The following is a 110,966-nucleotide window of genomic DNA, read 5'->3' on the forward strand; positions in this document are numbered from 1 at the left end:
CGGTGTTGGCTATCAAGTCCCCTTCGAATTTGTACAGAGCGTCCAAGTTAAAAGCTCGAGCTTTGAGGCCGAATTCGGAGGAGCTATTGGCGGCGTCGTCAATGCTCTACAGCAAAATGGCAGCAATAACTGGCATGGCTCGATCTTCAGCTACTACCGTTCCAGTGCGCTCAATGCCAACGACCAGTGCAATTGGTCTACCACCTGCGGCCTGTTGAAAACCGGCAGCGCCAGTTCAACCACCCGTACGGATGCAACCGCCTATTACTTCATCGCCAAGCAAGATCACTATCGCATCGTAGAACCGGGCTTTACCATTGGCGGACCTATTCTGAAGGATAAAGTCCGTCTCTATAGCAGTTATGTCCCTCAGTTCTACAGGCTTCGCCGTGATGTTAATTTCACGGGAACCAATCCAGGACCGCGTCAGTTCTATCAAAATCAGGACATCCACTATGGGTTCTCTCGTGTTGACTACACCCCATTTAGCAAATTGACAACCTTCGCCAGCTGGGAATATCTATACAGCCGCATCGTCGGCAACAGTCTTCCGAACCCCGACTCTCTAGTTGCAGGGCAAGTCAATACAACTGCAGGAAACGATCCAACAACCTATCGTGCAGACTCTGGCCAGGTTTCTCCAGGAGCTATTTATCTCTTTGGCGCGAACTACACGGTGAACTCGAAATTCCTTGTTTCCGGACGCTACAGCTATCTGTACAACAACACTTCAGATCGCGGTAAGCCTACCGGAGTCCGCTACTACTTTGACTCGGGCTCAGTCGATAACACAGGAACAGTTCCGACGAAGGGTTTGGATGGATCGAGCGTTCCCAGTGCCTATCAACAAAAGACTGGGTATGCCAATATTGCTGCGAACACGCAGCAACAGTTCAATGTTTTACAGCGTAAGAGTGCTGCGGTTGACTTGTCCTACGTTCAAACTGGCTGGGCAGGAACTCACAATTTCAAAGGTGGCTGGGCATGGACTAGCGTAGCCAACAACCTTAACAGTGGTTACAAAACAGCGCTCGTATACCAGGAATTCGGTATCGACTACACACCACAGACATCAGCTACTGCATGTGATGCTGTGATAGCGCAAAACGTGGCGACTTATGGCTCTTCCGCCGCAGGTCATTGCCGTGGAAATTACGGCTACTTCTATGTCTATGACTACTCGACGGGTGGCAAGGCTGCTGGTAACAATAGCGGGTTTTACATCCAAGATGGATGGACCGTTGCCCATACTGGCTTGACCATTAACGCAGGTGTCCGTTTGGAAAAGGAATACCTGCCGCCCTATAGTGCTGGAGCTTCAAGCGTCAACTTCGACCTGACACAAAAGGTTGCACCTCGTATCGGTGCGGCATATGACGTATTTCACAACGGCAAGCTGAAAGTCTACGGAAGCTATGGCAAGTTCTTCGATGTGATCAAGTACTCATTGCCGCGTGGTTCCTTCGGCGGTGAATACTGGCACAACTGCGTATATGCTCTAGACAATCCTAACTACAATGCATTTGTCCCGGGCAATAACGCAGATGGCCATGCTTGCCCCACCAGCGGGAGTGCCATCGGTGTCGCAAGCGGCTATCGCTTTATCGAAAACCTTGATCTCCGCAAAAATGTCATCAACCCAACTGACCCTGGCGTTGATCCAAATATGAAACCCATGGCACAGCACGAGTTCGTTGTGGGCTCCGAGTGGGCCATCACCCCGAATACAACCTTCACCGCCCGTTATGCACGGAAACGTCTTGAGCGTACGGTTGAAGATATCGGTGTAACCGACAACCTTGGTTTCTACATTGGAAACCCGGGCACTACATTCGGTGACCTGCTTCATCGCGCCCTTCCCGGGTCGGGAATCACGTCTCCGATTTGTCCCTCATGCCCTGCACAACCCGGCGCCATTCGCAACTACGACGGCATTGATCTTCGCCTGACGAAAACCACCGGCAAGTACTTCTTCTCGGCGTTCTACTCATTCAGCAAATTGCGGGGTAACTACCCTGGTTTGACCTCAACCTTTAACACTGACGGTGGTGGTGGACGTCAGAGCCCGAACAATAATCGTTCATTCGATCAGCCCCAAATGCAGTTTGATGCACATGGTAACGTCATGAACGGGCCACTGCCGACTGACCGTCCTAATACCTTTGGTGGTTATGGTTCCTATGGTCAGAAGTGGCTGCTTGGTGAAACCCGTCTCGGTCTGCAGCAGGTCATCTACCAGGGCTCCCCAGTAAGCACCTCCTGGCCAGTCATTTCGACCTCAGCGGTACAGCAGGTTGAGGGCCTAGGAAACTGGGTGCCAATCACACGAGGCAGTGGCGGTACTATCACTGCTGGAGCGGTCCAGACAGGTCGTCGTACTCCTGCCTATCTACAGACTGATGCAAACCTGACCCATTATGTTCATGTCAGCCAAGATCACGAAAACCGCAAGTTCGGGATCGAGATGAACGTATACAACCTGTTCGGCCAACACGCGGTAACCGCTTATAACCAGGTTCCGCTTACTGCCGCTACTTATCCGAGCGTTTCAACTTCAACAAATCCAACCGGCATCAACTTCAACTCCCTCCTCACTGGCTGGGACTACGTTGGAGTCAGTAACAATGGTTCCGGCCCCTCCAACCAGGGCAACAAGATCGTAAGCAGCAGCTACGGACTACCGAACCTCTTCCAGAGTGCTCGTCAGATCCGTATCAAGGTTGCTTACACCTTCTAACCCCTGGCCTGAGGATCAGGCTGAAAAGGGGGAGCGCTTCGGCGCTCCCCCAATTGTTTTCCGCTTTGTCTTCCCTACTCCGGTACGACCCGCCCCCGCTCATCCTGTTTGAGATATGTCATCGGCAGCTCGTGATCGTGTGGGAAGATCGTCAGCCATCGCTTCGGCAGTGCCTCGGCAAAGTAGCGTTTACGCTCGTCGATGGTGCGGATTGGGTCCAGGTCGAAGCCCATGGCCCAGCTCACGTCCAGATGATGTCGCGTCGGAATCAGGTCGCTGACGAAGACGGCGTGCTCTCCCCTGCTCTCGATATGGACAGCCATCAACTGCTCCGTGTGGCCGGGGTAGAGCTCGACCCAGATGCCGTCGCAGATCTCCGGCGCGGTCATGCGTTCGTCGTCGATCAGCGTCATCTGGCCGGCTTTGATCAGCGGGTCGTAGTTCGCTGAGGCATAACTGATAGCGTCGCGCTCGTACTGGTGATGACCATGCAGCACCTCGCCGCGATGCGCGAAGTATCGTGCATTGGGGAAGGTAGGCGTCACACTGCCGTCAGGATGCAGAGTCGTATTCCAACTGCAGTGGTCCCAATGCAGATGGGTGTTGATCACGATATCGATCTCTTCCGGAGAGATACCGGCTGCTGCCAGAGACTCCGGAAGCTTCTGCTGGGTCCCATAGATCTCGCGCAGCTTCGGTGACAGCTTGTTGCCGAAGCCGGTCTCGATCAGCACATTGTGCCTGCCAGTCCGGACTAACAGACAGTTCAGCCCGAACGCGACCCTGTTCTGCTCGTCTGCCTGCACCTTCTTCGACCATAGCGTCTTCGGTACCACACCAAACATGGCGCCGCCATCGAATAGCACCCTGCCATCGGTACAGACAGTCAGGTGAAAGTCGCCGAGAGCACGCTCGGCTCGGATCAGCTCACTCATACAACGCTCTCAATCTCCCTGCTTCTGCACGCTGCCGTCGATCTGCATCTCGACCACTCTGTGATCCGTATTCACGGTTGCAACGCCGCGCAGTGGTGTCCGCATCCGCCCGTCCAGAAAGCTGGAGCTGTAACGGAAGCGCAGGTCGTCAAACGTCACCTCGGTCTCGTCGTCTCCCGGAGCCGCCGAGGCGGCGTCCCGCGCCTGCTCCCTTACCACCGGCCACCGCGCCCAATCCAGATAGACCTCTCCCAGCCAGGAGCGCTTCGCCGCCAGCGTCGACAGCGTTGTGGGCGGCTTGCGGATCAGGTCATTGCTGGGGTCGCTGGTCATCTCGTCCCGCAGGGTATCCATTACGCCCAGCCGAAAGTACTTCGGCGTCTCGATCACGACCTGCCATTTGAAGGGATTCACGGGATACGGGTTGGCCGCCACCCGCAGCACGGGCTCGCCGGAGATCTCATTCGCCTCTGCCAGGCGCACCGCTCTGCCGTGTTCGAAGTCGCGCACCACCCACAGCACGGCCGTGAAGACCAGAGCTGCAATTGACAGGCCTTGCCCACGAAATGCCGAACGCCGCGCTCCAACTTCGTTCGCTACCAGGCCGAAGATCGAAGGCAATAACAGCGCACCCAGCAGGAACAGCCACTGCAGCGGCTCCGCGATGAACACCAACGACGCCTCATACCAGCGAGGGTTCCAGGGAGCGAACGGCCGCACGCCGTAGTTGTTGGTGTAGTCCAGCAGCAGGTGGCTCAGAAGCGCAATCCAGGAAAAAACAAAGAGCCAGCCCCAGCGGACCGGCGCCGCCGGAGTACTTCCCTTCGCCGACCGCCACCAATGCACCAGCTTCGCAATCCCGACGATGAAGGCTGCCTCCAGCGGCAGTGCCCACAGGCTGTGAGTCCATCCGCGATGGTGCTGAAAATAGGCCAGCGGACCGCCAAGGCGATAGACATAATCGATGTCCGGAAGCTCCGCGGCCAGGGTCATAGCCAACGTGGCATATGCGGCTTTGCGATTGAAACCGGCACGGCTCAACACCGCACCCGTCATGAAATGAGTGACTGGCTCCATTGCACCAGACTACAAGGTGAGTGCAACCAGACTAGAGCATTTTCCCTGTTGGTATAGAGTAGGGCTTCCGCATCTACGGGCGTTTTCCGCAATGAAAACGCCGCTGCACAGCCCTTTTCGGGGTACCCAGCAAAAGGGAAAATGCTCTACAAGGTGAGGTGAGAGGATAAAAACATGCATCCGTTTCCATCCACCCACGAGGAGATTGCGGCCTTCGTGTCGGCATTCGAAGCCGGCACGCTTCCGAAGGAATGCTGGACGCATGCCGCCCATATCCTTAGCGGTGCATGGTATGTCCATGCCCTCGGTCCGGAAGCAGCACTCGCCGAGATGAGGCGGCGCATCCGTGCCTACAACGAATCCGTGGGCACACAAAACACCGATACCAGCGGATATCACGAGACGATTACGGTCTTCTGGATCAGGATATTGGCAGCGGAACTCGGCCGGCGTCCTGAGGCAACACGCGCTGCCTTCGTCACCGAGGCGGTTGAACACTTTGGCCGGCAGCGCGATATCCTGACGCGCTATTACAGTTTCAACGTTGTGAAATCGACCGAGGCCCGCCGCATGTGGATCGAGCCTGATCTGATGACGATTGGCGCGAGCAGCTAAGGCGTATCGGTTGATCTGAGATAGCCCAGACCATGGGCGAAATGGTGGGAGCAGCGGGGTCCCCAACCAGCCTCACTGGTTGGGGTGTTCAGTGGGCTTCAGCCCGCTGATAAAAGCATAAAAATAAATGGGCTTTAGCCCTGGGTTCTTGGTTCGATCCAGGAGAAAAGGCCCAGGGCTAAAGCCAGCCTTTCTAGATGCTGTTTGACCGTGGCCTGAAGGCCACGGCTCCCACCGGTTCGAGCTTCGCTCGACTGCCCACCCACGCTCGCGATGGATGGGGCACCCGGTGCATGGGCTGTCTGGAGCGTATCGATATCTCTAAGGCAGAGCGGTTGCCAGCGAAGCCTTGGGCAGCCGCGATTTGCTGGGCTTTTCCTTCGTCTTCGGCTCGGGCATGTAGTTCTTGTAGATGCTGATGTGGAAGCAGGCCTGCTGGAACTCCTCTTCCACGTCGATCTTGCCTTCCTGCACCAGGGGCAACAGGTACGCACGCAGCCAGGCAATCTCTGTCATAGACAGACCGTGCTTGGCCAGATCGACCGCCTGGCCAGTCAGGTGAGGCGAAGCGGTATCTCCCTCCGCCGGGGCGGCGTTGCCGTTGGTGCGCAGCAGGCGCTGCTGGAACTCCACGGTACGGACGGCTGAGTTTACCTGCAGGGGGCCGTGAAAGCGCTCATAGTGTGCGCGGCCAAGGTCATTCAAGAACTTCACCGCCCAGGGGCGGGCATACCGTCTGTCTGCTTCCAGACGGTCATCGACCTGCATCACTTTGTTATCGGGCAGCGCGATGAGCTGTTTGGCTTTGCGCAGACGCACAAGGTCCGCATCATCCTGCACGCGTTCCAGACCGTAACGGTCGGCGACGATATTCTGACGCACCAGAATGGCATGCGACCCCAGCAGCGGCGCTGGGACGATCAGACGGCCGCGCCGGAAGGTCAGCTTCGGCTGAGGCAGCGCTGCGGCGGGACTCTCCTCGACAAGCTCGGTACGCTTCACGGCAAGCACCGGTGGGGCCGGCAGTTCTGAGGCCGCTCTCTCTTCGATTGCAGGCTTGCGAGCAGATTCGGTTTTCGCCGGAGTCAGCTTCGGGCGCTCGGCAGGGCCAACCGCCGGCTCGGCAGGCTGCGACTCTTCAGCATCCTCGGTCTGCGAAACATGCACCACCGGCGCCGGCGCCTCGGCCTTGGGAGGCAGGTGTGTGGTCTTTTCCGGCTCAGGGGCTTCAGTTTCCGCAGGTGGATGCTTCTGTTCCAGTGACTTTCGCTGCTGGGCTGCCTTCAGGAAATCTTCGGTTGTTGCCTTCTGTCCGTCATCTTTTGCCGGAGCTGCGGGCTTCGCTGAAGCAGCCGGAACAGAAGCCGTCGCCACAGGCTTGTGGACAGGTTTTGCAACCGGGGATGGAGACGGCGCGTCGTCGGCGACGACCTCGTGGTGGTCTCTCAGCCAGGCGTGGACACGTTCTGCCGCCGCCGCGGCAGCAGCGCGATTCCCAGCTTCGTCAACAGGAGAGTGGCCGGTGCGTGTCGCCGGAGCAACGGCCTTCGGTTTTGCGGTAGCGGATGCAGACGGACGGGTGGTCGAGCGTACTGCGGGCGATCCCGCAGCGGGCTTTTTTCCCGGCTTCTTACTCGTGGGCTGCGCCGGCAATTGACCGGCGACAGCAGCCACGAGTAAAAACACCCATCCAAGGCGACGCATACACACAACTAAGAAGCCCGCGTCAGGGGCCAGAGCACTTTTAACCCTACCCCCGTCTCGGTAACGCAAAAAGTAACCAGAAGGATTCTGTGTAGGAATCAGTAAACACCGCCGCGCGAAGAGTTCGCCTCCCCTGCCGTCTCCGCTACGATGAAGAAGCATGCGCATTAGAGCATTTTCCCTGTTTCTGGGTAACCCGAAAGTGACGTGCAGCGGCGTTTTCATTGCGGAAAACGCCCATAGATGCGGAAACCCTACTCTACACCTGCAGGGAAAATGCTCTACGATCTCCAGGGTCTCCTCCGCCACCTGTGCGAGCCTGTTGCTGGCTCTGACCGCCGGCCTCAGCGGCTGTGACAAGCCAATGACTCCGGAAGACGTCACCTACAAGAACACCGGTAATCTCTATATCGACCGCGTCCAGCCCATCCTGCAGACCCGCTGCTACCGCTGTCACGCCGGCCTGAACCACGAGAGCGGCCTTCGGGTCGACAGCCGCGCCTACATGCTGAAGGGCGGCAAACATGGCACGTCGCTGGTTCCCGGCGATCCGGAAAAGAGCCTCATGATCAAGCTGGTGCGGCACGAGGGGCCTAAGGACGATCCTATGCCCATGCCGAACCGTCGTGGCAAGCTTCCGGAACAGGAGATCCGTGATCTGGAGCGCTGGGTCAAAGAAGGCGCGTTGGAATAAAGCTCTTCCCAACGAAAAGGGCTCCGCAGGCAACGAAAAAGGGCTCCGCAGCGGGAGCCCCTCATCGAAGAAACATTGGATTGCGTCTATGCGTGAGAAACAGGCGCGTGTGGAACCGGCGCTGGCTCGGCCGCGCCTTCGGGCTTAGCCGGTGCAGCAGGCTTCTTCGGCTCGGCCTTCTTGGTCGGAGCCAGAATGGCGTGCAGCGTAGTGCCTTCCATGCGAGGCATAAACTCGACGGTGCCGTTCTCACCCACATCCTGGATCAAGCGGTGGATGATCTTGTAGCCAAGGTCGCGGTGTGCCATCTGGCGGCCCTTGAAGCGCAGGCTGGCCTTCACCTTATCGCCTTCCTGCAGGAAGCGGACGGCCTGGTTCTTCTTCGTCTGGTAGTCGTGCTCGTCCACCGTGACGGAGAACTTTACTTCCTTGATGGTGATGACCTTCTGCTTCTTCTTCGCGGCGCGGTCGCTCTTGTCCTTCTCGTAGAGGAACTTGCCGTAATCCTGAATACGGCACACCGGGGGAACGGCGTTGGGCGAAATCTCCACCAGGTCCAGTCCGCGTTCGCGTGCGATCTTGAGGGCATCGAATGGCTGCATGATGCCGACCTGCTCGCCATTCTCGTCAATCACACGCACCTCACGGGCGCGGATTCTTTCGTTGGTGCGGATGAAACTCTTTTGCGATCGCTTGTCGTTAAACGGTGGTGGAATAAGAAGCCTCCGGGATCTAAATCTGTGGGTCTAAAGTTTGACGCGCCTGGAGCGCCAAACGGCTCAGCACGCAGACGAAAGTATAGCAATTTCGCAGGGTCATTGGTTGGATTCCTCCATGCGGCACGCGGAAAGTCGCCTTCCCGCCCGAAACGGGCATGGCAGCCGATGAACCAACCAGCGGAAGGGGCTTCCGCATCCCATCTCCCATCAGTACAACGTTTTATGTTGCAATGTTGATTGCCCACTATAGGGCATGTTAGGAGTTCTGCCTGAATGAAACGCCGCATTTTGCTCGTCGATGACGAAATTGCCGTCCTCCTCACCTTAAAAGCAGTTCTGGAGATCTCGGGCTTCGACGTCGATACCGCCACCTCCGGCCTGGAGGGCCGCCACAAACTCCGCGCAAAACCGTACGACATGGTCATCACGGACATGCGGATGGAACATGAACAAGCCGGCCGCGATGTGGTCGGCTACGCCCGCGGACTGCCCAACCCTCCGGCAATTGCGCTGCTGACCGCCTTCCCCGTCGCCGACGATGACTGGCAAGAGATGGGCGCGGACAAGATGCTGGTCAAGCCCATGCAAACCAGGACCCTGCTGGAACAGATTGAGGCGCTTCTCGAGAAACATCTGGCACGTACGGGAGCCTCAGCCTCAACCCCGGCGAAAGCAGGCAAGAAGGCCGCAAAGAAGGTAGCCGCCAAGAAAGCGGGGAAAAAGGCTGCAAAGAAGGCGGTGAAACCCGTCGCTCCGGCAAAGAAGGCCGCGAAAAAGACAGCCGTAAAGAAGGCCGCCGCCAAAGCCGTGAAAAAGGCTGCCGGCAAAAAAGCTGCGAAAAAGCGCTAAACGTTACAGCCGGAAGAAACAGGAGGGGATTTTCCCCTCCTGTTTCTTTTCCATTTACTGCCACATCTCGCGGTAGTCGGCGGCATACTCCCGAAGCGATCGAGGTGTTTTCCCCGTCAGCCTCTCGAAGTCACGGGTTGGCTGTGAGAGCCTTCCGGTCCGCGTCACGCGAAACAGGCTGAGGATATAAGCGACATACTCTTCCGGAAGCCCCGCCTGCGACAGCGTTTTGGCGAACTCATCGTCTTCCATCGGTACATATCGCACCTCGCTTTGTATTGCCTGGCCCAGCACAGCGGCAGCGTCGTCATAGCGTAGAGCCTCCGGGCCGGTCAGCTGGAAGACTTTGCCGTTTATGTCTTCTCTCATCAACGCCGCTGCGGCGGCCGCGCCTACATCGCGGGCGTCGATGAATGGAGTCAACGCGTCACCCGCCGGTAGCGGCAAAATGCCGTTGTACTTGATCGGCTCTGCCCACCAGGTATGGAAGTTATCCATGAACCAGTTCGCGCGCACAATCACCCATCGCGCAGCTTTCTGCACCACCTCTTCCACGCGGCTCAATGGTTCCTGTTGCAAGATCACGCTTGCGGAGCTAAGCAGGACGATCTTGCACTCGCGCTGCATTGCGGCTTCCAGCATAGGAAGCATCACTTCATCCGCAGGCCCCACAGCCGGCTGTGGCTCCATCAAAAAGACCCGATCGACATCTTTCAGCGATTCTGCAAAAGTCGCCGGATCCGCATAGTCGAAGCGCACGACTTCAACCCCATCGATCGCGGCAACATTCTCCGGGCTACGGCTTGCCGCACGAACTTCCTGCCCGGCGATGGCAAGAGCTTCCACCACTGCCGCTCCAACTTTTCCTGTGCTTCCCGTGACCAGTGTCTTCATGCTGTCTCTCCTTGTTCGTACCGCGCAAGAGCGATGGCAAAGAACACCGTGGAGGCCAGCGCCAGGATGGTTCGGGTGTGGTTCCACAGCATCCACACGTTGTAAAACGCTGCCCATGTCTGCGCTGCATTCGCAGCATGAGCGTCGGCGCTTGCCAGGGTGTTGTTCAACGGAACGTTGCATCCGAAGGTCACGGCGAGCGACAGCAGGTACAAGGCGACAGCCGTCAGCATCGAGCTTCGGCCCGGCTGCTTCCGAATCACTTGCGTTGCCAGCGCCAGCGAAGCCAGGCCGGTGCCGAACAATGCCAAAGCAAACCAGGGATTCACCGCCGTAAGATCGATCTGCTGCATGGCCGTGACCGCTGCATCGACAGGCAGCCGCTGCAAGCCCTGCATCACGAAGGTTGAGAAGGCAAAGTAGGCTCCGCCATCGGCGGCGCTGCCGGCGATACAAAAGAGCGTCAGGGGAACGATGACTCGTGGACTCATTACGTCTCTCCTCGTTCTTCAACCTAAGGAATGCCGCGCCGCGAAGACATGGGCAGGCGTCTCGCTTTCATTGCCGTCCGTCTCATTCGGGTGCTAACGTCAGTCCGGTATGAGACAGGCTGCCGACGCGAATTGGATCAGTGAGATCGCGAGCAATGCCGCGGCGCTGTGCCGTACGCGCACGTCCGCTCCATGGGGCATGGGCATCGCCACCTACGACGGCGTCATGTTTCATTACGTGGTTGAAGGTTCCTGCTGGCTGCGCGGCTCCGCTGTGCCGACGCTTGAACTTGAGGCCGGTGATCTTGTGCTGGTGCCACAGGGACTGGATCATGACATCCTCTCGAGCCTCGATGTCACTCCCGAACCGCTTGAGGATTTTCTGCATTGCCCGTCACGGCCCATCACCGGAGAGACGGTCAGCACGCTGCTCTGCGGCGTTTACCTCTCAGGCATCAAGATGGTGCACCCCGTTCTGAACGCGCTGCCGCCGGCCATCTATTTCAGCCGCGAAGAGATCGAGAGGAACCCTTCCCTCTCGTCGACGCTCCGTCAACTCACAGCGGAAAGCGAAGCTCCAGCCCCGGGCAGTGAGACGCTGATCCAGCATCTCCTCGATGCGCTCTTTGTGTATATCGTGCGTGCCTGGTCTGCCTCGATCAGCGATAACCTTCCCGGCTGGGCAGCGGCGCTTCGCGATCCTAATCTCTCCCGCGCAGTAACGGCGATTCACGCCTCCCCTGGCCATCCCTGGACGGTACAGACTCTCGCCGCGGAAGCCGGCCAGTCCCGCGCAGCGTTTGCCCGCCATTTCTCCGCAAGGATGGGTGAGGCTCCCCTCGCCTATCTCACACGCTGGCGCATGGTCCTGGCCGCTCGCCTGCTCCTCGGACGTGAGACCAGCCTGGCTGAGGTAGCCGAGCATGTCGGCTATGAATCAGAGTTTGCTTTCAGCCGGGCCTTCAAGCGGACCTACGGCGTCGCGCCGGCAAGCTATCGCAGAACCTGCCTTCGGGATCTGTACCTCACACGCTGAATCGCGTCCCTCAGGCCAACACGTTAAACTCACTAGATGCGAACCATCGTCTCCACAGTGCTGCTGATCGTGGCAATTCCATGTGTTTTGCTGTCAGGCATGTGGACATGGGCATACTTCTCCACACCTGCGGTCGTCACTGAGGCGTATAACCGCGAGCTTGCACGGACCGCGCCAACTATCCGTACAGCGCAGGTACCGGCGGCCCTGCTGGAGCAGATCCGGAATGCGCGTCCCCTATCCGAGGCAGTTGCGGAGGCCCTGTTCTTCTTCCCCGGCCAGTACCGTCCCAATCCGATTCGCAATCTGCAGCGCCGCGTCTTTGCCTCCGTACTCGATCACCGTCTGAGTGCAGACGAGCAATTGCAGCTCTACATCAATCACGCCAACTTCGGACCGCTGCACAGCGGCCCAACGACGGACAAGGATATCGTCGGTTTCGCGGCCGCCTCCCAGGCATATTTCGATAAACCGCTCACGAACCTGGCTCCGGAACAATTGCAGGCACTGCTCGACGCGCTGCAGCACAAATCCATACAATCTGCTCCATGAGTGCGGAGTTTACGTCGTTCGATCTTTCGACCATGGCGCCCGGCGGCGTCTATAAGCTACTGGCTTCCCTCGTCGTGCCGCGCCCCATCGCCTGGGTGGTCTCGCGGTCGACCAAGGGGCATCTGAACGCAGCGCCCTTCTCGTTCTTCAATATGCTTGCCTCCGACCCGCCAGTCGTCGGTGTTGGATTTGGAATGCACTCCACTGGAGCGGACAAGGATACCTACACCAACATCATTGAGACCGAAGAGTTCACCGTTCACATCGTGACCGAAGAGACTGCCGAGGCGATGAATATCACGGCGGTGGAGGCTCCTCATCACGTCAATGAGATTGAGCTTGCCGGTCTGACGCTGGCTCCCGGCGTGGCTGTGAAGACCCCACGCATTCTGGAGTCGCCTGCTGCCCTGGAGTGCCGCCTGCTGCAGACCATCCAGCCTGGCCGAACAAGCAAGATCATCCTCGGTGAGGTTGTCTACGCTCACGTACTGACGAGCGCGTTCTCTGATCTGGAGAAGCTGAACATGGACGTCCATGCAATTCACCAGATCGGCCGCATGCAGGGTGGCCTGGGCGGCGGTTATACACGCACGCGCGACACCTTCGATATCCCGCGGCCGGTGTGGAAAGAGCGGTCCTAGTTACTAGTTCCTGGTTGCTAGTTGCCTGAGCGCTTTGACAACCACGGAATTGGGTGCCCCATCCATCGCATCGCGATGGGTGGGAGGTCTCGCGAAGCGAGATCTCTTTCCTAGCTTGGGCGATCGTAGGAAACGTATGGGTTGAGAAGCAGATTTCTCCGCTTCCTTTGGTCGCTACGAAATGACAACGAAAAAGACGGTTCGAGCTTCGCTCGAATAGTTCACCCCTGCGAACCATGTTCGCGGGGACCCCGATTGATGGGCACCCCGTGCACCGGTAAACACCCACCTCTCTCTCCCGGAGTTCTGAATTGGGAAGCGAAACTCGTTCCCCTGGCTCTTTCTGCCTGCGTTTCTGTCCTATCCCGCTACAGTACTGACAGCAACCATGCTTCTCCCCTCGTGTCCTGACATCCGCAAAAGCGGAGTGACCCTTGCTGTGTTTATGACAGTGCTCCTGGCCGGATGCGGCAGTGGAGGCTCGCTGAGCCTGCTCTCGGCAGCGGCTTCATCCAGCTCCGGAACGACGACCTCCGGGTCCTCTTCTGGCACATCGAACGGGACCAGCAGTTCGTCCTCGGGTAGTGGCAGCGCAAGTTCAGGAAGTTCCTCCGGCTCCAGCAGCTCCGGTTCAGGAACCGGAAGCTCTTCTTCAGGCTCCGGCAGCAGCTCTGGTTCAGATACGGGTAGCTCCTCTTCAGGCAGTGGCAGCACGGGTTCCGGAAGCTCCTCCGGCTCCGGCAGTAACACAGGGTCAGGGAGCGGCAGCTCTTCCGGCAGCAACACTCCCACCATCCTGCTCTCGCAGCCCTTCATCGGACAGACGACCGGCCAGAACGTCACGTACGTCGCTACGGCAACGGCCAATGCATGTAGTAAGGGCATCGCCTCGATGGGCGTTTACGTGGATAACAAGCTCGTCTATGTCGTTCAGGGTGGCTCTCTCAATACGACTCTGTCGCTCACTCCTGGCTCTCACGACACTGTGGTGGAGGCGTCGGATCTCTGCGGCAGCTCGTCGAAGCTGTCGGTTCCCATCACCGTCACGGCTAAGACTGAGGTCTGGGTCAACTCTCCGAGTGCAGGTAAATCGAGCACCGTGCCCGCCTTTGTAGCCTCCGCAACGACAACCTGCGCCTCCGGTATTGCGGCGATGGAGTTGTACGTGGATGGCCAGCTTATCGAGACCGAACAGGGCAATACCCTCAACTATCAGGCCGCGCTGTCGCCCGGCGCACACCAGACCGTGGTGCTGTCCCGAGATAACTGTGGAGGCTCCGCTAAGACGCCTATCGATCTTGTGGTTGTAGGGCTATCGAATACCTTCACCAACCTGCAGGCAAGCCCCACATGGAATATGTCGGGTCAGAAGGCCCCGTACTACGACAACTGCGTCGACCATACTGAACCTGGAGCGTGCGACGGAGTCACCTACTCCTACAACCGGAATATTGCGTCGCCGTCGTTAACAGGATCTGCGACGCAGTTCAACCTTGGCGGCGCGCTGCCTTACTCTGACGTGCTCTTCTGGAATCACCTGATCGGAGCGTTTTCATCACAGAACCTTCCGGACATTGACCACAAGCTCATCGCAGCGACGAAGAACTTCACCTACGATGCCTACTTCTACGTCACCAGCTATGACGAAGTGCACACGCAGGCACTCGAATTCGATATCAACTGGTTTCTCAACTCCGCTGGCATGACCTGGGGAACAGAGTGCCGGCTTCGCGGCGGTCACGTCTGGGCCTTATGGAACAACATCGATAAGAAGTGGGAGGCTACAGGCATCCCATGCGCCCCGATGAAGGATGCATGGAACCACGTCACCATCAGCGGAAAGCGCAACGACGACAACACGCTGACGTATCAGACCATCACGCTGAACGGGAAATCGGTTGTGTTGAACAAGACGATTGCTCCCTTCTGGGTGCCGGCCGACTGGTACGGAGTTACGGTGAATTACCAGATGGATGGCGATGAAAAGCAGACCTCCGTCAAGAGCTACGTCGACAAGTTCAGCTTCATGTTCTGGTAGCCCGATAACGCGAATCCAAGTCCAGAAACCGACAACAAGATTCGAGCGAAACTCGAAACGGGTGGGAGCCGTGGGCTTCTAGCCCACGGTCTATCGGCTCAAGATAGAAATGGGCTTTTAGCCCTGGGCTTTTTCCTAACGGACAGAGAAGGCCCAGGGCTAAAGCCATTTACTTTTACGCCTTTATCAGCGGGCTGAAGCCCGCTGCTCCCACCCAGTTTCGGCTCTGCCCTGAGCGATCGACGACCAATCGAATTGTCGAACGCATCCCAGTAACTACTCGACATTCCCCGTTAGGTCCAGGCCGACAATCAGGCTCTTTGCGTCAAGTGTTATCTCCAGGACGGTGCCGTTCTGCCACTCCCAGTGCAGCAGCGTCGTCTGCGGACGCTTTCCGGGGGTGATAGTGACGCGAGAGCCGTAGGCGGCAAGCGCCTTCGATACAGGGTCACCCATACCGACTCCGCGGAATGTCGCACAACTGCCCGGTTCGGGTTTACTGACCGCAGGCTGATCCTCGGGCCGGGTGACCGTGGCCGAATAGGTCGTGCGCGCGCCTTTTGGGTCGGCGTAGCGTGAGAGCACGCGCACATGGCAGGCCGGCGTATCCCACTCCACCGACTCGTCTCCTCCACCCGAGCCGTTGGCGTCGTTTTCCATCATCACGGCGTTCTTGTGCAGGTCGACGGGCAATTTATACCGGCCCGCCTGGATATCGACGCCCGCGAGTCTACGCTCCGCCAGCCCCGGAGTAGCGGTCGAGGCAGGCTTCTGCGCAAGGGCAGGGGTGACGCATAACGGCAGCAACAAGGCGCCGGAGGTTCGCAAACCCACAGATTCTTTACTCCTTCTTGGCAACCATACCGCAACTCCGCCGGATGCGGAATTTCGAGCGATACACTAAAGACAGGGATTTCTCAGCTATGGTCTTCGTTCTGGATAACTACGACTCTTTCACCTACAACCTGGTGCAGTACATGGGCGAGCTGGGCGCTGAGCTGGTCATCCGCCGCAACGATGAGCTGTCGCCCGAGGAGATCGAGGCGCTTAAGCCCTCGCATATCGTCATCTCCCCCGGTCCCTGCACGCCGCAGGATGCAGGCGTCTCCATCGATCTGATCCGCCACTTTGCCGGACCTGCCCGAAGTGCCGGTGTGCCGATCCTCGGCGTTTGTCTCGGCCATCAGTCCATCGGCGCGGCCTTTGGCGCCACCGTCACCCGCGCCGCCCGCCTGATGCACGGCAAGACCAGCGAGGTGGAGCATGACGGCAAGACCGTCTTTCACGGCATTCAGACGCCGATGACCTGCACCCGCTACCACTCGCTGATTGTGACCGAGGAGTCGCTGCCGCCCGAGCTGGAAGTCTCCGCGCGCACCCAGGACCCAGCCGGAAGCACGGTCATGGGTCTGCGTCACAAAACTCTACCGATCGAGGGAGTACAGTTTCATCCGGAGTCTGTTCTGACGGCGGACGGCAAAAAGCTGATCGCGAACTTTCTGAAGATGTAAATGACAGCTCGAACACAGCACGGAGTGGGACCGGTCCGGCAAGGCATAGGTCTTGCTGCTGTCTTCGTGCTGTTGGTTGCTGTCTCGCCGGCTCAACAGCCTATTGGCACTGTTACCACCGAGAATGCATCCATCAGCGGTCTGGTCACGGTCTCAAACCAGAAGGCCACGATCGCCAACCAGGGATCGATCACCGCAGCGATCAATCGCACTGCAGAGCTGACACTGACCCGTGGCGGCGTGGTGCGCGTGTGCTCTACCTCGTCGATCCATGTCTCCCAGGCGAACTCCGCCGATCCTCCGCTGCTGCTCGCTCTGGACCGTGGAGCTCTGGAGGCGAGCTTCCAGGTAACTGCTTCTGACATGTTGATGACCCCTGACCTGCGTTTCCAGGCAAGCGCGACAGGTGAGCTCAATCTGCATCTTCGGGTTACCCCCAACGGCGACACCTGCGTGGATAACCGCAGCAAGGCGGATGCTCCCCTGCTCCACGTCACCAGCGCCTTCGGCCCGGAAGGCTACTTCATCAAACCCGGACAGCACCTGCTGTTTGTCGGCGGATCACTGACACGTGTGATCGATACTGAGACCACCGCCTGCGGCTGCCCGCCGCCCCAGCCGGAGCCTGTACCGATCCCGGTTCAGATCGTCGCTGAGGGGAAACCGGTTACACCGACACAAGCCGCCGCCGAACATCCCTTCCCAGAGGCCCAGTCAGCCGGTCTGGCGCCTGGCCCCGTGACTGCTCCAGTGCCTGTTGGAGAGGTACATACCCAGATCGCTACGACGCTCTCCGTGAATGGCAATGCGCCGAAGCCCGTTCCTCCTCCGCCTGCTCCGGAGCCCCAGCCCGCCGAACAACCCAAGAAAGCTGCTACAAAGCCGGCCTCCAAACCAAATGCCTTCACGGCGATTGGGCACTTTTTCAAGCGGATCTTCGGTGGCGGAAGGCAGGTCGGAGTATCGGGGTCTTAGCGAAGGGCCTCGAAGAACCAGTGCAATAGCCAGCCGAGCGGGGAGTAAGGGTTGTGCTCACCGAAGTGAAACTCCCCTTGTGCCGTGTTTTCTCCAGATAAGTTCACAGGCCCCTCAATCAGCAGGAAGTGCGCCGAATTCGCTCCAGTGAGCCAGGAGCCACGTGTCCGGAACTCCCGTTTTCCAGCATGGGCGCCACGCCTTCTGCGAAACCCGGCGGCAAGCAACGCCCTCTCCGCCTCGTGAGGCGATCCGGAGAAAGTGAAGGTCCCGGCAGCGGTCTGGCCGGCCCCAGTCTTTGAGTGGGTGATGTGAAAGCAGAAGCCACTAAAACAACCCTGCCCATCGTGCGCCACCGGCGGATGCCCATTGCTCACAGTGACCGGGTGCAGCAGCCCACCATCGAACTCTGCGAACAGACCGCCGGGCAGGACGCGCAGACACCTTGCGAGGTCATGCCCTGCAGAGAGAATCTCTTGCGTGAAACGCTGTTGAGCCTTATGCGGCATGACCTCTTCTGAGGATGACATATCATCCAGAGCTGTCGCTTTCCCGATAGCTTGCGTCCAAGTAGACATCGGGCGCGCTGTCCCTGGCGAAGGGGCGGCGTGCTATCTTCTGGCCAAACAGGAGCTGGAATGCAGTTGCGGCGTATAACCCGCGCGGGAATCGCACTTGCGCTGCTCGGCGTTGGGTATGCCCAACGCGGTTTTCAGCATAACTTTCGCGAATATCCCTCCGTGGAGTACGGCCGGAGTGCCCCCCTCCCCTCCGATTGGCAAAAACCAGGAGAGTGGACCTTCGCGCGGCTGATGTTTCCCGGAGGTCCGCTCGACGGCTATCGCGGCCGTTTCGATGGGCCATGGCAGCAAGGACTCTCCCTCTGGACGCAGGACTATCCCAAGGCCGACCGCGACTTCGCCGCAAGTCTGCGCCGGCTGACGCGCGTCGATGCACGCAGCGTCGAACAGCCCGTTAACCTGGAAAACGGCGATGAGGTTTACGACTATCCCTGGGTCTATGCCGTACAGGTCGGCGAGTGGGGACTTACCGAGAAACAGGGCGCCAAGCTCCGTGACTATCTGATGCGTGGAGGCTTCTTCATGGCCGACGACTGTCATGGATCGGAAGAAGAGGCCTACTTCACCCGAACCATGAAGATGGTCTTCCCTGAGCGCGACCTCGTCGACATTCCTGACAACGACCCCGCCTTTCACGTGCTCTTCGATCTGAATGACCGCATCCAGGTACCGGGAGCAGAGCACCTGAACACGGGGTATAAGAAAGACGGTCGTGTCGCGCACTGGAAGGGCATCTACGACGACAAAGGCAGACTGATGGTGGCGTTCAGCCTCAACTCTGATATCGGCGACTCATGGGAATACTACGACTCGCCATGGTATCCGCTGAAGTATTCAGAGATGGGCATCAAGCTCGGCGTAAATTATGTCATCTATGGGATGACGCACTAGGAAAAAGGCGCGACCGCAGCCGCGCCTTTCAGAAAATAACTCAATCACCTGTTGATGGTTTTCATTCCCGTGGCGTTATATCGATCGCCTGAAACGGCGCCTTTCGGAACCGCAGCTTCAATCTCCGCCAGCTCTTCTGTTGTGAATTGAATCTCAACTGCTGCTGCATTTTCTTCCAGATACTTGCGGCGTTTCGTACCAGGAATCGGAACAAGATCACTGCCCTGCGCCAGCACCCATGCAATCGCAAGCTGGCTGGGCTTGACGCCCTTCTTCACCGCCAGCTCTTCGAGCTTCGCCACCAGGAGGAGGTTCTTGTCCAGGTTGTCTCCCGAGAAGCGCGGATACCGCGCCGCCCGCGAGTCGGAAGCATCAAGTGTCGACGTATCTTTGATCGTTCCGGTAAGGAAGCCACGGCCTAGCGGAGAGTAAGGCACAAAGCCGATACCGAGCTCACGCACGGTGGCGAGGATCTCATCTTCCACGTCGCGTTCCCAGAGTGAGTACTCCGTCTGCAGCGCGGTGATGGGGTGTACCTTGTGTGCGCGGCGAATCGTCTCCGGACCCGCTTCGGAAAGACCGAGATACTTTACCTTGCCTGCCGTAACCAGCTCAGCCATGGCGCCGACGGTCTCTTCAATCGGCACATTCGGATCGACACGGTGTTGATAGTAGAGATCGACATAGTCGAGCTCGAGGCGCTGCAGTGAAGCGTCGATCGCCTGATGTACGTACTCGGGACGTCCGGAGACTTCCCAGTAGGCTGGATCTTCGCGCTTGCGCAGATTTGCGAATTTGGTCGCCAGAAAGACCTCATCGCGGCGAGGCTTGATGGTCTGGCCGACGAGAACCTCGTTGTCGCCGAAGCCATAGACATCCGCGGTGTCGAGGAAGGTGATGCCGAGATCGAGCGATCGCAGCAGGGTTGCGGCTGATTCCGTATCGTTGCGATCGCCATAGAACTCACTCATTCCCATGCAGCCGAGACCGATGCGAGAGACGATAGCACCCTGAGAGCCAAGCTTAACCTTTTCCATGCGGATAGGATGCCTTGAGATGCAGGCCGGTTCCAGGAAGTCAGGACTCGCAAAATCATGGCTTTCATCGCCTGCCGTTTAGCCGCTCTGACATGCAAACCATAACTACACAATTTCTCCGTCGACCCCATTTTGCATCGCGCGGCGAACTTCCATGAACATTCCAAGCGACTTAGTCCATCGACAGACTCATAGCCGCAAGGGTGGTATCCTATAACAGATCGAAGAATCCGATCTGGTCTACTTGCTGGTTCCGGCTTGCCTCTACTCGCAAACACTCCACATTGCGTTCGGCGGTACTCAAATTACAAGGAATAAGTCATGGAACAAGGAATCGTGAAGTGGTTCAACGATGCAAAGGGATTTGGTTTTATCAGCCGTCAGAGCGGTGAGGATGTTTTCGTTCATCATAGAGCGATCAAAAGCAACGGATTCCGTAGCCTGCAGGAAGGTCAGACAGTACGTTTCAACGTAGTGAAAGGCCAAAAGGGCTGGCAGGCCGAAGACGTTGAAGTTGTCTCTTAAGAGAAAGCAACAGGATCGATAGAAAGGGAGCTTACTGCTCCCTTTTCTTGTATGAACCCGTATTCGCAATTGATTGACTCTTCAAAGCCCTGTCCAAAGGAGACCCAATATGCAGAAGCCCGCTAAAGTGCAAGACAAGTACTACCTGAAATCTCTCCATGAGGAGATCGCCCTCTTCGACCGCAAGCTGGCCCACCTGGCAAAGTACGAGGTCTTTGCCTCGGAAGCGGAACGTGACGCCGCAATCGGCAAGATGGAGACAAAACGGGCAACCTTGGCACGGACTGCGCAGAAGCTTGTGGAAGATGGTATCGAATTTCACCCATCTGAACTTCCTCGCTCATTGCGTACGCAAACGGAAAGCACGGAAAACGCCAATATCGCCTGATCAAAAAAGCGAGCGGGTCACCCCCTGAAACTGCACGCACCGAGCTACATCACCAAGCACAGCTGATTGCTGATCGTGCTTCACATCCGGAAGACAATGGGCATGCATCCAAGATAGTGCGGCACGTAATATCGGCCACCGCACCTGGCGTTGCTTGTGTTCGGAATGCCATTCAGCAGGCGGACTCTACATCAGAAACACGGAGATCAAGCTATGCGGAAATCGATCCTATCAACGGATGCCGATCAAGTAATTCCATCCTCCGATCATTGGCTCAACCTGGAGGAGCTCGCGAGCGTTGAGATCTCCTCGGAAGATCCTCGATATCCGTTCGAAGATGCTTTGCAGGGAACAGAACGGGGTGGATGGAGAGCGGCAACGCCTGGTCCTCAGGTAATCCGCCTGATATTCGACAAGCCTCTCTCGATTCGCCGCATACGATTGGAGTTCCGTGAGGATGGACCAGAGAGAGCTCAGGAGTTCGCGCTATATGCTATGTCCGCGAATCAGGCTCGCAGAGAAGTATTACGCCAACAGTGGACCTTCAGCCCTGGAGGCGCTACACAGGAAATCGAAGACTATTCCGTGGAGTTGGTGGATGTAACCGTGATCGAGCTCCAGATCGATCCAGGCCGTCACGACAAGCAGAGGATCGCGTCTCTCCAATCGATTGCGATCGCCTGAAATCTACAGCAGCAAAACGCCTCACTCTGCAGCGGCGTTCGAAAGGATTCAGATATGCGCTCCTTCCAGGTCTACCGTGCTCTCGATCGAATTCCGAATCGTTTTGCTCTCTGCCAGACCGTCTGTCGAGGTGCCCGGCATATTCACGTCGACGGAACTCCATTCGGCGGTACCGTTACGGCAATGCTCCACGGTATCGAGAGTGGTGAATTTCACAGCCAGGTCGAAGCCAGGGTGCCTGGAAATAAAAAAGGACTTCTGGCCGCCTGAAGCGGTTCCACAAGTGATGGTCCACATCAATGCTGGAAAGACAACGTTGTCTGCTTCTCCGGCACCTGCAGTGTGATGCCACTGACGTCGTTCGTGGATACAGTCACCTCTTCTTCGACGGGACCATATTCACGAGAGACCTTGGGCGGTTGCGAGCCTGAGGCATCAGTCGCATCGAACGCACCATCCACACGTAATCTGTACGTTCCCGAAGGCACGAAGGCGATCACGAAGCTGCCATCGGGAGTGATGTCAGCGTTCCGGGAAAATGAGCGGTCACTGGCATCCGTCAATTGCACAGCACCGTGCACTACTGGTATGCCGTCTGTCTGCCGCACCACGCTGCCTCGGACCAGATGCAGGCCGCGTGTAGGAATGGTGATGGCCACGCCTCCCATCTCCTCACTTCCAACGATCTTGAAGGTCGATGCTTCCTTCTTATGGAAGGTTCCGGGCGCATAGAGCTGCTGCGTGTTCAGATAGAGGCTGACCGCTTGTGCCGTGTCCCTCGCAAAGACATTCGCCTGCACCATTCCCGCGATCACGCGATATTCCCCGGGAGGAACGCCTGCAATGCGGAACTTTCCCTGGTCATCCGTGGATACCGCGGGCAAGCTCCTCTCTCCTGTCCGTGTGCGATTGGCAGAGGTTGGGGATGAGACCGCCTGCACGCTGACATCTGCCGCAGGCGCTCCATCGTCGTAGAGAATCTGGCCGCTGATCGCAGCGCCGCGCATCAACTCAACATCCAGAGCTACTACCTCCCCTCCACGAATCGTTACACCTGTCGCGCGAAGATGCCGCTGCACCTCAGGCTCAAGGCTCTCCCAATCGGAGAGATCTATCCCTGACATCGGATCAAGATAGCCCGTCAGCTCCACTTGAACGGCGTATGTTCCAGGTGAGGCATGGTCAATGACGAAAGCGCCATTAAGATCGCTGAACCCCTCTCCGCGTCCTCGCCCACGACGAAGAAGATCTGCAGACTTACCGTTCTCCTCCGGAAGAGGCACCAGACTTATCTTCGCCTGGCGCGCAGGCGCATGAGTATCCGCACAGAAGATATGCCCGGTCACACGACCTGCGGGAAGAGCTGTGTTCTCCCGCCCGACGGCCGGAGCGGGTGATTGGGCATGCAACGATAGAGCTGTCGTCAGAAAAAGGAAAGAGGCTCGATACATCTGCCGGCTCCCATCTCAGGGATTCATCCATTAGACGATTTTCCCTGTAAATGTAATGTAGGGCTTCCGCATCTATGGGTGTTTTCCGTAATGAAAACGCCGCTGCACTCCTCTTCCGGGACACCCAGTAGCAGGGAAAATAGGTCTAGACGACGAAACTCACTTTGGGTTGGCGGCAGCGCGCACTGGAGCCATGAAACGCGGCGGCTTCGTCGGATCATCGAGTGCAGGCACCTGCAGCGTGATTCCAGTGGAGTCTCCTGATGCGACAATCAACGTCTGCTCGGTCGTTCCGTAGTAGTGGCTGACACGTTCGGAACCGGAGAACCCGCCATTCTGATGATTGCGCTCGGGCATGTCGAACGCGCTGGTCACGCGCAGGGTGTACTGGCCAGCTGCTACGAAGTCAATTCGGAAACTGCCGTCCGGTGCGATCTGGCCATTGAGCATAAACGTCGGGTCGTCTGCGTCCACCATCTGGACGTTGCCTCCAGACACTGGCATTCCATTTGCCTGCTGTATGACCGTTCCCGCTACGAAATGCATGCCTCGCGTCGGAATGGTAATCGTGATCCCGCTTTTCTCATCTGTTCCTGAGACTTTGATGATGTCAGCGCTTTTTTTGCGGAATGAGCCTGGCGCATAGACTGTCTGCGGATTGGAGATAGTTCGAGTGAGGCTGCCTCCTACGGAACCAATAACGGCCCGCTGGATACTAACGGAAGTTGCCACCAAGTACTCGCCCGGCGGAAGGCTCAGTATGCGAAATGCTCCATGGTCATCCGTGTTGTATAAGCGGCCGGGCAGCATCCGCCCAGGTCCCCTGTTGCCTGCACCAGGCAGGCTCACAATGGACGCATCTATGACATGCATCGTCACACCGGCTGCCGGTGATCCATCGTCAAATAGCACCTTACCGGAAATGGCTGCTCCACGTTCCAGGCTCACATCCACATTGGCGGTCTCGGAACCGTTGACTGTAACTGTCGACAGGCTGGACCGCAGCCTGTCCTGTTTCTGCGGATCGGAACTCATCCAGTCCTGAAGATCCACAGAAGACATTGGATCGAGGTATCCGGGTAGATCGACGCGTAAGGCGTAGGTTCCAGGAGCGACATGGGAAATAGCAAAGAACCCATCCAGATCGGTGGTCATCTGCCCGCCGCCCCCTGAGAAGATCACGCCAACCTGGCGGATGTCACTCCCTGCATCGCGCAGACGGGAGAGGCTGACGCGTGCGAATCGAGCAGGAGCGTGCGTATCCGCGCAGACAATATGCCCACTCACACTTCCCGAAGGAACTGATTGTGACTGCGTCATTTGAACCTGTGGCGCCTGTTGCGCAGGCATAGAAACTGCAATTGCCAGAAGAGAAAGTAAGCGGCGCATCTGTCGGCTCCGTTTCGAGCCGATTATGGGCGAACCCAGCCCAGAGTGCAATCTCCTTGTCGAATTCCTGATCCAGCTCTCCGGTATTCTGAAGCCGAAAGTAAGGAGCTTCATGTTTATTCACGGATTTCTCTTCCGCTGGCAGCCAGGCGCTACCGAAGAACAGATCGCACGCGCCCAGCGCGAGATTCTTGCGTTCCAGGGCGTAATTCCCGGCCTGCGGGAGGTCCACGTCGGCGAGAACCTTGCCGACAACAAGGGGGACTACACCTTCGCCGGCGTCATGATCTTCGAAAGCAAAGAAATCTACGCCGGCTATTCGGCGCATCCCGCGCATCAGGCGCTGCTTCAGTGGCTCATGCCCCTCATCGAGCCGATTGAGTTCGATCTGGAAGGGTAAGCTGGCACATTCCCTACCGTTCGTTGGGACTTATAGTGCTTAGAACGCCGGCACCCTTTGTTTGTTATTTCGGAGCGCTCGGGGTCCCCAGCCAGCTTTGCTGGCTGGGGTGACGAGTAAGCGGAGAAATCTGCTTTTCTACCGCGGCTTAAATGGCCGAGCCAAACTTGGAAAAGCAGATCCCTACAGGATGACAAACAAAAGGTCGCGCGAAGCGCGATACCCCACGCTAGGCCAAAGCGAACAAGTTCGCCGGGGACCCCACCGTTTCGCCGCTGGCGAAAGGGTGGGGCAACGAGGGTTGTGTCTCAACCGAATTTGCCGATGTGCCCTGAGGGTTATTCGCGGATGCCGTCGAACATGTCGTGCGTCATTGCGGCGGGCTGCGGCGTCGCGGCGGAGATCAGCGTGTAGAACTCCTGCTGTCCAAACTTATCCAGGTACGGCCGTACACTCTCCAGCACCGGTAACTGCGAAGCGTGTTTCTCAAAGGCCTCGATACGCACCGGCAGTACCTCCGCCGTATCCAACACACAGCTCCACGGAGCCGGCATCAATGGCTCGCGCTCCTCAAGCGTGAAGTTGGTGGTGATGTGATAGAGCCGCTGCGCGAGATGGGGCTCGAGATCGAGTTCCGGATAGCGCTTTGCGCGTCCTGCCCAGTGATAGGCTGCCGAAGTAATCGCCGAAACCATCGTGTGATCCGGATGAACATTCAATCCGCCGTCCAGACCGAAGGTGACGACTACATGCGGACGAAAGCTCCGCATGCGCTGCACCAGCTTTCTGCCGGCCTCATGCATATTGGCATGTACAAGCTGCGCGTCATGATAGTCCAGCAGCTCATAGTGCTGAATGCCCAGAACCTCGCAGCTTGCCGCAAACTCTTCACGGCGGATGCGGCCGAGGTCCTTGCCATCGGTGGAGACTCCGCGGTTGGTCGCTGCCTGTCCATCGGTGAGACAGATACAGCTCACTTCAACTCCGTGCCGTGTGGCCAGCGCAATCGCGCCTCCAAAGGCAAAGCACTCGTCGTCAGGATGTGCGACGACGACCATCATCCTCAATCCCATGCTGCGTTTTCTCCAGTGGCGCTCTCGCTGAGCACCTCTTCGTCAAAGGGTAGATCGTCCATCTCCAACGCTGCTTCCAGCGCCGCATCCGGATCGACCCCAGCTACCGGCGCAAAGCTCCGCCGGTGCAGCGGCGTTGGCCCCAACTCTTTCAAAGCTCTTCTGTGAGCCGGTGTCGCGTATCCCTTGTGCGATGCCATTCCATACCCGGGATGAAGCTCATCGGCAGCACGCATCAGCGCATCTCGGTGAACCTTCGCCACCACGGATGCCGCTGCAATCGAGAGCGACAGCGAATCGCCGTAGATCAGTTTTGTCTGCGGACAAGGATGGTCGATGCGCATGGCGTCGATCAGCAGATGATCCGGCGCCAGAGAGAGTCCCGCGACTGCGTTTAACATCGCCAACCGCGACGCCTGGTAGATGTTGATGCGATCGATAGTCTCGGCGTCGACCTCGGCGACACAAACGGCCAGAGCCATGGCCCGCACCTGCAAGTCCAGCCGCTCGCGATCTTCGCGCTCCATCTGCTTGGAGTCCTTCAGGCCGGCCTCGGCCAGCTCGGCACACGCTTCCGGCAGAATGACGGCGGCTGCGACTACAGGGCCGTAGAGAGCTCCCCGGCCAACCTCATCCACGCCCGCAATCATCCGGTACCCGCGGTAACGCAGCGCCTGCTCTGGAGCGTCGGAGCACACGAGCTGACGTAGCATCATCTGTTTGGCTGTCGAGGGAGCCAGCTCCTTCCCCGTACGGGCGGAGACGGCTTTGGGACGGGAGAAACGCATGGCGCTGTCTTTCAGTGTATCGCCTGAATTTCCTCATGACTGCGAGCCTGACATAAGATATGCTTCCACCGAAGCAGCCTCCCTAAGAGAAGCAATCAAAAGCAGGTAAAATCCCATGACGCGGAACAGCAGGGCATGGAGGAGCGTGGCATATCTATGTCTATGAAGCGGATCTTCACTCTCATCGTGTGCGTCTCCACCCTGGCTGCGGCGCAGGATGCCGCCAAACCTGCGGACCAGGCTCCGCCCCCGGCCGCGTCGCAGAAAGAGCAGAAGGAACAGAAGGATCAGAGCGTAGGCACGCTGCGCGGTATCTTCGGCAAGAAAGGCAAGCCGGTAGTCAATCCGGAAGAAGAGGCCAAGCGCAAGGCTGAGATCCAGAGCCAGATCGATGCACTTCCCAAGCAGGGCGCCCCGATGCTCGATGAGGCCGGCAAGCAGATGCTCGACCCCGATGCCAGGCCGATGTTCAACCCGGCGCCAAAGCCTCTGCGCGACAAGCACGGCGAGCCCAGGTTGGACGAACACGGCAAGCTACTTCTGCAGACCAAGGACAATCTCGGCTACGACGAGCACGGGAAGAAGCTGAAAGCGGTCAAAGAGAAAGAACCGAAGAAGGTGCCGGTCACCATCGAACAGGGCACACTCACCGTGGATGGGTGGACCGGCAAAGCGCGGCTGAATTACGACATTGCCGACCTGAAGTATCTCTACATCTATGCCCCGGGCATCGGCAACACCGTCATCTCCGGAGCGCCATTCGAAGGCGCAATCGAACAGAAGAACGCCTTCGACGGCAAGACGCTCACGGTCTCGGTCAGCGAGCACACGCTGCAGCTCGCCAGCGAAAAGCCGCTGCTGCACCAGAAGCATCCCGCTTCGGCGTATGTCCGCGTCGACCGGGAGTACACCATGAGCTCGCGCTTCCCGGTCATGGGATACGGCACACTTCGGCGTCCGCCCTATGCCTGGCCGGGAGCGAAGGCAGTCTCTACCACCGCCCCTGATCTGCCCAAAGAGGTCAAACCCACGCTGGCTGCACCGAAGCCGGTAGCTGTTCCGCCGCCTGCTCCCACCGCCAAACCTTCGGGGCCCGGCACAGATAGCAAGAGGTAACAGAAACACGAAAAAGCCGGCCAAAGGGCCGGCTTTTTGCGTCAGAAAAATTGACGCCGTAGACGCGCTAGGCGCGCTCGACTTCCTTCAGGCGGGCAGCCTTGCCACGCAGACCGCGCAGATAGAACAGCTTGGCGCGGCGAACCTGGTAGGAACGAACCTTTTCGACCTTGTCGACAACCTTGGAGTTGTACGGGAAGATGCGCTCAACACCCTGTCCGAAGCTCATCTTACGGACGGTGAAGCTGCCCTGTGGGCCCTGCTTGGTGGCGATCACAATGCCTTCAAACGCCTGGAGACGCTCTTTGTCGCCCTCTTTGATCTTAACCTGCACGCGCACGGTGTCTCCGGGGCCGAACTTCGGGAGATCGGTCCGCTGAAGCTTAGCGGCAAGTTTCTGCATGATGGGGTTGATTGACATGACACACTTTTCCTTCGAAGAGTCGAAGCCTCAGTTTACAGGAAAATCATGCAGATTGGAACCACACTGAGCACTATTGCCAACGGTTATTGCTCAGCGGTCTGATTGTTTTCGCGCTGGAGATGCTCGTTCCAGGCGGCAATCGGCTTGAACTCCGGCTGTGGAAGCTCGCTGCCCTGCACCACCGGTGCATGCTTCGTCGCTGCCGGCGCCTCGGGCAGGAACCAGGCGTTCAGGATTCCTGCTACCGCCTGCGTGGTCTCTGGCGCAAGACCGTGGATGCGAGCTGCCAGCCACGCCTGCGGCGTGATAAACAGCTCTGCCTTCCGCGCCGCCACCGCATTGAAGATGCGGTTGGCAGCGCGCTTGGTGCTGGCGGAGAGCCCTGGCAGCATCGCCGCCATGGCAAACCACTGGTACTCCTTCTCCGGCTGCCCGCGGAACTCCGCCTTGACGTGTGATCCGGTCCGCAGCAGCCCCGGACACACCGTGGTGACATGAATCCCCTTCGACTTCAGCTCCACATGCAGCCCCTCGGAGAACCCGGTCAACGCAAACTTCGACGCCGTGTACGGCAGCATGTGCGGTATGGCAAGCTTGCCCCCGATAGACGCAATATTCACAATCGTGCCAGAACGGCGAACCAGCATCTGCGGCAGCACCGCATGCACGGTGTTCAACGCCGAGAAGAAGTTCACCCGCATAGCCTCGTCGAAGGCGGCAAGGGGCTGCTCCTCCACCGGGCCGACCTGGATGATGCCGGCGTTGTTGATCAGCACATCCACGCGCCCGAAGTGGGTGGTCGCGCGCCGGATCAGATCGGCCGCCTCGGCCTCATCACTCAGATCGCACGGCACCAGCAGCACGTCCTCCGCGTAACGGACAGCGGCGCGGTCCAGCAGCAGTTGCCGGGCCCGCAGCAGTTCCTCGGGATCGCGCGCGGCCAGCACCAGCGATGCTCCGCCACGGGCAAAGCGCTGCGCCAGGGCAAGGCCCAGGCCGCGAGATCCACCGGCGATCACGACAACCTTGTTTTGCACAGCTTTACGACGTTTGCTCGCCACATAAACCGCGCCGGCCGTAACGGCCATACCTGCAGCGCCCAGCAACACCTGGGCCGCCGGATTCGTTGCTGTCGCCGCCCGATAGAGCTTGCGCAGCGCCATCCGCTTGCCAATCTTGAAGAGAAATCCCATAACTATCCGTTCAGATGGCCGTCCACTTCAGCCGGTTGCTGCAACATATCCTTTCGAACCACAAACCGCGTCGAATACTATGGGAGTAGTTTATGGCGACCAAGCGTAAGTCGAAGGGAGCATACATGATCTCGGCCGTGGCCGAGATGTATGACATTCACCCGCAGACGCTTCGCTTATACGAGCGCGAAGGCCTTCTGCGGCCCTCCCGTTCTGAAGGCAACACTCGTCTCTACACCGACGAAGACCTGGAGCGCCTGGAGTTCATCCTCAACCTTGCCCGAGACCTTGGTGTGAATATCGCAGGCATCGCGATCGTGCTGCAGATGCGCGAACGCATGGAAGAGATGAACCGGCAGATGCAGCACTTTGTCGAGTACGTCCGCACCGAGATGATCACCCGCATCCACCAGGCACAGCAGCCGCAGGGTCCGGGGCTCGTGCCTTTCAAGCGACCAGTGGGGCCGAAGAAATAGTGAGTTTGACACTCTGCGGGTGGGCTCTCCGGGGCCTGCTCTCTGTTGCAAGTCTGGGCACAGTTACGTCTGCCATCTATACCGGCATGGTGATTGTGGCTGCACTGAAATACCGGAGGCGCAAAAAGGCCGCTGAGCGGATGCCTGCCGACTTTGCCCCTCCCGTCAGCGTCTGCAAGCCGCTGCATGGCGATGAGCCCGGCCTCGAGCGGAACCTCGTCTCCTTCTTCGAGCAGCAGTATCCGGGCGAGTGGGAGATGATCTTCATCGCCCGTCACTCCAACGATGCCGGCCTGCAACTGGCACAACAGGTAGGACAGCGGTATCCGCAGGTCAACGCACGCTACCTGACCTGCGGCGAGCCGAAGTATCCCAACGCAAAGATGTACTCGCTCGGCGTGCTTGCTGAAGCTGCCAGGCACGAGACGCTGGTGACCAGCGACGCAGACGCGCGCGTTGTTCCGGACTATCTGCTGCGCTGCGTACAGGACCTGAAAGACGGCACCGCGCTCTCCTCCTGCCTCTACCGCGGAACTGTCGATGAACCCGGCATTGCCACCGCTCTTGATGCCATGGGCAAAACCGTGGAGATGTGCGCCGGGGTTCTGGTGGCCACCATGGTAGAAGGGGGCACAAAGTTCTCGCTTGGCGTAACCATGATTCTGCGCCGCGATGCCTTCGACCATGCCGGGGGGTACGAAGACCTGGGCCAATACCATGCTGAAGATTTCATCCTCGGCAATCGTCTGGCCGAGCAGGGTAAACGGGTAATCATGTCCCCGCACATCATCGACCTGACCGTGCCGAAGACCACGCTGGTGCTCAGCTTCCGCAATCAGCTTCGCTGGATGCAGAGCACGCGCCGCTCGCGGCCCGCGGGACACCTTGGCACCGGTCTCACATTTGCCCTGCCCTTTGGTGTGCTCGGCCTGCTGTGGGGCCTGCTCGCAGGTCATCCGCTGTTCGGTTTTGGATTCCTTGCTGCTGCCTGCGCAAACCGTATGGTGCAGGCTTTGACGATGCTGAGGATACTGGACGATCCGAACTGGGCGCGCTACACGCTGCTGTATCCGCTGCGCGATCTGATGGGTTCCATCATCTGGCTCTGCTCTTATCTGCCGGGAGAGATGTACTACCACGGTGGGCTGTATGAGCTGACTCCTGATGGTAAGTTGAGGCGGCGTAAGTAAAAAAATATGCCCCCAGCGGCTGAAGCCGCAGTCTTTGTGGAGCTTCCGTACGGGACGGCTGGAAGCCGTCCCCTTAAGCAAGGCATTCGCACCTGCGGTGCGAAATGGTTGCGATACGCGCAACGGCTTGTTGTGCAATGCGGCGAAGCCCTCTCTGCAGGCTGGCGTTCTCTATCAACTTCGCCGGATGGTTTGCTTAGGCACGGCTTCCAGCCCTGCCCTACCGACGCTGAAGGACATGCAGCTCATTCATCGTTTCTTTACATCCGTCGGCTACCGTTTTTGCCATGCATCGCAGAGACTTTCTTACGCTTGCCGGTACCGCCGGAGCCGCACTTGCGCTCGGTGTCGACGCTCCGTCCGCCCACGCTCAGCAGCAGGACTTCACCTTCCTCTTCCTGACCGACACCCACATTCAGCCGGAGCTCGATGCTGCCAAGGGCTGCGATATGGCGTTCAAGAAGATGCGGACCGTCAAGGCTGACTTCGCCATCCAGGGTGGCGATCATGTCTTCGACTCCCTGGAGGTTCCAACCTCGCGTGCGCTCAGCCTCTTCGATCTCTACAACAAGACCGAGCAGGACCTTGGCCTGAAGGTGCACCATGCCATCGGCAACCACGATGTGCTGGGCATCTATCCCAAGAGCGGCGTCTCCCCTACCGATCCGCTCTATGGCAAGAAGACCTTTGAAGACCGCATGGGTGCTCGCTACCGCTCCTTCGATCACAAGGGCATTCACTTCGTCATTCTGGACTCGATCTTTATCACCAGCGACCGCGCCTATGAAGGCCGCATTGAAGCAGATCAGCTAAGCTGGCTGGACGCCGATCTGAAGAAAGTCCCTGCCGGAACTCCGGTCATCGTGACCAGCCACATTCCAATCATCTCGGCCTATGAGCAGTACCTCCCGCCTCCGGCTAAGCCTTCAGCGCATCATGGATTGACGGTGGCGAACTCGGCAGAGGTGATCAAGACCTTCGAAGGGCACAACGTTCTGGCCGTGCTGCAGGGCCATACACACGTCAACGAGGTCGTTACCTGGAAGGGCGTGCAGTACATCACCTCCGGCGCTGTGAGCGGCAACTGGTGGAAGGGTACGCACATGGGATCGCCCGAGGGCTACACCGATGTGTCCGTCTCCAACGGCAAGCTCTCGACACGGTATGAGACCTATGGCTTCCGGGCTACGGTGCGGGAAGACAGCTAAAAGGTAGTTGCTGGCTGCTGGTTCCTGGTTGCTAGTTGGAAGAACCCGACGGGAAATTGAATAAGGGAATGATTGAATAAGGGAATGATTGAATAAGGGAATGATTGAATAAGGGAATGATTGAATAAGGGAATGATTGAATAAGGGAATGATTGAATAAGGGAATGATTGAATAAGGGAATGATTGAATAAGGGAATGATTGAATAAGGGAATGATTGAATAAGGGAATGATTGAATAAGGGAATGATTGAATAAGGGAATGATTGAATAAGGGAATGATTGAATAAGGGAATGATTGAATAAGGGAATGATTGAATAAGGGAATGATTGAATAAGGGAATGATTGAATAAGGGAATGATTGAATAAGGGAATGATTGAATAAGGGAATGATTGAATAAGGGAATGATTGAATAAGGGAATGATTGAATAAGGGAATGATTGAATAAGGGAATGATTGAATAAGGGAATGATTGAATAAGGGAATGATTGAATAAGGGAATGATTGAATAAGGGAATGATTGAATAAGGGAATGATTGAATAAGGGAATGATTGAATAAGGGAATGATTGAATAAGGGAATGATTGAATAAGGGAATGATTGAATAAGGGAATGATTGAATAAGGGAATGATTGAATAAGGGAATGATTGAATAAGGGAATGATTGAATAAGGGGCGCGGTGATGACCGCGCCCTTTCTACTTCTTTTTCCTGGTCCATTTCGCCAGGCGTTTGCGCATGATGGCGACAGCTTCTTTGCTTGAGTCCATCAGGAGGAAGTCGCGGCCGTTGCGGACGGCGGCCTCTCCGGTTGTTCCTGAACCGGCGAAGAAGTCCAGCACTAGATCGCCGGGATTGGAGTGCACCTTCACGATGCGCTCCAGCACGCCCAGCGGCTTCTGCGTCGGGTAGCCGGTCTTCTCCTTCCCTGTGGGCGAGACGATGGTGTGCCACCAGACATCGGTCGGCGTCTTTCCCTTTGCCGCTTTCTGCTCTCCAACCAGCTTCGGAGCCATGTAGGGGATGCGGTCGCACTCGTCGAGATGGAAGGTAAAATTCGCGGGATCCTTCGTGTACCAAAGGATGTTGTCGTGCTTGGCAGGCCAGCGTGACTTCGACCGGGCGCCGTAGTCGTATGCCCAGATGATCTCGTTCTGGAAGCATTCACGGCCGAAGATACCGTCGAGCATCACCTTGGCGTAGTGCACCTCGCGCGGGTCCAGGTGGAGAAAGAACGATCCTGCCGGTGAAAGCACACGGTAGGCCTCTTGCAGGCGGGGCTGCAGAAAGCCGAGAAAGTCGTCGAAGATATCGTGATAGCCCGCCGGGCCATCCAGTTTTTCCGTGCGATACCGTTTCCCAGCAAATCCACTTCGGTCTCCATGGACCTCATCGCGGATGGTGCGGATGCGCTGCCGCTTCTGGATGCGGCCTGTATTGAACGGCGGATCGATGTAGATCAGCGGAACAGAGCCGGTAGCTAGCTTCTTGAGTCTGGAGAGATTGTCACCGAGCAGAATTCGTCCCACAGTGACTTTGAGGCTAACCGATGCGCTGAAAAATGCAATCGTCCTTTCACGGAAGCGTGTATCGTCGGTGGTGGATGGAAGCCCGTCGGGATCTGAAGCTTGAGCACGCCATGCTGTCGGACGTCGGCCGTGTCCGCAAAGGCAACGAGGACGCCTGCGGCGCCGATGCAAAGGCCGGGCTCTTCGTGGTCTGTGACGGCATGGGTGGAGCTGCCGCCGGTGAGATTGCCAGCCATCTTGCCGTGGAGACTTTTCTGAAGGAGTTCGGCGCACGCAAAGCTGCAAAACGTCGTACCTCTCCGGCTCAACTTCTTGACGATGCCGTTGCCGCAGCCAACAAAGCCGTCATCACCAAGGCAAAGACCTCGCCCGACCTGCGTGGTATGGGCACAACCCTGGTCTCGTTGCTGGTGCAGCGCAGCGAGGAAGGCCATGAGGCCCCATTTGAAGTATGGACGGCACATGCTGGCGACTCGCGATGCTACCGTCTGCGCAAGGGTGAGCTGCACCGCCTGACCCAGGATCACTCCCTGGTCGAAGAACAGCTCCGCGCCGGTCTTATCACACCGGAGGAGGCCGAGTTCTCTCCCATCCGCAATGTCATCACACGTGCCGTCGGCTCTCAGAGCGACGTCGATACCGAGGTCCACTGCGATGATGCACTGCCCGGTGACTTATATCTGCTGTGCTCTGACGGCCTGACCCGCGATCTGTCAGACAGCGATCTGGCACGGCATCTGCGGGCCGCGGGCGACGATCTGGAGCTGGTCTGCCGTTCGATGATCGGAGAGGCCAACGTGATGGGCGGCGCCGATAACATCACTTGCCTGCTTGTCCGTATCCCGCTTTGATAGACTTCGCTCAACAACGAGGAGCGTATGGGGAACGAGCTTTACTTTGAAGATTTTCACCTGGGGCAGAAGTTTCAATCGCACGGCAGCGTGAAGGTGACCGCGGCGGATATCAAAGAGTTCGGCGAAAAATACGACCCTCAGCCCTTTCACCTGGACGAAACGGCGGGAGAGAACTCCTTCTTCGGAGGCCTGGCAGCCTCCGGCTGGCTCACCGCAGCCATCGTTATGCGCATGCGCGTGGAAACCATTCGGGTTGCAGGCGGCATGATCGGCGCCGGCGTGGAAGAGATCCGCTGGACCAAGCCGGTACGTCCCGGCGACTCCCTGCATACGGATACCGAAGTCGTCGGTGTGCGGCAGTCCAACAAGCGGCCGAACTTTGGCGTGGTAACCATCCAGACCCTTACCCTGAACCAGCGGGAAGAGATCGTGATGCGCAGCCGGGTCAACTTCCTGGCGCCGCTTCGCTCGGCAAAAAAGTAGCCGGGTATCAAACCAAATAACCCCCTCCGTTTGCACAGCGGAGGGGCGTATCGTTAACGTCATGCGAATGACGGTGCTGGCTTCGGGTTCCAAGGGCAACAGCACCGTGGTCTCCTCCCGCTCGACCCGCATCCTGGTCGATGCCGGCCTTAGCTGCCGCGAACTGATGAAACGCATGCGGGCAGCCGGTGAAGATCCGCAGGCACTGGACGCAATCCTGATCACTCACGAACACCAGGACCATGTGAACGGCCTCCCGGTGATGGCACGCAAGCTGGGTATTCCCGTTTACTTTACTGAGCAGACCCACCGTGCCTGGGTGCGCCAGATGTCTCCGCAGCGCCGCATGACCTATGCCCAATGGCTGGCCCAACGCGAGCAGGAGATGGAAGTTGTCTATGGGAAGGGCCCGGACAACGCCGCTTCCTCCGGAGAATCTGCAGCCGTAGAAATACAGGCGGAAGCCGAGGAAGATGAAATCGAGAACGACGCGGACTCCCCAAAAGCCGATCCGGCGCGTCTGCCGTCCGTAGGCTATTTTGCCGCCGGGCAGCACTTCGCCATCGGCGATATCGACGTCACCCCATTCACCATTCCCCACGATGCCGCCGACCCCTGCGGTTTTGTCTTTGAGGCGGATGGCTGCCGCATCGCCATTGCCACTGACCTGGGCTATATGCCCCCTAACGTCAAGCAGTCCGTCAGAAGGTGTGATGTCCTGATGCTTGAGTCCAATCACGATCCTGAGATGCTCCGCGACGGACCCTACCCCTGGAGCGTCAAGCAAAGGGTTATGTCGCGGGTCGGGCACCTCTCCAACCATGCCGCTGCCGACTTTCTCGGCAAGGATTACGATGGCGGAGCGCAGTTCGTTATTCTGGCGCATCTCTCTGAAAGCAATAACCTTCCGGAGCTGGCACAAATCGCTGCCGAGGAAGCCCTGAACGGAAAAATGAGTCTTTTGGGCAATAAAGTCCTGCTTGCACGCCAGGATCTGCCCCTGGAACCGATCTCTCTGTAAGACGCTGAAACAGAGAATCTTTTTAGATCGGAAGAAAGTCAAATCTTTGTAAAATGGAATTCACATTCCCCATGAACACTATGGTTTTGTGCCGGGAAGGAGCTGCATGCGCACATCGGAATGCACGGATCAGGTAGTTGGCGATATTCTCTCCGGATGGCGGTATGACATCTCGGGCTTAACCCCGGAGATGCGGGTCGATTATGAGCGCCATCTGGCAGCATGCGACCATTGCCGCAGCCGTCAGCAACTGCATCGTACCGTCGACGTCTCTCTGATCGTTGTCAGCACGCTTTCAGTACTTGCCTTCATCATTGCGGTCGCGATCCTTCACCGTTACGCCGGCCTGTCCCAGGTTGCCCTGGCGCACCTGCACCTGCGGCGTGTGGAGTGGGCTTTGACGATGAAGGATGCCGCCGTAGCCGGCCTTCTGTTTTCCACGATCGCCTGGGTTCTGGTCGCCGTTGCGACCCCCGCTCCCAAGGTGTTGAACGGAATGCTGCAGGAGCGTATCTCTGACGACGGGCGGGAACGCTACAAGCGCGCCTGAGCTCGCTCCTCTAAACTATTCAAAGCCCCGGCAATGTCCGGGGCTTTGCTGTTTTAGCGGCACCCGTCTTGGACGGGACGGCATCAAACCCGCAAAGTGCTACCCTGAAGGAAGCAAGACCCATTTGATGGACCCCGCCGAACAATCCCCCCTTTCTGCACCGCAGCCTGATGTTCTGCCGCCCGAGCCCGGGCCGCAGCCGCAGGAGAACCGCTCCGGCTGGCGTTTTCTCGCCGCCCCGGCGACTTATACCCTGCTCGGCGTCAACTGCGCTGTCTTTTTATGGATGGTGCTGCATGGGGTTTCGCTGACACTGCCCTCTCCCCAGGATCTGCAGCATTATGGAGCCAACATCACTGCACTGGTCCTGGAGGGACAATGGTGGCGCCTGTTGACGGCAATGTTCGTCCACGTTGGCATCCTCCATCTAGCCACCAACATGTGGTGCCTGTGGAATCTGGGGCTCCTGGGAGAACCTCTTCTGGGCCGCCGCGGCATGTTTGCGGTCTACATCCTGACTGGCGCCGCAGGAAACCTGCTGAGCATGGCCTTCAACGTCATTCTCTGCGCCTGGGATCGCAACTGGTGCCCTCTTTACTTTTCGGCAGGCGCGGGAGCCTCCGGTGCGGTCTTCGGTCTGGCCGGAATCCTGATCGTGCTGCTCTCAAACCGCAGGCTTCCGATTCCGTGGCCGGAGCTCAAGAAGCTGCGTGGATCGGTGATCCAGTTCGCCATTCTGAACCTGGCTATCGGCGTGGCTACACTGTTCCGCGACACCGGCATTCACATCGACAACAGCGCCCACGTCGGCGGCTTTCTGTGTGGCCTGGCAATGGGTGTTCCCCTGCTGCCGTGCATGACTGCGGGCCGTGAAAAATACCTGACCCGCCAGACCGTCACCTTCCTGGCCGCCGCGCTTGGCCTGGCGCTGTTCGGGTATTGGATCGCCAATCTGCGCTAGAAATATTCGACCTATAGGGTTTTGTTTGTCATTTCGCAGCGTAGCGGAGAAATCTGCTTATTCTTCGCGATTTCACTGCGAAGAATAGGAGTATCGCGCTATGCGCGACCGCCTTTTCTCACCAACCCGGAAGGGTATCGGTAGAGGAGAAGAGTATCGGTAGAGAAGCAGATTTCTCCGCTACGCTCCGAAATGACAAAAAAGAAGTGTCATCAAACTCCCGGCCTCAGCGGAAGCTGGCGTGTGCGTTGAGGACACTTGCGCCGGTGTTCTTTCCCGCGTCCGGAAATACAGCGATCTGGGTATAACCCACAGCTTCGCGCACACCGACAACCGGGCGCCCTGAGGCCGTGACCCATACATGTGCCGCCAGATTTTCTTTGGGATTCACGCCATAGTGCAGGATCGATGCAATACCACGCCGGCGAAGCATCTGGTGCGCCGCGATGCCGCGATGGAAGCAGACCGAACGCCAGGGCAGGCGGATCGAGGTACGCTGCACCGCCCAGCTCACGCGTTTGATTTGCCGCAGCCTCTGCTCCTCGGCAAGCTCCCGGGCCCGCAGCCGGGGCTGCATGCAATGGCGGTAGAGTTTGCCGGGTAGCACATCGAGCACAAGCCACGACAGAAAGAGCCAGGCTGTCGCCTCGGCAGCAATGGGAAGCTCACGCCATAATCCGAATTTACCGCTCAGACTCATGACAGGCGGCGAATCAGGTTCTGCTCTCGCATCTTTTCCATCAGTGCGAGCACATCACGCTCCACCTCGGCCGCGTCGTGATGGTAGGTCTCGGCCAGCTCACGCACCATAACGCCGACCTCGGGTCCATGCTGCAGGCGCCGCCAGATGTCGCTGCCGATCGTGTCCAGGCCGTAATAGTGCCCTTTGGCAAGATTCATCAGAACGACGTTGCCGTCGACCTCGGATCCAATCTGCTCGTCGCTCCAGGCATAGCGGTCCTGGAGTCTGATCGGTTCGTGTACAGCTGGCATAACTCTTTCCCCATCCTCGTAGATTGTTGTAAAACTGGAAGCGATCTCCCCGTGACCACTTCTGCAACAGATTACTTCCTCTGCGGCTGGCATGTACGCTCAGAATTTCCGCTGCCCGAACTCGCCCTCTGGCAGGACACCCAGCATCATCCAGACATCACGCTGACCCTGAACGAGCCGGAGCTCGTCGACCCGGCCGCGCCTGCGGCCTGGCCCGGTTTTCAGATCGAAGCACCCGCTCTCGCTCGCGTTGAGATGACCTCCATCTGTACGTTTTCCGTAAGGGACGGCTGTGAGATCCGGCTGCGGGTCGAACCCGGCGCAGATCCGATCGAGGTCCGGAACTTCCTGTATGGCACAGGTCTCGGCATGATCTGCCACCAGCGCGGCGTCTTCCCCCTGCACGGTTCCTGCCTGAGCCTGGGAGGCCGCGCCGTCATCTTCTCCGGACGCTCCGGAGCGGGCAAGTCTACCCTTGCCGCAGCCCTCACCCAGCGGGGACACACCATGCTCTCGGACGATGTCTGCGCTTTGGAGCCAACAGCGGAGGGGTGGTCTGTGCGTCCGGCCTTTCCTCGCGTCAAACTGCTGCCGCAGTCGCTGGAGGTTCTCCCCGACCTGAAACAGTCCGGCGTTCATGCCGCACTGCAGGGCAAGTATCACTTCCGTTTTGAAAATGTATCCGCCTTCTCACAGAAGACCACTCCCTTGGCGGCTATCTATTTTCTGGAGCGTGGCGAAGACGGCGAGCCCGCTACCCTTCTACGGAAAACCGGAATGGATGCCCTGCTGCTGGTACAGCAACAGGTCTTCCGCCGCCGGGCAGGAGAGCTGCTTGGCCGCCGGCAAGCTATCTTCACCACCTCAGGGGCCATTGTCTCGAACGTTCCGGTCTATGTGCTCCGCCGCGCTTTCGACCTTCAGCGGCTGCAGAAAACCATCGATCTGCTGGAAGAGGCACACGAAGCTGTCCCCGTGCAAATCTAAAGATATACCGGCATAAATACTTCTAGCGCACCTGGAACTCCGGAGAGCCGAGGACCAGGGCCGTCAGCATATTCAGCGTGTCGGGTGGACTCATAGGTTGCTGTTGCTGGGCAGCCTGCTGGGTTTGACTGGTTTGGGCCTGGCGCTGATCGAGCTGAGATCCGGTCTGCGCCTGTGGCGCCGGCTGCGCGACCTGCTGATGGATCAGGGCGTTCGTCTTCTCCGAGACCGGGCCTCCCACCAGGGTCTTTTCCAGCACATCCAGGGCTACGTCCATTCCGGTCACCTGCGAGGGCGTACGTCCTCGCACAGACGACACCGAATCGACGATCTTCACCGCCCGGACCTCGTTATTGTTCGCAGGGGTGCTGACTGGCTTCACTCCTCCGGAAACTGAAGGCTGCGACATCAGGCCGACGGCAAGCAGACGGGATGAGTCGAACTTCTGCCCTCCGTACTTGCTCTGCGTCAACTGCATAGCGAAGTTCAGCCGGTCGATCAACGCAGTGGTATTCATCCAGTGATCGGCGGTGATGTAGTAGCCGGTCGGCTCCAGCTTGCCGTAGAAGGGCATTCCCATCTGACGCAGGGTCTGCACCATCTGACCGGGATTGCCGGGATCGGTTGCTGTGGCGCGGAAGGCTGAGGCGAGAAACTCCTGCGGCGTCTTCACCTTGTTGCGGAAGTACTTCCGCGAGTTGAATTCAGGCGAGTGCACCATAGTCAGAAGTACCTGCTTGATATCTCCGTAGGTCTGCTGAAAGGTATCGGCCATACGGTCGACCAGTGCCGGCGGAGGGTCGTCAGCAACGAAGCGTTGCGCGAGCTTCCAGCTGATGAAATGCGCAGTCTGCGGCATCGACGCAAGCCTGGTCAGAGCGCTGATTCCCTGCTGCTGGCCGTTCTGGGGATCGTCCGGAACGGTCTGGCCGAACCACAGCTTCTCCCCAGGTTCGTGCTTTTTGGGATCGAAGACGAATTTGCCGCCGAGGTTCTGGTTATCGACGCTCCAACCGGTGAGGACGGCGGCGAGCTTCGTGACATCTGCCTGGGAGTAGCCACCATTCACACCGACGGTATGCAGCTCCATCACCTCGCGTGCATAGTTTTCGTTGAGCCCGCGGCCGTTGCGCTTGCCGTCAATTCGTTTGCCACCGTTGGCTTCGCTATTGGGCCCGATGGAGGTGAAGTTGTCGAGGTAAACCATCATCGCCGGGGACTTGGCGGTCGCCAGCAGCAGATCGCGGAACTTGCCCAGAGCGTAGGGCCGGATGGCGTCGCGCTCATAGGCGGGCGTATACCACTGGTCGGAGTCTTTCGGACCGTAGACGTTGAAGTGATTGAACCAGAAGTCGGTCATCACCTCCTGCACCTGGCGTTCGCTTAACACCATGCGCAGCATCTTCGCCTCACTCAGTTCCTGCAGTGCACGATAGCTGGAGCCTGAGGGGGCGGCCATGGCATAGAAGTACTCCCGCTCGCGTGGCGTGAACTCACCGATCAGAAGGTTGCGCTGTTCTCCGGCAACGTACTGCGTAAAAGCCGCACGATCGGCCACAGGCCGCGAAAGCAGGTTCGCCATGCGGTCTTTGCGGTCGATGGCGAAGAGTTCTCCGGCGATACGTGCCGCAGTGGCCTGATCAGCTTTTTTCTGCTCCTCCTGCTGCTCCGGCGTAGGCATGTGGCTGGTACCGTCGGCATCGACCTTTTTGTCGTCCAGCGACTTCTGCCAGCGCCAGAGCCCGACCTCGTAGACTGCGGCCAGCTGCGGGTCCGACGGTTTAGGCATCTTGCCTTCGGCGACCTGCTGCACCACGAACTGCGCTGGGAAGGTCTGCACCACCTGATCCGGCGTCATGCGCAGGACAGGATAGTCGCCCAGGCGCCGCGCCACCACGTCGTCCTTGATGCTGTTGGGATCGAGCTGCTGAGCAAGCCACTTGTCGACTCCCATGGAGAGGACCTGCTCCACCTCGCCCGGCCGCGCTCCGAAGGTGAATCGGTTGAGAATCTGCTGCGCTCGCTCGCGCTCGGTGAGGGGCTGCAAGGGCGTAGCCTTCTCGGTCTTAGGGGCTTTCGCCTTCGGCACTTGGGCCGGAAGCAGGATGGCAGGCAAAAGAACTACTGCAAAACCAACAAACGCTCGGCGCATGGGGGGACGTACCTCCGCGTGCCTGTTTAGAACCGTAGCCGCCAGAGAAAGTTGCGAAGGTCGTGTCTTATACAGTTTGTGCCGCGCGGGTGGTCGCCGGTGCCTTGCTCCGCTTCCACAGCATCCACGCAAGACGGCCCAAAAGCAGCGCCATCAGAACGGCGGTATCCCTCCACGGTGTGAGCACGCCCTTCTTCACCAGCCACCAGTAGTGGATGACAGCGAGTGCTCCCGCGACATAGACCCAGCGATGCAGCCGCTGCCAGGGCTTACCGCCCATCCTGCGCAGCACCCATTGCGGGCTGGTGAGCGCCAGCAGCAGCAGAATGAACCAGCTCAGAAGGCCCACCTGGACGAACTTACGTTTCATCGCATCTTCCCGGATGGTGGGCCAGACGGCGACGAAGTTCGTCCACAACACGCTCAGATGCCCGGACTTCACTCCCTCCCATGCGCTATTCACGTCGTAACCCGAGAAGAGAAAGAGATAGGTGCCGAGGTGCAACGTTGCGTAGAAGAAAGCAAAGAGGCCGAGCATGCGACGGAAGCGGATCAGCCATGCCAGCTTCGGCGACAGGCGGCGGACAGGTGTGATCGCCAGAGAGATCAGTAGAAACCACATCGTCCAGTCGCCGGTGATGTGGGTAAGCGTATTGACCGGATCGGCGCCGAGAGCGTCCGGCTGCGTTCCGCTGGCTGCCAGCCAGAAACGCCAGGCGACCCGCACAAACGGGAGCAGGCTGAGAGGAAAGACAATCCACTTCAGCAGTGCAATCGAACGGTTATTCAAATCCCCACGCCCACCCTTCCCCTACTTCTGGTTATTGGACGCTCGCCGCAGCGCATCGAGAGAGATAGCGGAGGTAAGGACCGTGCGCTCCTTCTTTTGCTCGATTTTGGTATTCGCCAGGGCTTCCAGGAGCAGCGTGTCTTCGGCCGACCGGGCCTGGTTCAACTCAAAGCCCCGAAAGAGCGTCAGCAACATGTTCATATTGCCCGCATCGCGGGCGGCAGCCTGTTCGTTGGCTGCGATCTCTTCCACTCGCAAGCGGAGTGAACCGACAAAACGCGCCGAGGCGACGAAGGTCGCATCCTGTGGCAGAGGAAGCTGTACGCCGCCAATGTTCATATTGCCGCTCTCGGTCAAAGGCAGGCCGATCTGACCGATACCCCACGCAAACGAGAGCAGTGGAACAGAACTGTAATGCTCGCCCAGCAGCGAGGAGCCGGAGAAGGGCGAAGCCGAGGCGCGGTAGCGATCGAGAATGGAGTGGAGCTGCTCAGCCGTTGGCATATTAGAGGCGGCCACCATGTCGTAGCCGAGGGTGGTGACCCGCAGCTTGCGGTTCTCAACCGGCACGGTGAAGATCTCGTGGCCGGCATAGTTCTCGGTCGAGCTGGAAATGGAACGCAGATAGTCGCTCAATCGCTTGCCGTCGAAGCGCCCCTCGAAGACCTCCGAGTAGGCCACCGGGCCGTTTGGGCCGGTTGGATCATCCATACGGTGCAACGAAAAGGCCACAGCATCGAGGTCGCGCTCAAAAAGAAAACCGGTCGCATCGATGAACTTCTGGTAGTCCGGCGTGCGCGTAATCGCCTTCTGATCCAGCTTCGTGATCAAGCGGATGGGTTTCAGGTTGAGGTAGAGAATACCGTCGGACTCCGGCAGCAGCCGCGCCACCTCAGGCGGAGCGTTCTTGCGCAGAAGAATGGCGACCACCAGCGCACCAAGCAGCGCCAGGGCGATCAGCAGCGAGTACCGCGTGCGTTTTCGCATGCGTATTGATTGTGCGGGTTTCGCAGGGATCGAGCAAGCTCGATCATGATTGAAGAATGGAAGGATTGAATAATTGAATGATTGAAACCAGCAGCTGCGGCAACCAGTTCTTCAATCATTCAATTAGCAATTATTCAATTCACCTTCCAATAGCAAATGTATAGATCTTCCCCGCATTCGCCATGCCCCGTTGATTCACGTTGCCAGGGGGCAGAACGCCATATTCGCCTGGCTCAAGGTCGGGGACCTCGTAGGCGTACATGTTCTTTCCGATCTTGCGCGGCTGGAAGGAGACAGAGTCACGCTCGGCTCCGGACTGGGAGTGAAAGACGTTGCCGGTCTCGGTGCGGAACTCGCGATTGTCGGCGTGCTGGCGGAAGCGCAGCAGAAGGTATTCTTCCGGTTGCGTGCCGCCCGGCGTGTAGATCAGGATCTGGTCGCCGGCGCGCATGTTGAGCTTTGCGCTCGAGCCCTTGACGTGGCCATTCATGTCTTTCTTGATGATGCCGTTGGTGAGGGTCGACTTCAGGGCTCCGCCCTGACGGAAATTCACCAACTCGATCGGCATCGGCTGCCAGTCCTGCGTCTCGCGCAGCTTGTAATAGACGCCGATATCGTCCACCTGTGACGAAGCGGGCGGCAGGTCGATCGGCCTCTCGGTATGGGCTGTCATACCCGAGTTTTTGGCAAGCATGGCGGAGATCACTGTCTGGGAGACACCAGCCTCTTTCAGCGCGATGAGATCGTCGGGGCCGGTGGCGTAGCTTCCAGGTTGTGTCCGCACCGTCTGCGCAATGAGGTCTTCATCCAGCCCCGCCTTGGCCATGCGGATGATGGCGTCGTTGGTCAGCGTCTTCTGCTCTTTCGGAGCGCCGACGTTGGGGGATGCGGGGCCCTCCTGCTGTGTGCCGGTAACGTCTTGCGCCAGGCTTACGGGAAGCGGAAGAACCAGCAGCGTGCCAAGGGCTAGGGAACGAAGCATAGGAGTACACCTCAGGAACTATTCTGTGGGACGACAGACTGCAGGAAAAGATAACCTGCGGCAACCGTGTCCCGCATATGGAGTCGGCCCTTCTTGTGCCTAGGGGCCTGCTTTCATCGATTTTGCTCCTGCCTCGGTTTTACGCACAGCCGTCTGTGTGCTAGATTTGATTCTGCGCTGCTCTTGAAAACAGCAGCGCAGATTGCTGTTTGGGCTGGCGTAGCTCAGCTGGTAGAGCATCTGATTTGTAATCAGACGGTCGGGGGTTCAAATCCCTTCGCCAGCTCCAATTAGCTCCCCTGGCAGCGCAGGTTTTGGTAGTAACGCCCCTCCCGGCTGCACTTCCTGCCATCTCAACGGTTGTTCTGGTTGTGATGCGGGGTTGCGTGCGGTAGGGGTGACAATGTGCACAGGTGGCCGAGTGGTTAATGGCAGCAGACTGTAAATCTGCCGCGCAACGCGCTACGGAGGTTCGAATCCTCCCCTGTGCACCACTAAGTTTGTGAGGCGGAGCCGATGGATTTAAGCGCGGGCGGTTCCGGTCGAATGACCATCGCGCTGGTGGTGCTTCTTGGGTTGGCAGCAGCAGCCTGGGGGACAATGGAGCCGGGTAAATACCGCTCCCTCACCATGATTCTGCTGGGATTTTTTGCTGTACGTATCCTGCTAGGCCGCATGAAGTATCGGCAGGATGTGAAGAAGCTGATGTAGCTCAGTGGTAGAGCACTCCCTTGGTAAGGGAGAGGTCATGGGTTCAAGCCCCATCATCAGCTCCAGATTTTTGTAAGGCGGGCGGGAGTAACTCAGTGGTAGAGTCACAGCCTTCCAAGCTGTTGGTCGCGGGTTCGATTCCCGTCTCCCGCTCCAGATGCTTCGGTGTTGTCGAGGAGATTGGATGTACGAGCAGGCAGTAATTCCTGTGCAAGACCAGCAGACGTTTAACGCGGTCAAAGCCGCAATCGAGCTTTCATTTTCCTCCGCAAAAGTACAGGACTTCCTGAAGTCGCTGGATCGCAGCAGACTGCGCGTCCGCGAGTTCGAGCGGGTTCTTGCCGCCGGCAAGCTTGGCACTGCTGCTTCCAACAGCTACGCCAAGCTCAGCGATGGTGACAGAGGCATGATCCGTGAGTTTTACCTCTCCACCCTGGAGAAGGTCGCTCCCGAGCTGCGGGCGAAATATCTGAAGGTGTACGCCTACTACTGAGGCGTTACGCAAACCCCAAAATTAGTTTTGAAACAAAACCGGCTGCAGTTGGCCGGGTGTGCAATCTGACAGGAGAAGAAGATGGCGAAGGAAAAATTTGACCGGTCGAAGCCGCACGTAAACGTGGGAACGATTGGGCATATCGATCACGGTAAGACGACGCTGACGGCAGCGATCACGAAGGTCCTGTCGAAGCACAATCCGAAGAACGCGTTCCGTTCGTTTGACACGATCGACAACGCTCCTGAGGAGCGTGAGCGTGGTATTACGATCTCGACGTCGCACGTGGAATATGAGACGGCGAACCGTCACTATGCGCACGTGGACTGCCCCGGCCACGCCGACTACATCAAGAACATGATCACGGGCGCGGCGCAGATGGACGGCGCGATCCTGGTGGTGGCAGCGACCGACGGTCCGATGCCGCAGACCAAGGAGCACGTTCTTCTGGCTCGCCAGGTAGGCGTACCATACATCGTTGTATTCCTGAACAAGTGCGATGCGGTTGAGGATCCTGAGCTGATCGACCTGGTGGAGATGGAAGTGCGTGAGCTTCTGTCGAAGTACGAGTTCCCGGGCGATGACGTTCCTGTGATCCGTGGCTCGGCTCTGGGCGCGCTGAACGGCGAAGCACAGTGGGAAGCCAAGATCGACGAGCTGATGCAGGCCGTGGACGACAACGTACCGCAGCCTGACCGTCTGGTTGACCTTTCGTTCCTGATGCCGATCGAAGACATCTTCTCGATCTCCGGCCGTGGAACGGTGGTTACCGGCCGTATCGAGCGTGGCAAGGTGAAGGTAGGCGAGGAAGTGGAGATCGTTGGTTTCCGCGACACCCGCAAGACTGTTGTCACCGGCGTGGAGATGTTTAAGAAGCAGCTGGACGAGGGTCTGGCGGGCGATAACGCCGGTCTTCTGCTGCGCGGTGTAGCGAAGGAAGACGTGGAGCGTGGCATGGTGCTGGCCAAGACTGCGTCGATCACCCCGCACACGGTGTTCAAGGGCGAGGTGTATGTCCTGTCGAAGGAAGAGGGTGGCCGTCATACGCCGTTCTTCTCCAACTACCGTCCTCAGTTCTACTTCCGTACGACCGACGTAACGGGCACGGTCAAGCTGCCTGAGGGCCGCGAGATGGTGATGCCTGGCGATAACGTCAGCCTGGAAGTAACGCTGCACACGCCGGTAGCCATGGAGAAGGGTCTCCGCTTCGCGATCCGTGAGGGCGGCCGCACCGTCGGTGCTGGCGCCATCGCTGAGATCGTCAAGTAAGACCACAGCGGATGGTGGAAGACGCGCTTTGCGCGTAAGTGCCTGACGCAATCATCAACAAGAGTGGCGAGCCTCGGCTCGCCGCTTTTGTTTTTGCTTCGAGAGACTTAGCGCGTAAGAAACTTCCACAGAAGATTGCGTTTTCGATCAGCAATCTCGGCTTCCGCCCTTCCCCTGACAACGGGTTTCGTGGATAATAGTCCAAGGCGATGCGTGGCCTGACCGCTTCGCTTCCAGGAACAAAACTCAGGATTTTGGTAGCAGGGGCCATATGCCCTGCGTCGCGGCGTGTCGGGAGGGCGGTCAAACGTCCAGTGAATGACATAGCTGCTTGCCAGTCGAAGTGGCTGGCCAAGTGAAGGAGAGCAATTATGCGCGAGATCGTTACCCTGCAGTGCCCGGAGTGCAAGAACCGGAACTATTCGACCACCAAGAACAAGAAGACGACCACGGGCCGTCTGGAATTCTCGAAGTTCTGCAAGTTCTGCCGGAAGCATACCGCGCATAAGGAAACCAAGTAAGGGACTTCCCCGTCCAGAGAGACAGGCGGAAGCCGGTCTGGCGGGGTAAGTCATCACAGGGGCGTAAGCTCAACGGTTAAACTGTCGGTCTCCAAAACCGAACTTGGGGGTTCGAATCCCTCCGCCCCTGCCAAAGATTCGAGAAGGTACATTTATGGCCAAGGCGGTCGCAGTGGCAGAAGAGCAGAACCAGGGAATGCAGGTTTGGAAGTCCCAGCCGGCAAAGCTGAGCGGCTTTCTCAAGGACGTGCGCAACGAGTTGAAGAAGGTGGTCTCGCCCTCGCCGACCGAGGTCCGCTCGACCACGATCGTCGTGATCGTGACCGTGTTTGTCTTCGCCTTCTACTTCTGGATTGTGGACAACGTCATTGGCAAGGGCATTGAAGTCGTCCTGGATAAGCTGACCTCGCACTAATATTTCCCCGCACTCTGAAGAAGGCATCCATGTCAGAAGAACTGAACCCGGCAGGCAGCAGCAACGACGGTGGTGAGCAGGTTCCCGCCGCCGAACTCGCGCCTCCGACGAATGAAAACTTCAAGTGGTACATCATCCACGCCTACTCCGGCTTTGAGCGCAAGGTGCGCGAGTCTATCGAGAGCCGCGTACAAGCCTTCGGTCTGCAGAACAAGATCGGCCGCGTGATGATTCCCACGGAGCCGGTGACTGAGCTCCGCAACGGTAAGAAGTACACCATCGAGCGCGTCTTCCTGCCCGGCTACGTGTTGGTCGAGATGGATCTCGATAACGACTTGTGGCACATCATCAAGAACACGCCGCGGGTTACGGGCTTTCTGGGCACCGGCGACAAGCCGGTAGCGCTGAGCGAAGAAGAAGTCAGCTCCATTCTCTTCCGCGCCGATGTCTCCAAGGAGAAGCCCAAGCTCAAGGTCAAGTTCGACAAGGGCGAGCAGGTACGCATCACGGAAGGGCCGTTTGCGAACTTCAATGGCACGGTGGACGACGTCAACGAGGACAAACAGACGCTCAAGGTCATGGTTTCGATCTTCGGCCGCGCAACTCCAGTCGAGATCGAATTCTCCAAGGTCGACAAGATCGTCTAGTACGAAGGTTTTGCCTGGTGTCTTCTACCACCGGGCCGCGCTGGCGGCGGGGGCTTCACCCGCGGCAGTCAGCATGGAAGTGAAATCTACGTCTGCGCCCAGCGCAGACACGAAGGACAAGCAACATGGCACCGAAAAAGGTTCAAGGATACGTCAAGCTGCAGGTTGAGGCCGGTAAGGCCAACCCGGCGCCGCCGATCGGCCCCGCTCTCGGTCAGGCGCAGGTCAACATCATGGAGTTCTGCAAGCAGTTCAACGCCCGCACGCAGAATAAAGAACTCGCCGGAATGACTATTCCGGTCGTGATCACGGTTTACGCTGACCGTTCGTTCACTTTCGAGACTAAGACGCCCCCCGCCGCCAATCTTCTGAAGAAGGCTGCTGGTATTCAGAAGGGCGCCGGCGCGCCGAACAAGGACAAGGTTGGTAAGGTTACCGAGGCTCAGGTTCGCGAAATCGCTATCCAGAAGATGCCTGACCTGAACGCCGCTTCCGTGGAAACCGCGATCAAGTCGATCAAGGGTACGGCCCGCTCGATGGGTATCGAAGTCGTCGGCTAAAGGATTTCTTGCACTCTCGCAAGCACGGAGCGCCCTGAGCGCTCCGTTTTTCTTTGTGCACCACACCCGGTGTAGGCTGGCGGCATGTCCCGCAGATCGGTTGTCGTTACCGGAGCCTCCAGCGGCATTGGCCTGGCTACCGTAAGAGTTCTCACCAGGCATGGGTTCCATGTCTTCGGCACCGTTCGCCGGCAGGAAGATTTCCACATGCTGCAATCCTGGTGCACTCCCCTTCTGATGGACGTCACGGATGAGGCCTCTATCCAGCGAGTTTTTGAGGAGGTCCGCTCTGCACTCGGAGGAGAGACACTGGCTGGGCTGGTCAACAACGCCGGCATCGCCGTGCATGGCCCTTTGGCCTACCTGCCGATCGACGACTTCCGGCGTCAGCTCGAGGTGAATCTGGTGGCTCCGGTTCGCCTGAGCCAGGTCTTTGCTCCCCTGCTGGGTGCTGACCGCGGCCGTACTGGGCCGCCCGGGCGCATCGTGAATGTCAGCTCCGTCTCCGGGAAGCTGGCTTCGCCCTTCCTGGGAGCCTATGCTGCGTCCAAATTTGGGCTGGAAGCTATTTCAGAATCGATGCGGCGCGAACTTTTGCTGCACGGAATCGACGTGATCGTGGTGGCTCCGGGCGCCGTCGTAACCCCCATCTGGGACAAGGCAGAGGCCATCGGTATCGAACAGTTCCGCCAGACCGAATACGCCACGGCGCTGGAGCGTTTTGCACAGATTTTCCTCACCCAGGGCAGGCAGGGATTCCCGCCCGAGCGTGTGGGCAAGGTGATCCTCGCAGCGCTTACGGCTTCCAGGCCGAAGACCAGGTACGCGGTGGTGCCTCATAGATTTCGGGGGTGGATACTCCCAAAGATCGTGCCCGCTCGCATGGCAGACCGTTACGTCGGCAAGCTGCTCGGCCTGACGCTCCACGCCGGGAAAGACCGCTGAGCGGCCCTCCCCCGGTTTAGAGGCCACTACCGCGTCTGCAGTTCCGCGAAGGGTACTGTTCCCTCGAAGACAGTGGAATGTGTCAGGTCCCGGAAGCGCTCCGCCTCCTGGTGACGCGCATCTTCCGCCATCCTGACCCGCTTCTCGGCATCCACGCCGAGGATCAGCCGCATGGGCACCTCCTCGCTGTTGGCCAGCTTCACGATCAGAGCCGCGATCTTCTTCGGGTCACCCTCCTGGTGCCCTTCATATTTGTCTCTCAGGGCGATAAGCTGTCCGACCGAGGGCTCGTAGTCCGGCAGCAGATCCGGAAGGCCTGCACCGGCGCGGCGAAGCCAGTTGGTGCGGATGCCGCCCGGCTCCAGGGTACAAATCTTTACGCCGAAGGGTGCGACCTCGAGTGCAACCGAGTCACTGAAGCCGCCTACCGCCCATTTGGCGGCGTGATACGGAGCATTCCCCGGCATAGCGATGCGGCCGCCGATCGACGAGACCTGAAAGATCAGCCCGCTGCGCTGCTTACGCATCTGCGGCAAGGCCGCGCGTGTGGTGTAGACCACGCCATACAAGCAGGTGTCGACAACGGCCTGGAAATCCTCCGGAGAGATCTGCTCAAAGGGAGCAAACAATCCGTAGCCGGCGTTGTTAACCAGAACGTCCAGGGAGCCGAAAGTATCAATGGCGGTTTGCACAGCTGCTTGTGCGGCGGCCTCGTCCCGAACCTCCAGCTTCACCGGCTTGATGCGTTCTCCGTACTGGGCCATCAGCGGTGCAAGCTCCTCGATCCGTCGCGCACCGGCGACCACCGAATCTCCCGCTGCAAGGGCAGCCTCCACGATGTCCCGCCCGAGACCATTGCCGCTTCCCGTTACCAACCAGACCTTGCTCATCTTAAGAATTCCTCCTGCAAGATCAGATTCCATAATGAGTGAGTAGTTGCTCATTTATTTAATTCAAGCTACCCTCTTTTGTTTTTGTCATCCCGCAGGGATCTGCTTTGCTAAATCCTGACCTCAGCGGCTGAAGCCGCTCTTCTTTTCGGCGGGTATGCGGGACGGCTTGAAGCCGTCCCCTTAAGCACTACATTCGCGCTACGCGCGAACGGTGAACGAAACGGACAACTGAATGGATGACGGCCCCTACTCTGCTGCTACTGCAAAGCACGCCAGAAGAGATCAAACGTCTTTTCTTTCAGGCTTTCGCGCTGGCGTGGTTTTTTGGCGATGTACTCCATGGCGGCGTCCTGCATGGCGCCCATCATCGAGCTGGCGAAGCCTTTGGGCAATCCCTTCGCGGCGATGCGTTCTTCCACCCCGGCGAGGGCGCTATCTACCTCTCCGCGCATGGCGGCGCTTTTCGCCCTGGTCTCCTCCGTCAGCACCTCCGAAAGGTTCAGGCGCATGGAGACGGACCGCTTCTCCGGGTAGGCGATTGCCCAGTCCAGGCTGACGGACCAGACGTGCCAGGCACGGTCCCTGAGCGAACCTTTTACGGGGAAACCTTTGTGGATGACGCCGTAGATCTCCGCCTTTAGTTCAAGATAGAGTTCGTTGAGAAGCTGTTCCTTGGTGGCGAAGTAGGTATACAGAGTTCCTTCGGCCACTCCCGCGCGCTTTGCAATCCGTGACGTGGAGACGGAGAGTCCCGCGGCGGCAATCTCATGAATTGCCGCCTGCAGCAGGGCGGAGCGTTTTTCCGGACTGAGGGGCCGCGCCATCTCTACCGAGTATTAGAGCATTTTCCCTGTTGCTGGGTATCCCGGAAGAGAAGCGCAGCGGCGTTTTCATCGCGGAAAACGCCCATGGATGCGGAAGCCCTACTCTACTCCTACAGGGAAAATACTCTACAAGAAAATCTGCAATATGTTTTGAGTTGCTTCGTTCTACAGGATGAGCGAAGCGCATGACGCACGAGATGAGCCTCGACGAACAGGACCGGTTCCTTACCGAGACGATGGAGCGCGATAAGCCCCGTCTGCGCAGCTTCATTCGCCGACGGGTGAAGGATGCCGACCAGGCCGAGGACATTCTGCAGGAGGTCTTCTACGAGCTGGTGGAGACCTACCGAATGATGAAGCCGGTGGAAACGGTTACCGGGTGGATGTTCACCGTTGCCCGCAACCGGATCACGGATATGTTCCGGAAGAAGACTCCGGAGTCATTGCAGCAGCCAGTGATGGACGACAGCTCATTGACGCTTGAGGATCTATTGCCCTCACGCGATGCAGGCCCGGAAGCAGCGTATGCGCGAGAGGTATTGATGGATCTGATTGAAGAAGCTCTGGATGAGCTGCCACAGGCACAGCGCGAGGTGTTTATCGCGCATGAGATCGACGGGCTGAGCTTCAAAGAGATCTCCGCCGCGACCGGTGTGGGTGTAAGTACCCTGCTCTCGCGCAAACGATATGCCGTGCTGCATCTGCGGGAGCGGCTGGAAGAGATGAAAGACGTATTTGAAAGCAGGTAGGCGATGAGAAAGCCATTCAAAATTGTGAAGGTGTTGCTGATCGCGGCGGTGGCCGCAACGGTTGTTGGATTTGCGGTCATGTTGCTGTGGAATGCACTGATGCCGGCGATCTTCGCCCTGCCCCGCATCACCTACTGGCAGGCACTCGGGCTCTTTGTTCTTGGCAAGCTGCTCTTTGGCGGCTTTCACGGTCGCAGACATCATGACGGCTACCGCTGGGGACGTCATATGCGCGAGCGCTGGGAACAGATGTCTCCGGAAGAGCGCGAGAAGTTACGTGAAGGCCTGCGCGGCAGCCGCTGCTGGCCAGGACACCCCGGATACCGCGGCGGGCCGTGGGGACGCGGCGATGAAGTCCCGAAAAAAGAGGAGGCAAGCCGTGGATGAACAGACATTGAGAACCGATCTGCTGATGCCCCGGCTGGCGGAGCTGGAAGCAGAGAATGAGCGGCTGCGGCAGATGCTGGCGGAGTTGTTGATGACGAATCAGGTGTTGCGGCAGGGACGGAGTTCTACAGAGCGTGAAACGAAGTCGTTATTGAGGGCGTAGGTAGAGATCGGGTGCCCCACATATGCGCAGCATATGTGGGAGATCGAGCGAAGCTCGATAGATGTTTTTGATTTGTCTTAGAACGTGCTGTCTATCGGGTGATCTCAAAGAAACGAACCGTCCTCCTCCTCGGAATCCAGAACCAGAGATCCTGCAAGAACGTGATCAATATAACGGAACCACATACCAGCAACAGCAAGCCCTGAACTTGTTGCCCAGGGGTACGAAGATGCCCAACCTGGGCCTCGCAGGAAAACTGAAACATTACGACGCCGCTCTCGGCCGGTTGTGGCAATTGAGTCTTCTCAGAGACACGCTTCTCGAGCCGATGACACTCGGCCATCTCGGTCTTTATTCGATAGACAGTCGGGATAAAGGCCACCAGAAAGAGCGCGAAGAAGATAAGGAATCTGCGAGAAAACATCAGGTGAATGCCCGCAGCTTAGAGTACTTGCGCCAATCGAAGGCGAGTGAAACCGGAGTCGCTGCCACGGAAAACATCAGAAGCCAAGCCATCACTTTGTAAGACACCGGCAATGGCCGATCCACTATCCAGCAGGGATGAGGAGTTGTGCCGACCATACCCTCCTGAAGAGCAAATGCCTCCATCATCATTGCGGTCTCACATGGTCGTCTTTCTTCCATCTCCTTTCCGATGACATAAGTGATGTATCCGCCGGAAATGACGAGGAGAAGAAACAGCATCTTCGTACGCGACGAAATCCAACCCAGTCTTGCGGCAGGGAGCACAACCTTACAGGACCGGCATCTACGCATCGATATCGTCCAGAAACCGGCATAGGAACCTTTGCATACTGGGCAAAGTAGATGCCTCCGTTCCAAGCAGCCTTGAATTGCCCACGTCAACACAAGGAGAGAAGCCAGAACTACCCCGATATAGAGCGCCAGGCGAAGCAGCGTCAGGTTCTGGTTATGTCGCGGCCAGGATACGAGATCTATGACAAGAAGCGTTGCGAAGATACAGACCGCCCCGATCGCAGTTCGCTTGGTTCGCTTGCGTGTCTGATAAAAACCCGCCCATTCACTGGGCGTTACCAACTTCTCTGGCATAAAAGCATTCTCTAGAAAGCGGGCTCTCTTCGCCAGAAAATAACAAACCAAACACGTTCGCGCGTAGCGCGAATGCCCAGGTCCCCTCGGGACCTGGGCACCCGGTGTATGGGTTATTCCTAAGCTGCGGTTCCCTTCAAGCCCAGTTCTTCTGCGCGTGCCTGCAGGGCTGTCAGGCAATTGTTGATGTGATCGTCGATAGGAATCCCCAGCAGCTCTGCGCCTTGTGTCATGTCTTCACGCTTTACGGCGCGGGCAAAGGCTTTGTCTTTCATCTTCTTCTTTACGCCTGTTACTTCGACCTCAAAGATCGACTTGCTTGGCTTTACCAAGGCACACGCCGTCAGAAAGCCTGCGAGCTCGTCACAGGCGAAGAGCGCCCGCTCCAGGTGCGTCTCTCGCGGTACGCCGCTGTAGTCTGCGTGGGACAAAATGGCGCGGCGGATCTCTTCGGGCCAGCCCTGCTCCGCAAGCACCTTCTCACCGACGAAGGGATGTTCTTCGAGCGATGGGTGCCGATCATAGTCGAAGTCGTGGAGCAGGCCGGTGATGGCATATTTCTCGGTGAACGCTGCGGACTCGTCTCCGCTTAAGCCCAATCGTTCCGCCTCGCGGGCGCCGTAGAACTCTGTGCAGGCCTCCACGGCAAGTGCATGCTTGATCAGGCTGGCAGACTCGGTCCACTCCTTCAATACTTCCCATGCGCGATCGCGGGTATATGAATGCATGTGAGACATGGTAACGGGATTGCGAAGCATCTGCTCAAGTGAGAAAGCGTCCTCCTTTTCCTCAGAGGTGAAGTATGGCGGTGGGAAACAAGTTACTCTTTTGGTTCTTTTTCGGGTTTTCTCCCTGTTTTAGCTAATAATCATCGGGATTCCTCTTGACTAAGCAGTAACCGGGTGTCAATCTAGGCACATCCACACCGTCCAGGCATTGACGGGTGGGCGGGTCCCTTGCTCTGGCGACTTCGCGACAATTAAATATGGCAACCATGATGGCTCCCGTTGAACAGCGGGAAGTTCTTCGTTGCGATCACTGCAGTCTGGTTCAGTTCCGGACTACAAATGCGCTGTGCCGCCGCTGCCACAAGCCGCTTGAGGCTGATGAGCCGGAGGTCGCACCAGCACCCCTTGCAATCGTTCCGCCACAACCGGCTCAGGAAGGCTCGCTGCAGGTAGCGACCGCTGTGCGTGATCTGCGTCGCGTCCGCAACCTGTCGCAGCGCCAGTTGGCGACGCGCATGAACGTGCCGCGTACCTACATCTCAAAGATTGAGAACGGCAAAGCGATGCCGACGCTCGGCTCTCTGGAGCGGCTCGCTAACGCGCTGCAGGTCGACATCTCGGCGCTGCTGCGTGACTCGCGCTCGCGCCGCACCGATGAGGCTGCTGTGCTGTTGGCTGATCCATTCCTGGCAGAGATTGCCGGCTATGTCAGCCAGTTGGACAGCCTGCAGCGTTCCATCTTCATGAATCACGTCCGTGAGCTCGCGAGCGGACGCCGGAAGATGGCGTAAGCAAAGCAGTACCTGCTTTCTCTCTCCAAGATCCCGCGGAGGATGTTCCGGCATCCTTCGCGGACCCGCAATCCTGCGACGCGTCGCTTCTCAGGATTGCAGGGCTTCAAGACCTGGAAGTGAGATTGACCGCGAGACGAGAGACGAGATACTCCTGCAGCACGCTTTCGAAGTTTGAGAGCCACGCCGGATGCGCCGGCCATGCGGGAGCTGTCACCAGCGTTCCATCCACAACCGCCTCGGTCATCCCGATCGGCTGATACGATCCGCCGGCCAGCTTTACCTCTGATGCACACGCCGGATACGCACTGATCTTTTTCCCCTGCAGCACGCCCGCTGCGGCAAGAATCTGCGGACCATGACAGACAGCCGCCACCGGTTTGCCCGCCTCGAAGAAGTGGCGCACAGTTTTCAACACGTCTTCATCCGTCCGTAGATACTCCGGCGACCGGCCACCTGGAATCACCAGGCCGTCATACTGCGCAACGTCTACCTCGACGAAGGTCGCGTTCAACATGAAGTTGTGGCCGCGCTTCTCGCTGTAGGTCTGGTCGCCTTCGAAGTCGTGAATCGCCGTGCGGACAAACTCGCCCTTGCTCTTCTTAGGGCAAACGGCATCGACGGTGTGTCCCAGCACCTGCAGGGTCTGGAACGGCACCATGACTTCATAGTCTTCAACGTAGTCGCCAACCAACATGAGCAGCTTCGCGTGCGCCATGACTTCTCCTTCGATGGTTACCTAGAGCATTTCTCCTGTTGCAGGGTATCCCGGAAAGAGCGTGCAGCGGCGTTTTCATTGAGGAAAACGCCCATAGATGCATAAGCCCTGCACTACACCTACAGGAGAAACGCTCTATCGTTTTGCGGTGAGCTCCGGAGCATTGAGGTCGAGCTTCTCTTCGACCTGCTGTTCATTCCATCCTGGCAGGTTCTGTGAGCCCACAATCAGCCGTGCGCCATCCTTGAAGAAGAGATAGGTGTACGCCCACTGGCGGAAGACCGAGAACCGGCTGCGGAAGTTGATGAGGAAGCTGATGTGGATCACCAGCCAGACGATCCACGCAGGAAAACCAGACATGTGCGCCTTGAAAGGCCAGATCACCTTGGCGATCGCCGCCTTACGGCCGATGGTGGCCATGTCGCCCTTATCGAAGTAGTGGAACGGAGTACGCTTCTCCCCGTTGATATCGGCGAGGATCAGCTTTGCGGCATGGACGCCCATCTGCATGGCCGGCTGCGCGGTACCGGGAACCTGACGCCCATCCTGCTCCACGTGCGCAAGGTCGCCGCAGATGAAGATCTCCGGATGGTTCTTTGGGTTTAGGAACTGGTCCACTAGTACGCAGCCACGCCGGTCGATCTCCACCTTAAGCAGCTTTCCGAGCGGTGAGGCTTGCACGCCCGCAGCCCATAGGGTGACGACGGTATCGATCCGCCTTGCGTCCGGTCCAGTGCCCAGAATCACGTACCCCGGCTGGACATCGGTGACGTGCTGCCCGGTCAGGACCTGAACTCCAAGGTCGTTGAGCTGACGGACAGCGCTCTCGCGAAGATCCTCCGGGTACGCAGCCAGAATGCTGGGCGAGCCCTCCAGGATCAGAACCTTGGCCTGTGATGGATCGATGTGGCGGAAGTCACGACGCATGTATAACTTGGCGATATCGGAGATGGCGCCGGCAAGCTCTACGCCGGTCGGTCCCCCACCGATGATGACGAAGTTCAGCTCCGGGTGCGTGCCTTTTTCGAGCATCTCGCGCTCGGCGAGTTCGAAGGCCAGCAGCACCCGTCGGCGGATCTCCACAGCGTCTTCGATCGTCTTGAGACCGGGAGCCAGCTTGGACCATTCGTCCTGCCCGAAGTAGGAGTGCGTCGATCCGGTGGCGACGATCAGATAGTCGTAGGTAAGCTGTGCACCCGACCGAAGATCGACCCGCCTGCGATCGGTGTCGAAGCCAATGGCTTCATCCATCAGCACCTCGACATTGGAATTGTGCCGAAAGACCGCACGAATCGGCTGAGCAATATCGGAGGGATTCAGCACCGCCAGAGCCACCTGGTACAGCAGCGGCTGAAAGGTATGGTGATTACGACGATCGACGATCGTGATATCCATCGCCTGCTTCGCCAGAGTCTGCGCTGCGCGTAGACCGGCAAATCCTGCACCCAGAATGACTACCCGTTTGCGTTCGGCCATCTCTACCCCCATGGAGCATTTTCCCTGTGGTGTAGTGTAGGGCTTCGCATCCTATGGGCGTTTTCCGCAATGAAAACGCCGCTGGACGCCCTTCCGGAATACCCAGCAACAGGGGAAATGCTCTAACCAATACGATGCAACAGGTTGTGTTACCGGCTCACCCAATTCCCCATCCAGCCCCAGATCAAAAGTAGGGGCAGAAGGTGCAATTAAATCTCGGGATAGAAGTCGAAGAAAGCATCCAGGCTCTGCTTCAACTGGGCTTCAATCTGTTCCCGGGAACCCTCCAGCAGATGCATCGTCACCCGGGCCGAATTGCCGTTCTTCAGCTCGATGGGGGCTTCGCCGACGGAGGAGATCTCATCGGCGGGCAGAAGTCGCATTCCATAGACAAGTACAAGATTCGCCATGGGTCTATTGTCGCTCCGAAACCAGACTGCCGCAGAGGGAGGGGACGGTTTGAATCTTCCGGACGCCGTTTACAATCAAACCTTAGCCATGTCCGACCATACAACCCGCGACACAGTCATCCTCGGTTCCGGCTGCTCCGGCCTGACGGCTGCCATCTATACCGCCCGTGCCAACCTGAAGCCCCTCGTTCTGGAGGGTCATGAGCCCGGCGGACAGCTTTCCATCACCACGCTGGTCGAGAACTTCCCCGGCTGGCCCCAGGGCGTACAGGGACCTGAGCTGATCGAGAACATGAAACAGCAGGCGACGCGCTTTGGCGCGGAGCTCAAGATGGCTCACCTGGTCTCGGTGGATCTCTCCAAGCGACCCTTCGAGCTGAACCTGGGTAAGGAGACCATCCACACCCGCACGCTGATCATCGCCTCCGGCGCTTCGGCCCGGTGGCTGGGGATTCCCAGCGAACAGGCTCTGATCGGTCATGGCGTCTCAAGCTGCGCTACCTGCGACGGCTTCTTCTTCTCCGGCAAAGAGATCGCAGTGGTGGGCGGCGGCGACTCGGCCATGGAAGAGGCGCTCTTCCTTACCCGCTTCGCCACCAAGGTGACGCTGATCAACCGCAGCGAGAACTTCCGCGCCAGCAAGATCATGCTGGAGCGCGCGATGGCTCACCCGAACATCGTCTTCCGAACCAGCACGGTGGTGGACGAAGTTCTGGGCGTGGAAGAGAAGGACGTCAAAGGCCTGAAGCTACGGAACATCAAGACCAACGTCGCGGAGAATCTGCCCCTGTCGGGCCTGTTCCTTGGCATCGGTCATGAGCCGAATGCGAAGGCGTTTCGCCACCAGATCGATCTGGACGATGACGGTTACATCAAGACCGTGAACAACGTCTTCTGCACACTAAATGGGCAGATTGTTCCCGGCGTCTTCGCCTCCGGCGACGTGCAGGACCGCCGCTACCGCCAGGCCATCACGGCTGCCGGCACCGGCTGCATGGCCGCGCTGGAAGTTGAGAAGTTCCTCGAAGAGCACGGAAGGTAATCGTAGGACGTTGGGGCGGGCCATCCAATTGCTGTCAGTCAGCGCCGGGAGCAGATTTTCCTGAGCTCTAGGAGCGAGGAGAGAACTGTAGCTGGTCTACTGGAACGACGAGCGACAACGAGATCAGGAAATCGGGGTCCCCAGTCAGCTTTGCTGGCTGGGGTGAAGAAAATCTGCCCCGGCCCTTCGGGTTGCGGCGCAAATTCGCCCATACTTCGTTGTCGGCCTCGACTGTGGACCCGCCACAGCCTTCGACCTCCGCCTCGTATGAACAAATTTGCGCTCGCAACGCTGCCGACAGAAACTGGATGGCCCGCCCCCAGGCCGCGATATCCTGTCGGCACCTTTAGAGCATTTTCCCTGTTGCTGGGTATCCCGGAAGAGGAGTGCAGCGGCGTTTTCATTGCGGAAAACGCCCATAGATTCGGATGCCCTTACTCTACACCTGCAGGGAAAATGCTCTACGGAGGTCCCTTCATGGAGATTCGCGGCCTTTGTCCGCTTCTGGGAGTCTTCGATATGCCGCGGTCGGTGCGGTTCTACTGTGACAACCTCGGTTTTGAGATCCATCAGCGTTCCGCGACCTACGCGGTCGAAGACGGCGTAGAGCTCTTTCATTGGGCATGGCTCAGGCGCGATGATGCGGAACTGATGCTGAACACCGCTTACGACGAAGGCCAGCGTCCCGACCTGGAAAATCTCATGCGCGTCGCGGCTCACCAGGACACCACGCTTTATCTCGCCTGTCCGGACGTGGACGGCGCCTATGAAGAGCTAAAAGCAAAGGGTGTCTCCTGTGAGCCTCCGCAGACGGCCTGGTATGGGATGCGGCAGCTAAGCATGCGTGATCCGGATGGATTCGGAGTTGTACTTCAGTGGAGGGCAGAGTAGCTATGGCGGTACAAACTGGACGCTACACCGCACAGATCGAAGGCGATTTCGTCGTCTTCCTGATCGGCATGCGCATCAACTCGCTATGGGCTGTGCACAAATGGATGCCGGTCACGCAGACGATGCCGCGCATGCTGAAGGAGCTCTATCGCCAGCCGGAGCTCGGCTTTCTTCGGCACGAAATCTTCCTCGGCTGGCGCATGCTGATGACGGTACAGTACTGGCGCACCTTCGACCAGCTTCATGCCTATGCCCATGCCCGCGATCATGAACACCTGCCGGCATGGGCCGAATTCAACCGCCGCGTGGTGAAGAGCGGAGCTGTGGGTGTCTTTCATGAGACCTACCTGGTGAAGGCCGGACAGTATGAAGCCATTTATTCGGATATGCCACGCTTCGGTCTGGCCAGTGCTGGACAGCATGTGCCTGCGATAGGACGGTTGAATACGGCTCGGGAGCGATTGCAGTCAGATTAGATGAGTTTTGAATTCCGGGGCTTCCTTACCCGCCCTAGCGTTGCGAGGGCGGGGCACCCCGGGTGGGACAATATCGTTCGATAAAAAGGCGGATCGAGCTAAGCTCGATCCGCCTTCGTTTTTATCCAGCAACCAGGAACTACTTCGGTGGCATTCCTGCTTCCGTGGCCTTCTTATCGGCCTTGTCCTGGGCCTTGTCGGCTTTCTTCTGTTCGCTGGAATCCAGCTGCTTCCGCTTGGCCTTATCAGCCTTTGCCTGGGCCTTCTCGGCCTTGGCTTCCTTCTTCAGCTGCTTCTGCTCCTGTTTATTGGCTTCCTGGCGGGTTTGCTGGCTGGTCTCTTGAGCCAAGCCGGCCAGGCCCAGGCTCAGGGCACACCCCAGTACCGCAGCGCGTGTCATGTAGGTCATCTTCCACCTCCGTGCGACCTCATAAGACGCGTATTGCACCATTTGTGCTGCCCAACTTAGAAGCGGTGGAACATGAAAAAGGCGGCGCCTACCAGACATCCAAAGGCGGCGAAGTAGTTCCAGCGCAGCCTCTCGCCGAAATACAGCACGGCGAAGACGCCGAAGACCGACATGGTGATGACCTCCTGCAGCACCTTGAGCTGTTCGGGAGAGAACTTGCCGGCGCCGATGCGGTTAGCCGGAACCTGCAGGCAATATTCAAAAAAAGCAATTGCCCAGCTTATGAGAATCACCTTCCACAGCGCGGCGTCGCGATGCTTCAGGTGGCCATACCAGGCGATAGTCATAAAGATGTTCGAACCAATAAGAAGCAGAATCGTCCACATACGTTCCTCAGATGCAAAACTAGAGATATGTCCATCGTAGAAAACCTGGAGCGCGTCCGCGAACAGATCGCCGCAGCCTGCGCCAAGGCAGGCAGAAGCGAAGCCGATGTCGCCCTGATGGCCGTCTCCAAAACGCATCCCGCATCGGCGATCGAAGAGGCATATGCCGCGGGACAGAGACTCTTCGGCGAGAACCGCGTGCAGGAGTGGGAGGCAAAATCCGCGCAGCTCTCGCTGCCAGGCCTGGAGATGCACCTCATCGGCCCGCTGCAGTCCAACAAGACCAATAAGGCCGCAGGACTGTTTCATACGATTGAAGCTGTCGATTCGTTACGCATCGCACAACGGCTCGACACAGCCGCACAGGCTCTTGGCCGCAGGCTTCCGATACTGATAGAGATCAAGCTCTCGCACGAAGACTCAAAGCACGGCATGGCTCCGCAGGAACTTCCTGCCCTGCTGGAGGCGCTGCCTGCGCTGAGCCATGTGATTCCGGTCGGCCTTATGACAGTGCCGCCGTTGGATGCCCAGGGCGAGGAGGCACGTCCCTACTTCCGCCGTCTGCGTGAGCTACGCGACCAGGCACAAACCAGGATCGCTACCCTCACTCATCTCTCCATGGGGATGTCGCATGACTACACCGTAGCGATTGAAGAGGGCTCCACCTGCGTTCGGGTGGGAACAGCCATCTTCGGTGAGCGGGAGTACTCGCAGCCGTGAGCCTGCGACTGCAGCAGAGCGGCGAGGATTGCCTGCTTCCGGTCCGGCTCCATCCCGGAGCCCGGCGCAACGCCATTACCGGCGAGCACGATGGAGCCCTCAAAATCGCATTGACGGCACCTCCCGTGGACGGCAAAGCCAACGAAGCCCTATTGCGCTATCTTGCTGAAATACTGGGAGTTTCTCTGAACCGGATAGAGTTGAAGAGCGGCCAGACCAGCCGATCCAAAATGGTTTTGATCACATGCATCCGGGCCGAGGAGGTCGCAGCAAAGCTGACACCGGCCACGTATACTTAGGGGAAGAGCAAGCCCAAATCCCGATTGCGATTTGCGAATCGCCATTCTTCATTCGGAGACTTTTTTCATGCAATTTCGCCGTCTGGCTTGCGGCGCTGTATTTAGCGCCCTCCTCCTGATGCTCTTTGGCTCCCGCACAGCGGCACACGCCAACGACCTCCCCACCGGCATAAATCCGGTTCCCAGCCGCCCTCTCGAGCAGTACCGTCTGCGTCTGCATCATCTGCATACCGGCGAGGACATCGATGTGGTTTACAAGATCGGCAACGAGTATGTCCCCTCGGGCATCGCGAAGCTGAACGGTTTTCTGCGGGACCATCGCACGGGCGATATTGCCCACTACGACCCGAAAGAGTTTGACGTGCTGCACACGCTGCTTGCCCGGCTCGGACGGCCCAACAACGTGATCGATATCGTCTGCGGCTATCGCACGCCGTGGAGCAATAACTTCCTGCGCGGCCGCAACGCGAATACGGGCGTGGCAAAGAACTCGCAGCATGTGCTGGCCAAGGCGATCGATATCCGGGTTCCGGGCATCACCACCGCGAGACTGCGTCAGGCGGCGCTGAGCCTGCATGCCGGGGGTGTTGGGTATTATCCGGTGTCACAGTTTGTGCATGTGGATGTGGGACCGGTGCGGCAGTGGACGTACGGTACGGCGCATAACGATTGACGAGTTTGAGCAGGTGGGAGCAGCGGGCTTCAGCCGGCTGATTTGAGTAGTACAACACAATGGGCTTTAGCCTGGGCCTTATCTGTCTCTCCTGAAAGGCCCAGGGCTAAAGCCCAACTTTATTTTGAGCCTGTAAACCGTGGGCTGAAAGCCCACGGCTCCCACCGGATCGAGCTTCACTCGATACCACTTTTCGCTTCGCGAAAGAGTGGAGAACAAAGCGGGTCCTTCGCCCTTCAGCGCTTTAAACGGTCTCTCCTGGTGCGGTCTTGGGCTTTACCTCTTCTTTGAACCAGGGATAGGGATAGCCCTTGCGCAGGACATCTTCGAGCTGTTTGTCGTACTGGTAGACATCGTCGTAGAAGTGGATGTCTCCATCTTCCGCGACCAGCGCCGTGGCATAGAAGATCACCACCGGAAGCGGCTGCTTCAGCACAACCGTCTTGTTGTCCGGACCATTGTTCATCGCGTCGTGGATCTTCTCTTCCGTCCACTCCGGCTGATCCTTCAGAACCCAGTCAGCAAGCTTCTCCGGTTCCTGCAGGCGGATACAGCCATGTGAGAAGTCGCGCTTGGAGTTGGCGAAAAGCTGCGTCGCAGGCGTGGAGTGCATGTAGATGTCGTACTGGTTGGGGAACATGAACTTCACCAGACCGAGCGAGTTCTTCGGGCCCGGCTTCTCGCGGACGATCACGCGGCCTTGTGCGATGGAGTCAGCGTTATAACTCGTCACCGGCTGGCCTTGCGCATTCACCACTTCAAAGTTCTTCTTTCCCAGATATCCGGGATCTTTCGCGACGTGCGGAGCGATCTCCTTGCGCGCAATGTTGGTCGTCACCGTCCAGTAAGGACGGAAGACGATGTATTTCATCTTCTGCGTGAAGACCGGCGTCTGGTGCTGACCGATGAACTGCCCCACGACGACGCGCATGCTGAAGTCGAGCTTGTGGGTTGCGGGGTCATGCACACGCAGAACAAACTCCGGCAGGTTCACCTGCAGCGGCGCCTTAAGAAACTCGTCAGGAAGCCAGCGCCACCGTTCCAGTGTGTCCTGGAACTGGTGAATCCTTGCTGCCGGAGAGATGTTCAGCGCTGCAATGGTCTGTGGCCCCAGTTTGCCATTCTCTTCCAGGCCATGGCGGTGCTGGAAGTGCTTCACGACATCCGCGACCTCAGCCGTGTAGGCATTTCCCTGCGGTGCTCCGCCCTCAGAGACATCGCCGAGGATCGTGAGCCGCTGCCACATGGCCTGCAGGCCGGAATACTCGCCACCGGGCAGAATCGGCTTCGCGATGGCCGGCAGCGGATCCCACTGTGGATTTGCCTTCGCCATATCGATGTATTTGCCGAGAGCCTCCTCGGTCGCGCGGTACTGGTCGCTGTTGGGCTCGACCAAGGCGATCTGCGAGGCGACATCTTCGGAGTCGACGACGTTTTCCGCGAGGAAGGTCGGCAGATCATAACGCTTTCCGAGGGCGTTGACGTCAAAGTCGAAGTGCTGAGGATTGACGCGGCCAATGTGGAGGTCGCTGATCAGGCGCATGGTGCAGACCGTCATCGCGATATCGAACTTTGCCAGCTCATCGTCCGAGGCGGAAGACATGCCGGCCAGGCGCTGCTGCCAGCGATCGGCATCGTAGTCTTCCGGGTTCAGTCCCTTGTGATCGATCGTCTGGAAGAGATGGATGACATCCGTCGTTGCCTTTACCGGCTTCTTATCGCGTGTCCACGCCAGGCGATATTCGCGCATGGCATAGAAGTTCTGTACGTAGTTCTTGTAGTCGGTGTAGTTGGGCCAGCGCAGCATGGGCAGATTGCCGGTGGCGTCCAACTGCTGCAGCTGATTGGAGTAATCCGGGGAGAAGGTCTCGAGCGTCTTGCCGACACCGTGCTTTCGCTTACAACCACCTGCTGTTACCAGAACCGCGATCATTGCCGCGGCAAACACACGACCACCCAGGACTCTACCGTTCACACAGCCTCCGTGCTGCATCTGTTCCCTTACGATGCCATAAGTGGCCCTATTGTCAGCCAGAGAAAACGGTGCGGCCTTCCAAAGACCCACCGGCGGGTAAGAAAAGGCATTCGATCCACAGTGCTTCCGCTACACTGTCGTGACACCGTTTGCTATGAACCTGTATGCCATCGTTCTGGGCACTATCGTCGCGACCCTGCTGACCGTCTCCTTCACCCGGCTTTCCAAGGTGAAGACGAAGGCAGATTTCCTGGTTGCAGGCCGCTCCCTTCCCGCCTTTGTTCTGGTCTTCACCCTGCTCTCCTCGTGGATCGGCTCAGGCTCACTTCTTGGCGGCGCTGAGAATGCCTATAAGCACGGCTTTGTTGCCCTGTGGCAGGGTGGCGGCGGATGGGCAGGGCTGTTCCTGATCTACTTCATCGCTCCCCGAGCACGGAAGTTTGCGCAGTTCACCATTCCCGATCTTCTGGAGGCACGCTACAACCAGACAGCCCGCGTGCTGGGAGTGATCGCCATTCTGTTTGCCTTTACCGCCATTACCAGCTACCAGTTCATCGGCGGCGGCGACATTCTTGCGCTGATCTTCCCAGACACGATCTCGCCGATGCTGGGCCGGTATATCATTGCCGCCTTCGTGATCTTCTTCACCGCGATTGCGGGGATGTCTTCGGTGGCTTACACCGATCTGGTGATTGGCTTGCTTGCGACCGTCTCACTGGTGGTCTCCTTCCCGCTGCTGGTCCATACGGCAGGAGGATGGGGCGCCGTGCATGCGGCGTTGCCGGCGAGCTACTTCACCCCCCTGGGTGACTTCTCCCTGATCCAGGCGCTGGAGATCTTTCTGCCGACCTGCCTGCTGATGCTGGGCAACCAGTCGATGTATCAGAAGTTCTTCGCGGCCAAGAGCGAGAAAGACGCCAGGGTCGCCGTGGTGGGCTGGATCATCGGCACCGTCATCCTTGAGACTGTGATCGTGGCGCTGGCGATCGTGGGAAATGTCCTGGCAAAGCAGAGTGGCTCGCTGCCCTATCCGCGCGAAATTCTGGCCTTTACAGCCCTGCACTCGCTGCCCAGCCTGCTGGGGGCTGTGATGATGGGCGCTATCTTTGCCAAGGTAATCTCCACGGCAAACAGCTTCCTGTTCTCGCCTGCCACCAACCTGATCAACGACATCTATGTACGCTATCTTTCTCCGGATGCGTCTGATAAGAAAGTATTGATTGTCTCGCGGCTGACAGTGGTTTTGCTGGGCGGGTGGGCTCTCTGGCAGGCTGTCGGCATTACCAGTGTCCTGGCCAAAACGCTCTATGCCTATACCATTTACTCAGCGGCGTTGACGCCGGTGATTCTGGCGGCATTCTTCTGGCAGCGTGCGACCGCTGCCGCGGCTGTCGCATCCATTGCAGCGGGTACGGTAGTGACCGTCTCGTGGGATACGGTCTGGGTGAAGCATCTGCTTCCACAGGCCATTGCGGAACGAGATGCAATTTTTCCTGCATTGCTGGTTTCACTCCTGTGCCTGATCGTTGTAAGCTACCTGACGCCGCCACCGGATAAGGAACACTTAGCTCGGTTATCGGCTTAAAATTTTCGTGTGGGAGTCACATCCCGTATTGTTTTCTCAGCGTCTATTCGTGCATTCACGAGAAACGACCCCCAACCTAACCCCATCCCAAAAGGACGAATCATGGAACTGAACGAAAACCTCCTGATGCAACCCGCCACCCACGACTTCGTACCCGAAGGCCTGCTGGCCCTCAACGCCGCCGAGATGTGGCAGGCCGCCCCCGTGACCGACGACGATGACGATGAGGATGAGGATTACGACGAAGACGAAGACGAGGATGATGAGGACGACGACGAGGACGGCGATTACGAGGACGAAGAAGACGACGACGCCGAGGATGAGGATGACGACGAGGACGAGTACGATGAGGACGGCGACGACGAGCCCGAGTACGAGGACTACGACGACGATGAGGAGGATGAGGAGGATGACGACGACTACGAATAGAGCATCCAACGAATTGCCATGTCGAACGCAAAGCCGAATCTACTGAAGGGCCTGCTGGCGGGTGTCGCCGCAGGCCTTGTCGCTACCGCTGCTAAGGGCCTCGTCGAGAAGTTCTATCCCCCGCACACGCACGGCGAGTTGGAGCCGTCGGAGCTTCTGGTGGAGAAGCTTGCGGGTCACCACCTCTCCCCTTCCACCAAAGCCACTGCGGCACAGACGATCCACTGGGGTTTCGGCGCACTGGCCGGCGGAGCCTATGGAATGCTCGCGGAACTCTATCCCGCTGCCACAGCGCGTAACGGAGCACAGTTTGGTGTCGTCCTCGCCACCCTGACCCATGAAAGCGCCTTTCCGAAGCTGGGTCTGGCAGCCGAACCGGAAGATCAGGATGTGCGTGAGCAGAGCAGCGAGATGATCTCCCACGTTGTGTACGGCGTGGTGACAGAGACGGTCCGCTCCGTGGTACGCCGCGTTCTCTAAGATGCCCATTGGTCGCCTGACGATCGAGCTTCACATCGAACATGCGCAGTCCCTGAAGGACCGCCGCCAGGCCGTGCGCTCGCTTAAAGACAAGCTGCGCCACGGTTTCAATATCGGCGTGGCAGAACTGGATGACGCCAGCCTGTGGAACCGCGCAACCATTGGCGTTGTGGCGATCTCGGCTTCGCGTGATTACGTGCTCGGCCTGCTGCAACAGGTGGAAGATGCGGCACATCGGCTGGCGCCGGGTTTGGGGGCTGAGATTCTGGATGCTTCGGCGGATTTGATGGAGGAGTAAGGGGTGGGTGAGGTCGAGACTTTACTCGGACCCATTTTTGTCATCCCGAAGGGATCTGTTTTTTGTCTTTACCCAGGGCTGAAAAACGGGTAGAGAAGCAGATTTCTCCGCTCCCTTCGGTCACTACGAAATGACAAACAAAACGAAGGCCGGCTCTAAGAGCCGGCCTTCGTTTCTGCCTGAGGCGGGATTTACTTCTTGCTCTTTACGGCGATGACTTCGATCTCCAGGGCGGCGCCGGGAGCGACCAGGGCCGCTACCTGCACGGCCGAGCGGGCCGGCTTGTTCGGCTGATCCTTGGTACCGAAGTACTTTACGAACTCAGAGTTCATTGCGGCGAACTCTAACTTGCCGGTCTTGGGATCGGCAGCCAGGAAGACGGTCGCCTTCACGACATCACCCATGGTCAGGCCCTGGGCCTTCAGCTGCGCGTCGATCTTGGCCAGCACTGACGCAGCCTGAGTCTTGGTGTCGCCGTAGTCGGCCGGGGTGCCCTTGGCCGGGTCAGCCGGGGTTACGGGCGAAGGAAGCTGGCCGGAGAGGTAATAGATGTCGCCGGCCCAGACGCCAGTGGCGATGAAGCCCTTGTCGTCCTGGATATGCTTGACTGTGGTCTGCGCGTGAGCGGTGGTGGCGGCAGCGGCGGCCAGGGCGAGAGCGAGGATGGTCTTCTTCATGCGAGGTCTCCTGAAAATTCGTTCACAAGGAAAACGGGGCGAGCCTGAATGGCCCGCCCCTGGTTATCTTAGGCGCTTACCGTGTCAGAGTGCTTTCCGCCGAGGCGGGCCGCCTTCACGTGGTCGCTGATCATCTGGATGGCGCGGCGTCCGCTTCCGGCGGCGCCCTCCTGCCAGCCCACCACGTGCGAGGTGTGGTCACCGGCGAAGTAGATGGGGCCATCGTTCTGCGTGATGGTGGCGTAGTCCGCCTTGGTGATGGCGCCGATCCATGAACCCTCATTCCACTTCACGTGCTTCCAGCCGCAGAAGACGGGCTTGGAAACCAGCTTGCCGTAGCCGGGGTGCATCTTCTCGATGGACTGACGCGACGACTCAAACTTCTCGTCCATCGACAGTTTGTTGAAGCCGTCGATCGCCTCATCCTGGTAGCCGGCGCAGATCATGCCGGGGCCATCGGAGAAGAGGTTGTTTGAGGGGTACCAGATCGGCTGCGGTCCTTTGGCCAGGAAGCTGAGGCCGCCGTAGATGTTGAAGTCCTTCTCCCAGAAGCGGGTCGAGGCTTCCCACGGCACCTTGTAGGAGCCACGGTAGGAGTCGGCAGCGCGGGAGACGGTGGCCTTTACCTCGGGCGACAGGTCCGCCTTGATCTTGTTCAGGATCGTCAGCGGCATGGCGCAGACGCAGTAGTCGGCCTCGATGGTGCGCTGCACGCCGGCCTTCTCGTAGACAACCTTCACACCCTTACCGGTCTTAGTGATCTCGGTGACCGGACAGTTGAAGTTCACGATGGGGCCGAGCGACTTGGCCAGGGCATTTGAGATCTGCTGCATGCCGTTGACCGGCTGCATCATGGTCGCCTGCCAGTCCCACTGCTCTTCGTAGAGCTCGGCGCTCCAGAAGTTGCCGTCCAGAAGCGCGTGCATCGGGATGGGCTCGCGGTTGACGATCATCTCCTGCGGGCCGGCGCCAGGATACTGGGTGACGTCGGCGCGGTCAGAGCCGGTGTACTTGTTCTTGCCGTCCAGCGGTCCCCACAGGTGCATGATGTCGGCCAGGCGCTCGCGGTCCTGCTTGGTGAGCTCGGAGTCGAGAGACCCGCCGTTCAAAGCCTTGGTCAGCAGTTCAGCCACTTCACCACGGGTGTCATTGATGACCTTGCGCTGGGTGTAGGGCTTGCCGCCGTTGACCTTGTCGTTCTGCAGCAGCGTGGAGCGGGAGGTGTTGACGCAGACCTCCATCGGCACCTTGAGCTCGCGCACATAGTGCAGGATGGTGCCGTGCACCGAGGGGATGCGGGCGGGACCCATATTCCAGTACAGGCCGGGAGCCCAGTTGATGTTCTGCTTGGTGCCGTCGACGAACTCAAGAACGTCGCCGCCGCGGGCCGAATAAGCACGGCCGCCGGGACGATGGCGGGCTTCCAGAACGGTAACGTTGTACCCGAGTTTACGAGCCTCGTAGGCAGTCACCAAACCGGCGACGCCGCCGCCAAGGACAACGATGCTGACACCTTTACCCGCACCGGTTGTGGCCTTAACTTGCTCAGCCTCAACTTCTTTCATCGGCATCAGGCCGAGAGCTTGCATGGTGACAACTGCAGCGCTGAAACCGCCAGCCTGCCCTACGCGCGTAAGGAAATCGCGCCGTGTAATACCCATGGGAAAAACACTCCTTTAGTTGCGACTGACCTTGGAGATGAAGCTGGTCCCCACGCAGATGGACGAATCCCCCGACGAGGAAAACCAAGAACTGTAGCCCGATGGAAACATCCTATAGGAATGAGGACTGATTGAATAATCGAATAATTGAATCACCAGCCCGAAGGGCTGGTGATTTGATGATTGAAGGAATTGAATGATTGAATAATGGCCACTTAACCCGAGTTGGAGTTCCTCAGATAGCCGGCAAAGCCTGTGAGTTGGCGGCCGACCTCTTCGATCAGCTCCTCAAGTTGGCTGGACAGCTGCTGATCGCCAAATTCCAATAGCCGAGCAATCGTAAGTTGAGTCTGCAGCTCGTTATTGGAGCCCCGGGCCATCACAACGTAACGATGGAAATCGGTCCGCCCTCGCGCGCTTCCTTCCGCAATATTGGAAGCAGTTGAGACGCTCGCCCGCCGCATCTGCGCAGTCAGGCCGTATAGCTCTTCTTTGGGGTAAGTCCTGGTGACACGATAGGTCAGTTCTGCGAGCTCAACAGCTCGCTGCCATACGGGCAGCTCTCGATAGGATTTCGGCATTCACGAGATTCTGCCGAAAGCGAAGATTTTATTCAATCATTCACTCATTCCATCATTCAATTTTCTGGCATTCCGGGCACCAATACGTCGACCTCGCCTGAATTCCTTGTTTGCGCGAGAGGATGGTGGTGCCGCAGCGGCGGCAGGGTTCTCCTGCTCGGCCGTAGACCCAGAGGCGTTCTTCGCGGTCGATGCGGCGGGTGGTGCGGCGCGGGCCGGTGAAGGTCACTATGTCGCCTCCAGCACCGTCTTTGATGTTGGCCTGCATGTAGCGTTGCGCGTGGTCGGCGAGATGCAGCATCTCTTCTTCGGTCATCGTGCTCATCTTGCGGAAGGGATGTACCTGTGCGGTAAAGCACACTTCTGACTTGTAGACATTGCCGAGCCCTGCCATTACCTGCTGATTCAGAAGGACGACAGCGACCTCATCTTCAGGATGCGAGGCGGCTCGTGCCTTGAGACGCTCCAAGCCGGTTTGCGGCGTGAAGTCTGCGTCCAGTACATCCGGGCCGAGCTTGGTCACAGACGTATGGCGTGCAAGCGACTGGGAGGTATGGAATTCAGCGATTGGGACATTGAACGCTACCGCCTCGAAACCGGCAACACCCAGAATGAGGCGCATGTCTTTGCGTGGCCGCCACCAGCGCTCGCCTGGACGATAGATGTGCCAGGAGCCGCTCATCATCATGTGTGTGAGCAGGATTAGATCACCGGAGAGGTAGATCAACAGCCACTTTCCGCGCGACTCTACCTTTTCGACAACTCGGCCGGTGATGGATGCATCGTCATGGACACGCTGCAAAGGAGCCAGTGCGGTTTCAAAGCGTGTGACCGTCTTACCGGTCAGCGCTTTAGTCAGAGCTCGTGCAGCGCGGAAGATGGTATCGCCTTCAGGCATACGGATCAGTACTCAGGTGAATTGCTGGACAGGAGCAAGTTGCTTTCGGAGATTGAAACCCATCGGCGCGGCAACGAAACCTGCTTCCAGCAAAGCTTTTGCTATCGAGCTCTCCGCCACAGGCACGCCATTGACCGTAGCGATCAGCATGCCTGCGCGCGAGCGATGTTCATCGCCTTCTTCTTTACGGCCGACGACGGCGGCGAAGAATTGCGCGAGAGATCGGGCCATCTGTGTGCGCGCCGGTTCTTCTTCAGGGAGGAAGACCTGCACATTCGGATTACCTCGGCGAAGATAGGCTGCCAACGCTCCATCGCAAAGAACGACACGCCCGCCGACAGAACGTGTCAGAGTGCTGGCTGCATCGGGAGCCGCAGGCCAGCGCAGCAAGGAACCGTAGGGATTAGCCGGATCAGTCGCGGCCAGGAGCAGCATCTCGGGCTCTTCCTGCTGCACCTTGTTGCGCAGGGTACGCAGTAGATCCAACCCGGCCGGTAGTGCGAACTGCACCGCGCCGAGATCTGCAGCGAAGTAGCCACGGCGAATTTTGCCCGATTCCTCCATCGCCTTCAACACGTCATAGATCGCCGAGAAACCTCCGGGCAGATTCTCCGCATGCGCTGTCTCGCGGAAGACGATGCCGTATCGCGCCAGGAGCTGCTGCGCCATGGCATGCGACCACTGCGTCGCTCGCTCCACTGGATCGACAAAGGCAACCGCGTTCAGCGCCCATCGCCCTTGCCCTGTTGGCGGAGTCGTCCGTCGCGATCGGAAACCGGAAGCAGCCTGCTGGTTATGGATGCGGCGCGCCGGCACTCGCGAGGTCGTGGACCGTTCGCTGTAGGCACGCAGCGCGTGCAGTGAATCGTTCGTCACCAGTCCCTTCCAAACCAGCGACCACAATGCATCGAGAAGATCGCCGGGATATCCTCCGCCGGTCCCTTCCAGCAGTTGCGCGAAGAAGGTTGCTCCGCGCTGCTGCAGATATTCAACGACCTGCAGCTCTTTGCCCGTTAGCTCCGGCACGGGCCGCGGCGTCCACAACAGCGGCAGCTTGTCGGCGAGGTAGAGGCCGACACGGCCATCACGCTCCCCTAACGGCTCCAGTCCGACCCAGATCACCTCTCCCGCAGCGATCAGCGTGTCGAGATCGGCAGGCTTGTATGTCGCGATGCGTGCGGGAAGAATCTCTCCCTCCAACAGTGATGCCGGTACAGGAGAGCCCTGTAGATTCTCAACCGCATCCAGCACCGCATCGAGACCGCGGCGCGGTGTGACAACTCCCTGCCAATTCGTGAAGAAGCGCGCCAGTACGCGTTGTTCCACCGGCTCAACTTCTTTACGCAGCTTCGCCAGAGACTTGCGGCGGATGGTGCGCAGTACCTCAACATCGCACCACTCACGATGCGATCCTTCAGGGCGGAAGCCGCCCTCTACGACGCGCCCCACCTGCACCAGACGCTGCAGTGTCGCCTCGACCTGGGGAGCCGGCAGAGCAAACCGCCGTGCAGCTTCCGCAGTCGTGAAGGGTCCATGCGTGCGGGCATAGCGGCGGACCAGATCTGTCAGCGCATCCTGCGTCTTTTCTAAGAATGCCGCCGGAAGTCCCGGCGGTAGCGGGATACCGAGCGCATCGCGATACCGCGCAGCATCCTCCACCGCGATGAGGCGCTTGTCGCCGGCGATGCTGATCTCCAGCACGCGCCGCGATTTCTTCAGCCGGTCCACCGTCAGCGCGATCTCGGGCGAGACCACACGCTCCAGCAGTTCCGATGGCCGCAGATCACCAAGCCGCAGCAGCAGATCATGCACACCGTCTGCGTTGCGTGCACGATATCCTTCGGCGCGGAGCTGAAGCTGTTCTTCGGTCTCTGCGATGGCCGCCGCGTCCAGAAGTTCGCGCAGATCGGCATCGCCCATCAGCTCACGAAGCTGTTCCTGGTCGATCGACAGCGCCTGTGCACGGCGCTCGGCCAGCGGAGCATCGCCGTCGTAGATGTAGTTCGCCACATAGCTGAAGAGCAGCGCCGAGGCAAAGGGCGAAGGCGTGCGCGAATCAACCGTATGCACGCGCAGATCGCGGCGTGCGATGAGTGCGAGGATCTCCCGCAACGCGGGCAGATCGAAGACATCGCGCAGGCATTCGCGGTATGCCTCCAGCAACATGGGAAACTCCGCATAGCGCGATGCCACCGCCAGCAGGTCGTAAGCGCGTTTCCTCTGCTGCCACAGCGGAGCCCGTCCGTCGGCACGACGGCGAGGCAACAGCAGCGCCCGCGCCGCAGCCTCGCGGAACTTTGCCGCAAACAACGCTGTTGCTCCGAGCTGACGCATCACCAGTTGCACTGCTTCGTCCGGCTCCGGCAGAAGCTGCTCCACGACAGGAGGCTCATCAGTCTCTGGAAAGCGCAGGACAAAACCATCCTCAGACCACATCGTCTCCACATCGCCGCCGTTTGCCGCCTTCACGCGCGCCGTGGCCGCCATGGCCCAAGGCGCGTGGACGCGCGATCCGAATGGAGTGAGCACACAGACGCGCCAGTCACCCAGCTCATCCCGCACGCGTTCGATGACGAGGTTACGATCGTCCGGAACAATACGTGTCGCTATCTCCTGATCCGCGAGATAACGCAGTACGTTCTCCGCCGCCATGGGATCGAGATCATGCTCCCGCGTCAGCTTTGTCACCGCAGCCGGCCGTGGCATATCGCGGAGTTCACGAACAAGCTGACCGATCCTGCGGCCGAACTCCAGCGGACGCCCTGCTCCATCGCCGTGCCAGAAGGGCATCTTGCCTGGCTCTCCCGGGGCTGGAGAAACCAGCACTCGGTCATGCGTAATCTCATCGATTCGCCACGTCGATGCTCCCAGCACAAACGTGTCGCCGGTGCGCGACTCGAAGACCATCTCTTCATCCAGCTCACCAACGCGGACCGGTTTTGCCCGCTCACCGGAGAGGAAGACACCATAGAGGCCGCGGTCCGGAATGGTGCCTGCATTGAGGATCGCGATGCGCTTTACGCCCTCGCGCGGCAGCAACCAGTTGGCGGTGCGGTCCCAGGTCACGCGCGGACGCAGCTCGGCGAATTCGTCCGAAGGATAGCGGCCGGCCAGCATATCGAGTACGCCATCGAAGCTGGTACGCGAGAGCCCGGCAAAGTTCGCACATCCTCGCACCAGATCGAAAAGCGCGTCATACCCAATGCCGGGCGACTCCTCGCGGCGGCGCGTACGCCACCCTTCGGCAGTCTCGGCATCCATCGGCGGCTGCGACACAACAGCAACGATCTGCTGCGCCAGCACGTCCAGCGGATTACGCAGGAAACGCGTTGCCTCCACATGGCCTTCATGCATGGCACGCGTCACTGCCGCACATGCAACCAGGTCTGCCCTGTACTTGGGAAAGATTACGCCCGATGACGGAGCGCCCACCGTATGCCCGGCACGTCCGATGCGCTGCAGGCCGCTGGCGACCGAGGGCGGAGCCTCGATCTGGATCACAAGGTCCACGGCGCCCATATCGATGCCAAGCTCGAGCGATGAGGTGGCGACCAGAGCCTTCAGCCGGCCCTCCTTCAACATCTCCTCAATCTCAGAACGTTGTGACGCAGCCAGACTGCCGTGATGGGCACGCGCGATCTGCTCTCCTGCAAGATCATTGATCGCGCCCGCGAGGCGCTCGGCGATACGCCGTGCATTGACGAAGAGAATGGTGGACTCGTGCTGACGGATGATCTCCAACAGCCGCGGATGGATAGACTGCCAGATGCTGGTGCGCTTCGGTCCCTGCGATGCAGGGCCGCTGGGAAGGTCTTCCACCTCGCCTAGACGGGCCATATCTTCGACCGGCACCTCGACGCGGAGCTCCAGGCGCTTGCGGGCTCCGGCGTTGACGATCGTTACCGGCCGGAAGCGTATGCCGGCCGCGGCCTCATCGGGCTCTTCTCCGCCTGGCTGCGATTGCGCCTCTTCCACCGGCGGGCGACTCTCTGCTCCCCCCAGGAACCGCGCCACTTCCTCCAACGGCCGTTGTGTCGCACTGAGGCCAATACGCTGCAGCCGACGTCCGCAGAGAGCCTCCAAGCGCTCAAGCGACATCGCCATGTGCGCGCCACGCTTGGTGGGAACGAGAGCATGGATCTCATCGATGATGACGGTCTCGACGGACCGCAGCGCCTCTCCCGCCTCACTCGTGAGCAGCAGGTAAAGAGACTCCGGAGTCGTGATCAGAATGTCGCCGGGGTGGCGGCGAAAGCGCGCCCGCTCCAATTGGCTGGTATCGCCGGTACGCACGGAGATAACGGGCTCGTAGAACTCCGTCTCCATCTGCCGCGCCTGGTTGGCAATGCCTGCCAGCGGTGAGCGCAGATTGCGTTCGACATCCACCGCCAGCGCCTTCAGGGGCGACAGATACAGAACCGTCACACCCTGCCCTTGCTTTTCGGGAGGCGTCTGCAGCATGAGCCGGTCCAGACACCAGAGGAATGCGGTCAACGTTTTACCGGTACCGGTCGGCGCCAGAATCAGTGTGGAGTCGCCGCGTGCAATGGCCGGCCAGCCCTCCACCTGCGGCGGCGTCGGCGCCTCAAAGACGGCGCGGAACCACGCTGCCGTGACCGGGTGAAAGAGCTCCAGCACATCGGCTGCGGGGGTGGCGGGGCTGGAGGCGTCTTTCGTCGTGCGGGCCATGCGTTGCGTCTATTAGATGCTGCTCTGAGGCTTATGGCGAGTGCTGGTTACACCCACCATCAAACCCAGCCGTTGCCTTTGGTATGATCGTTTTCCACGATGACGACAGCTCCGAAACCGCACGCCTCCGGCCTGGACCATGAACTGATTGAGCAACTCCACACGCTCGCCCAGCGCGTCGCGCGGAACTCTTATTCCCCGTACTCGAAGTTCAAGGTGGGAGCGGCGGTGCTTCTCTCTGACGGCTCCATTCATGTGGGTTGCAATGTAGAAAACGCGTCGTACCGGCTAACCTGCTGCGCCGAGCAAAGCGCCATCTCCTCGGCGGTGTCGCACAAGGGACCAGAGATCAAGATCCGCGCCGTCTCTGTCACTAACCTGAACGGTGCGGCCAGCATGCCCTGCGGCGCCTGCCGCCAGACTCTGTTGGAGTTCGGCGACACCGAGACCTGGATCTTCTTCCCCGGTCTTGATGGAGTGGCCGCCTCAGCGCCGTTATCCGCCCTGATTCCCTTCGGCTTCAAACTCGCCCACGACTAGCCGCCGGTGAGCCGGTATGCTGTCCTGATGCACGCGAAGGACCTGCAGCACCATGTCTGAACATCTTCATCCCATTGACATCATCCTTGCCAAGCGCGACGGCAAGGAATTGAGCGGCGAACAGATCGAAAACTTCATCGCCGACGTTGTATCCGGTGACGTCACCGACGCCCGGCTCGCCGCCTTTCTGATGGCAGTCTTTCAGCGCGGTCTCACCCGCACCGAGCTTGCCTATCTGACCAGCGCCATGCGTTTTTCCGGCGAGGTCTTCGACGCCGCCATCTCGCGCGGGACCAATGTCGATAAGCACTCCACCGGCGGTATCGGTGACAAGACATCGCTGCTGCTGGCGCCCATTGCGGCCGCCGCGGGCCTGTGTGTCCCGATGATCTCGGGCCGCTCGCTGGGACACTCCGGTGGGACCCTGGACAAGCTTGAGACCATTCCCGGCTACAACACGCAGCTCACCATGGAACAGTTCGGTGAGGTCATCCGCAAGGCCGGCTGCTCCATCATCGGGCAGACCGAACGCCTGGTCCCCGCCGACCGCATCCTCTACGCCATGCGCGACCACACCGGCACGGTGGAATCGCCCTATCTGATCTGCGCCAGCATCATGAGCAAGAAGCTCGCTGCCGGCCTCAATGCGTTGGTGCTGGACGTAAAGACCGGCTCCGGCGCCTTCATGAAGAAGGTCGAGGACGCGGAGTTTCTGGCCAGCCTTCTGGTCTCGACCGGTGAGCTCGCCGGCACAAAGACCGGTGCTCTGCTCACGACCGTCGATCAGCCATTGGGCCGTTTCAGCGGCAACTGGATTGAGGTGTGGGAGTGCGTGGACATCATGAAAGGTATTCGCCACCCCTTTAGCGAAGACCTCATCGAGTTGACGATTGGCCTCGCCGGACAGATGCTCTTCCTCGGCGGGAAGGCAGGTTCCGCGGAAGAGGGCGAACGCCTCAGCAAGGAACTGCTGGAGAACGGCAAGGCTTGGGAGCACTGGGTACTGATGGTAGAAGCCCATGGTGGCGATGTCCGCGTCTTCGAGAATCCAGCAGCCTTCCACAAGCCAGCCGCCACCCGCACCCTGACAGCAAAGCGTAGCGGCTACCTGGCATCGATGAATTGCACGCAGGTCGGCTGGGCGATCCAGCGTCTGGGCGCCGGACGCGAACGGCCAGGTGACCCGGTCAGCGCCGATGCCGGCCTGACGATGCACGCCAAACTCGGTGACTACCTGAAGGAAGGCGATCCACTAGTGACCATCTTCGCGGCCAGCACTTCGAAGATCGATGGTCCAGCTGAGATGCTGATCGAGACCATGGAGATCAGCGACGAGAAGCCGCAGGTGCGTCCGCTCATTCTGAAACCAATTACCGCGGCTGATGTGAAGTAGCACTGGTGTAGCGGCGCGGAGGCCGTTACACTCCGTGTACACCGTTCACCCCCTGGAGTCATGATTTGGGTCGATTTACCGGATTGCTTGGCCTGGTGACGCTGCTTGGCGTCGCGTACGTTCTGTCCACCAACCGCAAAGCGATTCGCTGGCGCACCGTGGGCTGGGGCCTGGGGCTGCAACTGCTCTTCGCCTTTCTGGTCATCAAGTGGACGGTTGGACAACAGATCCTGGCCAAGTGCTCTTACTTCATCACCAGCTTCCTGGGCCACTCGGTCGATGGATCCTCGATGGTCTTTGGTCCGCTGGGCGATCCTAAGAGCCCGCTCAGCATCTTTGCCTTCGCGGTGTTGCCGACCATCATCTTCGTCTCCGCCTTCTTCGCTGTGCTCTATCACCTGGGCGTCATGCAGTGGGTCATCCGTGGCATGGCGTGGGTGATGCAGCGGACGATGGCAACCTCCGGCGCGGAGAGCACGAACGTTGCCGCCAGCATCTTCATGGGCCAGACCGAAGCGCCGCTGACCATTCGCCCGTTTCTGAATGGAGCGACGCGGTCAGAGCTGATGACCATCATGACCTCGGGCATGGCCCACGTCTCCGGCGGCATTATGGCTGCGTATATCTCCTTCGGTATCCATGCGAAGGACCTGCTCTCGGCAGTCATCATGACTGCGCCCGGCACCATCCTGCTCTCGAAGATGCTGGTGCCGGAGACCGAAGTTCCCGCTACCGCCGGTACCGTTCACATGCCTCCGCAGGATGGGGAGCACTCCAAAGAGAACCTGATCGGCGCTATCGCGCGCGGCACCATCGATGGCGGACAGCTCGCCTTCAATGTGGCCATCATGCTGATCAGCTTTCTGGCCCTGGTAGGCCTGGCAAACGGCATCATGGGCGGCATTGCGAAACATATTCCCTTCCCGCCCTCGCTGAACTCGGTTCTCGGGTTTCTCTGTGCACCGGTGGCGTGGCTGATCGGAATTCCCTGGCATGAAGCGCGTACGGTGGGGAACCTGCTCGGAACCCGAGCCATTCTGAATGAGTTCATCGCCTACAAGAACCTCGGTGACCTGGCAAACGCGCACGGTATCTCCGCCCGATCGCTTTCGATTGCCACCTTTGCCCTTTGCGGATTCGCCAACCTTGGCTCCATCGGCATGCAGATCGGCGGTATCGGAGCCCTGGCCCCCAGCCGCCGCAACGACCTTGCCCGGCTCGGCCTGCGCGCCATGCTGGCCGGAACGATGGCCAACCTGGTATCGGCTTCGATCGTCAGCATGTTGATCAGTTAATCGTTCCAATCGGAAGACCATCTCTCGCAACCGCAAGACCGGCCGATGATATTGGTGGGCGGCAAAGCGTAACCAGAACTCGCTCAATTGTTCCCAAAATGGGAATTGAACGATACATTGGTTATCGTCGTAACCTGCTAGTCCTTTGTTACGTTGATTTTGCCATGTTACCTTAGCTTCGAAAATCACCTAATTTCTTTCTACGAGGTTGTAAATGCAGGAAGTCGCATCCGCTGCTGAACAGTCCAAGGCCCCTGAAACTACCCCCACCTGGCATCAGCCAACTCTCACGGTTCTGGAAGCCGGAGATGCAGAGAGCACTGTAACCAACAGCGGTGGCGATGCTGGTGGTTTCTCCTAGTCCCTTCCCCCAGAATCCAAAAGAGAATATTGCAAAGATGCAGTGAGGCGACGTGAATATACATCGCCTCACCGCACAACTCTCCACACCGACGCCGAGGATTCATTGTGCCAGTGTGTGCATAAACGACAGCGTTTACCCCTAATCCGATTTATTGGTTGATTACCTTTTGAGTATGTGGATTGCAGGAATCTGCCAGGGGACGATATGCCCGACACCGACTAATCGCATTCCTTCCTGTTTCTCCGAAGGCAAGCGGCAATCTCTTCCCGGCGCCCTTCTCCTTGCCTCTTCTGATACCGTTTATTTCTCCACGCCAGAGCTCGTTCTTCAGCTCGATGGCCGTATTGACAATCGGACCGATCTGTCCTCAGCTCTTGATCTGCCTCTTGGGGCATCGCTCTCAGAGTTGCTTAAATGTGCGTGGCGTCACTGGGGAGATGAACTACCGGGCCGTCTGATAGGAGATTTTTCTCTCGCAGTTTGGGATGGCGTCCAACGCAAACTTCTGCTGGCGCGCGATGCCGCAGGAGTTCGGCCTCTCCATTTCACCTTCACGCCACACGGCATTACGTTCGCATCGCTCGCCAGACACCTGCTGCAGCTCAGCGGAAGGCTTGCGCGGCCTGACGAAGAGCGAGTCGCGGAGTGGCTGGGAGGGCACTTACATCTCTCCACAAACACCTTCTTTGAAGGGATTCAGACGATATCCCCGGGGCATGCTCTCGTCTGGCAAAATGGCCGGCATAGCATTCGTTCATTCTGGAATCCCCTGCAAACGCCATTACTCCGCCTTCGCGATTCGCGGGAGTACGCCGAAGGCATGCTGCATTATTTGGAACAGGCCGTACACCGCCGAATCCCCGAACATGGTCTGCTTGCAACCCATCTGAGCGGAGGCCTGGACAGCTCCAGTCTTACCGATACCGCCGCCAGGTATTTGGCATCTCAGAGCCGTTCCCTCGTAGCTTTTACTGCCATTCCCGCGAGCCCACTGGACGAGAGTCTCTTCTGTACGCGCTTTACCAATGAGGCCCCTTTTGCCGCCTGCGTGGCGCAGCAGCACGACAACATCGAACACATCCTCGTCTCCAACCATAGCCGCGGTCTCTTCCAGACTCTCGATCGCTTCACGGACGCGGCGGACCGGCCTTTTCTCAACCCGCCAAACGCCGTTTGGCTGCTTTCAGTTCTGGAGACGGCGGCCCAGCATGGTGCCGTTACTCTCTTGGATGGAGTCGCCGGAAATTTCACCCTAAGCTATCACGGCCAACGCGCTCTCCCCGGCCTGCTTATCGCGGGACGCGTTCCCACCTTGAGCCGCGTTGCCTTCGGCCTGCATCGCCATGGCGAAAGCTGGAAACACATTCTCGCAAATCTCACGCAGCCGTTCTTCCCTAAGGCACACCACATGCTGATGCAGCTCTCGGGGAGAAAGCCCGCAGCTCGTGCAATTGCCATGGGTGCGTCCCTCGAATTCGTCAAGAAGTTCGGATATTTTGCCGACACGCTACGCCCCCGGGTTAGGGGGCGATTTGAGAGAGCCGAGATACTCACTGGTCTCGAACTGGAACAGTATCTAAGCATCGGCAGGACTGTCGCCTCCATTGATGACGTTATCCCCGCGATGGATCGGGATCTCATTGAGTTCTGTCTATCGATCCCGGAAGAGATTTACTGCCAAGATGGAGACCGGCGCTCGCTGATTCGCACCACCATGAAGGGCCGCCTTCCTGACATGGTGCGCAACGAACGCCGCCGCGGGCTGCAGGCTGCCGACTTCCTTCCTCTGCTCACAGCAGAGCTGCCCGCCATCCGGACTGAGCTTGCACAGATGGAACAGGTCGATCTGGTCCGGCGCGCCATTGATTTGCCGCGGCTACACCGCCTCGTGGAACACTGGCCCTCGGCCTATCATCCCAGCATCTTTGCCGATTATGCATTCGCACTTCCGCGGGCTCTTTCGATGGGCCGCTTTCTTCGGCGAATGGAAGAGGGCTCGCTCTTTTCTACGGTCACTTCAAACGCAGTGAGCTAGTCGTCTGCCAGCAATATCCGCAGATCGCGCAGGTTGTTCCCCGTCGGTCCGGTGAAGATGGCATCTCCCAAGAGAGAGAAGACGGTTCCGGAGTCGAATCGTTCCAGCGCTCCGGCAGGATCCTTTGCATATTCCCAGGTCGCAGTATCAGCCACTGCCCCAGCAGCCAGGCTGTTGCCGTCCAGACCGTCACTGCCGGCACTTAACACAGCAGTATTCGCCATACCGTCGATGAGTTGTGCAGCGTAGAGCGCGAAGTGCTGGTTGCGTCCTCCGTTGCCGGCCGGTCCGGTAACCGGCACAGCGACCTCTCCCGCAGAGATCAGCGCTATCCGTTTGCCCGGTTGCCGCAGGCGGGCAAGCTTGTAGAGCAGATAGACTGCCGCCTTGTCATAAGGCCACTCATCGCATCCGTTGTCGACTACCGCCTCGAATCCGAGATCGCGAGCGATGGCAGCGGCCTCCGTACAAAGAGTGGACGACGAAAGCACTTCGAGATAGAAGGCCCTGGCAAAAGCAGGATCGTTCCGCTTTGGCGTCTCCGGCAGCTCGAGACCCGCGAACAGTTCAGCGATCGCGGGAGGCAACGGTTCCTTCAAGCGAGACAGCAACACCCGGCAGTAGGTGATCGTACTTCCATCCGGAATGGTGGGTCCGGAGGCGATCACATCCGGGCGCCCCTCCGGCACATCGCTCACCAGCAGGGTCACCTGCGTCGCAGCATTGGCTGCGGCAACAGCCAACCGGCCTCCTTTGACTGCAGATACGTGTTTGCGCAGTGCATTCATCTCCGCGATGTTCAGTCCCGAATGCACCAGCATGCGATGGAACGCCGCCATCTCATCCATGGAGATCTCAGGCACTAACGGCATCTCCATCATGGCGGAAGCTCCGCCGCTGATAAGCCACAACACCAGGGTCTCACCGTCTGCTTCGCGTGCCAGCTCGAGCGCGAGCTCGGCGGCACGGCGCGAGCTCTCGTCTGGAAAGGGATGCGATCCACGCAGAAACGTTAGCTCTGCCGGAGCTCCTGAGTTTTCCGGAGCCAGCACCAATCCCGTGAATGGCAGGTATCCCCGCAACAGATCCGCACTGTATACGGCCATGGGGACTGCCGCCTTGCCGAGTGCAATGATGACGGCGCGCCGGTAGAGTTCAAGCGGGAAACTATGCTCTCCCACCTGAAGGATACCGTCGGCCCACCGTACCTGCTCCGCAAGATGCGTGTCGAGCCGGGCTGCTTCGAGAGTCCGCAGATAGATCTGTTTTGCGTGTTCCTTGAGCGTCGCCACTGTTCGTGTATCCACGATACTCTTTCGGCATGCGACCGTTTGTGATCTCTCTGGCAATCTCCGTCTGTCTCGCTCTCACACAAGCCCACGCACAGGAACAAACCATCCTGCCCACACGACCTATTCCGCCGGGCAAAGCGCCTCATATGCAGGTGAAGCTGGTGAAAGATACGCCGGAAGAGAAAGTCTACGCCGTGATCTTCCTGAAGGGCGATGAGGCTCTAAGCGGCATGGTCGACTTCGCCAACAAGTACCACGCCAACGATGCGCACTTCACCGCCATCGGAGCCATCAGCAGCGCTACTCTCGGCTGGCTCGATCTCTCTCGCAAGATCTATGTCGCCATCCCTGTACAGGAGCAGGTGGAGGTAGTTTCCCTGATGGGAGATATCGCGACCTTTCAGGACAAGCCCGTTGTGCACATGCACGCTGTCCTGAGTAAACGCAACGGCTCGACGGTCGGTGGTCACGTGTGGGAGTTGAATGTTAATCCGACACTTGAATTCTTCGTGACCGTAAACAACACGCCACTGAAGAAGCGGCCAGACGATCCTTCCGGCATGAAGCTGATCGACCCTACACAGTAGCTATGGGAAGCATGGCCTCCGCCAGCAGCTCATAGCTGCGCAGACGGTCGTTGAAATCGTAGGTGTCGGTGACGGCAATAATCTCTTTGGCGCCGGTGTCGCGAGCGAGCTTCTCGATGCCGGCGCGCACCGTCTCCGGACCGCCAACAATCGCTGCTCCCAGCTTGCTCTCCACCGCGGCTTGCTCATAGTCGGCCCACAGGCCGTCCATGGAATCCACCGGAGGCAGCAGCTCCACTGGCTGGTTGCGGATCAGCCGCAGGAAGCGCTGTTGCGGAGTGGTGAACAGGCGCTTCGCCTCCGCGTCTGTCGGCGCAGCGATCACCTGTACGCCGACCATCATGTGTGGCTCCTGCAATACACCCGGACGAAACATCTCGCGATAAAGCCGGGCCGCAGCGTACAGATATTCGGGGGCGAAGTGCGCTGCGAAGGCGTATGGCAGGCCGAGCATACCCGCAAGCTGTGCGCCAAAAGCACTGGAACCCAATAGCAGAACGGGGACCCGGCTTCCCTCGCCGGGAAATGCGTGTACGATCTGGTCCGGTCTGGGATCGCCAAGATACGTCCGCAGCTCTTCCAGAAGCGCCGGGAAGTCATCGCCAGACTGCTTCAAGTCTCGGCGCAAGGCCCGCATGGTGTGGAAGTCACCGCCAGGAGCGCGTCCCAGGCCAAGATCGATACGTCCGGGATACAGCGCTTCCAGCGTGCCGAACTGTTCTGCCACCACCAGCGGCGCGTGATTGGGCAGCATGATACCGGCAGAGCCAACGCGGATCGACTTCGTCGCGCCTGCGATATGCCCAATGAGCACGGCTGTCGCAGAACTGGCAATGCCGGCGATGGAGTGATGCTCGGCCAGCAGGAAGCGCTGATAACCAAGGTTCTCGACGTGCTGCGCCAGGGTTACGGAACGGGCAATACCCTCCGATGCCTCTTCTCCGGGCCGCAGCCCCACCAGGTCCAGAACGCTCAAGCGAAGTTCGCTCATGGTGATTGGATGATGTCACTTCCGTAAACGCTTCGAGCGATGTCGAAGTTATGGGCTGTAAAACGCCGTTATGCGGCTGTAAAACGCCGCTATGCGGCTGTCGGCTGCCGCTTCACGTACCGGCCTCCCAGGAGAAGGATTACACCTGCGACAACCAGGGCGAGGGTTGTGATGCCCATGCCGAGCCGCAGATTGGAGTGGTCGCTTACCAGGCCGATCAGCAGTGGCGAGGGCATATCGCCCAGCAGGTGGATGAGCAAAAGCTGCCCGGCCAGTGCCGATGCCCGGTTAGCGGCAGTCACCGCATTGACCGTGGCGGCGTTGATGGGTCCAGTACCGAGAAACAGACAGATCTCTGCCCCCGCGAGCGCAGGCAACGTGATCCACGATGGGCCGAAAAAAGTCAGCAACGCAAACGGAATGGAGGAGAGGCAGCCGAACGCCGAAACCAGGTACAACGCACTGGAATTGCGTTTTATTAGGCGGCTGGCGATCCAGCCGCCCGTGGCAGTCCCAACAATGCCGGTGACAGCCGTGATGGCTCCGATGGTGAATCCGGCTTGCCCCAGCGAGTAGCCGTTCACCCGATGCAGGAACGACGGCATCCACCAGGAGAGGCCGCCCATGCAGAAGGTGATAAACGCGTATCCAAAGATCGAGCTGAGATAGGCGCGGTTCGTGACCAGCGCCAGCAGATCGGCTTTACCAACCTTGGTCTTCTCCGCTTCACTGGCGCCGCGCTCCGGCTCACGCATCAGGAAGAGGATCATCAGCGCAAAGAGAATGCCGGGAACCGCTGAGACATAGAACGGAGCGCGCCAGCCCCAATGACTGCCGACCATACCGCCGATCAGGTAGCCGAGCGCGGCACCGACGGGAATGGCCAGGTTGAAGATGGTCATTACCCGGTTGCGTTCCTGCGCCGGAAAGAAGTCAGACAAGATGGCAGGAGCGAAGATGCCAAAGCTCGCCTCTCCCAGTCCCAGAGCCGCATGACGCAGATTCAGCGCGCCGAAGGTGTGGACGGTCGCCGAGAGCAGGTTCATGCTGCTCCAGAAGATTGCGCCGAAGACCACCAGCGGCTTACGCGGAAAACGGTCGCCCAGCCAGCCGGTGATTGGTGCGGCGCAGATATAGGCCAGCATGAACCACGTTGTCAGCGAACCGATCTCCGCGTCCGAGGCATGGAACTCGCCCTTCACCATCTCCTGCACACCGGGCAGGATGTAGCGGTCAATGTAGTTGACGAAGTTTAGAGCGGTGAGAAGGATGAGGGCGGTTGTGGCCCCGGCGACACGCTTGGTCGTCAGCTTGGTGGAGGTCGTCATTCGTGAGGAGAATATCAGCTTGCCGAGATCACCTTCTCGCGCCGGTGCAACGCATAAGAAAAGGCGCCTGTCGCAGGCGCCTCTCTCGTTCGTTAGATATCGCTATTACTTCTTCGGCCGTGGCCAGCGAGCGGTAACAATCGTCGAGATGCCGCCACGCGGGCGGAAGTCGCCCTTCACCTCGGCCCAGACCGGATCGGTGGCCTTCACCACGTCTTCCAACACCTGGTTGCAGATGTTCTCCTGGAAGATGCCAAGGTTGCGATAGGTGAACAGATACTCCTTCAGGCTCTTCAGCTCCAGGCAGCGCTTCTTCGGCATGTAGCGAATCTGCAGCACGCCAAAGTCCGGCAGACCGGTCTTGGGGCAGACGGAGGTGAACTCCGGATCGTCGATCAGGATCTCGTAGGCCGGAAACTGGTTCGCCCAGGTTTCGATCTCAGGAAACTTGGTATCGAGCCCGGCGGCAGCGTGCTCATCGGTGTAACGCGGTTGCTTCTTTGCCATTTTTTTATTTTAGTGCCTGGTTTGGGAGCCAGAGCATTCGAGGGGAAGCAGGGGCTCGTTTTGTTGAATAGTTGAATAGTTGAATAGTGAGGGGCCCGCTAAAACGCGCGCTCTTTGATCCTCACCGCAGGCCGCCGGCTACGACGAGCTTCTCGCCTGTGATCCACCTGGATGCGTCCGAGGCGAGGAACAGAACTGCATCCGCGACCTCTTCCACCGAGCCGACACGCTTCAGCGGCATCTGTCCGACGAACTGCTTTTCAAACTCGGAGTCTTTGAACCCAAGAGTGGTGTAGCCCTCGGTGACGACCGGTCCAGGGTTGACCGAGTTCACGCGGATCTTCGGGCCGAGTTCTTTGGACAGAACGCCAGTCACCGCATCCAGTGCAGCTTTGGTTGCCGAATAGATGACCGATCCTGGAGCCGTCAGCGTGGATGCGGCTGAACCGATATTCACGATGCTTCCGCCCTCCTCCGGGAAGTACTTCAATGCCTCTTTGGCCGATAGGATCGCTCCCAGAACATTGGTGTTGAACTCGCGATGGAACTCCGCCTCCTGCACCTCCGCAAGCGGGGCGAATGCGTAAACGCCGGCATTGTTCACCAGGATGTCCACCTTGCCGTACGCCTTCTTCGCCTCTTCAAAGACCCGGACGACCTCCGCACTGTTGGCGACACTTCCCTGCACGGCAATTGCCTTGCCACCGTTCTTCGTGATCTCGGCAATCTGCTTCTCCGCGTCCTCACGGCTGGCCCCGTAGTTCAGCACCACTGCGGCGCCCTCTGCAGCCAGCTTCTTTGCGATACCCGCGCCGATGCCCTTCGAAGCGCCCGTTACGACGGCGACCTTTCCGTTCAAAACTCCCATGATTCCCCTCCGTTGTAGAACTCGAATATTTCGATAACCGTCTAACTAGATGAACGACGCCCAGGGAAGATTCGACGTTAATCAAAATTTCAGCAAGGACTTAAACGAAAGATGCCGCCCAGGCTATCTGGGCGGCATCTTTTTGGGAGTGAGACAACGCTACTCGCGGCGGCCGAGGGTCGGGCGGTCGTCATCCGACTTGCCGTTGCCGTTCGAGTCCGGGTCGTTGTTGCCGCCGGCGGTGCGGCGCAGGGTGGGCTTGTTGCCATCCTTGGTGTCGTTCAGCTTGCGCTTGTTCTCGAGCCGCGCCAGGCGGGCCTTCACGTCATCGAACTCCGAGGTCGTGACCACGTAGTCCGGCTTTGACGGCAGGATGGTGGCGATCTCATCCTCGCTACGCTCGATACGGTCAGGCGTCTGCGGATGCGAGCTGAAGGCCTTGGAGATCATGCCGGGCTTGTGCTTCTGCAGGGCGTCAATCTTTTCAAAGAACTGGATAAACGCCTGCGGATCGTAGCCGGAGCGGTACATATACTGCAGTCCGAGCCAGTCGGCCTGCGCTTCAAAGTTACGGGAGAACTGCAGGAAGGTCAGCGGCAGAGCGAGCTGGCTGGCCTGGTAGATACCGTATCCGGTCCAGGTTCCCGAGGTGAAGATGATCAGCGGCACCTGGCCGATCTGCATGTAGTTCATGCGGGTCATCTCGCGGGCTGCATGGTGCGCCGCCACGTGAGCGATCTCATGGGCCATCACACCTGCCAGCTCAGCCTCTTCGTCGCAGGCCAAAATGAGCCCGCTGTTCACGTAGAAGAAGCCGCCGGGCAGAGCCATAGCATTGACCTCATCGGTATCGAGCACCTTGATGGTGAACGGAACCTTCGAGTCGGAGTTCTTTACGATGTTCTGGCCGATGCGGTTGACGTACTCATTGATGACAGGGTCGTTGATCAGGCGGGCGCTGCGCTCGATCTCCATGGCGTAGCCCTTGCCGTTCCTGATCTCCCAGTCGGTGGAGTACCAGTTGCCCATACCGCGGCCGCCGATATCGCGGGTGCCGGCAGCATCGACGTCGTCGTCGCTGCCCTTCTTAATGTTCTTGTTCAGCTTTTCGCCCGGCTGCGGGATGGAATCGGCCTTCTTCGCAGCCTCTTCCTTCGCCTTCTGGATCTCTTCAGGCGTGGATTTGCTGGCGTCGGTCGGCACGGGGGAGCCGGTTGGTGACTGGGGAGACTTGCTGCTGTCCTTATCGCTGGGCTGCGACTGTGCGTAGACCGCACCCGGGACGGCCAATCCGGCCATCGCCAGCGCGAGTATGGCTGTCTGAAACCGACGCATTGCGACACCTCATCCGCCGGGGAACGCACCCCGGCACCTTCTTAGACGTAGTATGCGCCTGCAGGGTAACAGATGACCACCCTAGCTCGGTCTGGAACCTCACAGACCGGCCCAAATCGGACTCCTTCCGGAGATGGGGCGGTCCAATTGTCAGAATCTCATCACCGGAAACGGTTCGTGCACAGCGCGAATATCCCAACCCATCGCGCTTCACTCCGATACGCGATGGATGGGGCGCCCAGTGTAGTGACTGGATAAAGCATTGAGCCACACCGATGAAGCGGGTCCTTCGCTCTGCTCAGGATGACAGGAAAAGGCGGCGCCTGCAGACAAGTAAGCCTCCGCATGCGGAGGCTTACTTACTATTCAACCATTCAACGATTCAACTAATAACTAATCCCCGTAATAATCCAAGCCTAAGTGAGTAATAAGACCCTCACCCATAATGTGACGAAGAGTGTTCTTCAGCTTCATCGACTGTATAAACAGATCGTGCTCCGGATACAGACCTTCAGGCACCGTCGGCGCCTTGAAGTAGAAGCTCAGCCACTCCTGCATGCCCAGCTTCTTCAGCGCCGGTGTGCGATTGGCGAGGTCCATGAAGAGGATCAGATCCAGTGCCAGCGGCGCGGCCAGAATGGAGTCGCGGCAGAGGAAGTCGACCTTGATCTGCATCGGATATCCGAGCCATCCGAAGATATCGATATTATCCCAGCCTTCTTTGTTATCGCCGCGCGGCGGGTAATAGTTGATGCGGACCTTGTGATAGATATCCTTATACAGATCCGGATGGAGCTTCGGCTGCAGGATGTAATCCAGCACACCGAGCTTGGTCTCTTCCTTGGTCTTGAAGTTATCCGGATCGTCCAGAACTTCACCGTCGCGGTTGCCGAGAATGTTGGTCGAGTACCAGCCTGAGAGGCCTAGCATGCGGGTCTTGAAGGCCGGCGCAAGCACGGTCTTCATGAAGGTCTGGCCGGTCTTGAAGTCTTTACCCGCGGTGGGCACACCTGCCTGCTTCGAAAGGTCCTGCAGCGCAGGAATATCCACGGTGAGATTGGGCGCGCCGTTGATGAAGGGAATGCCTTCCTTCAGGCAGGCCCACGCGTAGATCATCGACGGAGCGATATCGGGGTCGTCGTTAACCAGGCCTTTTTCAAATTTTTCCAGCGTGGAGTGGACCTCTTTCGGCTCCAGGAAGATCTCGGTGGAGCCGCACCAGATCATCACCTGGCGATCGGTCCTGGTCTTGAACTCCGCGATATCGTTTCGGATCTGATTGGCCAGATCGCACTTGCTGCGGCCGGTCTTCACCTTCTTGCCATCGAGACGCTTGACGTAGTGCTTGTCAAAGACCGCCGGCATCGGCTCAATGCCTTCGAGGAACGGCTTAATTTGATCCAGTTGATCGCGATCGAGAACCTGAGCCGTCTTTGCGGCGTCATATAGATTGCCACCGAAGATGTCCCAACCGGTGAAGACGAGGTCATTCAGGTCAGCCAGTGGAACGAAGTCCTTAATCAGCGGTGAATTTCCCTCGGTACGCTTGCCGAGCCGGATGGTTCCCATCTCGGCCAGTGAACCGATCGGTTTTGCAAAACCTTTGCGAACTGCTTCAACACCTGCGATGAGCGTCGTCGCAACTGCTCCCATGCCTGGAATCATGACGCCAAGCTTTCCCTTGGCGGGCTGAATCTGCGCCGCAGCTTCGTTGGCTGCGTTGTGATTAGACATACTGCGTCACAACCTTCCCTCTATGTTTGTTACTTTCCGTTGTTTTCCGTTGTACGGAAGCTAAAGTATCTCACCAATTTCATGTGCGACAACTTATGCTTTAACCATGCAGAACGCGCGTATTGGCATTGATCTGGGTGGAACGAAGATAGAGGCCCTGGTGTTGGATGAGCACGGCCAGGAACGTAAACGGTTACGCATTTCAACCCCGCGAGAGTACTCCGCAACCGTCGAAGCTATCCGTGACTTAGTCACCGGAATAGAGTCTGAACTTGGTATCTCCGCCACAGTCGGTGTAGGTATGCCGGGCACCATTGTGCGCAGCACGGGGCTGGTCAAGAACGCGAATTCAACCTGGCTGATCGGCAAGCCGTTTGAGCGCGATCTGAGCACGGCACTCAACCGTGAAGTCCGCTGCGCCAACGACGCGAACTGCCTCGCCGTCTCCGAGGCGACCGACGGCGCCGCCGCAGGCATCGCCACCGTCTTCGCTGTCATCATCGGAACCGGCTGCGGCGGAGGCATCGCCCTGCACGGCCGCGTCCACGAGGGGCGCAATGCCATCGCCGGAGAGTGGGGGCACAATGGCCTGCCCTGGCCCACGGCTGATGAGGTTCCCGGTCCTCCCTGCTACTGCGGTAAGCACGGCTGCATGGAGACCTGGGTCTCCGGGACCGGTCTGGGCAACGACTTCACTCGCGTTACCGGTGTCGCAAAAACCGGCGCCGAGGTGGGGGTCATGGCCGAGGGTGGCGACCCTGATGCCATGGCTGCTTTTTCTCGTTTGGAGGACCGTTTGGCCAGGGGTTTATCCAACGTTATCCACATCCTCGACCCCGACGTGATCGTCATGGGAGGGGGGCTTTCGAAGGCAAAACGCCTCTACGAGAACCTCCCAGCCCTGATCGAAAAGTACAGTTTCGGCGGCGGCGTAGACACGCCCGTAGTCCACGCCAAGCACGGCGACTCCTCCGGTGTCCGCGGAGCAGCGTGGCTCTGGCCCCTCTAAAAACAGTTGCCAGTTAACAGTTGCCAGTTGACGAGGTGCGGCATGGGCGATCAGAACGCCTCAACACACCGAGGCAGGGGAACCCATCACAGGCTCGCCAGTCAAACTGGCAACTGGCAACTAGAAACTAGAAACTGCTTTTAAGCGTTTGCTTCGCTGCGTGAATTCTTCAGGTGCGTCCAGACGAACCAGACGATGCCGGCGACGAGCAGCAGCAGGATCGCGGCATCCGCCTTGTGCAAAACCTTCTTCAGCATGGAGTTAGGGTCGTTCCAGCTTTCGCCTGCCTTCATTCCCACCCATGCCAGCGCAAAGCACCATGGCCAGGAGCCGATAAAGGTATAGATGTGGAAGCGGAGCTGCGGCATCCTTGCGATGCCGGCGGGGAGCGCTATAAAGGTGCGCACCACGGGCAGCAGACGGCCAATCAGGACCGTGATGTCTCCGTACTTCTGGAAGTAATGGTCGACACGGTCGAGGTCGTGCTTGCTCATCAGCACGTAGCGCCCGAACTTCTCCACCAACGGACGTCCGCCGTAGGCTCCCAGCCAGTACGCCACCACCGAGCCAAGATTGCAACCGAGCGCACCCATAGTGGCGGCCCAGAAGAGGCTCATCTTGCCCTGGTAGACCACATAGCCGGCAAACGGCATGATGATTTCGCTGGGAAGCGGAATGCAGGCCGACTCAATGCCCATAAGGAGAACAATGCCGGGATAGTGCAGCGCGGCGATCAGGCCGGTAATGTACGGCAAGAGAAAATTGATAATTTTTTCAGTCATTTGGTGAGGAGGCTTGCCCTTGCAGTATACCGGGAGCCCGGTTGCGACAGTGTCAAAAGCACTTGCTGGATGCTAGTTGCTGGTTGCAAGAGAAACGGGGAGCGCTTTGCGCTCCCCGTTTTGCGTAGTTCCTGTAAAGATTTCTTTTTGTTTAGCTTACGAGGTATTCCTCAACCGCCAAGGTAGGCTTCTCTGTTGTCATCCCCTAGGGATCTGCTCTATTCGCAGTTCGGGAGTAGAGATGCAGATTTCTCCGCTGACGCTACGAAATGACAAGTGCCTACCGTTTCAACAGGTCGATGGGTTCGTCGATGTCTACCGTACGGAAGTAGCTTGCCAGCGAGGGATGGCGCTCAGTTACGGCACGATACATCTGCCATGCCACGTTGCGATAGGAGAAGTGTCCGGCGACGCCGGAACGCAACTCACTGATATAGAGGGCTTCTGCGAAGTCCATCTTGAAGAGTGCACGGACGCGCGTCCCCAGCGGCAGCAGGTACTGGGCTGACTGTTCCGCCTCCGGCAGACCGGAGTCGCGGAGTGCACGGTAGGCGGCAAAGCTTGCCTCCATCGCTTCACGGTACTCCACTTCCAGACCTGCATCGGCCAGCGTCGGCTGGCCTGGGCACTCGGGGATGTCGTAGCCATGCACGTCCGTAAACTCCTGGATGAGCTGCACGCACTTGCGATGGCGGTGCATGTCGCGGAAGCCGCCGATGTCCATCAGGATGTCGAAGCCGAAGCCGTGGCCCGAAGAGAAGGCGCGCGTGAGCTCGTCGTGCCGTCCACGATGTTTCGCTCCGAGTGCCACAATGCCATCGCGCTGCGCTGCAGACAAACCGGTGACCACATTGCGAATCTGGCGGTAGGAGTAGTGGCAGTGTGGATAGAGCAATGACGCCGCAAGTTCTACTTCCAGCCCCTCGGAATCATCCACCAGATCGACCACCGGAGCCGGCTCAATCGCCGCTCCCTGCATCAGCTCAGCCGCGGCAGCACGCAGTTCCTGCTTTGTCGATGCCTCATAGGCAGAGGGCTGGGTGTACTTGACCAGCGTGGGAGAGACCTTCACCTCGCGGCCCAGAACCGACATGGCACGATCACCGCAAATCCCATCCACGGATGAGATCTCCTGGCACAGCACCCGGGCCTCATCGGCATGAACGTTCCATGCCGGTCCACTGGCGGCTTCACGCAACTTCTCGCCAAGCTGCCGAATCTCGGCAAACTCCGAACCGAGAAGGCGCGCAATCTGCCCTTCCAGCGTACGTGCATTCACGATCTGTCCGAGGGAGGTATTCGTCGCCAGCGGCAGCAGGTAACGAGCCACATCAAACGCCCGCGCCTTGAGCGTGCGCACATAGGCATCGTCTTTCATCTCGGCCGGCTGGGGGATCGCTTCCTTCAGCGTCTCCAGCATCTGCTTGCCGATGCGGTCGTAGGCGATGAACAGCTTCTCGGCGGCAGCGGTGTACTCCGCGGTCTTTTCGCCCAGTGCCGGCGTATACCAGCCGCTCTTTTTAAAGTCCTGGTAGCGGGTCGAGCGCTCCTGTCCATCCCAGCGCTGCTCGTCCACCAGCGCAATCGCTGCCAACAGGCTCAGCCGTTCGATCGCAAAAGCGACGTGCGCCAGGTCGGCGATGGAGCGATGGCCGTAGGCAAAGTAGAACGTGTTGAGGAACTGTTCAGCGCGCTGCGTGCTGATCTCTTTCAGCGACTCTTTCATCGAAAGAGCGGAGCGCGAATACTTGGCCATCGCATAGGCCAACACCTCAGGGTCGGCGCCGTGTATGGCGTACACCTCGGTCGTGTTCATGTTCTCCGGAAATGCGGTGGGGTTCTGGCGGACGTCACTCATGGCATCTCCAAGCATAGCCAATCGGCATCTGGAATACGCCGGTCATTTTCCCGGGCGGCAGATGGAGGTCTACATCGGCGTTCGCCCGCCTATAATCGGCACTGACAGCAAAAAGGAGTACCCGCAGCAAAGATGCCGACACTTCAAGGCCGTATCGCACTCGTCACTGGAGCATCGCAGGGCATTGGACGCGCCTGCGCACTGGAACTTGCCCGTCACGGAGCCACCGTCGCACTGGCCGCACGCCAGATCGACAAGCTTGAGGCCGTCGCAGCCGAGATTCGCGAGGCCGGCGGTACCGCCGAGGCCTTCGCTCTCGATATCTCCTCTGAGGAGTCCATCAAGGCCGCGGCCAAGGAGATCATCGCCAAACTCGGCAAGGTAGAGATTCTGGTCAACAATGCCGGCATTACCCGCGACACGCTGGTCCTGCGTATGAAGCGCGACGACTGGGACTCCGTGCTCTCTACCAACCTGACCGGCAGCTTTCTTCTGACCCAGGCGCTGATCTCGCCGATGATGAAGAACCGCTGGGGCCGGATCATCAACATCACCTCAGTTGTCGGCGAGATCGGACAGGCCGGACAGGTCAACTACGCCGCCTCAAAGGCCGGCCTGGTCGGCATGACCAAGGCGCTGGCGCGCGAGTTTGCCAGCCGCAGCATCACCGTCAACGCGGTTGCGCCCGGCTTTGTCGAGACGGCCATGACCCACGTCCTGTCCGACGAGCAAAAAGCATTCTTCGGCACACAGATTCCGCTGGGCCGTCCCGGTACCGACAAAGAAGTTGGCTATGCAGTCGCCTTCCTCGCCAGTGAAGAGGCCGGCTACATTACCGGACACACACTTGATGTAAATGGCGGCATGTACATGGGCTAAAAGGCCCATGTACATCTCCATAGATTTGAGTTGCGGGCAAGTGATATACCCTTGAGCGTTATAACCGACGAGGAGTAGATGCCCTGAAGCGATCCCGTCTCATCGCCGGAGCCGTACTTCTCTCCTGCACCGCCGCCGTGCTTCCGCTGATGGCGATGTATCTGCTTGGCCGCTCTCGCTCCATCGAGACGGAACAGCGCCACCTGACCGACTACGGCAACTGGACCGTCATGCGGGCCAACATCACGCTTAACGACGCGATTGCAGCGTTGAAGGACGTGGAGGCCCAGCATTGGCATGACTGCTCCCAGGCGCACATTGAAGCCATGCGGTTGTACACCATGAATCACCGCGCCATTAATGAGGTGGGCTTCTTCAAAGATGGATATCTTGTCTGCACCTCGTGGGGCGTAGTCGAGCATCCTCCTGCGCGGCGTCCGGCGGACTACCAGATCGAAGGCATCGGCGTTCACACACGCGTGATCCCCCTTGTCACCCGAGGCCAGCCCATGATCGGCTTCGAGTATGGCTCGCACAACGTGCTGGTCGATCCCATCCGCATGGTCGACGTTCTGGTCGACAATGAAATGACCCTCGCCCTGGCGAACAGCAAAGGCGAGGTTCTGGCCACGCTCAACAATCCTGACCCGGCGGTTGTTCGCCAGGCAATCGATCATCCAGGTCCCGGCGCGGCCGGTAACTTCCTCTACTCCAGCTACCGGACACCGCTCTGGATAGCTGTAGCCATCGAACACCGCACCTATACGCACGCGAACTTTCGCCGTCAACAGGCGATGCTGTTGCCTCTTGGCTTCCTGATGGCGAGCCTCATGGTCGGCCTGATCGCCTGGGCATTGCGCCGCCGGCTCTCGCCTCTCTCCGAGCTGGAGATCGCCGTCAAGAGCAAAGAGTTCATTCCCTGGTATCAGCCCATCGTCGAGCTGGCGACCGGCCGCTGCATTGGTGCGGAGGCCCTTGCACGCTGGCACCGCCCCGATGGGACAATCGTCGGCGCGAACATCTTTATCCCAGTGGCGGAACAGAGCGAGCTCATCTGCCTGATTACCGATCAGATTGTGGAGAAGACCATCGCCGATATGTATCCCTTCCTCTCCAGCGAAACCGGCCTGCATATTGCCATCAATCTATGCGCCGAGGATGTAGAGACCGGCCGCCCCCTCCCCCTTCTGGCTGAACTGCTGCGCGAAAGACGCATTCCTCCAGACCGCATCTGGCTGGAGGTGACCGAGCGTGGATTCATCAACGCCACTGCTGCCCGGGATACGCTGATGCGCGCGCAGGCACAGGGACACGTCATCGCTGTGGACGACTTCGGAACCGGCTACTCGAACCTGGGCCTTCTCCACTCGCTCCCGCTGAATGTTCTCAAGATCGATAAGTCATTCGTCGATGCCATCGGCACGGAGTCGGCCACCAGCACCGTCATCGCCCACATCATCGATATGGCGAACGAGCTGCAGCTCGAGATCATTGCTGAAGGGATTGAGACAGCCGCGCAGGCGGAGTATCTGCGCAGCCGCGGCGTTCGTTACGGCCAGGGATGGTTCTTTGCCAAGGCTATGCCGCGCGAAGAGTTCCTGGCCTACTATCGTCTGCACAAAGACAAGGAAGTGAAGTCGGAACCAGCGCTTACCTGACATCTTTGTCATTTCGCAGCGTAGCGGAGAAATCTGCTTTTTTGCCCACCCTTTGCCGGTTTACCCGCGAAAGGTGGATATCGCGCTACGCGCGAGTGTCTTTACAGGTTCGAAAAGATATTCGTAGAGAAGCAGATTTCTCCGCTCCGCTCCGAAATGACAAACAAACAACCCTACATGCTGATACACCCTACGCCTGGTCGCTCATGGTAACGACGACCTTACCGGGGCGATTGCCTCGAATCTCCCGGCTGGTAAAGGCGGCAGGCGCACGCTCCAGACCGATCTCTGCAGCCACATAGGGCGCGAGATATCCGGCATCGAGCAGCATGGCGATGTCGGAGAGCTGTGTCCGGTCTCCGTTCACGATGAAGAATGCGGCCTGCTCCCGCGGATCCTGGCTATTTTCGTCAACGATAGTCACCATGCGCCCGCCTTTCCGAAGCAGCGGCCACGCCTGTTCCAACAGATCTCCGCCGACCGTATCGAAGATCAGATCCATGCCGGTAACGACGTCCGCCAGCTTGTCCTTCGATGGATCAATCACGCGTTCGGCGCCCAGCTTCTTCACAAAGTCGTGCTTCCCTTCTGATGCCGTCGTGAGAATCTCCGCTCCGTGCATCCGTGCAAGCTGGATGACATACGCTCCAACGGCTCCGGCGCCGCCTAACACCAATACTTTCTCGCCTGCCCTGAGGTCGCCACGGTCGAAGAGCCCCTGCCATGCGGTAAGGGCTGAGATCGGTACGCTTGCTGCTGCTGCAAAGGAAAGGTTCTTTGGCAAAGTGACAACCATCTCCGGCTGGGTGACACAGAACTCCGCCAGTGCGCCGTTGGCATACCAGTCATTCATGCCAAAAACAGCCTGCCCGGGCACCATGCCCGCTACTCCGCCGCCGACCGCGGCGACGGTACCGGAAAACTCATGCCCGGGAATCGGTCTAACGCGCGGGCTGCCGTCTTTCGCATGGGTTGTGGGGGACCAGAGGAGCTCGCTCGGCGTAACTGCAGCGGCGTGGACGCGGATAAGAATCTCACCTTCGCCGCAGGTTGGAGTATCTACCTCGGCCAGGGCGAACTCGAAGGTCTCAATGGCATCAGTGGCTGCGGTGATGCACACGCATTTCATACATACCCCCCCCCAAGGCACAGACTAGTGTGTGTACAGAGGAACTCCCAGACCAGAGCAGCGTGCTCCAGGCCACCCCTTTCGAGTGGGCCCGGAACTGGTTATTGTGTTCCGATCGGGCTACGAGCCGCCACGCTCCCGGTCACCTTCGGGTCCGTCGTACTCGCTGTCGTAGTCACGTTCGTGGCCGCCGCGCCGCTTGCCATCCCACTCGCGCCGGGCCTCTTCTTCCGCTCGCTCTTCTCTGCCGTCTGCCATACTTCGATGCTCCTGCTTGTTACGATCTGCCGGTCCCTTAGAACATTTTCCCTGTTGCTGGGTATCCCGGAAAGAGCGTGCGGTGGCGTTTTCATTGCGGAAAACGCCCACAGATGAGGAAGCCCTGCATCACACCCACAGGGAAATGCTCTACAGCTTGACGCCTGCTGACTCGTAGATCTTCTCAATATAAGTAAGATCGCGCAGGCCCTCTTCACCGGGAGTCTTTGGCGTGCGCCCAGTCTGGACACACTCCGCAAAGTGATCGGCCTCGCGCTCAAACTGCTTCGGGTCTTTTTCCGGATTGCTCTCCTCCCAGTGCTCGCCTTTCGCCCGGCCTCGCATGGTGACACCGTCATAGCCATAGGTCGGCCCCATCTCCAGGGTTCCGGAAACGCCATGAACGCGCATGAAGCCTTCCATCTGTCCTCCGTAGGTGGAGGCACAACTGGCTACCACACCGCTGGGAAAGCGCATGCTCCATTCGACCGACTCTTCCATCTCTGCAAAGCGCGGATCATTCTTATGCACTGTACTGGCAACGGCCTTGATCTCTACCGGCTCCTCCCCCGTGAACATGCGTGCCGCCTGCAGCGCGTAGATGCCGACGTCGTAGACACTGCCGCCGCCGGCCAAGGCCTTCTTCGTACGCCATACGCCAGGCTGAATATTGAAACCGAACTGCCCTTCAAATGCGACCACGTCGCCGATCTTGCCGCTGCGCACCATCTCGATGCACTTCAGCGTCAGCGGCTCATACTGCATGCGGTAGGCGATCATCAACTTCACGTTCGCGGTTTTACAGGCATCGATCATCTGCTGGCACTCAGCCGAGCTCAGCGCCATGGGCTTTTCGCAGAAGACATGCTTGCCCGCCTTGGCCGCGCGGATGGTGTATTCGGCATGCATCGAGTTCGGCAGAGCGACATAAACCGCCTGCACCGTCTTGTTGTCGCGGATGCGGTCGAAGTCTTCGTAGCTATAGATCGAGTCCTTGGGGACGCCATACTCCGCCGCGATGCGCTCGGCCTTGTCACGATGACCGCTGACCAGGGCCGTGATCTTACAACGCTGTGACTGCTTCACACCCCGCATGAAGTGGTCGGCGATAACACCCAGCCCGATGACGGCGAATCCAACCCGTTCCTGTTGTTGTGCGAATATGTCTGGAACCGCACCAGGGACAGCGATGGCTGCCGTGCTGAGTGCACCTAGTCTGGTAAATTCACGCCTTGTCCACGCCATTACTCTCATTCCTCCGTTTTCGCGTTCGCGCTATAGGATGCTTGTGACCCCGGAGAATTCTGCCATATTCCGCAGGTTTGACACCGGCCCCATCAGAGGGCTAGGCTTTGTATCAAGCTAATGATCACTCGTTTTGCCAACTCCTGCATGTGCTGCTGCCGCTGCTGTTGCTGTGGCCCGGTGCGGGTGTGCGAATGAGCGAATCGAACTGACAATAGTTCAGAGATTAGGACTCAGAAACCCACCCGAAGCCTGCAGGCCGGGTGGGTTTTCAACTTTCGGCCGCTTTTTGACCCGATAGGAAACGAACGAACTTTCAAGGAAGGAAACAAAGCAGATGTCACTCCGGATCAATGACACCGCTCCCGATTTCAAGGCGGAAACTTCGCAAGGCACGATCAACTTCCACGAGTGGATCGGCGACAACTGGGCAGTACTTTTCTCGCACCCCAAGGACTTCACTCCGGTCTGCACCACCGAGCTCGGCGCCGTAGGCGCTCTCGAGAAGGACTTCGCTGCCCGCGGCGCCAAGGTCATCGGCCTTAGCATCGACCCGGCAGAGAGCCACAGCCGCTGGGCACAGGACATCAAGGACGTGACCGGCGCCGATGTGAACTATCCGATCATCGCTGACACCGACCTGGCCGTTGCCAAGCTGTACGGCATGCTTCCCGCCGAAGCCGGCGATAGCTGCGAGGGCCGCACCCCGGCCGACAACGCCACCGTTCGCGTGGTCTACGTCATCGGACCCGACAAGAAGATCAAGCTGCAGCTTGCTTACCCGATGACCACGGGCCGCAACTTCGATGAGATCCTGCGCGTTCTGGACTCCATCCAGCTCACCGCCAAGCACAAGGTTGCGACTCCGGCGAACTGGAAGCCCGGCGAAGATGTCATCATCACCGGCGCGGTCTCGAACGAAGAAGCAGACAAGATCTTCCCGGGCTACAAGACCGTGAAGCCTTACCTGCGCACGACCGCACAGCCGAAATAACGTAGTGTTGTTGTAATCTGTAACAGGAAATTCAACTCCGCCGGGCCCTTCACTGCGGCGCGGCGGAGTTCCAGAGCACCGGTGGCGAAGTGGCTAACGCGCTGGTCTGCAAAACCAGTATTCGCGGGTTCAATTCCCGCCCGGTGCTCCAAAGAATCAGTTCAGCCTCTATCTCGCGCAAATCGCCCATACTTCAACTTGTCTGTTTACGTCCCGTCCGTCCCCAGGTTTCCCCAGGCTTCAATCACCCCAATCAATCGACCAAGGCTTATTCATATGCCATTCCGCCTGCTGTAATTCGGTAATCGGGGTTTGCGTTCGTATTCAATGTGACATACACCCGCGTATCTGAAGGCAGAGTCTTGTATTTTCCGCTTTCCGTATCAATGAGCAGTTGTCCGTTGAAGTTTTCGCAGTAAGGGGTGTTGAGAAGAAAATAGCGATTTCCTGGAAGGAACACGCTCCTGAGCAGTTCCGAACAGTAATACTCGCCCTTCAACCCTTCGCCGCGCGTAAAGGATACGTAAGTTTTGCTCCCGATCCTAAAATCCTGGTTCGGATCACTTTGAGCTGAAACAAGCGCAGCCTGATGACTTCGAAGTTCGTGGTCCTGATAGGCAAAAATCGAAAATGAAAAGAACGGTGACTCCAAGAACGTCTTTTGGAGGGAACGTACCGGAATCGTGGCAGCAAAAGAGCCTTCAACATCATTCACGTTGATTCCGTCGAAGTACTGAAGGTGGAGATCTCCCTTCTCGGTTGGTACCGAAAAATACACGCCCGGCTCCCGACCAAAGAAGTACGTGTACGCTGGGAACGACTTTAGGACCAGTTGCAAATGCCCTGTCTCCAGATCGTATCTCCAGAGCTCCCCTTTGCTCGAAAACAGCTGCGATCCCTTTGATTCGTAGAACTCGTCCTTGATGATGTAGAGCGCGCGAGAATCTCTTGACCACTGGAAATTATCGTCGCGATAGAACGGTGTTCCTATCGGTTTTGGTTCACGATAGATCGAATCCACTTTCGTGATGGTCCGTACTGCATGTTTTTCCGAATCTACGATTACCAATGCGCCGTTCACTACCACAGCAATCAACTGTCCATTCGGCGCGACGAGGTAATCCTTGATGAACCCACTCACCAGGGTCGGCGCTCGCGGGTCAATCTCATCGGAGTACTTCAGGTCGTTGCCTATCGAGTAGAAGAATGGAGAAGCTGCTCGGGCCTCAAAGGATACTGGGGTGAAATGCGCGATCGTGGAGGGTTTACCCCCGGACAAGAACGGCGAAGAGAAGACGATGTATGCGCCGGCGATGATCAGTGCCAGAACTAGAGTCCCAAGGACCAACGCAAAACGTCGCTTCCCGTTGGACACGCTCTAACCTCGGAGAGATGGAGAATCTCTTCAAGTGTACGCCGCAAATCGACTTCCATGAACGGCAGCTTTAGAGGACAAAGCACACGGCGTGAGTGGACAGTGTTGTGCGCCGCCGGCGCACAACACAAGGGTCACAAGGAACGCAGGAAGCTGATTAGCGAAGGGTCATCTCTCCAATTCTGGGGAACCAGGAGACAGACGGGGCGTTCCCATTCCGAACGCGATAAATCTACGCTTCAAACATCAATTGTGCCTGTGCGAACCTTATCTGTTTACATCCCGTCTGTCCCAGGTTTCGATTTCCGTCCTGTCACTCAGACAAGCCTGCTTTCTTTTCGGCTCAATCCCACGATGATGATGAGAGTAAGGGAGCTCACCAGCAGCGGATACCAGACCTGTGCCAGCCAGGGCACTGGGATGAGAAACAAGATGTCGAGATCCTTGAGGGATGTGGGCCAGCGAATCGTCGCCCAGAGTCCTGCATAGTAACTGATATCCCAGATGGCAAATGTCCACTGGAAAACGGCCCACTGCTCTATGGGTCTGGCACCAGTCAGCAAAGCAATGCTGACCAACATTACCATCGTTGCTGCTTCGCGCACCATTTCTATAGTCAGCAGGGTATGCGGAAAGTGACCGATAGTTGCAATCTCCAGATGCGCCATTCCCGCTGTCTGCTGGATCTGTGACAGCGCGCCTGAATAGCCTGGTAAGAGACCAGTAGCCGCGCGCAGATAAACCACGACGGCGGCTTCCACGAAGCCGAAGGCCAGGGCAAAAATCGCAGTGACAAGAAGCTTCCGCCCTGAAATCTGGAGGCCTCTGCTTCGGCAGCTGAAAAACAAAACCACCGGAATTAATACGAGCGTATTGACCCAAAGCGGTTGTGCCAGGAGTTGGAATTGTTGCATAACGTCGCCATCCTCGGTGCTTTGCAATCATGCTGCAACAGACAGATGCATCTCAAACGAAATCGTGCCAAGGAAACCTGGGGATAGACGGCACGTAAACTGATAAGTCGAGGTATGGGACGATTTGCGCGAGTGGTAGCAGTTGGGCAGTGCGAGACGGTATCTTCTAGTAGATAATACCAACCGAGCGGGTGTATTTGAAGTTGTTGCATTAGGGCATGCAACAGCAAGGGACGTCGCTGCTGGAATGGGAACGTCCCGTCTGTTTCCGCCGTTCATATCGGGGGATGCGCTCTCTCTTGAGCTTGCCCACATCAACGACCATCGTCGCGCCCGGCTCTGTTAGTTCCCTCTTCAAGTCGCATGTTTCCCGCGGTAATGGATGCGCCGAATCGAAGCTCCTGGTCGGACGTATTCGTAACGCTCACCATATTGGTGTAATCTTCGTCCCACCGCAATATGGGTACGGAGTATTTGGCTCGATCGCTCCTTCATATACTGCGTAAGCTTCAATGCGACGTATGGAAAGCTGCTGCTGCGCTTACATGACGCACTACCGCGCCCCCGCCAAGAGCTATCAGCAGACAAGCTAAGGCCACTGCTCCGACACTTAGAATCGAGTTGCGGATGCTATGCGGCAATGCTTGAGTTCGGCGGTTCAATGCCCAAAGCACACCGACAATAGCGAGGCGGATCAGCATGCCAATCGCACCTGTGCTGTCGTTCAATGGGTCACCATTATGAATGTGCGTCAGCACAGCGCCGAACATGTCCACGGCGAGCCCGAGCAGCGACGGGAGAACAGCCCAGGGAAGCAGTAAGCCGAGTGCGCCGAAAATCTCGGCAATCATAATGAACTTGAGAAAAGAAACCGAGTACCCAGACTGAGTAAAGAATTCAGTCATGGAAGTCATAGAAAACGCCTTTGCGGCGCCATTAGTCGCAAATGTGAAGGCAAGCCCCATGCAGAGCGCTCTCAGTAGCAACGGTGTTGTTAAGAGTTCTCGTGCGTCTTTGCGTCGTACTGCTACGCCAAACAAAGCTCCAAAAATAAGATTAATAAGGTCTCCGACACCGCCGCTCATCTTCGCCCAGACGCTCTGTTGACTCATGAGTATGGTGCAGGCAAATAATCCTGTTCGCAGTACCAGCAGGGCTGCGACGGCTACGTAGTAGCCCTGTGCGAGTCGATAGGGAGCGACTCTTTCAAAAGCCTTGCTCAATAAAACTCCTACAAGGAAACCGACAAACAATACGGCCAACATATAGTCCACTCGATAGAACATCTGTGCCCTCGTAAACGTCTATTGTGATGGCCGCTCATCGGATCGGAGCAGGACCTTGCATTTAGCGATGAATTGTCGACGATCCACAGGCAAACCGCACAGCAGTCCTAAACGCAGTGACGAGAAAGTTGGCATGTGGGAAGCTACAGTCACTCCCGAGTGACGAGCTATACGGAAGTTGAAGCTCAGTTTAAGGTGAGGGCTTGAACATCGTTTCTTTCCTTCGTATAGGTTCACTTCATACGCTACTTGCCAACCGAAAATTCGAGGAAAGCTCACCGCCAGTGCGTGTCTCCGTCGCCCGCGCGCGTGGCGTCTGGCGCCACCGCCAGCTCTGCGTCGGCCGCGATATAGCGGACATAGCGGTAGTCGCGGATAAAGGTAATCCGGTCGTCGCGCCACTCGAGCCACATTATGTAGCTGGGCTTTGGATTGGCGCGGCCTTCAAAGACCGCGATTACCTCCCGGCCTTCGAGCCAAGCTGGGGCGAGCCACACGCCATCGATCTTCGCGTAGATGGTGAAGAACAAACCGACGTCCGCAGCGCCGGCGCGAAGCGGGTACGTCGATTGATTGAGCCTCACGTCGTCGGCTAAGAGCGCCCGCAGACCGTCCCAGTCCCGCTGGTTGAAGAGCGCGACATAGCGTGCCACCGCAGCGGATGCGGGTCGCACTTCTGCAAGCGGGCGGGCCTGCGCGTTGATCTCCCGAAGACGCGTTCGCCCCCGCGCAAGATGACCCTTCACTGCGTCAACCGTGAGATCGAGAAGGGTGGCGATCTCTATCAGAGACTCGCCGAGCACGTCCTTCAGGATAACGACGCTCCGCTGGAGGGTGGGGAGTTCCACAAAGCGCGACACTGCGGTCTTGACTGCTTCCTGGCGCATTAGCATCTCCACTGGGTCAGGGCTGACCGAGCCGGCGATGTCCGAGGCGGCATCGATCGGTTCGGCCATTCGCACCGCCCGGCTGCGTAGCAAGTCGAGGGCTCGGTTATGGGCGATTCGAAATAGCCAGGGGCGAAGCGGCGGCGTCTCCTCCATGTCCTGCAATGCCACGAGAGCTCGGGTGAGCGTGTCCTGCACGACATCCTCGCCGTCAATAACCGATCCCATGAGACGCGCGCAATAGCGGTGCAGCTCCGGCCGCAGTTCTTCAGTCAGAGCGAGGAGCTCCGGGCGGCGGTCTCGGTTCGGCGAGAGATGTCCTTCGCTCAAGCCCCCGCTCCCTCAATGATTGTGACGCCTGTGTCGCCCTTGAGCCCGAAAGCGAAACCCTCGGCATACTTTGGATCGTCCAGCACCGAAACAACTTTCTCCCCGAACTCTCGGGGTGGCATCGGTGCGCCGGAGCGCGCCAGAAACTCTTCGGGTTTGACGCCCATAGCGCGTGCGTAAGCATTGGCGCCGGTATCGCCGACGCCGGTGCCGCCGATCATCTGCATTGGCACGATCGCCTGAAAGCGGATTCCCAGGTCCTTTTGCTTCGCGACGCCGTTGGCGTACTTTGCCATGAACCAGAGCATACGCTTGGCGCCCGCATAACCTCCCGAGAGCGGCGAACCGTTCTGAGCTGCTCCGCTCGATCCCACAAGGACACGGCTTCCACGCCTAAGCGGCAGGTTGAGCGCTGCCTGCACCCAATAAAGTCCAGCCTTGACATCGGTCTCCCAGGGCGCGGTGAAGTCTTCCCAACTTATCTGGTCTAACTGACCCATCCGCGGCTTTGTACCGGCGTTCAGTGCAAGAATGTCGGGGCGAACCTCTGCGAGGATCCGGTGGGCAGCATTCTGGTTTGTTATGTCGGCGGAGATCGTGGCGACACCAAGCCGGATTCTGAGGGATGAAAGCGCATCTGCGTCGCGGGCAACGACCGTGACGTTAGCGCCGTGCGCCACCAAAGCCTCGACCAGTCCAAGGCCAAGACCCCGGCTTCCGCCAGTGACGATGACATTCTTATCTTTAAGGCTCATCAGTTTTGCTCCAGTGTTTCGCTGTAATTAAAACGACTCAGGCTGTGCAAAGGAGTCAATCCACGCCAACGGGGCCTGCAATCATTTGGGCTCCCGTTGCAAATATGGCGTATCTGTGGAGATGAGCAATTTGGTGTCCAACTTGCCATTTCGTTCTCATCATGTCCCCAATGATGTCTCTACTCGGACCAACGCTAAGCAACAATAATTCCTTGATGGTATAGATTGTTTGATCAAGCCGATCCCGGTGTTACGCACACTGGACTTTGCCTCTCGGCTCCCGTCCAGGCCATTCAGAACTCATTATGGCAATGCGCGTCGCATCAGGATGTAGACCTCGTCGCTATACTCCGGCAGCTGAAAACTCTCACCTTGTTCCTGGAAACTCAGACCACGATAGAATCTGAGCGTAGTCACCCGAGCGCTACACCAAAGCAAAGTCCCCCAGTGATCCGCCGCATATGCCATGCAGGCCTCAGCTAAACGCTTGCCTAACCCAAGGCGGCGAAACTCTTTAAGAGTGGCCATTCCACGTAGCCGCCATTGGCCAGCATTCGACGTGACAGGCATGGATTCACAACATATCGTTGCTACCGCAGCAAGCTGCCCATCCACAAATGCGCCCAGATGCAGCGTGTCCGGCGCATCGTCACCAGGATAGATGCTTCGAGTCGCCGATCCACCCGCGTTTAGCACCTGATCGCGAATGATCCTTGCTTCCGAGATGGAGATAGGCTGGAGAACAGTTCCATCGGCGGAGTGAGTTCGAGAGCCGACGAGGGCACCCGTCGCACCTGGCACCGCGGTAACCTCTTTCATCTTCGACGTCCTTTCAACTTCGATCAGCTCCTGTCAACGCCAAGGCTCATGGTGATGATTGCTAGGGCCAATCTTGATTTCATAATTCTCATTTCTCCTTCTGCATTTTGCAGATCGTCGGCTCGCCAGGCGAAGGCGACCGTGTGCATCGCTTTGCTTAGGACGTGACTGGCTGTGACTGTACGAGCGCCGCATTCTGGCGTTCCATCGCCTTGGCCGCACTGTTGCGCCAGCTCTCCGCAATGGAGTCTGACATGGGATCGGGGAAGATATCCTCCTCACCTTTCTCCACTCCGTCGAAGATGGCTCGTGCAACCGACTCCGGAGAGGCCTTCGGTATATCGACGCCTCGGGACATCTCCGTGTCAACGGGGCCGGCCATGACGGCATGTACCTTCACGCCTCGTCCTGCCAGCAGGGCGCGCAGCGATTGCGTCAGCGAGAACGCGGCCGCCTTTGATATCGAGTAAGCCGGAATGAGCGGGAAGGGAGCAAACGCAACCACCGACAGAACGTTTACTATGGTCCCCCGAGAACGAGTCAGCAACGGCAGGAAAGCCTGGGTCACGCCATACGGGCCAAAAAAATTGACAGCGAGGGACTGTTCGAGCGCGGCACGATCGCTCAAGTCATCGTAAAGCGCCAAGCCGGCGTTATTGATGAGGATATCGAGAGATTCGACTGTCTCAACAGCTCCCTGAATCTCAGCAGCTCTGGTCACGTCCAGGGTCAGCGGCATGACACGCTCATCCAAGTGGGCCAAGGGCTGGCGCGTACCTGCGTACACCCGCTTCGCGCCTCTCCTCAAGGCTTCCTCGACCAGCGCCTGTCCGATACCGCGATTGGCCCCTGTCACCAAAACTGTTCTGCCTGCGATTGTCATGTTCCCTCCGACGAAGTGAATAAAGTCTAGGTATAGCTAAGACGATTGAGGCTCGAGAAAAGAGTCAAACAGTCATCTCTCGACTTGAACAAGAACCAGTTTGAGGGGCAGTATTTATAAATCCAAAGACGTGAATTTGATCGCTATACCATGGTCATCGGGAGCAGTTGGAATAGATTTGAGGGCGTGCTTTTCAAACGACGCCAAGCCGTTAGCGAGTGCATCAATGTAGCTCTCTAACTCAGCGTCCGGTAATGCGCGATGGATATAGCCATAGTGCTCGGCTACGATGACGGGAAATCATCGGCGATCCGGACGACCTCAAGTGTTCTACCACGTCTCATCAGGTCGCCGAGACGCGCCATCGGATTTCCGTCAGGTCCAATTCCACGCCGACTTCGAACTGACCCGGGCCCCCTCGTTCTTCGCTGGTAAACCGCATATCGCAAGCGAGGACGAATTCGCTGCCAGCGCCCCGGGCTCGTCCACGGATATCGGCAATCGATATCCGTGGAGTTTTCGAAGCCTGATAAGAATATTGACTACGAAAACACAACCTTCCGGGAAGGAGTGGAAGCTTCACTTCGCGCGTCAGCGCGTTCGAAAGTAAGATTGATTGACCGATCGGCAATCGGCCGTGTGCGGTGGAGAACTCCTCGCGTGATAGTGATCATGTGACCAGGAGGCAGCGTCACAGTTCGATCCTCGAAGTCAATGTATATGCCTCCTTCGAGTGCCAAGAAACATTCATCTGAGTCGGGATGGCTATGCCAATGATAGGCCTCTGTCATTGTGCTGATACGAACTTCATGGTCATTGACCTTAGCGATAGGATGGTTGTCATAACCGTCTACGCCGGCCGACTCGACTGAGAGATTAATGATTTCAAACGAGGGATCTTCCATCAGAACTCCTTTACGAATCGTTCTTATATCGCGAGGTCAAAGGAGAAAGCAACAACCGCATCTTCCCCGACTATCACACTTCGCGGTTCGCCATTGACAATTTCGACGCTACCCTTCACGACTCCGGGGCGCCCGATCTTTCGTCCCTGCAGAGCCTGGAAGCTGAAGCGACCGTCTCGGATACCACTGAATCCATGTTTGACCAGATAGGCACCGAGCGGACCATTTCCATTTCCGGTAACCGGGTCTTCAGGAATCCCTACCGCGGGAGCAAACATACGGGCCTCAGCAATATACTCTGTGTCGTCAGGCCTAAGAGTAAACACGAAATATCCATTGACGCCCGTCTCGCTGCTGAGCTTGCCGAGAAGATCGAGATTGGGCGACAAGGCATTCAATACCTGGCTGTCCTTGACACCGACAAGGACCTTGGAATGCCCCGTTGAGACGACTTCAATCGGGCAGAGAGGATCCTGGTCGTCAACTTCAACGCCAAGGGCTGAGGTGATTCGCCTTACAGTTTCGATGTCCAATGACGTGAACGTGGGGGGTGCCTGTTTCATCCGGACGACGAATGTGCCCTTTTCGGAAGCTACCACGTCAATATCCATAATTCCTGCGGCGCACTTGTGCCGGATGTGCCCGATTCCTCCGCCGCCGTAGAGTGTTCGAACAAAGTGGGCTGCCACGGTCGCGTGCCCACAGCTTGGCACTTCGCATGTGGGCGTAAAGAACCGAACCCAAACATCGTGATCGTCAGAGTGGGGCGAAAAGACGAACGCCGTCTCCGAGTTGTTCAGCTCGCGCGCAATCTTCTGCATCTCGAAATCAGTGAGACCATCGGCGTTCAGAATCACTCCAGCCGGGTTTCCTGCGAACTTCTCGCGCGTAAATACGTCAACCTGAAATGCCCTATACGTTCGCACCGATATCTCTCCAATATTGGATCAACTTCAATTGCTTCCACCCATCCCAAGCGAATGAACTCTAACGAGGGTTGTCGACCGTCAGTCAGTTGCTACTCGGATGACGACTTTTCCGAACGGACCTCGTTCTAAATGCTCGATCGCGGCCCTCGCTTCCTCAAAGGGATATACCGCATCAATGATCGGCTTAATCCGGAACCGGGAAAGTGCTTGCGTCATCTTTTCGAAGGCTCGTCGATGTCCTGCTCCCCCGATGCCACGAATTACCGCGGCTTTTCGTATAAGGGCGAAGAGGTCAAGGGTAGAGCTTGACGCCTCCAGCATACCGATGGTTGAAATCTGGCCGCCCGGACGTATGGCCTTAATCGAGCGCGTCAGATTCTGTCCACCCACGACCTCCAATACGTGATCAACGCCCTTCCCTTCAGTAAGAGCTAGGGCTTCCGTCTCCCAATCCGGACTGCGCACGTAGTTGATTACGGCAGAAGCTCCAAGGGCACGAACCAACTCCACTTTCCGGTCACTACTCGAGGTGGCGATCACCCGCGCTCCTAACGCGACGGCAAACTGTAATCCGAAGAGTGAAACGCCGCCCGTCCCCTGAATTACAACGGATTGCGACTTCTCGAGTTGGGCCATTTCAACCAAGGCATACCAGGCGGACAGTGCCGCCACGGGCAAAGTTGCGGCTTGGTCATCCGTCAGGTATTCCGGAATGGCGACGAATGCCTGCTCATCGACAAGAATGTATTCGGCAAGCGCGCCAGATATTGTGTTGCCAAGGGTGTGCAGGGACCTATCCTCTGCAGGTTCACCATCAAGCCATCGGGTTGCATAGTGTGTCATGATCCGGTCTCCGACTTTCGCTCGCCTGACTTCGCTTCCTATCTCAACAACAACGCCGGCAGCATCGGAGAGTGGAACAATCGGAATCGGCATTCGTGGATTGTAGGTGCCTGCAATGAGTAGCTTGTCTCGATAGTTCAAAGAAACAGAGCCGACTCTGACCAGGATCTGTTTTGCTGACGGACGTGGAATCGCTTCGTCGACTCGTTGTAATCCATCAATGCCAAAATGGTGCAACTTCCATGCCTTCATGAGTCCCTCAGAAATCAATTGGGGTCCACGCCTGGTAGCGCGACTCTCCGCCTTAGGTTTGTTTGTGTATAACCGGATCAGCGGCCATTCCAAGGCCGCGCTCCACGGAAGAGCGGCCGCGCCCACATTCTTGTTTACGGGTGTGGCTTGTGTTGGTTGTGCAAACACGGCCAAAGAGTTGTTCGCTCTCACATCC

The 110,966-nt window shown here is 58.4% G+C and carries 118 protein-coding genes and 6 tRNA genes (1 of these 124 cut by a window edge); 64 read left to right on the forward strand and 60 right to left on the reverse strand.

Translation table 11 applies throughout. From position 1 onward, the window contains the following. Positions 1-2,737, forward strand: partial view of a TonB-dependent receptor gene (locus FTW19_RS20280; protein ID WP_147649382.1) — the 3' portion only. It extends 680 nt beyond the left edge of the window; the window shows 2,737 of its 3,417 coding nt (coding positions 681-3,417); its start codon lies off the left edge, out of view; it ends in the stop codon at positions 2,735-2,737. A gap of 74 nt (positions 2,738-2,811) precedes the next feature. On the opposite strand, the gene FTW19_RS20285 is transcribed toward FTW19_RS20280, so the two are convergent. Together FTW19_RS20285 and FTW19_RS20290 are read right to left on the reverse strand one after the other, a co-directional pair. Beyond that, positions 2,812-3,672, reverse strand: a complete 861-nt coding sequence (locus tag FTW19_RS20285; protein ID WP_147649383.1) for an MBL fold metallo-hydrolase — start codon at positions 3,670-3,672, stop codon at positions 2,812-2,814. 9 nt (positions 3,673-3,681) lie between these two features. Continuing rightward, positions 3,682-4,749: a metal-dependent hydrolase gene (locus FTW19_RS20290; protein ID WP_147649384.1), complete on the reverse strand. Its 1,068-nt coding sequence runs from the start codon at positions 4,747-4,749 to the stop codon at positions 3,682-3,684. 174 nt (positions 4,750-4,923) lie between these two features. Between FTW19_RS20290 and FTW19_RS20295 the strand changes: the two genes are divergently transcribed. Further along, complete coding sequence (locus FTW19_RS20295) at positions 4,924-5,364, forward strand: hypothetical protein (RefSeq protein ID WP_147649385.1); 441 nt, start codon at positions 4,924-4,926, stop codon at positions 5,362-5,364. 321 nt (positions 5,365-5,685) lie between these two features. On the opposite strand, the gene FTW19_RS20300 is transcribed toward FTW19_RS20295, so the two are convergent. Beyond that, positions 5,686-7,038: a DUF5715 family protein gene (locus FTW19_RS20300; RefSeq protein ID WP_187143073.1), complete on the reverse strand. Its 1,353-nt coding sequence runs from the start codon at positions 7,036-7,038 to the stop codon at positions 5,686-5,688. Positions 7,039-7,390: 352 nt separating this feature from the next. Between FTW19_RS20300 and FTW19_RS20305 the strand changes: the two genes are divergently transcribed. Next, positions 7,391-7,762 (forward strand): c-type cytochrome domain-containing protein, encoded by a 372-nt coding sequence (locus FTW19_RS20305; protein ID WP_187143074.1) that lies wholly within the window; start codon positions 7,391-7,393, stop codon positions 7,760-7,762. An 86-nt stretch (positions 7,763-7,848) separates the two neighbouring features. Here the strand turns inward: FTW19_RS20305 and infC are convergent, their stop codons facing one another. Further along, positions 7,849-8,478: a translation initiation factor IF-3 gene (gene infC, locus FTW19_RS20310; protein WP_147649388.1), complete on the reverse strand. Its 630-nt coding sequence runs from the start codon at positions 8,476-8,478 to the stop codon at positions 7,849-7,851. 276 nt (positions 8,479-8,754) lie between these two features. Here infC and FTW19_RS20315 point away from each other — a divergent pair, with 276 nt between their 5' ends. Beyond that, positions 8,755-9,330: a response regulator gene (locus FTW19_RS20315; RefSeq protein WP_147649389.1), complete on the forward strand. Its 576-nt coding sequence runs from the start codon at positions 8,755-8,757 to the stop codon at positions 9,328-9,330. A gap of 54 nt (positions 9,331-9,384) precedes the next feature. Here the strand turns inward: FTW19_RS20315 and FTW19_RS20320 are convergent, their stop codons facing one another. Next, a complete protein-coding gene (locus FTW19_RS20320) occupies positions 9,385-10,224 on the reverse strand; it encodes an NmrA family NAD(P)-binding protein (protein ID WP_187143075.1) in 840 nt (279 codons plus the stop codon). Continuing rightward, positions 10,221-10,715 carry a DUF1772 domain-containing protein gene (locus FTW19_RS20325; RefSeq protein ID WP_147649391.1) on the reverse strand — a complete coding sequence of 165 codons (495 nt, stop codon included), beginning with the start codon at positions 10,713-10,715 and terminating at the stop codon, positions 10,221-10,223. Before FTW19_RS20325 ends, FTW19_RS20320 begins: the two co-directional genes overlap by 4 nt. 109 nt (positions 10,716-10,824) lie before the next feature. Between FTW19_RS20325 and FTW19_RS20330 the strand changes: the two genes are divergently transcribed. The 3 genes from FTW19_RS20330 to FTW19_RS20340 are packed head-to-tail and all read left to right on the forward strand — an operon-like array spanning position 10,825 to position 12,944. Next, positions 10,825-11,751, forward strand: coding sequence for an AraC family transcriptional regulator (locus FTW19_RS20330; RefSeq protein WP_147649392.1), 927 nt, complete (start codon positions 10,825-10,827; stop codon positions 11,749-11,751). A gap of 36 nt (positions 11,752-11,787) precedes the next feature. Next, entirely contained in the window at positions 11,788-12,303 is a 516-nt protein-coding gene (locus FTW19_RS20335) for a transglycosylase domain-containing protein (RefSeq protein WP_147649393.1), read from the forward strand. Then, on the forward strand, positions 12,300-12,944 hold the full coding sequence (locus FTW19_RS20340; RefSeq protein ID WP_222705481.1) for a flavin reductase family protein: 645 nt from the start codon (positions 12,300-12,302) through the stop codon (positions 12,942-12,944). Before FTW19_RS20335 ends, FTW19_RS20340 begins: the two co-directional genes overlap by 4 nt. Before the next feature lie 360 nt (positions 12,945-13,304). On the opposite strand, the gene FTW19_RS20345 is transcribed toward FTW19_RS20340, so the two are convergent. Continuing rightward, positions 13,305-13,829, reverse strand: a complete 525-nt coding sequence (locus FTW19_RS20345) for a hypothetical protein (protein WP_147649394.1) — start codon at positions 13,827-13,829, stop codon at positions 13,305-13,307. 7 nt (positions 13,830-13,836) lie between these two features. Between FTW19_RS20345 and FTW19_RS20350 the strand changes: the two genes are divergently transcribed. After that, positions 13,837-14,982 (forward strand): hypothetical protein, encoded by a 1,146-nt coding sequence (locus FTW19_RS20350; RefSeq protein WP_147649395.1) that lies wholly within the window; start codon positions 13,837-13,839, stop codon positions 14,980-14,982. Between the two features lie 276 nt (positions 14,983-15,258). On the opposite strand, the gene FTW19_RS20355 is transcribed toward FTW19_RS20350, so the two are convergent. Then, entirely contained in the window at positions 15,259-15,816 is a 558-nt protein-coding gene (locus FTW19_RS20355; RefSeq protein ID WP_147649396.1) for a hypothetical protein, read from the reverse strand. Positions 15,817-15,905: 89 nt separating this feature from the next. Here FTW19_RS20355 and FTW19_RS20360 point away from each other — a divergent pair, with 89 nt between their 5' ends. Both FTW19_RS20360 and FTW19_RS20365 read left to right on the forward strand, forming a co-directional pair. Continuing rightward, complete coding sequence (locus FTW19_RS20360; protein WP_147649397.1) at positions 15,906-16,493, forward strand: anthranilate synthase component II; 588 nt, start codon at positions 15,906-15,908, stop codon at positions 16,491-16,493. Next, on the forward strand, positions 16,494-17,468 hold the full coding sequence (locus FTW19_RS20365) for a nuclease (protein ID WP_147649398.1): 975 nt from the start codon (positions 16,494-16,496) through the stop codon (positions 17,466-17,468). Here FTW19_RS20365 and FTW19_RS20370 read toward each other — a convergent pair. Further along, positions 17,465-17,998 carry a hypothetical protein gene (locus FTW19_RS20370; RefSeq protein ID WP_147649399.1) on the reverse strand — a complete coding sequence of 178 codons (534 nt, stop codon included), beginning with the start codon at positions 17,996-17,998 and terminating at the stop codon, positions 17,465-17,467. The two genes, FTW19_RS20365 and FTW19_RS20370, sit on opposite strands and share 4 nt — an antisense overlap. Positions 17,999-18,106: 108 nt before the next feature. Between FTW19_RS20370 and FTW19_RS20375 the strand changes: the two genes are divergently transcribed. Further along, positions 18,107-18,940 (forward strand): DUF4159 domain-containing protein, encoded by an 834-nt coding sequence (locus FTW19_RS20375; RefSeq protein WP_147649400.1) that lies wholly within the window; start codon positions 18,107-18,109, stop codon positions 18,938-18,940. Between the two features lie 44 nt (positions 18,941-18,984). Here FTW19_RS20375 and FTW19_RS20380 read toward each other — a convergent pair whose 3' ends face one another. Further along, entirely contained in the window at positions 18,985-19,977 is a 993-nt protein-coding gene (locus FTW19_RS20380) for an aldo/keto reductase (RefSeq protein WP_147649401.1), read from the reverse strand. A gap of 321 nt (positions 19,978-20,298) precedes the next feature. Here FTW19_RS20380 and FTW19_RS20385 point away from each other — a divergent pair, with 321 nt between their 5' ends. From FTW19_RS20385 to FTW19_RS20395, 3 genes are all read left to right on the forward strand, one after another. Then, on the forward strand, positions 20,299-20,502 hold the full coding sequence (locus tag FTW19_RS20385) for a cold-shock protein (RefSeq protein ID WP_147649402.1): 204 nt from the start codon (positions 20,299-20,301) through the stop codon (positions 20,500-20,502). A 109-nt stretch (positions 20,503-20,611) separates the two neighbouring features. Next, a complete protein-coding gene (locus tag FTW19_RS20390; RefSeq protein ID WP_147649403.1) occupies positions 20,612-20,890 on the forward strand; it encodes a hypothetical protein in 279 nt (92 codons plus the stop codon). A 213-nt stretch (positions 20,891-21,103) separates the two neighbouring features. After that, positions 21,104-21,574, forward strand: coding sequence for a hypothetical protein (locus FTW19_RS20395; protein ID WP_147649404.1), 471 nt, complete (start codon positions 21,104-21,106; stop codon positions 21,572-21,574). A 48-nt stretch (positions 21,575-21,622) separates the two neighbouring features. Here FTW19_RS20395 and FTW19_RS25900 read toward each other — a convergent pair whose 3' ends face one another. From FTW19_RS25900 to FTW19_RS20405, 3 genes are all read right to left on the reverse strand, one after another. After that, positions 21,623-21,790 carry a hypothetical protein gene (locus FTW19_RS25900; protein ID WP_187143076.1) on the reverse strand — a complete coding sequence of 56 codons (168 nt, stop codon included), beginning with the start codon at positions 21,788-21,790 and terminating at the stop codon, positions 21,623-21,625. 80 nt (positions 21,791-21,870) lie between these two features. Continuing rightward, positions 21,871-23,025: a carboxypeptidase regulatory-like domain-containing protein gene (locus FTW19_RS20400; protein WP_147649405.1), complete on the reverse strand. Its 1,155-nt coding sequence runs from the start codon at positions 23,023-23,025 to the stop codon at positions 21,871-21,873. A gap of 159 nt (positions 23,026-23,184) precedes the next feature. Continuing rightward, on the reverse strand, positions 23,185-24,414 hold the full coding sequence (locus FTW19_RS20405; RefSeq protein WP_187143077.1) for an MSCRAMM family protein: 1,230 nt from the start codon (positions 24,412-24,414) through the stop codon (positions 23,185-23,187). A 25-nt stretch (positions 24,415-24,439) separates the two neighbouring features. On the opposite strand from FTW19_RS20405, the gene FTW19_RS20410 reads away from it, so the two are divergent. Beyond that, the gene (locus FTW19_RS20410) at positions 24,440-24,814 is read left to right on the forward strand and encodes a Dabb family protein (protein ID WP_246153418.1); all 375 of its coding nucleotides are present in this window, start codon (positions 24,440-24,442) and stop codon (positions 24,812-24,814) included. Between the two features lie 338 nt (positions 24,815-25,152). Here FTW19_RS20410 and FTW19_RS20415 read toward each other — a convergent pair whose 3' ends face one another. Next, positions 25,153-25,887, reverse strand: coding sequence for a PIG-L deacetylase family protein (locus tag FTW19_RS20415; RefSeq protein WP_147649408.1), 735 nt, complete (start codon positions 25,885-25,887; stop codon positions 25,153-25,155). Further along, positions 25,878-26,600 carry a ribonuclease HII gene (locus FTW19_RS20420; protein WP_246153773.1) on the reverse strand — a complete coding sequence of 241 codons (723 nt, stop codon included), beginning with the start codon at positions 26,598-26,600 and terminating at the stop codon, positions 25,878-25,880. The genes FTW19_RS20415 and FTW19_RS20420 overlap by 10 nt, the downstream gene beginning before the upstream one ends. 231 nt (positions 26,601-26,831) lie before the next feature. On the opposite strand from FTW19_RS20420, the gene FTW19_RS20425 reads away from it, so the two are divergent. Then, positions 26,832-27,791: a hypothetical protein gene (locus FTW19_RS20425; protein ID WP_147649410.1), complete on the forward strand. Its 960-nt coding sequence runs from the start codon at positions 26,832-26,834 to the stop codon at positions 27,789-27,791. A 67-nt stretch (positions 27,792-27,858) separates the two neighbouring features. Here FTW19_RS20425 and rplS read toward each other — a convergent pair whose 3' ends face one another. Then, the gene (gene rplS / locus FTW19_RS20430; RefSeq protein ID WP_147649411.1) at positions 27,859-28,212 is read right to left on the reverse strand and encodes a 50S ribosomal protein L19; all 354 of its coding nucleotides are present in this window, start codon (positions 28,210-28,212) and stop codon (positions 27,859-27,861) included. Positions 28,213-28,298: 86 nt separating this feature from the next. After that, on the reverse strand, positions 28,299-29,408 hold the full coding sequence (locus FTW19_RS20435) for an SDR family NAD(P)-dependent oxidoreductase (RefSeq protein ID WP_246153419.1): 1,110 nt from the start codon (positions 29,406-29,408) through the stop codon (positions 28,299-28,301). 92 nt (positions 29,409-29,500) lie between these two features. Between FTW19_RS20435 and FTW19_RS20440 the strand changes: the two genes are divergently transcribed. The 3 genes from FTW19_RS20440 (at position 29,501) to FTW19_RS20450 (ending at position 32,282) form a co-directional block, all read left to right on the forward strand. After that, entirely contained in the window at positions 29,501-29,884 is a 384-nt protein-coding gene (locus FTW19_RS20440; protein ID WP_147649412.1) for a MerR family transcriptional regulator, read from the forward strand. Then, a complete protein-coding gene (locus tag FTW19_RS20445) occupies positions 29,884-31,074 on the forward strand; it encodes a glycosyltransferase (protein WP_246153420.1) in 1,191 nt (396 codons plus the stop codon). Before FTW19_RS20440 ends, FTW19_RS20445 begins: the two co-directional genes overlap by 1 nt. Positions 31,075-31,361: 287 nt before the next feature. After that, the gene (locus FTW19_RS20450; RefSeq protein ID WP_147649413.1) at positions 31,362-32,282 is read left to right on the forward strand and encodes a metallophosphoesterase family protein; all 921 of its coding nucleotides are present in this window, start codon (positions 31,362-31,364) and stop codon (positions 32,280-32,282) included. 698 nt (positions 32,283-32,980) lie between these two features. Here FTW19_RS20450 and FTW19_RS20460 read toward each other — a convergent pair. Further along, complete coding sequence (locus FTW19_RS20460; protein WP_147649414.1) at positions 32,981-33,811, reverse strand: DNA-methyltransferase; 831 nt, start codon at positions 33,809-33,811, stop codon at positions 32,981-32,983. 74 nt (positions 33,812-33,885) lie between these two features. On the opposite strand from FTW19_RS20460, the gene FTW19_RS20465 reads away from it, so the two are divergent. From FTW19_RS20465 to FTW19_RS20485, 5 genes are all read left to right on the forward strand, one after another. Then, complete coding sequence (locus tag FTW19_RS20465; RefSeq protein WP_147649415.1) at positions 33,886-34,662, forward strand: PP2C family protein-serine/threonine phosphatase; 777 nt, start codon at positions 33,886-33,888, stop codon at positions 34,660-34,662. Between the two features lie 27 nt (positions 34,663-34,689). After that, positions 34,690-35,148, forward strand: coding sequence for a MaoC family dehydratase (locus tag FTW19_RS20470; RefSeq protein ID WP_147649416.1), 459 nt, complete (start codon positions 34,690-34,692; stop codon positions 35,146-35,148). Positions 35,149-35,209: 61 nt separating this feature from the next. After that, positions 35,210-36,169, forward strand: a complete 960-nt coding sequence (locus FTW19_RS20475) for an MBL fold metallo-hydrolase (RefSeq protein ID WP_147649417.1) — start codon at positions 35,210-35,212, stop codon at positions 36,167-36,169. A gap of 106 nt (positions 36,170-36,275) precedes the next feature. Further along, complete coding sequence (locus tag FTW19_RS20480) at positions 36,276-36,719, forward strand: hypothetical protein (RefSeq protein ID WP_147649418.1); 444 nt, start codon at positions 36,276-36,278, stop codon at positions 36,717-36,719. Between the two features lie 127 nt (positions 36,720-36,846). After that, a complete protein-coding gene (locus tag FTW19_RS20485; protein WP_246153421.1) occupies positions 36,847-37,680 on the forward strand; it encodes a rhomboid family intramembrane serine protease in 834 nt (277 codons plus the stop codon). A 226-nt stretch (positions 37,681-37,906) separates the two neighbouring features. On the opposite strand, the gene FTW19_RS20490 is transcribed toward FTW19_RS20485, so the two are convergent. Beyond that, the gene (locus FTW19_RS20490) at positions 37,907-38,380 is read right to left on the reverse strand and encodes a lasso peptide biosynthesis B2 protein (protein WP_147649419.1); all 474 of its coding nucleotides are present in this window, start codon (positions 38,378-38,380) and stop codon (positions 37,907-37,909) included. Beyond that, positions 38,377-38,673, reverse strand: a complete 297-nt coding sequence (locus FTW19_RS25905; RefSeq protein WP_187143078.1) for a PqqD family protein — start codon at positions 38,671-38,673, stop codon at positions 38,377-38,379. Before FTW19_RS25905 ends, FTW19_RS20490 begins: the two co-directional genes overlap by 4 nt. 51 nt (positions 38,674-38,724) lie before the next feature. On the opposite strand from FTW19_RS25905, the gene FTW19_RS20495 reads away from it, so the two are divergent. Then, positions 38,725-39,660 carry an HPr kinase/phosphorylase gene (locus FTW19_RS20495; RefSeq protein ID WP_187143079.1) on the forward strand — a complete coding sequence of 312 codons (936 nt, stop codon included), beginning with the start codon at positions 38,725-38,727 and terminating at the stop codon, positions 39,658-39,660. A gap of 22 nt (positions 39,661-39,682) precedes the next feature. On the opposite strand, the gene FTW19_RS20500 is transcribed toward FTW19_RS20495, so the two are convergent. The 4 genes from FTW19_RS20500 to FTW19_RS20515 form a co-directional block, all read right to left on the reverse strand. Then, on the reverse strand, positions 39,683-41,812 hold the full coding sequence (locus FTW19_RS20500; protein WP_147649421.1) for a DUF1800 domain-containing protein: 2,130 nt from the start codon (positions 41,810-41,812) through the stop codon (positions 39,683-39,685). A 67-nt stretch (positions 41,813-41,879) separates the two neighbouring features. Next, complete coding sequence (locus FTW19_RS20505; protein ID WP_147649422.1) at positions 41,880-42,602, reverse strand: sulfite oxidase heme-binding subunit YedZ; 723 nt, start codon at positions 42,600-42,602, stop codon at positions 41,880-41,882. Between the two features lie 21 nt (positions 42,603-42,623). Next, complete coding sequence (locus FTW19_RS20510; RefSeq protein ID WP_147649423.1) at positions 42,624-43,589, reverse strand: hypothetical protein; 966 nt, start codon at positions 43,587-43,589, stop codon at positions 42,624-42,626. A gap of 139 nt (positions 43,590-43,728) precedes the next feature. Next, positions 43,729-44,571, reverse strand: a complete 843-nt coding sequence (locus FTW19_RS20515) for a hypothetical protein (protein WP_147649424.1) — start codon at positions 44,569-44,571, stop codon at positions 43,729-43,731. A gap of 213 nt (positions 44,572-44,784) precedes the next feature. Between FTW19_RS20515 and FTW19_RS20520 the strand changes: the two genes are divergently transcribed. From FTW19_RS20520 to FTW19_RS20580, 13 genes are all read left to right on the forward strand, one after another. Next, positions 44,785-44,860: transfer RNA gene (locus FTW19_RS20520), tRNA-Thr, on the forward strand. Between the two features lie 118 nt (positions 44,861-44,978). After that, a tRNA-Tyr gene (locus FTW19_RS20525) sits at positions 44,979-45,065 on the forward strand. Between the two features lie 22 nt (positions 45,066-45,087). After that, a complete protein-coding gene (locus tag FTW19_RS20530) occupies positions 45,088-45,282 on the forward strand; it encodes a hypothetical protein (protein WP_147649425.1) in 195 nt (64 codons plus the stop codon). Further along, positions 45,273-45,347: transfer RNA gene (locus FTW19_RS20535), tRNA-Thr, on the forward strand. Before FTW19_RS20530 ends, FTW19_RS20535 begins: the two co-directional genes overlap by 10 nt. Before the next feature lie 16 nt (positions 45,348-45,363). Next, positions 45,364-45,438, forward strand: a tRNA-Gly gene (locus FTW19_RS20540). A gap of 28 nt (positions 45,439-45,466) precedes the next feature. Then, complete coding sequence (locus FTW19_RS20545) at positions 45,467-45,775, forward strand: hypothetical protein (RefSeq protein WP_147649426.1); 309 nt, start codon at positions 45,467-45,469, stop codon at positions 45,773-45,775. An 81-nt stretch (positions 45,776-45,856) separates the two neighbouring features. Continuing rightward, positions 45,857-47,044 (forward strand): elongation factor Tu, encoded by a 1,188-nt coding sequence (gene tuf, locus FTW19_RS20550; RefSeq protein WP_147648592.1) that lies wholly within the window; start codon positions 45,857-45,859, stop codon positions 47,042-47,044. Positions 47,045-47,415: 371 nt separating this feature from the next. Beyond that, positions 47,416-47,565, forward strand: a complete 150-nt coding sequence (gene rpmG / locus FTW19_RS20555) for a 50S ribosomal protein L33 (RefSeq protein WP_147649427.1) — start codon at positions 47,416-47,418, stop codon at positions 47,563-47,565. Between the two features lie 57 nt (positions 47,566-47,622). Then, positions 47,623-47,698, forward strand: a tRNA-Trp gene (locus FTW19_RS20560). A 21-nt stretch (positions 47,699-47,719) separates the two neighbouring features. After that, complete coding sequence (secE, locus tag FTW19_RS20565; protein WP_147649428.1) at positions 47,720-47,980, forward strand: preprotein translocase subunit SecE; 261 nt, start codon at positions 47,720-47,722, stop codon at positions 47,978-47,980. Positions 47,981-48,009: 29 nt separating this feature from the next. Next, positions 48,010-48,627: a transcription termination/antitermination protein NusG gene (gene nusG, locus FTW19_RS20570; protein ID WP_147649429.1), complete on the forward strand. Its 618-nt coding sequence runs from the start codon at positions 48,010-48,012 to the stop codon at positions 48,625-48,627. A 125-nt stretch (positions 48,628-48,752) separates the two neighbouring features. Further along, positions 48,753-49,187: a 50S ribosomal protein L11 gene (gene rplK, locus FTW19_RS20575; protein ID WP_147649430.1), complete on the forward strand. Its 435-nt coding sequence runs from the start codon at positions 48,753-48,755 to the stop codon at positions 49,185-49,187. Between the two features lie 84 nt (positions 49,188-49,271). Then, positions 49,272-50,132, forward strand: coding sequence for an SDR family oxidoreductase (locus FTW19_RS20580; RefSeq protein WP_147649431.1), 861 nt, complete (start codon positions 49,272-49,274; stop codon positions 50,130-50,132). Between the two features lie 26 nt (positions 50,133-50,158). Here the strand turns inward: FTW19_RS20580 and FTW19_RS20585 are convergent, their stop codons facing one another. Together FTW19_RS20585 and FTW19_RS20590 are read right to left on the reverse strand one after the other, a co-directional pair. After that, a complete protein-coding gene (locus FTW19_RS20585) occupies positions 50,159-51,022 on the reverse strand; it encodes an SDR family NAD(P)-dependent oxidoreductase (RefSeq protein ID WP_147649432.1) in 864 nt (287 codons plus the stop codon). Between the two features lie 260 nt (positions 51,023-51,282). Continuing rightward, positions 51,283-51,849 carry a TetR/AcrR family transcriptional regulator gene (locus FTW19_RS20590; protein ID WP_147649433.1) on the reverse strand — a complete coding sequence of 189 codons (567 nt, stop codon included), beginning with the start codon at positions 51,847-51,849 and terminating at the stop codon, positions 51,283-51,285. A 185-nt stretch (positions 51,850-52,034) separates the two neighbouring features. Here FTW19_RS20590 and FTW19_RS20595 point away from each other — a divergent pair, with 185 nt between their 5' ends. From FTW19_RS20595 to FTW19_RS20605, 4 genes are all read left to right on the forward strand, one after another. Beyond that, complete coding sequence (locus FTW19_RS20595) at positions 52,035-52,598, forward strand: RNA polymerase sigma factor (RefSeq protein WP_222705482.1); 564 nt, start codon at positions 52,035-52,037, stop codon at positions 52,596-52,598. 3 nt (positions 52,599-52,601) lie between these two features. Continuing rightward, positions 52,602-52,985, forward strand: a complete 384-nt coding sequence (locus tag FTW19_RS20600) for a hypothetical protein (RefSeq protein ID WP_187143080.1) — start codon at positions 52,602-52,604, stop codon at positions 52,983-52,985. Then, positions 52,978-53,148 carry a hypothetical protein gene (locus tag FTW19_RS25910; RefSeq protein WP_187143081.1) on the forward strand — a complete coding sequence of 57 codons (171 nt, stop codon included), beginning with the start codon at positions 52,978-52,980 and terminating at the stop codon, positions 53,146-53,148. The genes FTW19_RS20600 and FTW19_RS25910 overlap by 8 nt, the downstream gene beginning before the upstream one ends. A 229-nt stretch (positions 53,149-53,377) precedes the next feature. Next, complete coding sequence (locus FTW19_RS20605) at positions 53,378-53,674, forward strand: hypothetical protein (protein ID WP_147649434.1); 297 nt, start codon at positions 53,378-53,380, stop codon at positions 53,672-53,674. Between the two features lie 664 nt (positions 53,675-54,338). Here the strand turns inward: FTW19_RS20605 and FTW19_RS20610 are convergent. Further along, a complete protein-coding gene (locus FTW19_RS20610) occupies positions 54,339-54,956 on the reverse strand; it encodes an HD domain-containing protein (RefSeq protein ID WP_246153422.1) in 618 nt (205 codons plus the stop codon). Between the two features lie 248 nt (positions 54,957-55,204). Between FTW19_RS20610 and FTW19_RS20615 the strand changes: the two genes are divergently transcribed. Further along, positions 55,205-55,738 (forward strand): helix-turn-helix domain-containing protein, encoded by a 534-nt coding sequence (locus tag FTW19_RS20615; protein ID WP_147649435.1) that lies wholly within the window; start codon positions 55,205-55,207, stop codon positions 55,736-55,738. Positions 55,739-55,844: 106 nt separating this feature from the next. Here the strand turns inward: FTW19_RS20615 and FTW19_RS20620 are convergent, their stop codons facing one another. The 3 genes from FTW19_RS20620 to FTW19_RS20630 all read right to left on the reverse strand — a co-directional run bounded on the left by FTW19_RS20620 (position 55,845) and on the right by FTW19_RS20630 (position 58,342). Then, positions 55,845-56,456, reverse strand: a complete 612-nt coding sequence (locus FTW19_RS20620) for a DJ-1/PfpI family protein (protein WP_147649436.1) — start codon at positions 56,454-56,456, stop codon at positions 55,845-55,847. Positions 56,457-56,591: 135 nt separating this feature from the next. Next, the gene (locus FTW19_RS20625) at positions 56,592-57,932 is read right to left on the reverse strand and encodes an NAD(P)/FAD-dependent oxidoreductase (RefSeq protein ID WP_147649437.1); all 1,341 of its coding nucleotides are present in this window, start codon (positions 57,930-57,932) and stop codon (positions 56,592-56,594) included. A 209-nt stretch (positions 57,933-58,141) separates the two neighbouring features. After that, positions 58,142-58,342, reverse strand: coding sequence for an allantoinase (locus FTW19_RS20630; protein ID WP_147649438.1), 201 nt, complete (start codon positions 58,340-58,342; stop codon positions 58,142-58,144). A gap of 88 nt (positions 58,343-58,430) precedes the next feature. On the opposite strand from FTW19_RS20630, the gene trxB reads away from it, so the two are divergent. The 3 genes from trxB to FTW19_RS20645 all read left to right on the forward strand — a co-directional run bounded on the left by trxB (position 58,431) and on the right by FTW19_RS20645 (position 60,751). Beyond that, positions 58,431-59,384 (forward strand): thioredoxin-disulfide reductase, encoded by a 954-nt coding sequence (trxB, locus tag FTW19_RS20635; protein WP_147649439.1) that lies wholly within the window; start codon positions 58,431-58,433, stop codon positions 59,382-59,384. A 477-nt stretch (positions 59,385-59,861) separates the two neighbouring features. Further along, positions 59,862-60,275, forward strand: coding sequence for a VOC family protein (locus FTW19_RS20640; protein ID WP_147649440.1), 414 nt, complete (start codon positions 59,862-59,864; stop codon positions 60,273-60,275). A 2-nt stretch (positions 60,276-60,277) separates the two neighbouring features. Beyond that, on the forward strand, positions 60,278-60,751 hold the full coding sequence (locus FTW19_RS20645) for a DUF4188 domain-containing protein (RefSeq protein ID WP_147649441.1): 474 nt from the start codon (positions 60,278-60,280) through the stop codon (positions 60,749-60,751). Between the two features lie 139 nt (positions 60,752-60,890). Here FTW19_RS20645 and FTW19_RS20650 read toward each other — a convergent pair whose 3' ends face one another. Together FTW19_RS20650 and FTW19_RS20655 are read right to left on the reverse strand one after the other, a co-directional pair. Further along, complete coding sequence (locus FTW19_RS20650) at positions 60,891-61,160, reverse strand: hypothetical protein (protein WP_147649442.1); 270 nt, start codon at positions 61,158-61,160, stop codon at positions 60,891-60,893. Between the two features lie 56 nt (positions 61,161-61,216). Next, positions 61,217-61,546: a DMT family protein gene (locus FTW19_RS20655; RefSeq protein ID WP_147649443.1), complete on the reverse strand. Its 330-nt coding sequence runs from the start codon at positions 61,544-61,546 to the stop codon at positions 61,217-61,219. A 27-nt stretch (positions 61,547-61,573) separates the two neighbouring features. Here FTW19_RS20655 and FTW19_RS20660 point away from each other — a divergent pair, with 27 nt between their 5' ends. From FTW19_RS20660 to FTW19_RS20670, 3 genes are all read left to right on the forward strand, one after another. Further along, positions 61,574-62,266: a YggS family pyridoxal phosphate-dependent enzyme gene (locus FTW19_RS20660; RefSeq protein WP_147649444.1), complete on the forward strand. Its 693-nt coding sequence runs from the start codon at positions 61,574-61,576 to the stop codon at positions 62,264-62,266. Continuing rightward, positions 62,263-62,565 carry a DUF167 domain-containing protein gene (locus FTW19_RS20665; protein ID WP_222705483.1) on the forward strand — a complete coding sequence of 101 codons (303 nt, stop codon included), beginning with the start codon at positions 62,263-62,265 and terminating at the stop codon, positions 62,563-62,565. The genes FTW19_RS20660 and FTW19_RS20665 overlap by 4 nt, the downstream gene beginning before the upstream one ends. Positions 62,566-62,632: 67 nt before the next feature. Continuing rightward, the gene (locus FTW19_RS20670; RefSeq protein WP_147649445.1) at positions 62,633-63,238 is read left to right on the forward strand and encodes a DUF882 domain-containing protein; all 606 of its coding nucleotides are present in this window, start codon (positions 62,633-62,635) and stop codon (positions 63,236-63,238) included. Positions 63,239-63,482: 244 nt separating this feature from the next. On the opposite strand, the gene FTW19_RS20675 is transcribed toward FTW19_RS20670, so the two are convergent. Further along, entirely contained in the window at positions 63,483-65,213 is a 1,731-nt protein-coding gene (locus FTW19_RS20675) for a L,D-transpeptidase family protein (RefSeq protein ID WP_187143082.1), read from the reverse strand. Positions 65,214-65,367: 154 nt separating this feature from the next. Between FTW19_RS20675 and FTW19_RS20680 the strand changes: the two genes are divergently transcribed. The 4 genes from FTW19_RS20680 (at position 65,368) to FTW19_RS20690 (ending at position 68,005) form a co-directional block, all read left to right on the forward strand. Further along, a complete protein-coding gene (locus FTW19_RS20680; protein ID WP_147650773.1) occupies positions 65,368-66,798 on the forward strand; it encodes a sodium:solute symporter family protein in 1,431 nt (476 codons plus the stop codon). Positions 66,799-66,900: 102 nt separating this feature from the next. Next, positions 66,901-67,227, forward strand: coding sequence for a hypothetical protein (locus FTW19_RS25915; protein ID WP_187143083.1), 327 nt, complete (start codon positions 66,901-66,903; stop codon positions 67,225-67,227). 18 nt (positions 67,228-67,245) lie between these two features. Further along, positions 67,246-67,707: a DUF1440 domain-containing protein gene (locus FTW19_RS20685; protein ID WP_147649447.1), complete on the forward strand. Its 462-nt coding sequence runs from the start codon at positions 67,246-67,248 to the stop codon at positions 67,705-67,707. Between the two features lies 1 nt (position 67,708). Beyond that, the gene (locus FTW19_RS20690; RefSeq protein WP_147649448.1) at positions 67,709-68,005 is read left to right on the forward strand and encodes a DUF503 domain-containing protein; all 297 of its coding nucleotides are present in this window, start codon (positions 67,709-67,711) and stop codon (positions 68,003-68,005) included. A 191-nt stretch (positions 68,006-68,196) separates the two neighbouring features. On the opposite strand, the gene FTW19_RS20695 is transcribed toward FTW19_RS20690, so the two are convergent. The 5 genes from FTW19_RS20695 to FTW19_RS20715 all read right to left on the reverse strand — a co-directional run bounded on the left by FTW19_RS20695 (position 68,197) and on the right by FTW19_RS20715 (position 76,511). Then, positions 68,197-68,682 carry a Rid family hydrolase gene (locus tag FTW19_RS20695; protein ID WP_147649449.1) on the reverse strand — a complete coding sequence of 162 codons (486 nt, stop codon included), beginning with the start codon at positions 68,680-68,682 and terminating at the stop codon, positions 68,197-68,199. Between the two features lie 68 nt (positions 68,683-68,750). After that, positions 68,751-70,343, reverse strand: coding sequence for a flavin monoamine oxidase family protein (locus tag FTW19_RS20700; RefSeq protein WP_147649450.1), 1,593 nt, complete (start codon positions 70,341-70,343; stop codon positions 68,751-68,753). Between the two features lie 215 nt (positions 70,344-70,558). Continuing rightward, a complete protein-coding gene (locus tag FTW19_RS20705; RefSeq protein ID WP_147649451.1) occupies positions 70,559-70,924 on the reverse strand; it encodes a four helix bundle protein in 366 nt (121 codons plus the stop codon). Between the two features lie 52 nt (positions 70,925-70,976). After that, entirely contained in the window at positions 70,977-71,822 is an 846-nt protein-coding gene (locus tag FTW19_RS20710) for an Fpg/Nei family DNA glycosylase (RefSeq protein ID WP_147649452.1), read from the reverse strand. A 12-nt stretch (positions 71,823-71,834) separates the two neighbouring features. Beyond that, positions 71,835-76,511 (reverse strand): DEAD/DEAH box helicase, encoded by a 4,677-nt coding sequence (locus FTW19_RS20715; protein ID WP_147649453.1) that lies wholly within the window; start codon positions 76,509-76,511, stop codon positions 71,835-71,837. A 99-nt stretch (positions 76,512-76,610) separates the two neighbouring features. Between FTW19_RS20715 and cdd the strand changes: the two genes are divergently transcribed. The 5 genes from cdd (at position 76,611) to FTW19_RS20735 (ending at position 82,138) form a co-directional block, all read left to right on the forward strand. Continuing rightward, positions 76,611-77,051, forward strand: a complete 441-nt coding sequence (gene cdd, locus FTW19_RS20720; RefSeq protein WP_147649454.1) for a cytidine deaminase — start codon at positions 76,611-76,613, stop codon at positions 77,049-77,051. Between the two features lie 52 nt (positions 77,052-77,103). Continuing rightward, positions 77,104-78,444 (forward strand): thymidine phosphorylase, encoded by a 1,341-nt coding sequence (locus FTW19_RS20725; RefSeq protein ID WP_147649455.1) that lies wholly within the window; start codon positions 77,104-77,106, stop codon positions 78,442-78,444. Between the two features lie 65 nt (positions 78,445-78,509). Next, positions 78,510-79,739: a NupC/NupG family nucleoside CNT transporter gene (locus FTW19_RS20730; RefSeq protein WP_147649456.1), complete on the forward strand. Its 1,230-nt coding sequence runs from the start codon at positions 78,510-78,512 to the stop codon at positions 79,737-79,739. 214 nt (positions 79,740-79,953) lie between these two features. After that, on the forward strand, positions 79,954-80,100 hold the full coding sequence (locus tag FTW19_RS25920) for a hypothetical protein (RefSeq protein WP_187143084.1): 147 nt from the start codon (positions 79,954-79,956) through the stop codon (positions 80,098-80,100). A 175-nt stretch (positions 80,101-80,275) separates the two neighbouring features. After that, on the forward strand, positions 80,276-82,138 hold the full coding sequence (locus FTW19_RS20735; RefSeq protein ID WP_147649457.1) for an asparagine synthetase B family protein: 1,863 nt from the start codon (positions 80,276-80,278) through the stop codon (positions 82,136-82,138). Here FTW19_RS20735 and FTW19_RS20740 read toward each other — a convergent pair. Next, positions 82,135-83,445 carry a glycerate kinase type-2 family protein gene (locus FTW19_RS20740; RefSeq protein ID WP_187143085.1) on the reverse strand — a complete coding sequence of 437 codons (1,311 nt, stop codon included), beginning with the start codon at positions 83,443-83,445 and terminating at the stop codon, positions 82,135-82,137. The two genes, FTW19_RS20735 and FTW19_RS20740, sit on opposite strands and share 4 nt — an antisense overlap. A gap of 14 nt (positions 83,446-83,459) precedes the next feature. Here FTW19_RS20740 and FTW19_RS20745 point away from each other — a divergent pair, with 14 nt between their 5' ends. After that, positions 83,460-84,017: a PPC domain-containing DNA-binding protein gene (locus tag FTW19_RS20745; RefSeq protein WP_246153423.1), complete on the forward strand. Its 558-nt coding sequence runs from the start codon at positions 83,460-83,462 to the stop codon at positions 84,015-84,017. Here FTW19_RS20745 and FTW19_RS20750 read toward each other — a convergent pair. From FTW19_RS20750 to FTW19_RS20775, 6 genes are all read right to left on the reverse strand, one after another. Further along, positions 84,007-85,008: an LLM class flavin-dependent oxidoreductase gene (locus FTW19_RS20750; RefSeq protein WP_147649459.1), complete on the reverse strand. Its 1,002-nt coding sequence runs from the start codon at positions 85,006-85,008 to the stop codon at positions 84,007-84,009. The genes FTW19_RS20745 and FTW19_RS20750 overlap by 11 nt on opposite strands. An 89-nt stretch (positions 85,009-85,097) precedes the next feature. Then, positions 85,098-86,336 carry a spinster family MFS transporter gene (locus FTW19_RS20755; RefSeq protein ID WP_147649460.1) on the reverse strand — a complete coding sequence of 413 codons (1,239 nt, stop codon included), beginning with the start codon at positions 86,334-86,336 and terminating at the stop codon, positions 85,098-85,100. Between the two features lie 105 nt (positions 86,337-86,441). After that, positions 86,442-86,843, reverse strand: a complete 402-nt coding sequence (gene queF, locus FTW19_RS20760; RefSeq protein WP_147649461.1) for a preQ(1) synthase — start codon at positions 86,841-86,843, stop codon at positions 86,442-86,444. Positions 86,844-86,964: 121 nt separating this feature from the next. Then, on the reverse strand, positions 86,965-87,711 hold the full coding sequence (locus tag FTW19_RS20765; protein ID WP_147649462.1) for an SDR family NAD(P)-dependent oxidoreductase: 747 nt from the start codon (positions 87,709-87,711) through the stop codon (positions 86,965-86,967). A gap of 159 nt (positions 87,712-87,870) precedes the next feature. Continuing rightward, positions 87,871-89,046 carry a M48 family metalloprotease gene (locus FTW19_RS20770; protein ID WP_147649463.1) on the reverse strand — a complete coding sequence of 392 codons (1,176 nt, stop codon included), beginning with the start codon at positions 89,044-89,046 and terminating at the stop codon, positions 87,871-87,873. Between the two features lie 393 nt (positions 89,047-89,439). Further along, a complete protein-coding gene (locus FTW19_RS20775; RefSeq protein ID WP_147649464.1) occupies positions 89,440-90,780 on the reverse strand; it encodes an inositol-3-phosphate synthase in 1,341 nt (446 codons plus the stop codon). Between the two features lie 106 nt (positions 90,781-90,886). Here FTW19_RS20775 and FTW19_RS20780 point away from each other — a divergent pair, with 106 nt between their 5' ends. Next, positions 90,887-91,789 (forward strand): ROK family protein, encoded by a 903-nt coding sequence (locus FTW19_RS20780; RefSeq protein WP_147649465.1) that lies wholly within the window; start codon positions 90,887-90,889, stop codon positions 91,787-91,789. 140 nt (positions 91,790-91,929) lie between these two features. Here FTW19_RS20780 and FTW19_RS20785 read toward each other — a convergent pair whose 3' ends face one another. Beyond that, complete coding sequence (locus tag FTW19_RS20785) at positions 91,930-92,571, reverse strand: DedA family protein (RefSeq protein ID WP_147649466.1); 642 nt, start codon at positions 92,569-92,571, stop codon at positions 91,930-91,932. A gap of 280 nt (positions 92,572-92,851) precedes the next feature. Beyond that, positions 92,852-94,429: an FAD-dependent thymidylate synthase gene (locus FTW19_RS20790; RefSeq protein ID WP_147649467.1), complete on the reverse strand. Its 1,578-nt coding sequence runs from the start codon at positions 94,427-94,429 to the stop codon at positions 92,852-92,854. A gap of 132 nt (positions 94,430-94,561) precedes the next feature. On the opposite strand from FTW19_RS20790, the gene fabG reads away from it, so the two are divergent. Both fabG and FTW19_RS20800 read left to right on the forward strand, forming a co-directional pair. Then, positions 94,562-95,308 carry a 3-oxoacyl-[acyl-carrier-protein] reductase gene (fabG, locus tag FTW19_RS20795; RefSeq protein ID WP_147649468.1) on the forward strand — a complete coding sequence of 249 codons (747 nt, stop codon included), beginning with the start codon at positions 94,562-94,564 and terminating at the stop codon, positions 95,306-95,308. A 137-nt stretch (positions 95,309-95,445) separates the two neighbouring features. Continuing rightward, a complete protein-coding gene (locus tag FTW19_RS20800) occupies positions 95,446-96,966 on the forward strand; it encodes an EAL domain-containing protein (protein WP_222705484.1) in 1,521 nt (506 codons plus the stop codon). Positions 96,967-97,156: 190 nt separating this feature from the next. On the opposite strand, the gene FTW19_RS20805 is transcribed toward FTW19_RS20800, so the two are convergent. From FTW19_RS20805 to FTW19_RS20810, 3 genes are all read right to left on the reverse strand, one after another. Beyond that, positions 97,157-98,095 (reverse strand): NADP-dependent oxidoreductase, encoded by a 939-nt coding sequence (locus FTW19_RS20805; RefSeq protein WP_147649470.1) that lies wholly within the window; start codon positions 98,093-98,095, stop codon positions 97,157-97,159. A 120-nt stretch (positions 98,096-98,215) separates the two neighbouring features. Next, entirely contained in the window at positions 98,216-98,353 is a 138-nt protein-coding gene (locus FTW19_RS25925; RefSeq protein WP_187143086.1) for a hypothetical protein, read from the reverse strand. 150 nt (positions 98,354-98,503) lie between these two features. Further along, entirely contained in the window at positions 98,504-99,598 is a 1,095-nt protein-coding gene (locus tag FTW19_RS20810) for a Gfo/Idh/MocA family protein (RefSeq protein ID WP_147649471.1), read from the reverse strand. Positions 99,599-99,935: 337 nt separating this feature from the next. Here FTW19_RS20810 and FTW19_RS20815 point away from each other — a divergent pair, with 337 nt between their 5' ends. Further along, positions 99,936-100,592, forward strand: a complete 657-nt coding sequence (locus FTW19_RS20815; RefSeq protein ID WP_147649472.1) for a peroxiredoxin — start codon at positions 99,936-99,938, stop codon at positions 100,590-100,592. Between the two features lie 75 nt (positions 100,593-100,667). Beyond that, positions 100,668-100,743, forward strand: a tRNA-Cys gene (locus FTW19_RS20820). A gap of 117 nt (positions 100,744-100,860) precedes the next feature. Here the strand turns inward: FTW19_RS20820 and FTW19_RS20825 are convergent. The 10 genes from FTW19_RS20825 to FTW19_RS20870 form a co-directional block, all read right to left on the reverse strand. Continuing rightward, positions 100,861-101,967 carry a hypothetical protein gene (locus tag FTW19_RS20825; protein ID WP_147649473.1) on the reverse strand — a complete coding sequence of 369 codons (1,107 nt, stop codon included), beginning with the start codon at positions 101,965-101,967 and terminating at the stop codon, positions 100,861-100,863. A 317-nt stretch (positions 101,968-102,284) separates the two neighbouring features. After that, positions 102,285-102,881 (reverse strand): hypothetical protein, encoded by a 597-nt coding sequence (locus tag FTW19_RS20830; protein ID WP_147649474.1) that lies wholly within the window; start codon positions 102,879-102,881, stop codon positions 102,285-102,287. 509 nt (positions 102,882-103,390) lie between these two features. After that, positions 103,391-104,167, reverse strand: a complete 777-nt coding sequence (locus FTW19_RS20835) for a DoxX family protein (RefSeq protein ID WP_147649475.1) — start codon at positions 104,165-104,167, stop codon at positions 103,391-103,393. Positions 104,168-104,442: 275 nt separating this feature from the next. Beyond that, on the reverse strand, positions 104,443-105,384 hold the full coding sequence (locus FTW19_RS20840) for a sigma-70 family RNA polymerase sigma factor (protein ID WP_147649476.1): 942 nt from the start codon (positions 105,382-105,384) through the stop codon (positions 104,443-104,445). Continuing rightward, on the reverse strand, positions 105,381-106,139 hold the full coding sequence (locus tag FTW19_RS20845) for an SDR family oxidoreductase (RefSeq protein ID WP_147649477.1): 759 nt from the start codon (positions 106,137-106,139) through the stop codon (positions 105,381-105,383). The genes FTW19_RS20840 and FTW19_RS20845 overlap by 4 nt, the downstream gene beginning before the upstream one ends. A gap of 303 nt (positions 106,140-106,442) precedes the next feature. Next, positions 106,443-106,958, reverse strand: coding sequence for a GNAT family N-acetyltransferase (locus FTW19_RS20850; RefSeq protein WP_147649478.1), 516 nt, complete (start codon positions 106,956-106,958; stop codon positions 106,443-106,445). A 157-nt stretch (positions 106,959-107,115) separates the two neighbouring features. Further along, the gene (locus FTW19_RS20855) at positions 107,116-107,841 is read right to left on the reverse strand and encodes an SDR family NAD(P)-dependent oxidoreductase (RefSeq protein WP_147649479.1); all 726 of its coding nucleotides are present in this window, start codon (positions 107,839-107,841) and stop codon (positions 107,116-107,118) included. Between the two features lie 542 nt (positions 107,842-108,383). Then, entirely contained in the window at positions 108,384-108,746 is a 363-nt protein-coding gene (locus FTW19_RS20860; RefSeq protein WP_147649480.1) for a cupin domain-containing protein, read from the reverse strand. 23 nt (positions 108,747-108,769) lie between these two features. Further along, positions 108,770-109,672, reverse strand: a complete 903-nt coding sequence (locus FTW19_RS20865) for a PhzF family phenazine biosynthesis isomerase (RefSeq protein WP_147649481.1) — start codon at positions 109,670-109,672, stop codon at positions 108,770-108,772. An 81-nt stretch (positions 109,673-109,753) separates the two neighbouring features. Continuing rightward, the gene (locus FTW19_RS20870; RefSeq protein WP_147649482.1) at positions 109,754-110,770 is read right to left on the reverse strand and encodes a zinc-dependent alcohol dehydrogenase family protein; all 1,017 of its coding nucleotides are present in this window, start codon (positions 110,768-110,770) and stop codon (positions 109,754-109,756) included. Positions 110,771-110,966 lie beyond the last annotated feature (196 nt).

Origin of the sequence: Terriglobus albidus, from assembly GCF_008000815.1 — a bacterium.
GTDB classification, from domain to species: domain Bacteria; phylum Acidobacteriota; class Terriglobia; order Terriglobales; family Acidobacteriaceae; genus Terriglobus; species Terriglobus albidus_A.

Bases quoted from the DNA above. Each gene is read 5' to 3' on its own strand.
- FTW19_RS20285 (WP_147649383.1), bottom strand. From the start codon at position 3,672: ATGAGTGAGCTGATCCGAGCCGAGCGTGCTCTCGGCGACTTTCACCTG.
- FTW19_RS20290 (WP_147649384.1), bottom strand. From the start codon at position 4,749: ATGGAGCCAGTCACTCATTTCATGACGGGTGCGGTGTTGAGCCGTGCC.
- FTW19_RS20295 (WP_147649385.1), top strand. From the start codon at position 4,924: ATGCATCCGTTTCCATCCACCCACGAGGAGATTGCGGCCTTCGTGTCG.
- FTW19_RS20315 (WP_147649389.1), top strand. From the start codon at position 8,755: ATGAAACGCCGCATTTTGCTCGTCGATGACGAAATTGCCGTCCTCCTC.
- FTW19_RS20320 (WP_187143075.1), bottom strand. From the start codon at position 10,224: ATGAAGACACTGGTCACGGGAAGCACAGGAAAAGTTGGAGCGGCAGTG.
- FTW19_RS20325 (WP_147649391.1), bottom strand. From the start codon at position 10,715: ATGAGTCCACGAGTCATCGTTCCCCTGACGCTCTTTTGTATCGCCGGC.
- FTW19_RS20330 (WP_147649392.1), top strand. From the start codon at position 10,825: ATGAGACAGGCTGCCGACGCGAATTGGATCAGTGAGATCGCGAGCAAT.
- FTW19_RS20335 (WP_147649393.1), top strand. From the start codon at position 11,788: ATGCGAACCATCGTCTCCACAGTGCTGCTGATCGTGGCAATTCCATGT.
- FTW19_RS20340 (WP_222705481.1), top strand. From the start codon at position 12,300: ATGAGTGCGGAGTTTACGTCGTTCGATCTTTCGACCATGGCGCCCGGC.
- FTW19_RS20345 (WP_147649394.1), bottom strand. From the start codon at position 13,829: ATGCCCTTACTACATGCATTGGCCGTTGCCGTAGCGACGTACGTGACG.
- FTW19_RS20350 (WP_147649395.1), top strand. From the start codon at position 13,837: ATGGGCGTTTACGTGGATAACAAGCTCGTCTATGTCGTTCAGGGTGGC.
- FTW19_RS20360 (WP_147649397.1), top strand. From the start codon at position 15,906: ATGGTCTTCGTTCTGGATAACTACGACTCTTTCACCTACAACCTGGTG.
- FTW19_RS20365 (WP_147649398.1), top strand. From the start codon at position 16,494: ATGACAGCTCGAACACAGCACGGAGTGGGACCGGTCCGGCAAGGCATA.
- FTW19_RS20370 (WP_147649399.1), bottom strand. From the start codon at position 17,998: ATGTCATCCTCAGAAGAGGTCATGCCGCATAAGGCTCAACAGCGTTTC.
- FTW19_RS20375 (WP_147649400.1), top strand. From the start codon at position 18,107: ATGCAGTTGCGGCGTATAACCCGCGCGGGAATCGCACTTGCGCTGCTC.
- FTW19_RS20380 (WP_147649401.1), bottom strand. From the start codon at position 19,977: ATGGAAAAGGTTAAGCTTGGCTCTCAGGGTGCTATCGTCTCTCGCATC.
- FTW19_RS20385 (WP_147649402.1), top strand. From the start codon at position 20,299: ATGGAACAAGGAATCGTGAAGTGGTTCAACGATGCAAAGGGATTTGGT.
- FTW19_RS20390 (WP_147649403.1), top strand. From the start codon at position 20,612: ATGCAGAAGCCCGCTAAAGTGCAAGACAAGTACTACCTGAAATCTCTC.
- FTW19_RS20395 (WP_147649404.1), top strand. From the start codon at position 21,104: ATGCGGAAATCGATCCTATCAACGGATGCCGATCAAGTAATTCCATCC.
- FTW19_RS20400 (WP_147649405.1), bottom strand. From the start codon at position 23,025: ATGTATCGAGCCTCTTTCCTTTTTCTGACGACAGCTCTATCGTTGCAT.
- FTW19_RS20405 (WP_187143077.1), bottom strand. From the start codon at position 24,414: ATGCGCCGCTTACTTTCTCTTCTGGCAATTGCAGTTTCTATGCCTGCG.
- FTW19_RS20410 (WP_246153418.1), top strand. From the start codon at position 24,440: ATGGGCGAACCCAGCCCAGAGTGCAATCTCCTTGTCGAATTCCTGATC.
- FTW19_RS20415 (WP_147649408.1), bottom strand. From the start codon at position 25,887: ATGGGATTGAGGATGATGGTCGTCGTCGCACATCCTGACGACGAGTGC.
- FTW19_RS20420 (WP_246153773.1), bottom strand. From the start codon at position 26,600: ATGCTACGTCAGCTCGTGTGCTCCGACGCTCCAGAGCAGGCGCTGCGT.
- FTW19_RS20425 (WP_147649410.1), top strand. From the start codon at position 26,832: ATGTCTATGAAGCGGATCTTCACTCTCATCGTGTGCGTCTCCACCCTG.
- rplS (WP_147649411.1), bottom strand. From the start codon at position 28,212: ATGTCAATCAACCCCATCATGCAGAAACTTGCCGCTAAGCTTCAGCGG.
- FTW19_RS20435 (WP_246153419.1), bottom strand. From the start codon at position 29,408: ATGGGATTTCTCTTCAAGATTGGCAAGCGGATGGCGCTGCGCAAGCTC.
- FTW19_RS20440 (WP_147649412.1), top strand. From the start codon at position 29,501: ATGGCGACCAAGCGTAAGTCGAAGGGAGCATACATGATCTCGGCCGTG.
- FTW19_RS20450 (WP_147649413.1), top strand. From the start codon at position 31,362: ATGCATCGCAGAGACTTTCTTACGCTTGCCGGTACCGCCGGAGCCGCA.
- FTW19_RS20465 (WP_147649415.1), top strand. From the start codon at position 33,886: ATGGAAGCCCGTCGGGATCTGAAGCTTGAGCACGCCATGCTGTCGGAC.
- FTW19_RS20470 (WP_147649416.1), top strand. From the start codon at position 34,690: ATGGGGAACGAGCTTTACTTTGAAGATTTTCACCTGGGGCAGAAGTTT.
- FTW19_RS20475 (WP_147649417.1), top strand. From the start codon at position 35,210: ATGCGAATGACGGTGCTGGCTTCGGGTTCCAAGGGCAACAGCACCGTG.
- FTW19_RS20480 (WP_147649418.1), top strand. From the start codon at position 36,276: ATGCGCACATCGGAATGCACGGATCAGGTAGTTGGCGATATTCTCTCC.
- FTW19_RS20485 (WP_246153421.1), top strand. From the start codon at position 36,847: ATGGACCCCGCCGAACAATCCCCCCTTTCTGCACCGCAGCCTGATGTT.
- FTW19_RS20490 (WP_147649419.1), bottom strand. From the start codon at position 38,380: ATGAGTCTGAGCGGTAAATTCGGATTATGGCGTGAGCTTCCCATTGCT.
- FTW19_RS25905 (WP_187143078.1), bottom strand. From the start codon at position 38,673: ATGCCAGCTGTACACGAACCGATCAGACTCCAGGACCGCTATGCCTGG.
- FTW19_RS20500 (WP_147649421.1), bottom strand. From the start codon at position 41,812: ATGCGCCGAGCGTTTGTTGGTTTTGCAGTAGTTCTTTTGCCTGCCATC.
- FTW19_RS20510 (WP_147649423.1), bottom strand. From the start codon at position 43,589: ATGCGAAAACGCACGCGGTACTCGCTGCTGATCGCCCTGGCGCTGCTT.
- FTW19_RS20515 (WP_147649424.1), bottom strand. From the start codon at position 44,571: ATGCTTCGTTCCCTAGCCCTTGGCACGCTGCTGGTTCTTCCGCTTCCC.
- FTW19_RS20530 (WP_147649425.1), top strand. From the start codon at position 45,088: ATGGATTTAAGCGCGGGCGGTTCCGGTCGAATGACCATCGCGCTGGTG.
- FTW19_RS20545 (WP_147649426.1), top strand. From the start codon at position 45,467: ATGTACGAGCAGGCAGTAATTCCTGTGCAAGACCAGCAGACGTTTAAC.
- tuf (WP_147648592.1), top strand. From the start codon at position 45,857: ATGGCGAAGGAAAAATTTGACCGGTCGAAGCCGCACGTAAACGTGGGA.
- rpmG (WP_147649427.1), top strand. From the start codon at position 47,416: ATGCGCGAGATCGTTACCCTGCAGTGCCCGGAGTGCAAGAACCGGAAC.
- secE (WP_147649428.1), top strand. From the start codon at position 47,720: ATGGCCAAGGCGGTCGCAGTGGCAGAAGAGCAGAACCAGGGAATGCAG.
- nusG (WP_147649429.1), top strand. From the start codon at position 48,010: ATGTCAGAAGAACTGAACCCGGCAGGCAGCAGCAACGACGGTGGTGAG.
- rplK (WP_147649430.1), top strand. From the start codon at position 48,753: ATGGCACCGAAAAAGGTTCAAGGATACGTCAAGCTGCAGGTTGAGGCC.
- FTW19_RS20580 (WP_147649431.1), top strand. From the start codon at position 49,272: ATGTCCCGCAGATCGGTTGTCGTTACCGGAGCCTCCAGCGGCATTGGC.
- FTW19_RS20585 (WP_147649432.1), bottom strand. From the start codon at position 51,022: ATGAGCAAGGTCTGGTTGGTAACGGGAAGCGGCAATGGTCTCGGGCGG.
- FTW19_RS20590 (WP_147649433.1), bottom strand. From the start codon at position 51,849: ATGGCGCGGCCCCTCAGTCCGGAAAAACGCTCCGCCCTGCTGCAGGCG.
- FTW19_RS20595 (WP_222705482.1), top strand. From the start codon at position 52,035: ATGACGCACGAGATGAGCCTCGACGAACAGGACCGGTTCCTTACCGAG.
- FTW19_RS20600 (WP_187143080.1), top strand. From the start codon at position 52,602: ATGAGAAAGCCATTCAAAATTGTGAAGGTGTTGCTGATCGCGGCGGTG.
- FTW19_RS20605 (WP_147649434.1), top strand. From the start codon at position 53,378: ATGCCCAACCTGGGCCTCGCAGGAAAACTGAAACATTACGACGCCGCT.
- FTW19_RS20610 (WP_246153422.1), bottom strand. From the start codon at position 54,956: ATGTCTCACATGCATTCATATACCCGCGATCGCGCATGGGAAGTATTG.
- FTW19_RS20615 (WP_147649435.1), top strand. From the start codon at position 55,205: ATGGCAACCATGATGGCTCCCGTTGAACAGCGGGAAGTTCTTCGTTGC.
- FTW19_RS20620 (WP_147649436.1), bottom strand. From the start codon at position 56,456: ATGGCGCACGCGAAGCTGCTCATGTTGGTTGGCGACTACGTTGAAGAC.
- FTW19_RS20625 (WP_147649437.1), bottom strand. From the start codon at position 57,932: ATGGCCGAACGCAAACGGGTAGTCATTCTGGGTGCAGGATTTGCCGGT.
- FTW19_RS20630 (WP_147649438.1), bottom strand. From the start codon at position 58,342: ATGGCGAATCTTGTACTTGTCTATGGAATGCGACTTCTGCCCGCCGAT.
- trxB (WP_147649439.1), top strand. From the start codon at position 58,431: ATGTCCGACCATACAACCCGCGACACAGTCATCCTCGGTTCCGGCTGC.
- FTW19_RS20640 (WP_147649440.1), top strand. From the start codon at position 59,862: ATGGAGATTCGCGGCCTTTGTCCGCTTCTGGGAGTCTTCGATATGCCG.
- FTW19_RS20645 (WP_147649441.1), top strand. From the start codon at position 60,278: ATGGCGGTACAAACTGGACGCTACACCGCACAGATCGAAGGCGATTTC.
- FTW19_RS20650 (WP_147649442.1), bottom strand. From the start codon at position 61,160: ATGACCTACATGACACGCGCTGCGGTACTGGGGTGTGCCCTGAGCCTG.
- FTW19_RS20655 (WP_147649443.1), bottom strand. From the start codon at position 61,546: ATGTGGACGATTCTGCTTCTTATTGGTTCGAACATCTTTATGACTATC.
- FTW19_RS20660 (WP_147649444.1), top strand. From the start codon at position 61,574: ATGTCCATCGTAGAAAACCTGGAGCGCGTCCGCGAACAGATCGCCGCA.
- FTW19_RS20670 (WP_147649445.1), top strand. From the start codon at position 62,633: ATGCAATTTCGCCGTCTGGCTTGCGGCGCTGTATTTAGCGCCCTCCTC.
- FTW19_RS20680 (WP_147650773.1), top strand. From the start codon at position 65,368: ATGAACCTGTATGCCATCGTTCTGGGCACTATCGTCGCGACCCTGCTG.
- FTW19_RS25915 (WP_187143083.1), top strand. From the start codon at position 66,901: ATGGAACTGAACGAAAACCTCCTGATGCAACCCGCCACCCACGACTTC.
- FTW19_RS20685 (WP_147649447.1), top strand. From the start codon at position 67,246: ATGTCGAACGCAAAGCCGAATCTACTGAAGGGCCTGCTGGCGGGTGTC.
- FTW19_RS20690 (WP_147649448.1), top strand. From the start codon at position 67,709: ATGCCCATTGGTCGCCTGACGATCGAGCTTCACATCGAACATGCGCAG.
- FTW19_RS20695 (WP_147649449.1), bottom strand. From the start codon at position 68,682: ATGAAGAAGACCATCCTCGCTCTCGCCCTGGCCGCCGCTGCCGCCACC.
- FTW19_RS20700 (WP_147649450.1), bottom strand. From the start codon at position 70,343: ATGGGTATTACACGGCGCGATTTCCTTACGCGCGTAGGGCAGGCTGGC.
- FTW19_RS20705 (WP_147649451.1), bottom strand. From the start codon at position 70,924: ATGCCGAAATCCTATCGAGAGCTGCCCGTATGGCAGCGAGCTGTTGAG.
- FTW19_RS20710 (WP_147649452.1), bottom strand. From the start codon at position 71,822: ATGCCTGAAGGCGATACCATCTTCCGCGCTGCACGAGCTCTGACTAAA.
- FTW19_RS20715 (WP_147649453.1), bottom strand. From the start codon at position 76,511: ATGGCCCGCACGACGAAAGACGCCTCCAGCCCCGCCACCCCCGCAGCC.
- cdd (WP_147649454.1), top strand. From the start codon at position 76,611: ATGACGACAGCTCCGAAACCGCACGCCTCCGGCCTGGACCATGAACTG.
- FTW19_RS20725 (WP_147649455.1), top strand. From the start codon at position 77,104: ATGTCTGAACATCTTCATCCCATTGACATCATCCTTGCCAAGCGCGAC.
- FTW19_RS25920 (WP_187143084.1), top strand. From the start codon at position 79,954: ATGCAGGAAGTCGCATCCGCTGCTGAACAGTCCAAGGCCCCTGAAACT.
- FTW19_RS20735 (WP_147649457.1), top strand. From the start codon at position 80,276: ATGTGGATTGCAGGAATCTGCCAGGGGACGATATGCCCGACACCGACT.
- FTW19_RS20745 (WP_246153423.1), top strand. From the start codon at position 83,460: ATGCGACCGTTTGTGATCTCTCTGGCAATCTCCGTCTGTCTCGCTCTC.
- FTW19_RS20750 (WP_147649459.1), bottom strand. From the start codon at position 85,008: ATGAGCGAACTTCGCTTGAGCGTTCTGGACCTGGTGGGGCTGCGGCCC.
- FTW19_RS20755 (WP_147649460.1), bottom strand. From the start codon at position 86,336: ATGACGACCTCCACCAAGCTGACGACCAAGCGTGTCGCCGGGGCCACA.
- queF (WP_147649461.1), bottom strand. From the start codon at position 86,843: ATGGCAAAGAAGCAACCGCGTTACACCGATGAGCACGCTGCCGCCGGG.
- FTW19_RS20765 (WP_147649462.1), bottom strand. From the start codon at position 87,711: ATGGGAGTTTTGAACGGAAAGGTCGCCGTCGTAACGGGCGCTTCGAAG.
- FTW19_RS20770 (WP_147649463.1), bottom strand. From the start codon at position 89,046: ATGCGTCGGTTTCAGACAGCCATACTCGCGCTGGCGATGGCCGGATTG.
- FTW19_RS20775 (WP_147649464.1), bottom strand. From the start codon at position 90,780: ATGTCTAATCACAACGCAGCCAACGAAGCTGCGGCGCAGATTCAGCCC.
- FTW19_RS20780 (WP_147649465.1), top strand. From the start codon at position 90,887: ATGCAGAACGCGCGTATTGGCATTGATCTGGGTGGAACGAAGATAGAG.
- FTW19_RS20785 (WP_147649466.1), bottom strand. From the start codon at position 92,571: ATGACTGAAAAAATTATCAATTTTCTCTTGCCGTACATTACCGGCCTG.
- FTW19_RS20790 (WP_147649467.1), bottom strand. From the start codon at position 94,429: ATGAGTGACGTCCGCCAGAACCCCACCGCATTTCCGGAGAACATGAAC.
- fabG (WP_147649468.1), top strand. From the start codon at position 94,562: ATGCCGACACTTCAAGGCCGTATCGCACTCGTCACTGGAGCATCGCAG.
- FTW19_RS20805 (WP_147649470.1), bottom strand. From the start codon at position 98,095: ATGAAATGCGTGTGCATCACCGCAGCCACTGATGCCATTGAGACCTTC.
- FTW19_RS25925 (WP_187143086.1), bottom strand. From the start codon at position 98,353: ATGGCAGACGGCAGAGAAGAGCGAGCGGAAGAAGAGGCCCGGCGCGAG.
- FTW19_RS20810 (WP_147649471.1), bottom strand. From the start codon at position 99,598: ATGGCGTGGACAAGGCGTGAATTTACCAGACTAGGTGCACTCAGCACG.
- FTW19_RS20815 (WP_147649472.1), top strand. From the start codon at position 99,936: ATGTCACTCCGGATCAATGACACCGCTCCCGATTTCAAGGCGGAAACT.
- FTW19_RS20830 (WP_147649474.1), bottom strand. From the start codon at position 102,881: ATGCAACAATTCCAACTCCTGGCACAACCGCTTTGGGTCAATACGCTC.
- FTW19_RS20835 (WP_147649475.1), bottom strand. From the start codon at position 104,167: ATGTTCTATCGAGTGGACTATATGTTGGCCGTATTGTTTGTCGGTTTC.
- FTW19_RS20845 (WP_147649477.1), bottom strand. From the start codon at position 106,139: ATGAGCCTTAAAGATAAGAATGTCATCGTCACTGGCGGAAGCCGGGGT.
- FTW19_RS20850 (WP_147649478.1), bottom strand. From the start codon at position 106,958: ATGAAAGAGGTTACCGCGGTGCCAGGTGCGACGGGTGCCCTCGTCGGC.
- FTW19_RS20855 (WP_147649479.1), bottom strand. From the start codon at position 107,841: ATGACAATCGCAGGCAGAACAGTTTTGGTGACAGGGGCCAATCGCGGT.
- FTW19_RS20860 (WP_147649480.1), bottom strand. From the start codon at position 108,746: ATGGAAGATCCCTCGTTTGAAATCATTAATCTCTCAGTCGAGTCGGCC.
- FTW19_RS20870 (WP_147649482.1), bottom strand. From the start codon at position 110,770: ATGAAGGCATGGAAGTTGCACCATTTTGGCATTGATGGATTACAACGA.